We start from the raw sequence: 103,784 nt of genomic DNA, 5'->3' as shown, positions 1-103,784 counted from the left end.
GTAGGCGCGAGCCTCACCACCACGCGCTTCAGCGCTCACCTTCGTCAGCGCCGCCGTCAGCGTCGTCTTGCCGTGGTCAACGTGACCGATCGTGCCCACGTTGACGTGCGGCTTGGTGCGTTCAAACTTTGCCTTGGACATGCCTCAAAACTCCGTTTTGTTTTGCTTTGCAGTTGTCGATGATCATGGTGCCCACGACTGGAATCGAACCAGTGACCTCTCCCTTACCAAGGGAGTGCTCTACCGCCTGAGCTACGTGGGCGCTCAACTCAAAAAAAACCGGCAACGAAACACCTGCGGCATTCGCTGCATGCCGCTTGCGGCGGTTTCCGCAAGCAACCTCGCTTCCTGACCCGCGGGCCGGGCACTGATCCAGCGCGCAAAACCAGCGCGCTACACCAAACACTGGAGCGGGTGATCGGAATCGAACCGACATCATCAGCTTGGAAGGCTGAGGTTCTACCATTGAACTACACCCGCTCGGAAAACCGACTGCTTCCAAACCTCAAAAATCTGGTGGAGGGGGCAGGATTCGAACCTGCGAAGGCTAAGCCAGCAGATTTACAGTCTGCCCTCGTTGACCGCTTGAGTACCCCTCCGGAAATCCGTACATTTGGCCTGGCCGGACCAGCCGACCGCCTGACTTTCCAGACGAAGCCCGCAATTCTGTCCGATCCTGTTCGACAAGTCAACCACTTTACCGAATTCAGGACGGATGGACCGCCCTGAGCTGCCGACCAACGGCAAGCCAGGCGCCCAGAATGCCGAGCGCGCCGCTGCCCAGAACCAGGATGGCCACTACGCCCGACGGCACCGATGCCAGGATGAAGTCGCTGGCATACGCACCACTGAGCCGCCCGACGGGCCCGGACAGCGCGAGCAAGCCCAGCTCGACGACGGCCCAGGCCGCCAGGCCACCGGCCAGACCGTACCAGAAGCCGGAATAAAGAAAAGGGCGGCGCACAAAACCGTCGGTGGCACCGACCAGGGCAAGCACGCGAATCTCCTCGCGGCGGTTATGGATATCCATCCGGATGGTATTGCCGATAACAAACGCTACTGCCAGGGCAAACAGCGCGCCGAGGAGAATCGCCAGGCGCTCGAGCAGCGCAAGAATGGCGTCCAGGCGCTCGAGCCAAAGCAGATCGACGACCACCTGATCAACCCCCTCGACAGCGCGCAGGCGTGCCGACAGGGCCTCGACGTCCTGCCGCGCCGCCGGGGTAATCTCCAGCACCCACGGCAACGGGTTGCCCTCGACATGCGCCGAAACCCCTTCGATCTGCAGGCGCCCGGTGAGCTCGGCCATGCCCGCCTGCGGGCTGATCGGATCGACCGCGACGATGTCCGCCCAGGTGCTCAGCCGGGAGGCCAGCTGCACGGCCTCGCGCTCGCCGCGCTCGCTCTGAAGAAACACCGACAGCGTATCAAGGCGCTCCCAGCCGTCGCTGATCCGCCCGGCATTGTCGAGCGCCACATAAAGGCCGGTCGGCAGGCTGAGCGTGATTGCCAGCACCACCACCGTCATCAGCGTAGCCAGAGGGTGCCGCAGCAATGCGCCGAGTGACGACAACAGACTGTAGGCATGCCTGCGCGCCCAGGCGCGGACACCACCGGTCCAGGGCATCCCCCGGGGGCCAAAGCCGACCTGACCGCTCACGCCCCAGCCTCCGGCCGGGCAGGCAGATCGTCGCCCAGCGCGCCATTCCTGAGCACCAGAACGCGACGCTGCAGCCGCCGAATCAAGTCGAGGTCATGGCTGGCGATCAGCACCGTTGTGCCCAGCTCATTCAAGGACACGAAGAACTGCATCAGCTCTGCCGAAAGCTCGGGGTCGAGATTGCCGGTCGGCTCATCGGCCAGCAGCAACGGCGGCTTGGCGACGATCGCCCGGGCAATGCCCACGCGCTGCTGCTCACCGCCGGAGAGCATCGGCGGATACATGCGCTCTCTGGCCAGCAGCCCCACCTTGTCGAGCGCGGCGCGCACCCGCCGCCGGATCTCCGGATACGCGACGCCGGCAATCACCAGCGGCAGCGCCACGTTATCGAACACGCGCCGATCGCCGAGCAGGGAGTGATCCTGAAACACGATGCCGATATGACGGCGCAGCCAGGGAATCTGGCGGCGGGAAATCCGGCCCACGTTGCGGCCCTCGAACAGCACCCGGCCCCGACTGGGCCGCTCGAGCAGCGCGATCAGCTTGAGCAGCGTCGACTTGCCCGCTCCGGAATGTCCGGTCAGGAACACCATTTCGCCGCGGGCCAGGCCGAAGCTGACGTCAGTCAGCGCCTGGATACCGCCAGGATAGCGCTTGGCTACCTGCTCGAACCGGATGATGTGATCGGATGCGCTCATGGCGACGCTCAGGACAACAACTGACTCATTGACATGATCGGCAACATGATGGCCAGCACGATGTAGAGCACCACCAGACCGACGACAAGGATCAATATCGGCTGCAGAACCGCCAGCAGAAGCTCACTGGCCGTCTGCAGCTCGCGCTCCTGAAGCTGCGCCGCCTGCTCAAGCATCGGCGCGAGCTTTCCGCTTCTCTCGCCGCCGGCCAGCAAGCGCCTGGCCATTGGCGGCAGCCAGTCGAACCGGCCCAGCGCCCGGGTCAGCGAAACGCCCTCGCGCACCTGAGCGGCGGCGACGGCAACGTCGGCGCGAATCTGCCGGTTACCGACCACCTCGCCGGCCACGCGCAGGGCATCGACCAGCGGCACCGCACTGGCTGCCAGAATGGCCAGGGTACGCATCAGCGTGGCCGTCTCGCGCGAGCGCGCCAGACGCCCGAGCACCGGCACGCGCAGCAGCCGGGCATCGAACAGCCGCCGCACAGCCGGCCGCCTCAGCGCCAGCGCACCACCAAAGGCAACAGCTACAGCAAAAAGCACGACAAGCCAGCCCCAGGCAGCGACGAACTCTGACAGCGCGAGCAGGCTGCGCGTCAACAGCGGCAGCTCGCGGGCGGCGTGCTCGAACACACCCACCACGCGCGGCACGACAAAGCCGATCAGGCCGCTGACCACGGCCATCGCAATCACCGCCAGCGCCAGCGGATAAACCAGGGCCAGAGAAAAACTGCGCCGCATTTCCTCGCGCTGCTCGGCAAACGCGGCCAGGCGATCGAGCACGCCGTCAAGGGCGCCAGCGCGCTCTCCAGCGGCAACCGAGGCGCTGTAGAGCGGCGGGAACAGGCGCGGCTGCTCGGCCATCGCCGCCGACAGGCTCTGCCCCTCCATGACCCGAGCCCGAATGGCACCAAGCTGGCCGCGCGAGCGGGCCTGCTCGGCCTGCTCGACCAGCACCGAGAGCACTTCCTCGAGAGGCAGGCCGGCCGCCACCAGCGTACTCATCTGCCGCAGCAGCAGCGCGCGCTCGCGCCCCTGCCCGCCAAACCCGGCACGACGGCGCGGCTGGGCGTCGACGCCGTGCACCTCCAGCGGAATCAGCCCGCGCTCACGCAGCTGCGAACGGGCCGCGCGGGCGCTGTCGGCCTGCACCACACCGCGGGCGGTCGAGCCGGTCTCGGTCAGCGCCTGATACTCGTACGCCTGCATCAGGGTGTGCCGGGCGCGCGCGCGCTGTCAAAAGCACGAAGCCCGGCGCCAGCCGGCAGCAGTGGCGTCGGCACCAGGCCGAAGCTCGACACCCGAAACACCGGATCCGAAACCGGCTTCAGCCAGCCGAGCTGCTTGATCAACGCGATCGATTCACGATTCGTGAACGATGCAAAGGCAGTCGCTTCAGTCATTCGCATTTCGAATCTGTTTCGGATTGGACGCTTCGAATTCCGGATCTGCTCTTCCTCAAGTCGTCCTCGTCACCCGCAACACCTCTTCCAGCGAGGTTGTGCCATCGAGCGCCTTGCGCCAGCCGTCTTCGAAGATCGACGGCGCCAGCTCGCGGGCAAGCTCGTGAAGAGCCTGCTCCGAGGCGCCGTCATGAATCAGCCCACGCATCGCCGCGTTGACTGCAACCAGCTCATAAATGCCGGTGCGGCCACGATAGCCCGACTGCCCGATGCCGAGATCGGCCCGCGGCCGGTACAGGGTCGCCGACGGCACGCCGGCCACGCCGAGCCGCTCGAGCTCGGTGGCGTCGACCACCCAGGCCTCGCGGGTGTCGGGGTCGAGCACGCGCACCAGACGCTGGGCGAGCACGCCAATCAGGCTGGAGGCCAGCAAAAACGGCTCCACACCCATATCGACCAGGCGCGCAATGGCGCCAATGGCAGTATTGGTGTGCAGGGTCGAGAGCACCAGATGGCCGGTCAGGCTGGCCTGCACGGCAATCCGGGCGGTTTCGAGGTCGCGTATCTCGCCGACCATCACCACATCCGGATCCTGGCGCAGGATGGCCCGCAGGCCTCGGGCAAACGTCAGATCGACCTTCGGATTGACCTGGGTCTGACCGATGCCATCGAGATCGTACTCGATCGGGTCTTCGACGGTCATGATATTGCGGCTGCGGTCGTTGAGACGCATCAGGGCGGCGTACAGCGTGGTCGACTTGCCCGAGCCGGTGGGCCCGGTCACCAGCAGGATGCCGTGCGGACGCTGAATCAGCGACTCCATCCGCTGACAGGTGGCTTCGTCCATGCCCAGCTCGGCCAGATCCAGCCGACCGGCCTGCTTGTCGAGCAGGCGCAGCACCACGCGCTCGCCGTGACTAGACGGCAGCGTCGACACGCGCACGTCAACCGGTCGGCCGGCGATACGCAGCCCGATCCGCCCGTCCTGCGGCAGTCTTTTTTCGGCAATATCAAGCTGCGCCATCACCTTGATACGCGACACGATCAGCCCGGCCAGGCCGCGGGCGGGACTCATGACCTCGCGCAGAACCCCATCGACCCGGAAGCGGATCGACAGACGCTCTTCGAAAGGCTCGAGGTGAATATCCGACGCACCCTCGCGGATCGCCTGAGTGAGAACGCCGTTGATCAGGCGGATGATCGGTGCGTCGTCTTCGGACTCGAGCAGATCGGCCGGCTCGGGCAGATCCTCGGCCAGGCGGGAAAGATCGAGATCTTCGCCCAGGTCCTCCGCCGCATGCTGGGCCGAAGCGTCGTCGGCCTCGTAGAGCTCACCGACGCGATGCTCGAAGTCGGCGGCCGCCAGACGCTCAAGCGCGATCGCCCCACCCACGCGCCGGCGAACTTCCTGGAGTGCAGGCACGTCGAGTGGCTCGCGTGCAATCACGCGTGTACGGCCGTCCTCGGCCCTTCCGGCCACGGCCACTCCGCGCTTGCGGGCAAACCCGTAGCCCGGCCGGAATTCAGCGCCCATCGTCGTTTGCGTCGCCGGCCGCGGAGTCGACCGGGGCAGCCTGCATGAAGGCATCGAGCTCGGGCAGGAGCGGCATTGCCTCGCGGCTGCCCAGCCCCTTGACTGACTCGCGCTGCTCGAGCTGAACATCACGAATACGGGTATATTTCGAACGCGTCACGCTTTCCATCAGCGCCTGATCATGCAGAATCCGGGGGCGAATGAAGACCATCAGGTTACGCTTGACCTTACTGGAAGTGCGGTAGCGAAACAGCTCGCCGAGCAGCGGAATCCTTCCCAGGCCGGGCACTTCCTCCCGCCCCTCCTGCACGTCGTCGCTGATCAGCCCGCCGAGCACCAGCATGGAACCGTCGGGAACCATCACGCGGGTGGAAATGGTGCGCTTGTTGGTCACCAGATCCACCGCACCGGTCGAAGGCGCCAGCGTCGAGACCTCCTGCGAGATATCGAGCATGATGGTGTCGCCCTCATTGATATGCGGAGTGACGTTGAGCTTGACCCCGATCTCTTCGCGATTGATGGTCTGGAAGGGGTTGACCTGACCTTCCCCGGTAGAGACGCCCTGCGTCGAGTAACTGCCCGAGAGGAAAGGCACCTCCTGGCCGACATTGATGTTGGCTTCATGGTTGTCGAGCGTGACCAGCGACGGCGTGGACAGCACGTTGGTGTTGGAATCGCTGGCCAGGGCGCGCGCCAGACCGCCGATCTCGAGCAGCTCCATGCCCAGAAGCTCGGTGGTGCCACTCACATAGCCCAGGTTCAACCCGCCGCCGGGCAGCAGCGGCGCGCCGTTTTCGCCGCCGGCACCCAGGCCGGCGGAGAGGTTGAGAATATTGTTGCCGCCGGACTGAAAGTTGGTGCCGCCGAAAAAGCCCGAATCGCCGGACTCGAAGGCCTGCCACTGAATGCCCAGCTCACGGCTGAAATCCATCGAAACCTCGGCGATGATCGCCTCGACCAGCACCTGCGCGCGGCGTACGTCGAGCTGCTTGATCACCGACTCGATGGACCGAAACACCGAAGGCGGCGCGGTCACTACCAGCGCATTGGTTTCATTGTGCGCCTGGATACGCGCTCGCGCGCCTTCTTCGGCATCCAGTTCGAGCATGCCCTCGAGCACCGGCACCAGCGTATCGGCCGTGGCATAGCGCAGATAGATCACCCGGGTGCTGCCCTCGGCGTCCAGCGGGGTATCGAGATGGCTGATCAGCGTTCGCAGGCGCAGGCGACGGGCGGGGTCGCCCGAGAGCACAACGGTATTGGTGCGTTCATCGGCCACCGCCGACTGCGCGCCGCCGTTGGCCGGATAGATCTGATTGATCAGCTGCACCACCTCGGCCGCGTCGGCGTGCGTGAGCGCAATCACCTCCACTTCCTGATCGATGGCGGCGTCGAGCCGCTCGATGATGGCCTCGATGCGGCGAATGTTGCCGGCACGATCGGAGATGATCAGGCTGTTCGAGCTTTCATGATGCACCATGTAGGCCGACTGCGGCAGCAGCTGGCGCAGCAGCTGGGAGACCTTGCCGGCATCGACATGCTCGAGCTGGATGATGCGCGTCAGCGGCTCGTCACCGCCGCCGCGCATGTCGTCGACCGGCACCCGCCCATCCTGGCGCGCATTGACGTCAGGCAGCACGCGCACCGTGTTCTCGTCGCTCACGGCGGTGTAGCCGTGCACGCGCAGAATCGACTGGAACACCTCCCAGACCTCGTCGTCGTCAAGCGGCTGCGATGAAATCACCGTCACCTGGCCACTGACCTGCGGATCCACGATGATCGAGCGCCCGGTCATGTCGGCCACCGCGGTGATCAGCGAGCGAATATCGGCGTCCTTGAAATTGAGGACGTGGCCGTTCTCCTCCGTTGCCTGCTGCGCCAGCGCCGGTACGGCAAGCGCCAGCCACAGAGCGGCCAGTCGAATGGATTGCATCATCTTGATTGCAGACTCCCCATGATTTGTTCCAGATCGGGCTGCAGCGTCATCTCGCGGCCGTCCCGGCGCACCGTGATGGCCACCCGACCGCTGGACATGACCTCTCCGAACAACCGCCGGACGGCCTGCGCCGACTCCAGAGGCTGGCCGTTGACCGCGACCACCACATCGTTGACCTGCAGGCCCAGCTGCTGAAACAGCTGCGCGTTGCGCCCCGGCCGAACCCGAAAGCCACCACCGGCGACCGGCATGACCGAAACCGATTGCGCCAGCTCGTCGACATCAAGGCCCATCGAACGGGCGGCGTCGGGCAACGCGGCCACGCTGGCACCGGAAGCGGCATCGATCCCGCGAATGCCGGGCAGCGGGCGGCTTGCCCCGGCGGCGCTGCGCTCACGCGCAGCACCCGTGTGCCGCGGTCGGCCCGAAGCGGCGGCCCTGGCATCGAGCACCAGCGTCTCGCGCTGACCGTCACGAACGATGATCACCCTTCTCGATTCAATCGACTCGATCTCAGCGCCATCAGGCAGCTTTTCACCCCGGCGGTAGACGCCTTGCCCCGCGCCTTCGGCGGCGATGATGGCGTAACCTCGCCGGCCGGCCATCACGCCCTTGAGCTTGAGCCTGCTGTCGGCCACCGGCAGCGGCTGCAGCGCCACGCCGGCCGGGGTCGAGCGCCCGAACAGCGCCCAGCGAAATTCGCCGCTACTGCCGCTGGCCTGCGATATCTTCGGCACATCCAGCGCCGGCGCTGATTCAACCGCCACCCCGCCAATCACCAGCCACAGCAGGCGCACCAGCAGCCAGACCAGGGCCAGCGCCAGCAATGCACCGCTGACCAGGGCCAGTCGCGAAGACCAGGCAGGCGGCAACAGGGTGGTCACGAGCGGGTCGACTCCGGGGATGATTCTTGCGCGAGATTAGCACAGACTGGCCGCACTCCGAAGGATGCAAGGCGGCAGGACCGGAGCCATCAATGGGGCGCGGGCGCAGCCGCGCTGGACGACAATTCAGATGGAAACACGCGTCGTCATGGGTGAACAGATTCGGGAGGTCACCGGTCGGCGGTGTCACGCCGACCCGTGCAGAATGGCTGACTGGCTGGTCTCAGCCGGTGCGGCGCCGGCCGCGACCCTGATTGCCGCCCCCACGCCTGCGTCCGCCGCCCCCGCGCCGACCGCCCTTTTTCTTGCCGCTTTTCTTGCGCGGCGCCGGGCGTTCCAGTTCGGGAAGCCCGTCGGGATCATGCTGCTCCACCGGCAGCTGCATCTCGATGTAGTCCTCGATTTCGGGCAGGTGGAAGGCGTAGTCCTCGCAGGCAAAGCTTATGGCTTCGCCGGTGGCGCCCAGCCGGGCGGTGCGACCGATACGGTGAACGTAATCGGCGGCGTCCTGCGGCAGATCGAAGTTGATCACGTGGCTGACATCGGGAATATGCAGCCCGCGCGCGGCCACGTCGGTGGCCACCAGCACATCGATCTCACCGTCGTGAAACCGTTTGAGCAGCGTCTGGCGCTTTTTCTGCGGCACATTGCCAGCCAGCATCGCGGCATCGATGCCGTTGGCCTTGAGCGTCCGCGCCACGCGGTCGGTCTGATGGCGGGTATTGACAAACACCATCACATGGCCATCTTCGATTTCGCGCAGCAGCTTGAACAGCAGCGGCAGCTTTTCCGGGTTGGAGGGATAGTAGACGCTCTGGTGCACCCGATCACTGGTCACCTGCTCTTCTTCGAAGCGAATGGTCTCGGCTTCATTCATGTGCTCGTAGGCCAGCTCGGTGACTTTCAGCGGGAAGGTCGCCGAAAACATCAGGGTCTGACGCTTGTCGACCGGCGGCATCTTGCGAAACAGATAGCGGATATCGGTGATGAAACCGAGGTCGAACATGCGGTCGGCCTCGTCGAGCACGGCGACCTCGATGACCTTGAGGTTATAGACACCCTGCTTGAAATAGTCGATCAATCGACCGGGCGTGCCGATGAGGATATCGACGCCCTCGGCAATCTCATCGCGCTGCCGAGCATAATCAACGCCGCCATAGGTGAGCACCGAACGCAGGCCGGTGTACCTGCCCAGCAGCTCGGCGTCGCGGTGAATCTGGATCGCCAGCTCGCGCGTGGGCGCGACGATCAGCGCTCTGGGATTGGCCCCGGGCCCGATGGAATCCGGTGACAGCAGGCGCTGGAATGCCGCCAGCAGGAAGGCTGCGGTCTTGCCGGTGCCGGTGCGCGCCTGGCCGGCCACGTCACGGCCCGACAGGGCCAGCGGCAGCGTTCGTTCCTGGATCGGCGTACAGTATTCGAAACCGGCCTCGTCGAGGCCGCGGCAGATATCGGGGTGGAGTTCGAAAGAATCGAGCCGGGTGTCGGTCAGCACCTGTTCGGTGCCAGTGTTTTCGGTCACGGGGATGGTATTGTCCTTGAAATTCTGTTGGCTTGCCTTGAATTAGCGTGTTAACCCGGATGGTATCAAGCCATCGCAACCCAGTTGATCGGGAGAGCCGACACACGGATAAGCGGGCATAGTATATTGCCAATCCCGCGCGCCTGCCGGAAATGAACACAAATCGCCGCCGCAGCCCCGAATTTCGAACCCCAACGCCAAGGAGAAGAACACCGTGAGCGACAAGATCATCCATGTCAACGACAGCGATTTCGAAGACCAGGTTCTCAAGGCCGACGGCCCCGTGCTGGTCGACTACTGGGCCGAATGGTGTGGGCCGTGCAAGATGATCGAGCCGATCCTGCACGAGCTGGCCGACGAGTACGGTGACCGCCTCACGATTGCCAAGCTCAATATCGATGAAAACCAGCAAACCACCAGCCGCTACAAGATCCGCGGCATTCCGACCCTGATGATTTTCGAAAACGGAGAGCACCAGGGCACCAAGGTCGGCATGCTGACCAAGTCCGCGCTCAAGGCGTTCGTTGACGAAACCGTCTGATGAGGCAAGGCCGAACCGCTCGAACGGCCGGATCAACCCGCCGTGGCTGGACTCAGCTGGCGAATAGTGCTAGTTTACGATCCATCGGGCGGACCAACCGCCCGGCAATTCCGTAATTTCCCGAACCCTTCCCCGGATCTCTGGGGCACTATGCGATAGAACCTGACCATGGTCCTTATCCGGTCGCTGTGACCGGCGAGCCTCCCCGTTCGCCTGCGGTGCGCCCAAAGACTCCCGTAAAAGACACTCAAGCGATGAACCTGACCGAACTCAAGAAGAAATCCGCCAAAGAACTCGTCGACATGGCCGAAGAACTCGGCATCGACAACATGGGACGCTCGCGCAAGCACGATCTCATTTTCGCCATCCTCAAGGCGAGGGCACAGAAAAAGGACGCCATCTACGGCGACGGCGTGCTCGAAATCCTGCAGGATGGCTTCGGCTTCCTGCGCTCGGCCGAGGCCTCATACATGGCCGGGCCCGACGACATCTACGTGTCGCCTTCGCAAATCCGACGCTTTACCCTGCGCACCGGCGACTACATCTCCGGCAAGATCCGCCCGCCGAAGTCCTCGGAGCGCTATTTTGCGCTGCTCAAGGTCGAAGAGCTCAACTACGACAAGCCCGAACAGTCCAAGAACAAGATCCTGTTCGAGAACCTGACGCCGGAATTCCCGCGCGAGCAGCTCACGCTCGAGCGCGGCAACGGCTCTACTGAAGACATCACCGGTCGCATCGTCGACCTGATCGCGCCGATCGGCAAAGGCCAGCGCGGCCTGGTCGTCAGCCCGCCCAAGGCCGGCAAGACCATGATGCTGCAGAACATCGCCACCGCCATCCGGGCCAATAACCCGGAAACGCACATGATCATCCTGCTCATCGACGAGCGCCCCGAGGAAGTTACCGAAATGGAGCGCAGTGTCGATGCCGAGGTCATTTCCTCGACCTTCGACGAACCGGCAACCCGCCACGTGCAGGTCGCTGACATGGTCATAGAGCGGGCCAAGCGGCTGGTGGAGCACAAGCACGACGTGATCATCCTGCTCGACTCCATCACCCGGCTGGCGCGCGCCTACAATACGGTGGTGCCCTCCTCGGGCAAGGTGCTCACCGGCGGCGTTGACGCCAATGCCCTGCAGCGGCCCAAGCGCTTCTTCGGCGCGGCCCGCAACATCGAGGACGGCGCCAGCCTGACCATCATCGCCACCGCGCTGGTCGACACCGGCTCGAAGATGGACGAGGTGATCTACGAAGAGTTCAAGGGCACCGGCAACATGGAAATCCATTTGAGCCGCCGCATTGCCGAAAAGCGCGTCTACCCCGCCATCGACATCAACCGCTCCGGCACCCGGCGCGAAGAGCTGATGATCGGCAACGATGAGCTCCAGAAAACCTGGATCCTGCGCCGCATTCTCCACCCGATGGATGAAAGCCAGGCCATCGAGTTCATGCTCGACAAGCTCAAGGTCACCAAGACCAACGAGGAGTTCTTCAATTACATGAAGCGGTGAGGCCACGCCCCGGCCTGGCGGCGTGCCCGAGCGTGGCGGCAGACCGGCAGGACGGGACGTCAGAGCCCGTTTGCTGGTTTGCTGGTTTGCTGGTTTGCTGGTTTGCTGGTTTGCTGGTTTGCTGGTTTGCTGGTTTGCTGGTTTGCTGGTTTGCAATGATTATGCGCAGCCGGCACAGTGAAAACGAAGGCGAGCCGACCCGAGCGCAACTAGCCAACTAGCCAACTAGCCAACTAGCCAACTAGCCAACTAGCCAACTAGCCAACTAGCCAACCAGACAACAACTTCTTCACCCCCCGTTGACATCCGCGGCCTAAACTCATTCCATTCACAAATGTGAAGGAGCGAGGCCATGTCCGAGGAATCCCTGTCGCAGGCGACCATCCTGCTGGTTGAAGATCATGATGACCTGGCGGCCACCATCGGCACCTGGCTGGAGTCGGTCAACTTTGCCGTCGACTACGCCGCCGATGGCGCGATTGCCCTCAACCTGGTGGCAGAAAATGAATACGACGCCATCGTTCTCGATCTGATGCTGCCGCGCGTCAACGGCATCCGCGTGGCCGAAAAGCTGCGCGACAACGGCATTTCCACGCCGATTCTGATGCTGACCGCCCGCGACCAGCTCGAAGACAAGATCGAGGGCTTCAACGCCGGCGCCGATGACTACGTGGTCAAGCCCTTTGAAACCGAGGAGCTGATTGCGCGGCTGCGCGCGCTGATCCGCCGGGCCCGCGGCGAAACCGGCGAAGGCCAGCTCAAGGTTGGTGACCTGGTGTTCGATCCGCGCCTGATGCGCGTCGAGCGCGGCGGCGAGCGGGTCACACTTTCACCCACGGCCATGCGCATTCTCAAGATCCTGATGCGGGAATCACCCCGCGTGGTCAGCCGCGAGCAGATCGAGAACGAGCTGTGGGGCGACACCCTGCCCGACTCTGACACGCTCAGGAGCCATATCTACAACCTGCGCAAAGGCATCGACCGCGACTTCGAAGGCAAGCTGCTGCACACCGTGCAAGGGATGGGCTTCAAGCTGGCGACACCGGAGGAGGCCTGAGGAATCGGTCGAAGCCCGGGTAATCGATGAAACCCGCGACCGGCAAAGTGCAGGCCGTCCGTCGGGGGCCTGGCCCCGACCTCAGACCTCCGCAGCCACAGCCACAACCCCGCGATGCCCTGGGCCCGGACCGTAGATCACGGTTACATCCGCGACGGACGAGGTTTCGGATCGGCAAGGGCGTGGGCGATATGTATCCAGGCCTGCCAGGGCGCCCGTTGGCGATGCAACCCCAACCGACGACACCTCAAGATGCCGACAACATCTCCACGCGGTTCCAATACGTCGCGCGCAGCTCGCGCCACTCCATCCGGAACCACGGGGTGACATCGGCCTGTTCATCGGCAATCAGCGCATCCACTTCGGCGGGCGTGAGAAAGCGCCAGTCGTCGATCTCGAGCGGGTTGGGCTGCAGATCCGACGGATTGACCCGACCGATATATACCCGACACAGCTCACGCTCGGAGCCCAGATCACCGTAGCGGGCGTGGTAGCTGAACTTGTAGAGATACTCGAGCGCCGTGGCGGCCACGCCAAGTTCTTCTTGCAGGCGGCGCTGCGCGGCCTCGTCGGTCTCTTCGCCCGCGCGCGGGTGGGAGCAGCAGCTGTTGGCCCAGTACAGCGGCCACAGGCGCTTGTCGGCACCACGCTGCTGGATCAGCAGGCGACCGTCGGCATCGAACAGAAACACGGAGAAGGCGCGATGAAGCACGCCCTCGCCGTCGTGACACTCGCCCTTGGATTGCGTGCCCAGCACGCGGTCTTGCTCATCGACCAGAATCAATTCTTCGCTGTCGTGGGAAACGGACCTTGCCGGTCCGGCCTGTTCAAGTGCCACCGATCTGTACCTCCAGTGCGTTGTAACCAGCCGCGCGAATGGCGCGGGCAACCCGTGCGCTGTCATCAGGACAAAGCGCGATGATGGATCCCCCCCCTCCGCCGCCGGTCAGCTTGGCGCCGACGGCACCATTGCTGCGCGCGACCTGCAGCAGCTCTTCAAGCTCCCAGCTCGATACCTGCATGGCATTGAGCAATCCCTGGCAGACGTTCATCAATTCGCCCAGCGTCTCGTAGTCGCCGCTCTTGAGCGCGTCCAGCCCGTTGCCGGCAAGCGTGTCGATCTCATCGAAGATCCGCTCATACAGCGCCGGGTTTTTCGTCCAGGCCTCGCGTACGCGGGCCACGGTGCGGGCTGTCAGACTTTCGACGCCGCTCATGCCGATGACGATCGGCAGCGGCTCGCTCACCTCGATCACCTCACGCTCGGGCTGCTGACCGTTGCGAAACAGCATGAACTCGCCCCAGGTGGCCAGGGTGTTGTCGATGCCCGATGGGGTGCCGTGGGCCACCTTCTCGCACTCGAAAGCCAGTTCGTTGATGCGTTCGTCGCTCAGCCCCAGTGAAAAATGCGCGTCGATCGCGCGAATGACGGCCACCGCCAGCGCCGCCGACCCGCCCAGGCCCATCGCCCGCGGCACGTTGGGAAAAACCTCGATGCGCATGCCGCGCCCGGTCAGACCCAGGGCTTCGAGCACTCGCGCAATCGAACGCGCAAACGATTGCGGATGCCGGGCGGTAAAGTCCAGGCGCTGCTCCACGCCCCAGCGCGGAATGATCAACTCCACGCCCTCGCGCGCCTGCTCGACCTGGGCCTGGATCGCCAAAGGCACCGGCGCGGCAATGGCGCGGCGCCCGTAGACCACGGCGTGCTCGCCGAGCAGAATGATCTTGCCGTGGCCGGCACCCAGGGCTTCGCCCTCGAGCATGTAGTGCTCATCGCGGCGCTCGCTGTCTTCGAGTGAAATCGCGGCCGGCTCGGTCTGGGAGCGTACTTCGGTGATCAACTCCTCGGCCTTCCAGATCTTGATCTCGCCCGAGGCGATCAGGCGCTCGACCACGGTGTCGAACAGCTCCGGCGGCGTCCCGGCGGCGGTCGCCACGGAGCGCGCGTGCAGGGTCATGTGGCCCTGCTGAATGCCTTCGGTGACCAGGGCGCGAATGGCTGAAAAATTCTGTGCCAGGCCGACCGCGCCCATCACCTCGGCGAGCTCACGGGCCGAGTCCACGCCCAGCATGCGCATGTTCAGAGCCACCGTGGGGTTGGTCTGCAGCGGGCCGCCGACCGTACCCACCTTGATCGGAATTTCCAGTTCCCCGACCAGGTCACCATTGTCGTCCTTGTACCACTGTGTCAGCGAGGCGTAGCGACCGCCGCGGGCAGCGTAAGCGTGCGCGCCCGACTCGATCGCGCGCCAGTCGTTGCCGGTGGCCAGGGCCACGGCGTCGATGCCGTTCATGATGCCCTTGTTGTGGGTTGCTGCCCGGTAGGGATCGATGCGGGCAAAGTCATTGGCCACGATGATGCCGTCGCGCACCTGCTGGCCGTCGAAGCCCTTGCCGGTCAGGCTGTCAACGGGAAGACGGACGCGCGCCTTCACCAGCGCCCGATCGGTCAGGTTTGAAAGAATGCGCAGAAAGACGCGGCCATCGGCAATGGTTTCCACCAGCGAGGCGACACCCTCGCACATGGTATTGACCAGGTTGGCACCCATGGCGTCACGGGTATCGACCAGCAGGTGGACTACCACCATATCGCCGCCCGGGCCCTGGGAGGGATGGATGAACACCTCCAGATCACGGGCGCCGCCGCCGCGCGCAATCATTTTCGGGTGCAGGCTGTTGGCCAGGTTGAGAATCTCGGCCTTGCGCTGCAAAAGTGCCGCCTTGGCCCGGGAGGGATTGGCCACGTCAACGATCTGGATCTGGCCGATGAGCTGGGGCTCCATGCTCTCGACGCTGAAACCACCGGATGCGCGCGCCAGCTTGGCCGCCGAAGACAGGGCAGCGACAATCGAGGGCTCCTCGACCACCAGCGGCACGACATACTCCTTGTCGTTGATCAGGAAGTTCAGCCCCAGGCCCACCGGCAGGCCCATGACGCCAACCACGTTCTCGATCATCTTGTCGGCCAGCTGCACCGACAAGGTGTGCTTGCCCGACTGCAGGCTCTTGTAGTCGTCCGGGCCAAGCAGGCCACGATCACGCACGGTTCGCACCCGCTCGGGCACGGACATCTTGTAAAAACGGGGTATCCGGGATCGTTCCATCACCTGATCACTCTTGTGTCACGCGCACGCCTTGCGCGTCCGGCCGGATCGTCAACGTCCGCAGCCCGGCCTGCCGGCACAGACGGTCGAATTGCGATCCGAAAGTCGTATCGAGCGAAGCGGCGATCCCCAGATCACCGCCACCGGCACCGCAGGGTTTGTATACTCCGCCCAACTGCCTGGCCAGGCCACTGGCGATCCGGTGCTCGCGGGTCACAACCTCGCAGCCGACCAAATCATTCATTTTACCCATTATTGCGCCATAATCGGAGAAGCAGGCCAGAAACTCCGCGGGGTTGCCGCCCTCCAGCGCTGTGATGCCGGCCCTGGCCACCGTCTGCATCCGGCCGCGCATGCGGTCATGCTCCTGCAGAGACTTCTCGCGCGAGCGCTGCCAGGCGGCCAGCAGCTCGGCCGTCGAGGCCGGCTCGCCGGTCCAGACGAAGCTGACGCCAATCTCCGGCGGCAGCGCAAGAGGCCGGAGTTCGATCTGCTCGCCACGGATGGAATAAGCCAGCAAGCCGCCACACAGGCCGGCTGCCAGGTCAATGCCGCTGCCGGCATTGCCCTGGGCTTCGCGACCGGGAACAAGCAGGCGTGCCACGGTCTCCGCGGCGGCCTCCTGTGATCTGTCGCCGATAAAGGCGGCATGCACAGCCGCATCGATGGCCACCGCAGTGGCCGCGCTCGAGCCAACGCCCAGCTTGACCGAGCGCCTGCCGCTGTTGTCGAACAGCTCGGCGGTATCCACGCGCATGCGAAACGGCGTGATCCGTGCACCCTGCCGATGGAGATGCGCCACTACGGAATCGATCAGCGCTGCGGTGCGGACAAAGGCCGCAGGCATGGCGCCCTGCCACTGCAGGCGGCCCGCCGCGCCGACGGCAAAACGAACCGCCGGAATATCGAGCTGCGGCGCCTCGACGCGACAGTCGGACGCGGCGCACTCGGTCAACTCCACCCGGCAGCGGCGATCGACGGCCTGCACCAGCGCCGGCGCGCCCTCGAGTACCGCATACTCGCCCAGCAGCACGACCTTGCCCGGCGCGCTGGCAATCCAGCGCTTCACGACGCGGCGACCAGGCCGGCGCCCGCCCCCAGGCCGGAAACCAGCACGCCGCTGACTCCGGGCTGGCCACGCAGCGCGCTGGCGACCCGCTCGCCTTCGCCAGGCAGGCAGATGGCCTTGACCTGCGGCCCGGCATCGATGGTGAAAAATACGCCGGTGCCGGACGAACGCAGCGCGCGCACGGCATGCAGGCAGGCCAGCGTGGCCGGATTCCAGTACACCAGCCCGGGCCGCGCGGCCAGCATCGAGGCATGCATCTTCAGCGCGCTGTGCTCGGCCACCTCGGCCAGGGCCTCGAAATCGCGAGCGGCAATCGCCGTGCGGGCGACATCAAGATCACCCGCCACGGTTTCGACCCAGACGGGGTAGTACGGTGAAGTGCGCATGGTGTGATTCATGCCGTCACGCGAACTCACCGGCTTGCCGCCGGCATCGGTGATGGCCACAACCACTTCCAGCGGCCACGCGCTGGCGGGCAGCAGGGCCTGCGCCACCGCGTCGGCACCATCGTCGCGCTGGCCGGCCTGCATTTCCACGAACCCGCCGAAGATCGAGCGCGCCGCCGAACCCGACCCGCGGCGGGCCAGCTCAGAGAGCCTGCGCTCGGAGAGGTCAAGACCGAAGGCGCCAGCGGCGGCCACCACCAGCGCGGCAAAACCCGAGGCCGAGGAAGCCAGCCCCGCCGAGGTCGGAAAGTCGTTATGGCTCTCCACCCGGCAGGCCGCCGTGGAGTCGGCCAGTTCCCGCATCAGATTGAGCACGGCGCCGACGCGACCCGGCGGCTGCTCAACGCCGTCGAGCAGGACAAGATCAGCGCCCGAGGACGGCGCAAGCGTGACCGTGGTATGCGTCTGCAGGCCCGCCAGCGTGACGGAAATGGAGCCGGCCGCCGGCAGATTCAGCGCCTGATCGCGTTTACCCCAGTATTTGATCAGCGCAAAATTCGCCCCGGCGCGCGCAGTGGCTTTCTGAAAAGACATGTCCGCGTTGTCAAAGTGAACAAAGCCCAATGATACGGACTTCGGCTCGGCATGAGGCTTGCCTTCAGAGCATCAGCCCGTGCCCCCGCCAAAGCGCTTGAACGCGGCTTGGGGAAACTCGACGCGAATTTCCGTACCCGCACCCAGCTCGCTGTCGGCGTGCAGACGCCAGCCAAAGCGATTGCACAGCCGGCGGACAATGGACAGACCGAGACCATACCCCTCGCTGGAGCGGTCGTGGCCGCGGTAGAAGGGCTCGAACATGCGCTCCAGGTCGGTCTCGGCCATGCCGCAGCCCGAGTCCTGGACGGTCACCCCGCTATCGTCGATCAGCACCTGAACGCGACCGGTTTCGGTGTAGCTCAGCGCATTGCGCAACAGGTTGGTGAACACGATCGCCAGCACCCGTTCCGGCGCACTGATCTCGAGCAGACCGTTGGCACGCAGGTTGGTTGTGACCTCGGGACGATCGAAGGTCGCCGCAATCTGGTCAAGCAGATCAGCCAGCAAGTCATTGAGCACCACGGTGGACCAGCTCAAGCGGCTTTCGCTTTCGCGCGCGAGAATCAGCAGCGTCTCAACCAGAGCCTCCATGTCGCGAACCGTCCGGTTCATGCGCGCGACGGTCTTGGCCTGCGCTTTGGGATCGCTTTGTTTGGTCAGCAACCCGAGGTTGGAGCGCAGTACCGCCAGCGGCGTGCGCAGTTCGTGGCTGGCGTTGCGGGTGAAATTGCGCTCGCGCTGGATAAAGGACTCCAGCCGATGAATGAACTGGTTGAAGGCGTTGATCAGGGCCAGCGTTTCCGTATCGGTGGTCTCGCCGAAGGCGTCCTCGCTGAGCTCCTCGAGCTGACCCGAGCGGAAATCGTAGTTGCGCACGGCATCGGCCAGTTGAACCACCGTGGATACGGCCCGCCTCGACATCACGTAGCCGAGCCAGGTCAGCAGGTAGATCAGCAGCAGCACTCCGGTCAGCGGCGCGATCCCGAAATACCAGGCCAGGGAAGAGACCTGCATTTCGTCGAACACCAGGTAGAGGCGATCGCCGCCGCGCTCGGAGACGTGGACCACCGGGTTCGACTCGTCGCCGCGATGCCCGCGACGAAAGCCGGGCTGCTCGCCGCGCAGCCAGGAGGGCACCGTCGAGCGATCTCCGTCTTTGGCCAGGTAGGCGGTCAGGTTGTTGGTATCGGGCAGAGGAAAATTCGCATTGTCCGCGTGCCGATCCCAGAAATACTCGGCCTCGCCGTTGAGCGCCTCTTGAACGAGCACGCGTTCGACCACCCAGGCGGCGGCGTAGACGCCGAGCACGGTCGCGATACTGATCGCCAGAAGCTGGAGCAGGAAAACCCGGACCAGGCGGGTGCGCAAGCCGCCGGTGAGCAGGCGATTAAGCGGCTTCATTCGCGTTTTCGAAAGCGGAAGTGGCCGACCAGCCACTGGCGGCCGCGATCAAAGCCGAACAGCTCCTCGCAGGCCATGAAAAAGATGCGCCAGCGCCGCTGCCAGAGCGCGGCTTCGTCACCGTAGACCGTCTGCATGACCGAACGAACCTCGTGCGAATGCTCATCGAGGTTCTCCAACCAGGCCCGCGCGGTTTTCGCGTAATGCTCGCCCGAGTACAGCCGGCGATGCTCGATGACCACATCATCGGCGAAGTGTAACAGCGTGTCGGCCGCCGGCATCAGGCCGCCGGTGAAAAAGTGCCGGCCCATCCAGTTGTCCTCGCCTTTTGCCTCGAAGGGGTAGGCGAGAAAGCGGTGGCAGAAGATATGCACGAACAGGCGCGCTTCGGGCCGCATCCAGCCGGCGATTCGGGCGAGCAGTTGCCGGTAGTTGCGCACGTGCTCGAACATCTCCACCGACACCACGCGATCGAACCGCCCATCGAGCGACAGCTCGTTGACGTCGCGGGTGATGACTTCGACGTTGCCCAGGCCCAGCGCTCGAGCGCGGGACTCGATGTGCTGACGCTGTGACGAGGAATTGGACACGGCCGTGATGCGGCTGGTCGGATAATGGCAGGCCATCCACAGCGTCAGCGAGCCCCAGCCGCAACCCAGCTCGAGAATCTTCTGCCCGTCGGCGAGTTCCGCGTTGCGGCAGGTCTGCTCGAGCATCGCCGTCTCGGCCTCGTCGAGGTCCTCGACGCCGGGGGCCCACAGCGCGCTCGAGTACTTGAGGCGCCGCCCCAGAACGTGCTGGTAGAAAATGGCGGGAATCTCATAGTGCTGTTCGTTGGCCGCGTCGGCCTCGATGGCGATGGCTGACTGGGCGAGCTCGTCGATCAGCGCCTGATAGCGCTGCGATTGCGCTTCGGGATCGTCGATGCGCTCGTCTTCCAGACGCCGCCTGAGCAGCGCGCGAATACCGCGCCGGATCAGCCAGTCCGGCACCAGGCCCTTCTCGGCCAGATCGATGGGCCTCATGAGCCCGGCTCCCCGGCGGCCGTCAAACCGTTTGCCGAGGCCGGCCGCCACTGCCGGCCCGCCAGCAGCAGGTGCACATCGCTGATGGCGCGCTCGCGAAACCCGCCCTCGCAGTAGGCCAGATACCACAGCCAGCGGCGGCGGAAGGTCTCGTCGAAGCCCATGGCCCGGATCTCGTCCCAGCGCGACTCGAAGCGCTGGCGCCAGGCCGCCAGGGTCCGGGCATAGCTGGCGCCGAAATCGGCCAGCTCGATCAGCCCGAGCCGGCTGGCGCGCGCCATCGCGGCCGTGATCGCGCTGACCGAGGGGATGAAGGCACCGGGGAAGATATAGCGCTTGATGAAATCAACCGACTTCAGCGCACGGGCATAGCGATAGTCTTCGATGGTGATGGCCTGGATCAGCGCCAGGCCAGCGGGGACGAGCAGCGAATCGATTTTTGCCAGATAGGTATCGAGATGCTGATGCCCGACCGCCTCGATCATCTCGACGGAGACGATCTTGTCGAACCGGCCTTCGAGCGCGCGGTAGTCGTGTATGAGCAGCGTCACCCGCTCTTCGAGGCCTGCCCGGCGCACCTTGTCGGCGGCGTGCTCGTGCTGCTCGCGCGAGATCGTCGTGGTCGTCACGCGGCAGCCGTGGCGGCGCGCGGCGTGAATCGCCAGGCCGCCCCAGCCGGTGCCGATTTCGAGCAGGTGGTCCTCGGGCCCGAGATCGAGCTTGCGGCAGATGCGCTCGAGCTTGTTGATCTGCGCCTGCTCGAGCGTGTCGCTTTCGGCCAGATACAGGCCGCTCGAGTACTGCATGCCTTCGTCGAGCCAGGCGGCGAAAAAGTCGTTGCCCAGATCGTAATGCGCAGCGATGTTGCGGCGACTGCCCTCGAGGCTGTTGCGATTGAATGCGTGCCAGAGCGCGAGCAGGCCGTTGGTCAGCCGCGCGGTGCCGGTCTCCATCGCGTCGAGCACGCGGCGATTGCGCGCGAGCACCCGCACCACCGCCACCGGATCGGGGCTGTCCCACAGATCGGCCACCCACGCCTCGGCCGCGCCGACGCTGCCGCCGCTGGCCATCAGGCGCCAGAAACGACGATCCCGGATCACGACCATGGCCCGCAGGGTGTCGGCCCGATCGCCCAGGACGTATTCGCCGTCGGCGTCGCGAATCGTCAGCCGGCCCTGCTCGAGAGCGCCCAGGCGCGCGAGCACGCGGGTGCGCAGCCAGCGATCGAGACCGCCGTCAGGGCGGCTCTTCGGGCCGTCGAGCAATCTTCCGCTTTGGGTCATTGCGTCGTGCTTTCCGGATGGGTATGGAAAGGTGTTTTCTTCAGCCAAAGCCTGAAGGCCTGCCAGTAGATCGCGGTCACGACCCTGGCGGTCATCAGCGGAAACTTCAGCGGCATCGCCCGCATGGCCGCGGGCGTCATCGGCGCCAGCGTCAGGCGCAGGCCGGCCGCGAAGCATTGTCGACCGCCCTATATCAGGCCCATGTGAATGCCGAGCCGGTCTTCGGCGATGCGAAAGCGCCAGTCGTAGCGGATATCCATGGGCATGAACGGCGAGACGTGAAAGGCCTTGTCGAAGGCGAAGCGATACGCCGGGCCGACCTGGCCCCGGCAGTCGAGCACGTAGGCGTGGCGCTCGTCCCAGGGCGTGTTGTTGACATCGGCAACGATGGCGTCCAGACGCCCGTCCCCGTCGAGACAGAAGTAGAAGGCGACCGGGTTGAAGCACATTCCCCACTGGCGCAGATGCGCGAGCACGAAGACGCGACCGGTCGGCCGCCGACCAACCGCCTCGAGCACGCGCTCGTCGACGGCCTGGCGCAAGGGCCGATCCTGCGGTCGCAGAAAGTCGTCGCGACGGAAACTGACCAGGTTGAAGCGCTCGAGCGACCACAGGCGGCTGCGACCGAAGAGCGCTTCGACGCGATCGAGATCGATCAGGGTATAGCTGGTGCGGTAGGCGAAGCGATGCGGCTTCGGCTCATGACGCCGATGCCATACGCGCCCGGTCGCGATCGCGCTATCCATGCCGGGCCTCGATGTCGTCGATCACGCGCCGGGCGCTGGCGACGCCGTCCTCGTGAAAGCCCCAGCCCCACCACGCACCGCAGAACCAGGTTCGGCGCAGGCCGTTGATATCGCCCCAGCGCGACTGCGCCGCCACGGCCCCGGGGGTGAACACGGGATGGGCGTAGTTGCGCCGCACCAGGATGCGCTCGGGATCGATGCGCTCGGTCTGGTTGAGCGAAACGATGAAGTGCCGGCGGCTCTTGAAGTTCTGCAGCCGGTTCATGTAGTAGGAAATCCGGCAGCGTCTGTCTTTCTCGCCATCGATGAGAACGTTCCAGGCAGCGCGCGCCGCCGGCTTTCTTGGCAGCAGCGAGACATCGGTATGCAGCACCGCCTCGTTGGGTTGATAGTCGATCGCCGAAAGCACGCGCCGCTCCACCGGGCTGGCATCGGCCAGTAGCGCGAGCGCCTGGTCCGAATGGCAGGCGAGCACCACCGCATCGAACCGGGCGTCGTCCTTCGAGGTGCGAAGCACGACGCCGTCTTCGACGCGCGCCACCGACCGAACCGGGGTGCCCGTTACCAGATCCGCGGCACAGCGCTGCGCGGCTTCGACATAGCGCCGGCTGCCGCCGCGAACCGTCTCCCAGAGCGGGCGTCGCCCCAGCGTCAGCATGGCGTGATGGTCCATGAATGCCAGCAGATGCTTCATGGGGAATCGCCTGACATCACCCGCCGGCGCCGACCACAACGCCGAGGCCATGGGCAGCATATGGCGGGTGGCGAACAGCTCGCCCAGGCCGCTTTGGGCCAGCCACTGACCGAGGGTCACGTCCTCGTCGAGGTCGCACAGCAGAGCGGGCGCACGACGATAGAATCGGACGATATCGAGCACCATGCCGTGAAAGCGCGGGCGCAATAGATTGCGGCGCTGACAGTAGAGCCGATTGAGGGTGCCGGCGTTGTACTCCAGGCCGGAGAGCGCGTCGCTGACGCCGAAACTCATGTCGCTGGCCTGAGACTCGACGCCCAGCGCCTCGAACCAGGCCGACAGCAGCGGATAGTGCCGGCGATTGAAAACGATGAATCCCGTATCGAGACATCGTGTCGCGCCATCGTCTTCGACCGCGTGGGTGTCGGCATGGCCGCCGGCGCGATCGGCCGCCTCGAAGAGCGTGACCGCGTGGCGAGCGGACAGATGCCAGGCGGCATACAGCCCCGACACCCCGGCGCCGACGATCGCGACCTTCACGGGCGAATCCGCCGCGCCTGGCGGATGCGTTCTGGCACCGGCTTGAGATCGCGGACCAGCCCGAGCCGGCTCATCACGGCAAGCAGGTAATAGCTGATGTCGATCTCCCACCAGTAGAAGCCCTGCCGGGCCGAACCCGGAAAGTGGTGGTGATTGTTGTGCCAGCCCTCGCCCAGCGTCAGCAGGGCCAGCAAGAAATTGTTCCGGCTGCCGTCGCGGGTGGCGTATCGCCGGCTGCCCCAGACGTGGGCCAGGGAGTTGATCGCGAGCGTGACGTGAATCAGAACCACCGTCGAGACGAAATACCCCCAGACGAGAAGCTGCCAGCCGCTGGTCTCCAGGCCCGGCATCAGCCGGTTCAATGCCACGCCCAGCGCGAACAGGATCGCGGCGTAGACCAGCGGCACGAGCAGGTCGAAGCGATCGGGCCAGCGCAGCTCGGGGTAGACGATCAGGTCGGGAATCTGCTCGGCACGGGTGGCGAAGTTCTCGCGACACAGAAACCACCCCATATGGCTCCACCACAAGCCGTGCCGCGGGGCGTGACAGTCCGCGTCGGTATCGGCGTGACGGTGGTGATGGCGATGATGTGCTGCCCACCACAGCGGACCGCGCTGGGTGGCCGACGCGCCGATCAGCGCGAAGACGAACTGAACGGGCCGGCCGGCGCGAAAGGTCCGGTGGGAGAAATAGCGATGATAGAACGCGGTGATCGCGAACATGCGCAGAAGGTAGCTGGCCAGAAAGACCGCAAGCGCGGTCGCCGACACGCCCACGAACAGCACGCCCAGGCAGGCCAGATGCAGCCCGATGAAAGGAATGATACGAAGCCAGTCGACGCGCTGCGCGTCGCCGGCGGTGCGCAGGCGCTGTCGTGCGTCGAACCAGGCAAGAAAATGCTGCATTGCGGGCGTAGTTCCAGACCGATGAGCGCCCGATTAGACGTTTTGGGGCATCAACCCGACGTGAAGCTCTTACCCCCACCGCCCGCCTTCACTCCCGATCAACGGCCCCGCGCGCATGATCGCCCCATGCCACTTCATCCAACGATCATCAGGCTCGCGGCCGTCGCCCTGCTCCCTGGGGTGATCGCGGCGTGTGCCGGGAGCAATTCCATGACGGACAAACGAACGGTCGAGGCCTATCATCGGGCGCTCGACGAGCTGCCGGGCGAGAGTGCCGCCGTCGAGCGCGGCCTGGCGCGGTTTCGCGAGACCTTCGCCGACCTCACGCAGGAGGATCTGGCCGAGCGCCTCGAAGCGCTCTATGCCGAAGAGATCCATTTCAACGACACCCTCCACATTGCCCGCAGGCGAGCGGCGCTGGTCGACTACATGACGCGCACCGCGCAGCAGCTCGAGTACAACAGCATCGACGTCCACGAAGTGATCCGCGACGGCGCCGATGTGTATCTTCGCTGGGAAATGACTTTCATCACCCGGGCGGCGGGCAAACGCGTCGAATCGCACTCGATCGGCATGACCCATCTACGCTTCAACGAGCGGGGCCGGATCGTCCTGCACCAGGATTTCTGGGACAGCGCCAGCGCACTCTACGCCCACCTGCCGGTGGTCGGTTTCTTCATGCGCCGCGCACAAGGTGAAATGCAATGACGCGCGCGCTCTTGATCACACTTATACTCGCCGCAGCTTCGGTCTCGGCCGAGCCGCCGGACCTGCAACGCTGCTCGGAGGTGGAACTGAAAGTCATTGGCCTGTTCAGCGTCGGCACCGCCAGCCTGCATCTGGCCGACTGCAGCGACGCCGGACGCATACTGGAACGCATCCCCAAGATGTTTTCCCTGAAGCTCGACCGCGACATCCCCGGCGAGGATCTGATCGAAAGCGCCAACGAACTGCTCGTCGAAAACCTCCAGGCCCGATCCGCCGACGCCCTGCCCGAAGAGCTGACCTGCCTGGCCAACGCCTACGTCGACGCCAGCGACGGCGAACGCTTCGACGTGGTCTACAAGCCCGACGAAGATCTTGCGCTCTACCGCAACGGCGAACTTCTCAAAACCTGCCCCGACCAGGGCCACGGCCACCAGTACTTCCAGATCTGGTTCGGCAAAGAACCCTTCGATGAACGAATGAAAACACGCCTTCTCAGGCGCGCAACAAGAGACTGACGACCCCAAGCACTGCCTCTTCAAACGTTTCGAACATTCGAATTTCGGTCATTCGAATTTGTTTGGCACTTGGTGTTTGCAATTTGCAAATTTCGGGGCTGAATGTTTGAGTCCCGTAGGACGTATGGAGGCCCGAAGGGCCATAACGCGTCAATCCAACGCCGGATGATGCGTTGCGCTTGCGCTCCACGCATCCTGCGGTTGTTCGGTCGGCACACCAACGGTCAATCATCACCACGGGTTTCGTGGCGTAGCCGCCCCGCAAATCCATAGACAACCGAACACGCTAACCAGCCCCCGGAAAACCCTACCCGCACTTGCTGCGCGTTGACGAATTGGCGGATGCTGTGCATGTCAGCTCTTGGGTTCACTGTCTGCGATAGGCGGCAAGCTTGGCGCTGACCTGATCGAACAAAGACCAGAACAATCGATGCTCGACCGGCGTCTGCGTCTGATAAAGGGCATCGATCAGATCTCCTGGATTTACACAGCCAACTCTCTTTTCAGCGGCCTTCATACACGTTCTCAAGACCATCGGATGATGCGATCCATAGCATCCTCCTACCTCTTGACAAACCAGTGCTGACGCGGTCGGGTGCACGACAGGAAGATAGAGGGACCCATATCCCAGACCCCGATCGGCTAGCTCTGGAGGCAACCTAACCAGTTCTGATTCTTGCGGGCGTAGCAATTCGAAAAGCGCAGCACGAACGCCAACCTCATCCATACTGCTAAGTGATCGGTCCAATTGACTCAAAGCGAGATCTTCTATCAGATCAAGATCACCAGCCGCGTGCACGTCGGCATTTTTCATCCACGAATATTCAGCCGAATCTCCGGGACCTGAGGACACATCACGCAGCTCTCGCACCAGGCTGTCATTTAGATCGCCGCTCTCTAAATCTATCAGTCCATTGCAGTACTGAGAAAACTCTACCCCATTCGCCACTGACGGCTCGAGCTTGTTTTGGATGTCGGATGGCAACTCACCGTGGGCAGCATAGCGCGTAGCTTCTGCGCAGAATTCAGCCCAGACATCGAGGTTGGCCTCAAGAACTACTTCACTCCAGGCATTGGAATGGACGACTTCCATCAGGTAATCCCGAGCGCTGGAAGTCGTTTCAAATGGTTGTTTTTCTTGACGGAGAGGACGACGCTGGTTTCGTTCATTACTTTCAACGGCATGGAGATTCGTATCATCACCGACTGAATACCGTTCCTCCAAACTGGCTACTGACTCTTTTGACTTTCTCGCTACCTCATTGGTCTCAATCTTCAGCTTCTCTTGCTCGTCTGAAGACGAAGCAAAATACAGCCCACTGATAGCCAGGATGGCAACCGCCGCGAAAGTAACCACAACTGATTTTTTAGGCACTCTAATGCTCAACATGCAAAAAGCTCGGTCGAATACCCAAAATCTGACAGCCGGCAGGAACCGGCTGTCAGCGTAGAAGCCGGAAGCAGTTCACATGCTACTTCAGGCAGAATCAACGTCACCTACGGTTGATTTAAAGAATCTATTAGGTTCTGGAGCACTTGTTCAGCTGACAGGTTCGGGTTATCGGCCCCGTACTCGTTCCAGTCCACTTTGGCAGTATGCCACGGAATAACCGAACCCGGTGGGCTAGTAACATGCAGGCCGGTGGCCCTGAAACGCTCTATATCGTTAAGCCCCCACTGGATTGTGAGGTTGTGCACCTGAGCCGCTAACTTAGCTAACTGTTGTGCGTTGATCATCATATTGCCAAGACGTACATAATTTCCAAGAAAGCCGCCAGCACCTCTCCCGACGAGCCTGACTGGCTGCGGCCCCGGGCTTGTATCAACGTGCGACTGACGAAAATACACATGTCGTGCCGGCCGCCTACCAACCACGACAATAGTATCCATATCGTCATCTTCAGTTAAAACAGCATTCCCACACAGCTCATTGGATTCGCCAGGACGGCCAGAAGAGCACCCACCAGGTAAACCTCCACCAACGAGGAAATCTCCCGACCTGATCGGCTCATCATATATGACTGGATCATACCCTTCCCAAATGAGCCCATAAACGCTTTCGTCACCGTCGTCATACAACTTTTCATAGAGACCGAAATTGGATGACGCATTCGCTTGAATGGCGAACGCAGAAAGCACTACCCCCAGGAGACCAATCATTACAGTTTTCACTATCTTTCTCCCATAGTCACAAAGTTTGCAATGACACAGGGCCGCACACTATTCCGCAACCCCGCGCCTACAAGATCGGGGCAGGCTGGAGAATTGCTGCTGAATCTCTTGCATTTTGACATGCAACACACCAACACTTGATCAAGCCCCTATACGAATCGTACTCAATGCCCCCCCCTGTGTGTCAAGCCCCGGGCGAGGCGCGCGAATCAGTTCAGCACCGGGTCGGCTTCGGCATCCACGCTATCGCTCATCCGGCCGCCCGCCCCGCTACAATGATAGAGTGTTGGCTGATCGGAGTACGCTGATTCCTGAGATCGTCGCAAGAACCGTCGCGCTGGTCGCCGCCGCTACGTGCACATGGCTGTGGCTGACGGGCCCGACAAGTCCCGATGTTGCTTTCACGCCGCGCGCCCTGGTGATCGGGCTCGCCATCGGGGCATTCGTGGCTTGCGCCTGGATGCCGGAACGAATGGACGAAAATATCCGCCGCTCGGGCGCCAGCGGTTTGATCCGCGGATTCGGATTCGTCGGGCTGGTGATGCTCGCCGGCGTACTTTACGCGATATCCAGTCGATAGCACCGTAGGATGTGTGGAGGCCCGAAGGGCCGTAACGCATCGAGCCACCGCCGAATGATGCGTTGCGCTAGTGCTCCACGCATCCTACGGTTGCTAGTTGGCTGGTGGGTTGGTTGGCTAGTTGGGTTGGTCGATTCTCTATGGATTTGCGGGGCGGCTACACCGCGAAACCGATGGTGGTGATTGACCGTCGGTGTGCCACCCGAGTTCTCGCGGCGCAACCGCCCACCAAATCTCCCGGCTGCCGAACTAGCTAACCAGCTAACCAGCCAACTAGCCCCTAGACGGGCCCACCCACACCTGCTGCGCATTGACGAATTCTCGGATGCCGTGCGGGCCCAGCTCGCGGCCGATGCCGGAGCGCTTGATACCGCCCGAGGGCAGCCTGGGGTCGGTCTTGACGATGCCGTTGATCGCCACCTGGCCGGTTTCCAGCCGGCGCGCCATGGCCACGGCACGCTCGGTGCCGGCCCACACCGCCGCGGCCAGGCCGTAGCGGGTGTCGTTGGCCAGCGCCAGCGCCTCTTCTTCGTCGGCGACCTTCATCACCACCGCCACCGGGCCGAAGGTCTCTTCCCTTGCCGCGGTCATCTCCGCGGTGACCTGGGTGAGCAGGGTGACCGGATAGAAGAAACCCTCACCCGCGGGGATTTCGCCCCCCAGCGGGCATTGGGCACCGGCTTCCACGGTCTCGCGCACCTGGCGATGCAGGTTCTCGCGCAGGTCGTTTCTGGCGATCGGGCCGATATCGGTGGCTTCCTCGGCAGGGTCACCGACCTTCAACCGCGCCAGACGCTCGTGCAGACGCTCCACGAAGGCGTCGTGCACCGACTCCTCGACGATGATGCGCTTGGCCGCGATACAGCTCTGGCCGGCGTTGATGATGCGCGACAGGCAGATGGTGTCGGCGGCGGTGTCGAGATCGGCGTCGGCGAGCACGATGGCCGGGTCGGAGCCGCCCAGCTCGAGGATGGAGTGCTTGATTTCGGCCGCCGCGGTGGCGGCGACGATGCCGCCGGCCTTGTCCGAGCCGGTGAACGAGACCGCCTGCACACGCTGATCGCGGATCACGCCCTCGACCCGCTCGGTTTCCAGCGGCAGGTTGGCAAAGATGTTCGCCGGGGCACCGGCGCGTTCGAACAGCTTGCCGATGGCTTCGCCACAGGCCGGCACGTTGGGGTCGTGCTTGAGCAGGCAGGTGTTGCCGGCCATCAGCGTGGGCGCGGCAAAACGGAAGGCCAGCCAGAACGGTGCATTCCACGGCAGGATGCCCAGGATCACCCCCAGCGGCAGGTACTGCACGTAGCTTTCGCTGGCATCGGATGCCAGATGCTCGGTGGCCAGGTAGGCTTCGGCATGTTCAGCGTAGTGCTCGGCGCACCAGGCCGCCTTTTCGACCTCGCCGCGCGCCTCGCCAATGGGCTTGCCCATCTCTTCGGTCATCAGCCGCGCCAGCGACTCGGTGTCTTCGCGCATCAGGGCGGCGACGTCTCGCAGCACCCGCGCACGCTCATCGAAACCGGCCGCTGCCCAGCCGTCAAAGGCCGAGTGCGCGGCGGCCAGCCGGCGCTCCAGGGTTTCGTCGTCGAGCGCGGCGAGTTCGTACTGGACCCGGCCGGTAGCCGGATTGATCGATTGGAGCATGCTCACCTCTTTCCTGCTTCGTTGATGTGCTTGACCGCTTCGCCATCCGGAACGCGCGGCGGGTGCGTGGTTTTCGGCTCGGGCAATTCCCGTGGCGACTGGTCGGGCTTGACGACGAAATCCTCATCGAGGGTGAAAAAGGACTTGCTACCGTTGGCGGTGATGTAGATGGTGTCGGAAATGCCGACCGTCTTGTCGCCGTCCACGCCCCACATCCAGGGAATGATGTGGAAGGTCATGCCTTCCTTGAGCACCCTGGAGTCGCCCTGCTTGAGGCTGATGATGTAGCCCTCGTCCCAGCTCGGCGGAAAGGCAATGCCGATGGAATAGCCCGAACGCGTGATCAGCCGCGCGTCGACCTCGTTGGCGGTGATGATGTTGCGGATCAGGTTGTCGGCATCGGAGACGGTCATGCCCGGGCGCAGCACTTCCTTGAACTCGTGCAGCGCCTGCTTCATGCGGTCCTGGGCGTGCCTCATCGACGGCGACAGCTCACCGAGAACGATGGTGCGCATCATCGCGGTGTGATAGCGGCGGTAGCAGCCGCCAACCTCGAGGAATACGTGCTCACCGGGCTGCACCGTGCGCCCTTCCCAGGTGGCGTGGCCGATCATGGTGCGCGGACCGGAGGTCACGTAGGGCATCACCGCCGGCGGCTCGCCACCGGCACGGAACATGGCCGCGCTGATGGCCGCGCCGATCTCGTTTTCGGTCACCCCGGCGCGAGCGGCCTCGAAGCCGGCCTGCATGCCCGCCTCGGTGGCCGCGGCGGCCCGCCGCATGACCTTGATTTCATGCTCGGACTTGCAGATCCGTCCTTCTTCGACGATCCCGAAGCAGTCGAACAGCCGGCCATCGAGGAAGGTCGTGTGGATGCTGTCCTGATGGTAGGCGGCAAAGTAGTAGCTGTTGCGCTCGTAGCCGATGCACTTGCTGCCCAGACCGAACTCGCGCAGCGACTCGACCAGCATCTGGATGGCATCCCCCGTATCCGGGTAGGGCCGGGTCTTTTCCACCCAGGTGCGCGCATGCACGTTCGACTCTTCCATCTGGCGGGTGATCATGAACGGCTCGCCTTCAAGCGGCACCACCAGGACCTGGAAGAATGAATATCCGGTGGTCTGATAGTCGGTCAGGTACATCAGGTTTTCCGGGTCGGTGATCACCACCGCGTCGAGCAGGCGCTCGGCCATGCGCTCGCGCAGGGCCTCGAGGCGGCGCTCGTATTCCTCGAAGGGAAAGGTCATGTCATCGCGCTGTCTCACGCCGCCGCCCTCCGCGCCGAGGCCACCGCCTGTTCGAGAATATCCAGCCCTTCGTTCAGGTCGGCCTCCGGGGTGGTCAGCGGCGGAATCAGCTTGAGCACGCGGCCGCCGGTGCCGCAGGCGCCGATCAGCAGGCCGTTCTCGAAGCTGGTGGTCGCGATCTGCTTGGCCAACTCACCATCGCCGACGTCGAGCGCCTGCAGCATGCCGCGACCGCGCACGGAAAACTCCCCGCGACCGGATTCGGCCGCGATCGATTGCAGGCGCTTGCGCATGGTTTCGCTGTTTGCCTTGACCGCGTTCATCAGCTCGTCGTTCTGGAAATACTCCATCGCCACGGTGCCGGCCACGAAGCTCAGGCCCTGGCCGCGGAAAGTGCCGGTATGCTCGCTCGGCGACCAGTGCTTGTCGTGCTCGGGCTTGGCCAGCGTCATTGCCAGCGGCGTGCCGTAGCCGCCGACGCCCTTGGCCAGCGCGATGATGTCGGGGTCGAGCCCCATGTCGTCGAAGCTGAAGTAGCTGCCGGTGCGCCCGCATCCGGCCTGAATATCGTCGTAGATCACCAGTGCGCCGAGGTCGCGGGCCAGATCCTGAACCGCCTTGAGCCATTCGGGTCGGGCCAGGTGCACCCCGCCCTCGGCCTGGATCGGCTCGAGCACGAAGGCCGCCGGCGCCTCCAGACCGCTGGAGGAATCTTCGTACATGGCCCTGAGCTGATCGACCCAGGCCAGGCACTGCTCGAGCGGCACCTCTTCGCTGCCGTAGGGCTGGCGATAAACGTGTTCCAGCGGCACCCCGGCGGCGTTGCGGAAGTAGGAATTGGCGGTACACGCCAGCGAACCCAGGGTCATCCCGTGAAAGCCGTGCTCGTAGGCCACGACGCCGGGGCGACCGGTGACCTTGCGGGCCAGCTTGAGCGCGGCCTCGACGGCGTTGGTGCCGGTCGGCCCCATGAACTGCAGCTTGTGGTTCCAGCCTCGGGGTTTGACGATGGTTTCGACGAAGCTTTCGATGAAGTCACGCTTGACGTCGGTGTACATGTCCAGGCTGTGGGCCACGCCATCGCGCTCCAGAAAGTCGATCATGGCGCGCTTCATGCGGGCATTGTTGTGGCCAAAGTTCAGCACGCCGGCGCCGGCGAAAAAGTCGATGTAGGACTTGCCGTTCTCGTCTGTCTGTCGCGCGTTGGATGCCGAGGTGAATACGGTCGGATACAGTCGGCAATAGCCGCGAATTTCCGATTCCCACTGTTCGAATACCTGCATGATGCACCTCCTGGCAGCTCGCTCCCGGCAATCTTCCGCCGGGGGCGGGCGTGATTACTCCTTCACGGGAACTCCCGCGATGCGGACGTATAGGCGGCCGACCACGTCGATCAGCCGGTCGTTGAAATCGTATTCGGGGCTGTGGCAGGGATGGTGATTCCCCAGGCCGTCGTCGGCCCCGATCAGGGCAAAGGCGCCGGGAATTTCCTTGAGGTAATAGCTGAAGTCTTCCGACGCCATGATGGGTGTCTTCAGCCCGGCATCGAGCGCGCCGTCGCCCAGCTCGGTGAGCAGCGCCTGGCGGTACGCTTCGGCTTCGCGCTCGTGGTTGACCGTTGCGTCATAACGCGGATGGATGCTCACATCTGCGTTGACACCGTGGGCGCGGGCCGTGTTCCGGGCAACTTCAGTGATCAGCTCGGCCATCTGCGCGCGCGTGTCGGGGTCGCCGAGCCTGAAACTCCCCGCCAGACGGGCGGTGGCCGGCGTGACGGTTGCCGAGCCGCCGTCGGCGTGCAGGCTGGTGACGCTGAGCACCGTTGGCGCCTGCGGCGAGATGCGGCGGCTGACAATCTGCTGCAGGGCCGTAACAATCGCGGCGGCGGCCGGCAGCGGGTCGCGGCACAGCTCGGGCTGGCTGGCGTGCCCACCCTGGCCGTGGATGCTGATCTCGAAAGTGCCGTTACCGGCCATCACCGGGCCGTCGGGACAGGCGGCCTTGCCAAAAGCAATCGCTGGCCAGTTATGCCAGCCGAAGATCGCCTCGACGCGGTCGAGCGCTCCGTCATCGATCATCGCCTTTGCGCCGTGTCCGCCCTCCTCGGCCGGCTGGAACAGCAGCGTCACCGGGCCGGGCAGCCGATCTTCGTGCGCTTTCAGCCAGCGGGCAGTGGCCATCAGCGTGGCGGTGTGGCCGTCATGACCGCAGGCGTGCATTCGCCCTTCGGTCGTCGACGACCACTGAACACCGCTGGCCTCGACGATCGGCAGCGCGTCGATATCTCCGCGCAGCGCGATGTGCCGGCCGGGTGCCCCGGGGGCCAGCGTGGCCACGGTGCCGGTTTCAGCGCAGGCGCGCCAGGGAATACCCAGGTTGTCCAGGCGCTCGCGGATGGCGGCGGCCGTCTTGACCTCCTGCCAGGTCAACTCCGGCGCGCGATGCAGGGCGCGACGAAACACCACCGCCTCGTCGACCACGGCCTGCCAGTTGTCTGCGACCCGATTCAACACGCAGCACACTCCCGGTCAATGAAAATCGCCCCGGACTGAAACCCGGATGCATCGGAAGATTCCGAAAACGCGCCCGCCCGAAGGCTAAGGTCGTGTCTTCCACACTAGCCGGGAGACCATGCCGTGTGCAAGCGCTTTCGTTTAGGGCCAAAACTGTTGTGTGGCAAGCATTTACGATATCCGGGCGCCGCGGGAGCTGCAGCCAGCCAGCGGCTGGCCATCACGCTCTCGCTGCACCTGAGCAGGCCTCAGCCCTCGAAGTGATCGGAGAAAATCAGCCCGGTATCGGTGCTGTGAAAGCGTCTGCTCAATCGGGTGATGTTGCCCTGCCGATCGGCCACCTCGACATACAAGTGAGCATCACGGAGCCCCGAAGGCATGCCTTCGGGCAGATCGATCACCCAACGCCCACCCCCAAGCTTGCGAGCCAGGTCAGCCAGCTCGGAATCGGCTGGCCGGCCCAGCAGCTCAAAGTCAGCGCGGATCGACAGGCTGCCTGCGGCAAGACCGCTGTTGGCGTCACTGGCACCGATACGGATGGCGTCAATCGTCTGCGGCGCGGGCTCCGGCCGGGGGCTGGAAATGGTCAACGTGGGGCGCTGGGCGTCCATGAACCAGCCGTAGTCCGCGGGCATGTCGAGCTGGCTGCTCAGGTCAATGGGCGCGCCCAGATCGATCCAGCGGGCAATCGTCATTTTCTGCTCGATGGTCAACGGCGCCACGCCGGAGTCGGGCGGCGGCATGATCTCGCCAGTGAAGTCGATATCCGCATCGTTGGGATCAGCACCTGCTGGCAGGGTGCCGGCTTCACCCGGCGTTGTCGCACTGGGATGGTCGTCGTTATCCCAGCCGTCCAGCCGGCGGCCGAAGACTTTCCAGACCAGCAGGCTGCGCCGGCTCTGGAATTTGCGCAGGTAGCGGCTGGCGTTGGTTTGGCGCCATGTCCCGTCCGCGAGCAGCGAGGGGTAACCATAATCAGCGCACTCGTCTGCGGCCAGGCGGCGATAGTCTCCCGGCAGGTCAGGCACATTCCACTTGCAACCATCGACCAGCTCGGTTTCCGCCAGATTCAGATTACCGGCGTTTTCGCTGGCGTTGTGGCACTGCACGCAATGGCTCTGGAGAATCGGGCGAATGTCACGCAGGAATTCGATGTCGACCACTGTCTCGGGACGCTGTTCGAGGACCAGATTGCCTTCGGGATCCTGGCTGATCATTGGCGTGCCGGCGAGCAGGTCGGGCACGTCGAAGCCCGGCTGTGCTGCCACCGTTGACGCGAAGGCCAGCGGCTGCTGGCTGTGCGCATGACAGCCGCCGCAGTCGGCTCGCACTTCGCCGGGCCGGACCTGGTGCCAGGTCTGCGACATGTTGAGCACCATGCCGTTGCCGTCTATGGTCTGAAAGGTGAACGGCGTATCGGCCGGCAGTCGTGCGAGGAAGCTGGTGTCCGGATTACCGTCATCGTCCATGATCGGCTGCCCGTCATCGTCGGACTTACGCACCGGAATTTCGCCGAGAATACGCAAGCGCTCGTTGGCATGGTTGATGAAGCCGTTGGTACTGCTGCCGTTGGCGCCGTAACGGCGATCAGGAATCCCCTCCATGGCCAGCACGCGAACGGCCTCGATCTCGCTGTTGTCGTACTTGCCGGCATCCGCACCCTGGTAGATCCAGTTGCTCCAGCGGCGATTGCGATGGTTGCGGTTCTGCGAGGTGTTGAACGGGTCCAGGCCATCAAAGGAACTGGAACCGGCATGGGGAAAGCTCTCGCGCCGATACAGGCTGGAGCTGCCGACCAGACCATGGGGCGTGCCTTCAGGCAGCAGCGGATGCTGTTGACCGTCGTTGGGAAGCCACTCCAGCTCGGCCGGCTCGGGCACGCCGTGTATCGCCATGTAAGGCACCACCGCCCGCGGCCAGGCGGCATTGAATGCGTCATTTTCGACCAGTTTCACCAGGCTGTCGGGAGACCGGACAGGCTGGGAGTCCGGCACCAGATAGATGCCGCTGTCGTAGTAAGGCCTGGGCGTAGGCCGCTTGAGATCGTTGGCTGGTCCAGGCGACCACACCACCAGCAAGTCATTGCCTGGTGCAGCAGACGGGTGCGTGAACTTGCCCACCCGCCGGCCATTTTCGCCCTCAGGCGCCGCGTTATCGAAGTGGTGGGTCATCGGCGTCATGCTGTAATAGCCGCGCGGCGTATAAGCCATGGTGAAAGTGGCGCGGTTGCCGGAAGTTGACGTGTAGTCGATGGGCGGGTTGTGCTGCGGATCCCAGCTGTAAAAAGCCGGTTCACCGGGGGGCGGCGAAGGTGGAAAAGCGTAGAGCGCGCCAAAGCCATTATTGTTGATGTTGTAGTAGGCCTCGACCACGATATCGCCGTTACCAATCTGGGTCATGAAGTGGAAGGCATCCGGGGAAGACATGGCACTGACCAGAGGCTCCCAGCCCCTGCCGTCGGGCCGAATGGCCCACAGGCCCCACAGCCGCCGATCACGCAAGCCCTGCGATTCATAGCTGGAAAACATCAAACGACCGTCCTTGAGGATGGTCGGGTGCAAAGCACTGCCGAGGGTCATGGGCGCAATTGCTTCGACGTTTTCACCGTCATCATCCATCACGAACAACTGCATCGTCGGCGTGCTGAAAGGACGAGTAGGCAGAAAGCCGTTCCGGCTGCTGGTAAAAGCCAGTCGACCGCCGGGCAGGGGCATGGGGCCCAGATTGAACACGCCGTAGCCCAGGCGATCATGGCCCGGCGCGGGATCAACCGGGTTGGATTCATCCCAGTTTCCCGAGCCCGTATTGGGCGTGAATTCACCAAAAGTCAGCTGCTCGACTTGCCGACTGGCCAGGTGAATACGATAAATGTCCGCGCCGGCCACTGACAGATTGCTGCGCTGTGAATTGAGCGCTTCGTCGCTGACGTCGTGAAACAGGCTGTAGTAAACCCATTCGGCATCAAAACTTACCACCGGGTCAGTTACCGCGCAGTCGCTGCAGGCAACCAGAATTTCTTCGCTGCCGTCGGGGTGACGCAAAACGAGGTCGGCACCGGGATCGATGCGCGCCGGGTGGCCAACCTCCGGCCAGATGGTGTTTTCCGTGTCGCCAAAGCGCGCCTGGCGAACATAGACAATATCGTAGTCGACAGCCACAGCCATCAGATCAAGGCTGGCACTCGCGCACAGCACTAGCAACACCATTCGAAACATGAAGCGAGACTCCCTCAGCAACCACAGATCGTTCGCCCCCTTCAATGGCGGATCGTAGCGGTACCGGCCCGGAATGTCAGCGAACGGGCGAGCGAATGGTCTGAACGGCATGATTCAGGCGCCGAACGGAAGAATGACGTCCGAGCCGGCTTGGCGCCGCTGCTGCCGCAGGCTAAAATGGCGGGCTTGCATTTTCTGCCCACTCTTTTTCTGGACAAAACCATGCGTATCGGCACCACCCTGACCCACTACATCATCCAGAACCAGCGCGAGATCGAAGGCGCCAGCGGCACCTTCACCGGCCTGCTCAACGACATCAGCGTGGCCTGCAAGAAGATCGCGGCCCTGGTCGACAAGGGCGCTCTGGTCAACGTGCTCGGTGCGGCTGACAGTGAGAATGTGCAGGGTGAGCAGCAGAAAAAACTCGACATCATTTCCAACGAAATCATGATCGAGGCTCTGGAACACAACGGGCACATCGCCGCCCTGGCCTCGGAGGAAATGGAGGGCATTCACCCAATGACGGCCGAGCGCCGCGGCCGCTACCTGCTGCTGTGCGATCCGCTGGACGGCTCCTCGAACATCGATGTCAACGTCTCGGTGGGCACCATCTTCTCGATCCTGCGCGCACCCGCTGATGCCAGGGAACCCGTCGAAGCCGACTTTCTCCGCCCCGGCACCGAACAGGTCGCCGCCGGCTACTGTCTGTACGGACCCTCGGCCATGATGGTACTGACCACCGGGGAAGGCGTGAGCATGTTTACCCTCGATCGCGATATTGGCGAGTTCCTGCTCACCCGGGAAAACGTCAGCATTGACGCGGACACCAGGGAATTCGCCATCAACGCCTCCTACCAACGCCACTGGGACAAGCCGGTGCGTCGCTACATCGACGAATGCCTGGCAGGAGAAGACGGCCCGCGCGGCAAGAACTTCAACATGCGCTGGGTCGCCTCCATGGTTGCCGAAGTCCACCGCATCCTTACCCGCGGCGGCATCTTCATGTATCCCAGCGACCACCGTATCCGCGCCGAGGGCAAGGGCGGAAAGCTCAGGCTAATGTACGAAGCCAACCCGATGGCCATGATCATCGAACAGGCCGGCGGCGCGGCCAGCACCGGAGAGCAACGCATCCTCGAAGTCGAGCCGGAAGAGCTGCACCAGCGCGTGCCGGTAATTCTGGGCTCACGCAATGAAGTCGAGCGAGTCGCCGGTTATCACGGCTGATCCGCCTCGATGAAATCCACGCGAAGACGAAAAAGGCCGCCCGAAGGCGGCCTTTTTCGTGTTGCATCGGAACGGTGGATCGTCAGCCCAGCGACCACAGCGCGGTGAACTCCGGTACCGTCATCGCCTTGAGCGGATCGAAGTCCTCGGTGGCGGCCAGGATGGCGCTTGTCTTGCGCTCCGACAGATGCTCGGCCACGGCGGCGGCGAACTTGTCCTCGAGCAGCGGGATGCCCTCTTCGCGGCGGCGGCGGTGGCCGACGGGATAGTCGATCGAGACCTTGTCGGTGCTCGAGCCGTCGGTGAAGAACACCTGCACCGAGTTGCCGATGGCGCGCTTGTCGGCGTCGAAGTATTCTTCGGTAAAGCGCGGATTTTCCTTGACCGTCATCTTTTCGCGCAGGGCGTCGATGCGCTCGTCGGCGGCGACTTCGTCGCTGTAGTGCTCGGCGGTCAGCTCGCCGAAGATCAGCGGCACGGCCACCATGTACTGCAGGCAGTGGTCGCGGTCGGCGTAGTTGTCGAGCGGGCCGGTCTTGTCGATGATGCGCACGGCCGCTTCCTGCGTTTCGAGCTCGATACGCTCGACCTCGTCGAGGCGATCGGCAACTTCGTCGTACAGCTTGTAGGCGCACTCCACCGCAGTCTGGGCGTGGAATTCGGCCGGGTAGGAAATCTTGAACAGCACCTGCTCCATGACGTAGCTGCCCAATTCTCTCTCGAGGACAATATCATTGCCGCCAAACAACACGTCCTGGAAACCCCAGCCCTTGGCCGTGAGCGCCGACGGGTAACCGATCTCGCCGTCGAGCGTGATCAGCGCAAGCTGCACGGCGCGGCGACAGGCATCACCGGCAGCCCAGCTCTTGCGCGGCCCGGTATTGGGTGCGTGGCGGTAAGTTCGAAGCGCACCGCCGTCGATCCAGGCCTGGCTCAAGGCATTGATGACATCGTCGCGATCGCCGCCAAGCATCTTCGTGACCACTGCGGTGGAGGCGACGCGCACCAGCAGCACGTGGTCCAGGCCGACGCGGTTGAAACTGTTCTTGAGCGCCAGAATGCCCTGTATTTCGTGGGCCTTGATCATCGCTTCAAGCACGTCTTCGACCTTGAGCGGCTCGCCGCCCTGGGCCACGTCGCGGCGCGAGACATAGTCGGCCACGGCAAGTATTGCGCCGAGGTTATCGGACGGATGGCCCCACTCGGCCGCCAGCCAGGTGTCGTTGAAGTCGAGGTAACGCACCAGCACGCCGATATCGAAGGCCGCCTTGACCGGATCGAGCTTGTAGGCCGTGCCGGGCACGCGCGCGCCGATTTCAAGCTCCACGCCGGGCACGACCGGACCGAGCAGTTTGGCGCATTCAGGAAACTTCAGCGCCAGCATCGAGCAGGCGAGCGAATCCTTGAGGCAGTAGTGGGCTGTCTCCCAGGCCTCCTTCGAGGTGATTTCGTAATCGCAGACGTAATCGGCGATGTCCTGAAACAGCTGGTCGGGGTCGGGGCGGCTTGCCGAGCGAATATCGATCTCGCCACTCATATCGGTGGGACTCCTGATGGGGATGGGTGAATCCCCCTATTCTAAGCTACTGGCGGGAGAAGAAGCTGTCGGGAATGAAAACCTGTAATCCGAGGCGCCAGATCCGAAACAGAATCCGGGAGCGGCTGGAGGCAGACGCGGAATCAAGAACAAGCAGCGACCCTGCCGACTGGCCGTTTCGATTGTCAGATTTCTGAGCCTACTTCGAATCGGGTGCTTCGACTTTCCAACTTGCTGTTACTCCGCCGCCCAGGCAGCCAGATCCTGGCGGCGAATCTTGGCGTTGTGGCGGATGTCGACGGGAAAGCTGTCCTTGAACAGAACGCGTCGGATCTCGCGGGTCAGCTGGTTTCGCGACAGCACTTCGCGCACGGCTGACTCGACCGCCGGTTGATCCGCGCTGTCCTCCGGCTCGATGACGAGCACCGGCTCCTGCCGGCCCTTTTCGCCCACGCCCACCAGAGCGGAGCGGAACACGCCTTCGACGGCGTTGACGGGGCCTTCGACGCATTCGGTAAACAGCGTGCCCTCGGGCGTAACCACGCGCTCGGACTTGCGCCCGCAAAACCACAGCCGGCCCTCGTCGTCGAGCCAGCCCAGATCGCCCATGCGGTGCCAGACCCGGCCCTGGTTGTCGGTCATCTTGGCTTCGCGAGTCTGGCGCTCGCGCTGCCAGTAGGTGTCGGTCACGGTCGGGCCGGCCACGCAGATCTCGCCGATCTCGCCGTCGGGCATCTCGCCAGCGTACTCGGTCAGGTCGATCGGCTCGTCGCTGACCGGGATGATGCGGATTTCATTCGCCGCCAGCGCGAGACCGACGCAGATGCCCTTGCCTGAGCGATTGCCCTCGGACAGCTCGCCAACCAGCTCGCGCCCGGCGACCGTGGCCACCGGCAAGGCCTCGGTAGCGCCGTAGGGGGTGTGAATGTCCGACCAGGGATCAAGCGCGCCGTGAATGCGCTCGATCACCGCCGGCGAGACCGGCGCGCCGGCCGAGAGCATGCGACGCAGGCCCGGCAGTCGAATCCGGTGCTTTTCCAGATGCCGACCCAGGGTGTTCATCAGCGCCGGCGAGCCGAACAGGCTGGTCACGCCGTAGGTCTCGATCAGGCTGACCAGCATGTCCGGGTCGGCCTCGGCCGGGCGGGTGAAGTCCATGATCGGCACGACCGTGGTCATGCCCAGCGCCGGGTCGAACAGGGCAAACGGCGGAAAGGTCGGCAAATCCACCTCGCCGGGCTGCATGCCGAAGGTCGCGCGCATCAGCTCGACCTGGGCGGCAAAGTGGCGGTGACGATAGAGCACGCCTTTCGGGATACCCGTCGATCCGGAAGTAAACACAATAGCCGCCGGATCATCGCCGGCGACCTCGGGCGCCTCGAAGGACTCGCCCTTTCCGGCCAGCAGATCGGAAAACTTCAGCCCGCGCCAGAAAGGCCGCGGCCCGACGGTGATGAGCTGGCGAATGCTCGCGCGCGCCCAGCCCAGCGCCATGCGCGCGACCTGCGCGCGGGTGACGCCGACAAACACCTCCGGTGCGGCTTCGCCCAGGCAGGTCTTGAGCGGCTTGATGCCGATACCCGGGTCGATGAGCACCGGCACCGCGCCAGCCTTGAACAGCGCGAAGAACAGCGCGAAGAATTCCAGCGAAGGCGGCACCATGAACCCCACCCGGGTGCCTTTCCCGATACCTTTCGCCTGCAGGCCCGCCGCCAGCCGGTCGGTCAGCTCGTTGAGCTCGCGATAAGTCCAGCGTCGATCGACCCAGCCGCCCTTTTTGCGCTTGAGCGGCAGAACAAGCGCCGTGGCATCGGGCTGCGCCTCGGCCTGCCGGGTCAGCGCATGCGCAATGTTGATTTCATTCGGCATCTTCAGATCAGTCTTCCACCACGAAAGGCACGAACAAGCTTCTTGCAGCTTTTCCTGCGTGACCTTCGTGCGCTTTGCGGCTCATTTCAGTCCTTGAGGTGCTGCTTTATGCCGGCTGTCACTCGCTCGGGGGCGTCCTCGAGCACGTAGTGGCCGGCCTCTTCCAGGTAGTCGATTTCGGCCTGCGGCCAGATTCTGCGCCATTGATCGAGCACCCGGTCGTCGAAGACAAAATCCCGGCCGCCCCAGATGAATTTGACCGGCTTTTCGGCCAGGCGGTCAAGGTGCCGCTCGGTCTCGGCCAGCACCGGCCAGGCCGGGTCGGATTGGTCAAGCGGGATATCCTGCACGAAGCGCAGCGTGGCCAGGCGGCTTTTCGGACCCCGGCGATAGGGCGCGGTCAGGCCGCGGGCCACCTCGCGATCGAGCTTTCCGGCCGTCCCCAGTCGGGCAGCCAGGCCGGAAAAGGCGTTGAAGCGATTGATGGCGAAGCCTCCGGGCCCCGTGCGGGCGAATTTCAGCGCAAAGGGCAGCGGCAGTTCGGGCCCGATGGTAAATGCCCAGGTGTTGAGCACCACGACCCGCCGCACCCGCTCAGGATGGCGCACCGCCCAGGCCAGGCCGATCGCCCCGCCCCAGTCGTGCACCAGCAGGTCGACCTCGCGATCGGGCTCGACCTCGTCGAGCCAGTGGCCCAGATCGGCCACCCGGCTGGCCATGGTGTAGTCATAGCGCGGCTCGTCGGGCCGGTCGGACAGACCCATGCCGATATGATCGGGCACCAGGCAGCGGCGCTCGTGCTTGAGCGCATTGATGACGTTGCGGTAGTAGAACGACCAGGTCGGATTGCCGTGCACCATCACCACCGGTCGCCCCTCGACCGGCCCTTCATCCACGTAGTGCATGCGGTGGCCGGTGGACTGGACGTGGTAGCGGGACTCGAACGGGAACAGTTTCTTTGGAACCACGGGCTTTCGCTCGGAACGGTTAGCTGGTTAGCTGGTTAGCTGGTTAGCTGGTTAGCTGGTTAGCTGGTTAGCAATGATTATGACGCTCGGATCACATAAAGCAACAGCAAAAGGGCTTATCCCGGCGCAACTAGCCAACTAGCCAACTAGCCAACTAGCCAACTAGCCAACCTCCTTACCAGACAATCTCGGTCATGCAGCAGTTCAGACCCGAGCCAATGCCCATCAGCGCAATCTTGTCGCCACGGTTGACGCGACCCTTGTCGACGATCTTGCTCAAGACCGTGGGGATCGACGCCGGACCGACGTTGCCCAGCTTGGGAAAGATCCGGTAGACCCTTTCGGGCTCGACGCCAAAGGCGCGGATGAAAGCCTCGGTATGCACGCGCGAGACCTGGTGTATGACCACGTGGTCGAGCTCGTTGGCGACCCAACCCAACACTTGGCGGGCCGTGCCGTAGGTGGCGCCGGCAAGCTTCATGCCTTCGCGCAGCAGGCTCTTGGCGTCGGTCCACATCAGATGGTTCCAGCCGCGACACAGGTTGTTGAACTCGGTGGCCGCGCGCGCGACACCGCCCTTGTATTGGTGCCCATCGGGCTCGAGGTCACCGCGTGACATGACCATGGCCGCAGCGCCGCAGCCCAGCGTCAGGCTGGCGAACTCGCTCTTGAACTGCTTGCGCGTGACATCCGGCTCGAGCAGGCGATCAATGGTGATCTCGCAGACCTCGCGGATATTTTCGGCGTTGACAATCAGCGCGTAGTCGATCTCGCCGCGGTCGAGCATGCGCGCGGCGATGTTCATGCCGTTGATGAACGCCAGGCAGGCATTGCCCACGTCGAAGCTCTCGCAGGTGTTGGCCAGCTTGAGGTTCCTGTGCACCATGCAGGCCGTCGACGGCTCGAGAAAATCACGCGTGACCGAAGTATTGATCAGGATACCGACACGATCACGATCGATATCGGCGCGCGCCAGGGCCTCTTCGGCCGCCAGGGTGGCGGCATCCGAAGGCTGGACGCCGTGATCCCAGAAGCGGCGCTCTTCGATGCCGGCGACGTCAATCAACGGGTTGCCGCGCATGCGCAGTTTTCGGAAGGTCGGCTCGAGCCGCTCCCCGATCTCTTCACTGGTTACGGTGTGCGGGGCGTCGATGGAGGCCACCGACTTGATGACAACGTTGTCAAACAGCATGAGGTTCTTTCCTGGCCACGGACGCCCGGGCGATGGTTGATGGATCGATCATACAGGCACAATAAACCATTGTACCGCGAATCGGAAGCCGGGCCCCAACGCGAAAACACTACGCTCCGGAGCGCCGTCGGCGCGGCAGCATGCGGGCCATCAGCGACCGCAGCGCCAGCGGACGAATGGGCTTGTGCAGAAACTCGCAGCCCGCCCGCCGCGCGGCCGCACGCACCTCGGCGGCGTGATCGGCGCTGATCAGTACGGTGGGGCGCTGGCAGCCGGCCTCCTGCAGCGACTCCAGCAAGTGCAGGCCGGTTTTGCCATCGTCAAGATGATAATCGACTACCAGCAGCTCGGGTTCGAAAGCCGCGGCCGCTGTCAGCGCCTGTTCGGCGTTGCTGGCCACGCGCACCTCGTAGCCCCAGCCCGAAATCAGGGTCTCCAGCGAGCCGAGCATGGCCGCCTCGTTGTCGACAACCAGCACCCGGCCCGAGCCCGGCTCGGAGCGCTCGGCCCGGCGGCCGGGCAAACAGGGTTGTGGTTCGGCGCGGGGCACGCGAACGCCAAAGGCGGTGCCATGGCCGGGCCGGCTGACCAGCTCGATTTCATGGCCGAGCAGACGCGCCATGCGCTCGGCGATGGCCAGGCCCAGACCCAGTCCGGGCGCGTGCTGGCCGTCACCCAGACGACGAAACTCCTCGAAGATGACGGCCTGATCCGCGCTGCTGATACCTGGCCCGGTATCCCACACACCTACCAGCAGTTCCGCGCCACGCCGGCGGCAGCCAATCAGCACCCGACCGTGGCGGGTATAACGCACGGCGTTGGAGAGGAAATTCTGCAGAATCCGTCGCAGAAGCTGTGGGTCGGTCTCCACCCACTGAAGCGTATTGACGCAGTCGAGCTCGAGGTCGCGCTCGCGAGCGAGCAGTGAAAACTCGCCCTGCAGCTGCGAGAACAGCTCCCCGAGTGGAAAGCGACTGTGTCTTGGCTCCATGCCGCCGGCATCCAGCCGCGAGATGTCGAGCAGCCCCTCGATCAGGTTCTCGGTGGCGCCCAGAGCACCCGAAATCTGAGCGAGCGAGTGCTGCGCGTGGGGGTCGGCAACCCGCCCGCTCAGCGCGTGCGTCAAAAGCTGTGCGGCATTGAGTGGCTGTACCAGATCGTGACTGACCGCCGCGAGAAACCGGGTCTTGGCTTCGCTGGCGCGCTCGGCTTCCACCTTTGCCTGCTCCAGCTCACGGGTGCGTTCGATCACCCGCTGCTCCAGGGTCTCGTTGATGCGCCGCAGCTCATCTTCGGCATGACGAAAGGCCGTTACATCGGTGAACGTGGCCACGAAACCGCCGCTTGCCATGGGGTTGCCGCGAATCTCGATAATGCGCCCGTCGCGCCATGGGCGCTCGATATGGTGGCGCGTTCCGGCACGCTTGTGGGTAATTCGGCGCTGAATCTTGCGCTCGATATCACCGCGCCCCATCAAACCGGCCTCGGCGTTGTGGCGCAGCAGGTCCGCCACCGGCCGACCGACGCGGATCAGCTCCTCCGGATAGGAGAAAAATGCCAGATAGGCGCTGTTCCAGGCCACCAGGCGCATATCGCGATCCACCACGCATACGCCCTGGCTCATGTTTTCCAGCGCGCCCGAGAGCACCTCGCGGCTGAAGCGCGCCTGCGCGGCGGCCTGGCCCACGAGGTCGGCCACCGTATCCAGCGGTGCTGGCGTGCGCCGGCGCGCGGCATCCAGCAGCAGGCGCGCGGACGCCGAGCCGACGACCGCCGCCAGCTCGAGCTCGAGGCCCGCTGCCAGACGGCGAGCGTTACGGTTGCCGGCAAACAGCGGGCCGAGGCGCTCCTCCGGCAGAAAGCGTTCGGCCAGGCGGTAAAGCATGTCCGGGCGCAGCGGGTCGTCGTCGGGCTCATGCCCCGGCACCGCATCGAGGCGAACGCCCACCAGCGTGACCACCAGGTTGACCGCCAGGCTGGTGACCACCGCGCGCGTGAGCGGCGCGACCCCCTGCAGCCCCAGCAGGTTATCCGGCGTCAGCCAGCTCAGCCCCAGCGGTCCGGTGCTCGTCCAGCCGGCTTGAATACCGAGGCCATCGAGCAACAGCGGCAAGAAGAGCACGTAGGCCCAGACGGCCACCCCGATGAGAATACCCGACAGGATGGCACGCGCCGAACGGCCGGGACGATAGACGGCGAGCACCACCGCCGGCCCCAGCTGGGCCAGGCCGGAAAACGACATCGCGCCGATATCGGCCAGGGCACCGGCCGTGCCAATCGATCGGCTGTAGACATAAGCCAGCAACAGCACCACCACGATGCCCATGCGGCGCTGCTGACGCACCGGGATGCCCATTTCGCTGACCCGTCCCCAGTGGCGATTGAGCAGCGCGGGAGTGAGCCAGTGGTTGCCGATCATGATGGAAAGAGTGAGGCTGGCCAGGATCACCATCGAGGTGGCCGCGCTCAAGCCCCCAAGAAAGGCCAGCAGCGCCAGCCCCTGATGCCCCTCACCCAGCGGCAGCATCAGCACGTAGAGATCGGGCGCGACCACGCCTTCGAGCAGCGCGTTGCCGGCGCGCGCCAGCGGCAGCACCGGCAGGCTGATAAGCACCAGAAACACCGGAAACAGCCAGCGGGCCGTGCGCAGGTGGCGCTCCTGGCGACACTCGACCACGCCGATATGGAACTGATGCGGCAGGGTAAACATCGCCAGCGCACCCAACAACATCAGCGTCAGGAACGAATCCAGGCTGGAAAAGGGCGGCGATGGCGCCCGCTGGGCAAACTCGACCGGGCCGGAAAACAGCGCAAAAACCACGAAACCACCCAGGGCAAGCATGGCCGTTAGCTTGAGTAGAGACTCAAACCCCATGGCCAGCACAAGGCCGCGATTATGCTCGGTAGCGGCAGCGCGCCGGGTGCCGAACAGCATGGCGAAAATCGCCATGAACAGTGCTGCATAAAGCGCCAGATCCTGCCAGGCGGCATCGGCAGCAACCGCGCTGCCGTGAATCGCCTCGAAGCTCATGGCCACCGCCTGCAGCTGCAGCGAGATGTAGGGCACGATGCCGATCACGGCCACGCCGGTGACTGCGGCCGAGAGCATGGATGACTTGCCGAAACGGCTGGCGATGAAATCCGCGATGCTGGTGGCGTTGCCGGCCTTGCTCAGCGCGACCAAACGGCGCAGAAAGGGAAAAAAGAAAACGAACAAGACGATCGTGCCGACAAAGGTCGGTGGCACCGGCCAGCCCGAGCGTGCTGCCTGGGTGGTGGTGCCGTAAAAGGTCCAGGCGGTGCAGTAAACCGCCAGCGACAACGAATAGACCACCGGCCAGAGCCGGCGCCAGCGCGCCTGGGAGCGCTCGCCAAGCAGCGCAACCGCGAACAGCAGTCCCAGCCAGGCCAGCCCGGCCCCGATGAGAATCAGCGTTGACATGATCCAGATCCGATTGGGATGACAGCCAGCATGTTGAACAGTCCGCTTCGAGTTTCTGCTACCGCGTGGTTTTCAGCTTAGCGCAGATGCTCCGCCATCGAACACGCTCGGTTGGCCTCTGGATGATCGGCTGGGGCTTCCGGGTGGCGCGGCTTAAAAAAAAGGGCCGGAAACCGCACTGCGGCTCCGGCCCAAGGGAGGAGACCCGGTAGCAATCAGAAGTTGACGGTGCCGGTCAGCGTGACCGTGCGCGGCGGACCATAGAACGCGTTCATCACGCCTTCCAGACCCAGGGTTGGCTCGGTGCCATCGGGCGTGGCGAACACGTAGCCCGAGGTCTTGTATTGCTCGTCGCCGAGGTTACGACCGTGCAGGCCGATTTCATAGCGACCGTCGCTGCGCTTCCACACCAGGCTCAGATCGTAGAGCGAATAAGCCTCCTGGTCGAGAAACTGCGAGGGTGCCTCGAACTGATGAGTCTTGCCGCGGTAGGACCAGGCACCGATGACCGAAAACAGGCCATCGTTGCCCAGCAGGGCCATGGGCACGTCGTAGCGAACGTTGAGATGGCCGGTCCAGTCGGGCGTGTTCTGGAACACGCGCTCGTCGGCCACGTCTTCCAGCGCGGTCGACCCCGTGGCCGGATCGGTAACGGCGGTGACGAACTCGTCGTACTCGGCGTCGATATAGCCCAGCGTGAGCATGGTGGAGAACTCATCGCCGGAAGCAAAGACATCCTGCCCGAGCAGCGCGTTGGCTTCGAGCTCCACGCCCTGAACCGTCGCCGAACCAGCGTTGGTCGTGACCCCGGCAAAGGTGTCGGAGATGCCGTCACCGGTGGTATCAACACCGATCGAGCCGGGCACTTGAATATCGGTGTAATCGCTGTAGAAGAACGCCAGGTTGGTGTTGATGCGACCCTGAGCGAAGGAAGATTTGGCGCCGATTTCATAGGTGTCCACGGTTTCGGGTTCGAAACGCATGAAATCGAACACCTCTGCCTCGCTGACCACGCCGTCACCGTCGAGGTCGGGCGCGGCGGTGGTCAGGCCACGCGGGTCAAAACTGCCACCCTTGAAACCCTGACTCCAGGAAACATAGAGGTTGTGCTCTCGCACCGGCTTCCAGGCCAGGCTGGCGCGCGGGGTGAACTCCGAGAAGCGATCCGACCCTTCGAAGTCCGAGGTAGTTACCGTGATGATCGGATCACCGCCAAACCAGGACGACTTGCCCAGCATGTTCTGGCGCAGCACTCGCGAGGAGCGCTTGTCGTCCGTATAGCGGCCGCCGAGCGACAGCTCCAGCCCGGTGCCGAGATCGAACATGTTGCCCAGATCGAAGCTGACGTCGGCAAAGACCGACCAGGTTTCGGTATCGACATCACCCAGAGTAAAGGCATTGAGCTTGGGCGCACCGATCAGCTCGCCGGTCTGGTAGAGGCGGACGTCGAAGGGGCCGAAGGCGTTGGCATCAAGATAATAGAAGCCGGCAATGCCGCTGACGTTCGCGCTGCTGTAGTTGAGCTGGAATTCCTGACTGTATTGCTCATTGTCGTAAATGGTGGCGACGTCCACGTCGGCTGGCGGCAGCGCCTCGAAATCAATCTGATTGACGGTGTCATCGGCCCGCCAGGCGCTGATGCTCTTGAACATCCAGTTCGGGTTGATGTCGTACTCGACCAGCAAGCTGACGCCCTGTTGCTCGGTGTCGTTCTGCCCCTGAATGCCGCCGCGGGTGTCGTAGACATCGTCGAGCACCGGTGCGCCGGAGAACAGCCCCGGAATCAACCGATGACCGCCCACCGGGCTGGAGTCGTCCTTGAAGTAGTCGCCGGCCAGGCGAATGAAGAAACGGTCGCCGGGCGTCCACTCCAGGCTGGCGCGGGCGGCCACGACATCCTTGTCGTAGTTTTCCGTGCCCAGGGTCAGGTTCTTGCCGAAACCATCACGGTTGAACGTGGCCGCGGCGGCACCGATTGCCAGGCTGTCGCTGAGCGGGGTTTCGGCCTTGACCATCAGATCGGCCTGCGAATAGCTGCCAACGCTGGCGCGCACGCTTGCCGACGGCTCATTGCCCAGGCGCTTGGTGACGTATTTGACGGCACCGCCGATGGTGTTGCGCCCGTAAAGCGTGCCCTGCGGGCCGCGCAAGACTTCCACGCGCTCGACGTCATAGATATCGAGCACCGCACCCTGCGGGCGGTTCAGATAGACATCGTCGATATAGATGCCCACGCCGGCTTCGAAACCGGCTACCGGATCCTGCTGACCGACGCCGCGAATGAAGGCGGTCAGCGTGTTGCTGGTGCCGCGCGAGACTTCCATCGTGGTGTTGGGCACGACCTGGTTGAGATAGGTAATATCCGGAGCTCCCACCTCATCGAGCTTTTCGCCACTCAGCGCGGTGATCGAGATCGGCACGTCGGCAGCGCTTTCGCTACGGCGTCTTGCTGTCACCTCGATGACGTCGAGCGAAGCGTACTGCTCGAGGCGCTCGTCGCCCGAAGACTCCGACTCGTTTTCGTTGTCCTGAGCCGATACGGCCGTGGTCATTGCCAGGCCCAGCGCGACAGCCAGGCTCAGCCTGGAGAGCTTCAGCAGCTTGTTTGACGAATTGCGCGATTTCATTGGAACTCCCTTGTACAAACGTCGTCGATGAACGTTGACTTTTTCGTGACTTTGGCCCGCCGGCGAGTATCCGGCGATCGCATGGCTGAAGATTAGACAAGCGCCGACCGCGTGTAACTTGTACCTTGGTACAGTTCCGCCCCGCGCGGGCGCTTGCCAACATGGCCGCCAATTCAAGCGGATGCATCCACCATGCTCAGCCTGATCGGCCTGTTGGGCGGCCTCGCCCTGTTGATCGTACTCGTCATGCGCGGCATGAGCCTGTTCGTGGCCACCCCCCTGTGCGCCCTGCTGATCGCGCTGACCAGCGGCATCGCGCTGCTGCCGCCGCTGGCCGCCGAAGGCCAGGCCGACCTGGTTACCCAGTACATGAACGGGTTTACCGGCTTCATCGCCTCGTGGTTCTTCGTCTTTCTGCTCGGCTCGCTGTTCGGCAAGCTGATGGAATCATCCGGCGGCGCCGAGTCGGTGGCCCACTGGATCGTGCGCCGGTTGGGCACCCACCATGCCGCGCTGGCGGTGGTGATCGCCTGCGCGGTGCTCACCTACGGCGGTGTCAGCCTGTTCGTGGTCGCGTTTTCGGTCTATCCGATGGCGCTGGCGCTGTTTCGCGACGCCGACCTGCCGCGGCGCTTCATTCCCGCCACCCTGGCCTTCGGTTCGGTAACTTTCACCATGACCTCGGCCGGCTCGCCGGAGATCCAGAACTGGATCCCCATCGAGCATCTCGGCACCGGCCCGCTGGCGGCCTGGCAGGCCAGCCTGATCGTCGCCATCGTGATGGCCACCAGCGGCTATTTCTGGCTGAAGTGGATGCTCGCGCGCGCGGTCGCGCGCGGCGAGAACTTCGACGGGCGCGAAGCCGACCCGGCCAGCGGTCGGGCCAACCTGCCCCACCCGGTTCTGGCCCTGGTGCCGCTGATGCTGGTGCTGGGCTTTTCCTTCACCCTGCATGATCGCCTGGGCGTATCCGCCCTGATCGTGGCGCTGCTGGCCGGCTGCATCGGCGCGGCGCTGATCAACATCCGCCACCTCAACCAGCCCGGTGCCGCACTGACCGAAGGCGGCGTGGGCGCCCTGGTTGCCATCGGGAATACCGCCGCCGTGGTCGGTTTCGGCACCGTTGCCCGGGTCTCGCCGGCCTTCGACGCGGCCGTGGTCTGGGTCACCGGCCTGCCCGGCAACGGCCTGGTCAGCGCCGCCATTGCCGTGTCCTCGATCGCGGCCATGACCGGTTCGGCCTCGGGCGGTCAGGCCATCGCCCTGCCGATTCTCGGCCCGCACTACGTCGACGCCGGCGTCGACCCCGACCAGCTTCACCGGGTGGTCTCGATTTCCTCGGGCGCGCTCGACTCGCTGCCGCACAACGGCTATGTCGTGACCACTATCCGCGCCATCTGCAACGAAACCCATGCCGCCGCCTACCCGGCGATGGGCGCGCTGACGGTCATCATCCCGCTTGCCGGGTTGATCCTGTGCCTGGGCCTGTTCGCGCTGGGGCTGTGATTCCCGGCCGGGATGCTATGATTTTCCCATGGCATCCAGGCGCTCAAGCTCCAGCAGAACGCGTCGAGCCGCCGCCTGGCTCGGTGGTTTGCTGGTCGTCGTCGGCATCCTGTTCGGCGCACGGCTGTATCTGCCCACGGCGGTCAAGAACCACGTCAACGGAGTGCTCGACAACCTGCCCGGCTACCGGGGCTCGGTCGCCGATATCGACATCGCCCTGATCCGCGGCGCCTACGTGATCGACGGCCTGGTTCTGGCCCGGCGCGATGCCGAAACCGAGGTGCCCTTTCTGAAGATTCCACGCGCCGACATCTCGCTTCAGTGGCGCGCGCTTTTTCGCGGCCGCATCGTCAGCGAGATTCATTTGTCCCGCCCCCGCCTGACCTGGGTCTTCGAGGATCAGGTCCGGCCCGATCAGGCCGATCCCGAAAGCCGGGACTGGACCCGGGCGCTGGACGGCCTGGTGCCCATCGAGATCAACCACCTGACCGTCACCGACGGCCGCGTCGGGCTGCTGAAGATGACCGCCGACCCGCCGCTGGACGTTCATCTCGACAAGCTGGAGGTGCGGGCCGACAACCTGCAGCTCGTGCGCTCCGACGAGCAGGAGCTGCCCTCGCCGATCGAGGCCACGGCGGTGGCCATCGGCCAGGGGCGCGCGCGGCTCGAAGGCCGGGCCAACCTGATCAGGAAAATCCCCGACATGGACGTCGAGCTCGGCATCGAGGGCATCGACGTGACCGCCCTCAACGACCTGACCATGCACTACGCCAACGTCGATTTCGCCGCCGGCCGGCTCGATCTCTACAGCGAAGTGGCCATTGCCGACGGCTACCTCAAGGGCTATCTCAAGCCCCTGCTGGTCGATGCCGAGCTGATCGACCAGGGCGACGGCTTCTTCAAGCGCCTGTGGGAGGGCACGGTCGGGCTGTTCAAGTTCATCTTCAGCAACCAGGGCACGAAAAAGCTGGCCACGAAAGTCCCCTTCGAGGGCAACCTCGACAACGTCGAGGCCGGCGCCTGGCAGACTTTCGTCAATATCGTCAGAAACGCTTGGATCGAGGCCTTCGAAGAGCGCATCGACAAGGACATCGACATCGACGACGCCCGGCAGGGTGCCGACGACGAACGCGGCTGAATGCAATCCATACGGCTGCCGGGTTAATATGCCCGGTCGCTGTCGCGGCGGCGTTTTCAAGACCAAACTCAGGACTCTTCAATCCCGTGAGCAACAACGACAGCCCGACGATCACCGCCCGTCGCAACTGGTTTACTCGTTTTCTCGACGTCGTCGAGTGGCTCGGCAATCTGCTGCCGCATCCGGTCACGCTGTTTGCGCTGCTGGCATTGGCCATGGTGCTGCTCTCGGGCCTGTTCGGCTGGCTGGGGGTGAGCGTCACCGACCCGCGCCCCAGCGCCGAGGCGGGCGCCACCATCGAGGCGATCAGCCTGGTCAACGCCGAGGGCCTGCGCCGGATTCTCGGTGGCCTGGTGGACAATTTCGTCAACTTCGCGCCGCTGGGCGTGGTGCTGGTGGCCATGCTCGGCGTGGGCGTGGCCGAAAAGTCCGGGCTGCTCTCGGCGCTGGTGCGCGGCATCGTGCTGTCGGCACCCAAACACGTCGTGACCGTGGCCGTGGTCTTTGCCGGCGTGCTCTCCAACACCGCCTCGGAGATGGGTTATGTCGTGCTGGTGCCGCTGGGTGGCGCCATCTTTCTGGCCCTGGGTCGGCATCCGCTGGCCGGCATGGCGGCCGCTTTCGCCGGGGTTTCGGGCGGCTACAGCGCCAACCTCCTGCTGGGCACCATCGACCCGCTGCTCGCCGGATTGACCCAGGAGGCGGCACGCCTGGTCGATCCCGACTACACCGTCTACGCCACGGCCAGCTGGTATTTCATGATCGTGTCGACGTTCATGATCACCGCCATCGGCTCGCTGGTGACGATCTTCATCGTCGAGCCCAAGCTCGGCAGCTACGACGACTCCAACGCCGACCCCTCGGTGCTCGACGACAGCCAGATGACGCCGCTGAGCGGCTTGGAAAAGAAGGGCCTTTTGACAGCCCTGTTGGCCGTGATCGCCCTGCTGGGCCTGGTCGCCTGGCTCGTCGTGCCCGAAAGTGGCGTCCTGCGCGACCCGGCGGCCGGCAGCGGGTTTATCGAAACTTCCCGACCTTTCTTCAATTCGATCGTGGCCTGGATCTTCATCTTCTTTCTGGTCGTGGGCTTCGCCTACGGCCGGGTCGTGGGCACGATGAAGAACGACCGCGACATCATCGACGGGATGGCCTCGGCGATTTCCACGCTCGGCCTCTACGTGGTGCTGGTGTTCTTCGCCGCCCAGTTCGTCGCTTTCTTCGGCTGGTCGAATCTCGGGCTGATCACGGCGGTGACCGGCGCCGATTTCCTCCAGAGCATCGAGTTGACCGGCCCGCTGGTGTTCGTGCTGTTCATCATCATGTGCGGCATCGTCAACCTGTCGCTGGGCTCGGCCTCGGCACAATGGGCCGTGACCGCGCCGATTTTCGTGCCCATGCTGATGTTCATCGGTTACTCGCCCGAAGTCATCCAGACGGCCTATCGGATCGGCGACTCGACCACCAACATCATCACGCCGATGATGAGCTACTTCGGTCTGATCCTGGCCTGGGCGACCCGCTACGATCGAAAACTCGGCATCGGCACACTGATTGCCACCATGCTGCCCTATTCGATCTGCTACTTTATCGGCTGGAGTCTGCTATTCATGCTGTGGGTCTTCGGCCTTGACCTGCCGGTTGGCCCCGGCTCGCCCACCTATTACCAGGCACCATGAGCGAACGCCAACCCAACGAACTGACCTACGAGCGCAGCCGCCGCGTGCTGATCGTCGCCTTCGACGACGGTGCTCACTTCGAGCTGCCGGCCGAGTACCTGCGCACCCACTCGCCGTCGGCCGAGGTGCGCGGCCACGGCTATTCAGAGCCGAAACTGATGACCGGCAAGGAGAGCGTCGGCATCGCGGCCATCGAGCCGATCGGCAGCTATGCCGTACAGCTGCGTTTCGACGACGGCCACCAGACCGGCATCTACACCTGGGCTTTCCTTTATGATCTGGGCCAGAACATGGAACGGAATCTGGCGCGCTACGCCGAGCGCTTGCGTGAGCGTGACGGTGATTAGCAGCATCCGCCCGGTGATCAAGGGCGCACGAAGGTGCACGCAGGCAAACTCCCTGTCGCTGAACAGCGTCGTCTTCTTCGCGACCTTCGTGCTCCATTCTTTTCGATGAACCGGCACATGGTTGCCGGACAATACGGAAACCCAGCATGACCGATTTTGGCTACCGCGACGTATCGCCCGAGGAGAAAACGCAGCTCGTCGGCCGCGTGTTTTCATCAGTGGCGCGGCGATACGACCTGATGAACGATCTGATGAGCCTGGGCATCCACCGCGCCTGGAAACGGCACTTCGTGGCCACCTGCGGCATCAGGTCCGGCCAGAAGCTGCTCGATCTGGCCGGCGGCACCGGTGATATTGCCCGGCTGGCGCGCGAGCGCGGGGCCGGGGTGGTCGTCGCCGACATCAATCATGACATGCTCGCCACCGGCCGCGCGCGCATGGACGACCGCGGCCTGGTCAAGGGCCTGGACTGGCTGCAGGTCAATGCCGAGGCCCTGCCCTTTGCCGACAGGCATTTTGATCACGTGACGATCGCGTTCGGCCTGCGCAACGTCACCTGGCGCGATCGTGCCCTTGCGGAAATGCATCGCGTACTCAAGCCCGGCGGACGCGTGCATATTCTCGAGTTCTCGAAGGTCGGGCTGCCGGCCCTGGCCAGGCTCTATGACACCTGGTCCTTTCAGGTGCTGCCGCGCCTGGGTGCGCGCATCGCCGGCGATGCCGAAAGCTACCGCTACCTGGCCGAATCCATCCGCCGCTTTCCCGACCAGCCGAGCCTGGCCGGGCAGATGCGCGAAGCCGGTTTCGAGCGGGTGCGCTGGTCCAACCTTTCGGCCGGCATCTGCGCCATTCATCGGGGTGCCAGGGTCTGATCCATGCACCTCCGACGATGATTCTTCGACGATGAATTGCCGAACATGAGCTTGCGACCATGAGTTCCCGCCCCACCAGCGCCCGCTACCTGACCCCCCTGCCCGGCCGGCTTGCTGCCGTCGTCGACCAAGCCATTACGCGCGCCATTGCGCTCGACGACAGCGCCACGACACGGCTCGCACCACTGGCCGACAAGCGCGTGTGCCTGGAGCTCAAGGGCCTGGGTATCGACCTGCATTTCCACGGGCGCGAAGACGGCCTCGGCGTCAGCGCTGAATGCGACGACGCCCCTGACACCACCATCAGCGGTACGCCGCTGGCGCTTTTGGCCATGGCGGTGCCGGAGTGGCGCGCGCCCGGTAGCGGCGTGCGCATCGAGGGCGATGCCGGCACCGGTCAGGCCTTCGAAAAGCTGCTCAAGCAGCTCGACCCCGACTGGGAGGCGATGTTTGTCGAGCGCTTCGGGCCGGTCGTCGGCCACCAGCTGTGGCGCACGTTGATCGACGCCCGTGCCGGCGCGCGGCAGCTTACGCGCACGGCCGCCGACCAGACCGCCCGTTTTCTGCGTGAAGAGTCCGGCCTGCTGGTCACCCGCGAGGAGGTCAACGCCTTCGTGCACGAGGTCGATGAACTGCGCGAGGCCGCCGACCGGCTGGAGGCGCAGTTGCGCCGTCGGAGCCGGGCGTGATTGCGCGCGGTGTGCGCCTGGCGAGCATCGCGCTGACTCTGGCGCGTTACCGACTCGACGAATTGCTTACCGCGCTGCCACCGCTGAAATTTGCGCGTATCGTGCGTGTGCTGCCCTGGGGGCGCCGCCACGTGCGCCAGCTCTCGCGCGGCGCTCGGCTCAGGCTGGCCCTGCAGGAGCTCGGGCCGATCTACGTCAAATTCGGCCAGATCCTGTCGACCCGCCGCGACTTGCTGCCTGAAGACATCGCCGATGACCTGGCCGGCCTGCAGGACGACGTGCCGCCCTTCCCGACCGAACAGGCGCGCGCCATCATAGAACGCCAGCTTGGCGCCCCGATTGCCGAGCTGTTCAACGAGTTCGATGACTGCCCGCTGGCCTCGGCCTCGATCGCGCAAGTCCACGCTGCCGGCCTGAAGTCCGGCGAGAAGGTCGTGGTCAAGGTGGTGCGACCGGGAATCGAACGCCAGATCCGGCGCGACCTGGAACTGTTGCGTGCACTCGCGCGTCTGCTGCGCCGCTACCATCCGGAAGGGGACCGGATTCGCCCCGACGATATCGTCTCGGAGTTCGAGCGGGTCATCTACCGCGAGCTCGACATGAAGGCCGAGGCGGCCAGTGCTTCGCTGCTCAAACGCAACTTTCAGGGCTCGCGCGACCTCTACATTCCGACCATCTATTGGCAGCTCACCGCCGAGCGGGTGCTGGTAATGGAGCACGTCGACGGCGTGTCGGTCAAGGATATCCCGGAGCTCAAGCGCCGCGGCGTCGACCTCGAGCGCCTGGCCCGCCGCGGCATCCGCGTGTTCTACGGCCAGGTCTTTCGCGACAATCTGTTTCATGCCGACATGCACCCCGGCAATCTGCTCGTCGATACCACCAACCCGCTCGATCCGACCTGGATCGCGCTCGATTTCGGCATCGTCGAGAGCCTCACCCCGCAGGATCTCTACTACATAGGCGAGAACTTCCTGGCCATCTTCAACCGCGACTATCGCCGCGTCGCCGAGCTGCATGTCCAGGCTGGCTGGGTGCCGGCCGATACCCGCATCGATCAACTGGCCGCGGCTGCGCGTACCGTCGGCGAACCCAACTTCACCCGGCCGCTTGAAGAAGTGTCCTTTGCCGAGATGGTGATCGAACTGTTCGCGGTCGCACGCCAGTTCAAGCTGACCCTGCAGCCGCAGCTGATCATGCTGCAAAAGACCCTGCTCAACATCGAAGGCATGGGTCGGCAGCTCGACCCGCGCCTCAACATCTGGGAGGTTGCCAAGCCCGAGCTCGAGGCGATCTTCGCCGAGCGCTACGGCCTGCCAAGGACCCTGCGGCGAATGACGCGCGAAATGCCGACCTGGCTCGCCCGCGCGCCCGAGCTGCCCGGGCTGGTGCACGGCTTCCTCAAGACCACCGGCGAAGGCCGCCTGCGCACCCGCATCGATTCCGAAGACCTCGAAAAGCTCGCCGCCGAACTGGGCCACCACAACCGCCGCCTGCCCGGCGCCATCCTCGCCGCCGGCCTCATCGTCGCCGGCGCCGTACTCGCCGGCTACCAGGTCACGCCGCTGTGGCAGGGCCATTCCCTTCCAGCGGGCGTGTCACTGCTGGCGGGCGTCATCCTCGGCTGGCGGGCCTGGCGCGCCCGCTGACGTGCCCGAATCAGACATCAGTTTCCTGGAAACCCGGAACAGGCTCGTACTGAAAACTTCTGGCCTTTGTCTCAGCGCCAAGCGTCCGGACATGCTGCACGAGCGCCTCATAACGCTCACGGTGGCCCCATAAACTGCCATTGAACTCGAGTTGAACAACGAACCCCTCTCCGGTGCAGGACGAATGCACAGCCTCCACTATTTCCACATCCGTATCAGGGAACGCCTCGCTCAGATAATTCGCAATTTCCGGCGCTACTTGGTCCGGATTGGTGGAACAGACTGTCTCTTGATGCGTATAGTCCAGGTGAAAGATACGGTCGGCCCAGCTAGATGCTGGGCCGTGGTTCCGTTCCAGCTATACGTTGCAATCAGAAACAGGCGTCAGCGTAATGAAGGCACAAGCCTGAAAGAGAGCTGGACGCCCAAGGCCACAAACCAGCACAAGCAGGACCCTGACAGGGTGGATTGCTCGGTGGTATAGGTGGTAGGCGTAATTCGCAAACGAGAATGGGTTACACACATATCTGCCCTACGCCAAACTAGCCAAGCCAACAAACCCCCAATAACAGATTAGAAAAATGTCACACTGGCTGTCAACAGCTTTGTCCAATGACACTTGAGGTTGAACAAGGCGCGTATTTCCAACAAGAAGTGAGCCTGAAGGCAGCTCGATGCCCGGGATCATCGGACGATAATCGTGACCGGATCACACGAGGGCCTAGGACTGCAAACAAGATCCCGGTCCTTGGCGCTCGCGATCTGCCGACGGACTTTCGGCCGCCGATCGCGGCGCAAGCTTTGACCGGCTTATGAGGTAGCTGTGGTGGTTCGGCTACGCCCCTGTGAGCAGGTTGGCAGTCAGGAATTCATGAACTCCCGATAGTCCTCCAGCGCGTCGGCCAGGCCGGCTTCGTAGAAGCGCTTGCCGTGTTCGGGGGTGGCGCGGTGGGGCTCGGAGCCGATGCGGCCGTCGGGGAAGTGTTTGCGGTAGTCGGCGGCGTCGCGGATGGGGCCGTTCGGGGCGCGAACCGGATCGAGCTTGTCAGCGCGCATCAGATCAGGGTAGCCATACCAGGTCAGGGCCAGCTCCGAGGCCGTGGCGTGGCTGCCGTCGGCCTCGCCGTACAGTTCGCGCGCCAGCGCCTGTACGCGCTGCCCGGCGAACCAGTTGCCCACTTTCAGACGCAACGCCGAAGGTTTTTGGGCCAGGCTGGCATCGGCCCAGATTTCGGCAAAGACGGCTTGAAAGGTGGCGATATTGCCGCCGTGGCCGTTGAAAAAATAGATGTGGGTGAAGCCGTGGACGGCCAGCGAGGCGACCACATCGCGCACCAGCGCCATGAGCGTGGAGGGTCGCAGGGTGATCGATCCGGGAAAGCCCAGATGATGCTGCGCCATGCCGATGCTCAGCGTCGGGCCGATCAGAATGCCGGCTTCGGCCAGCCCCCCGGCAATGATTTCCGGGCAGAGGGCGTCGGTACCGATCAGACCGGTCGGGCCGTGCTGTTCGGTTGAACCGACCGGTATGACGATGCCGCTGGAGTCTTTCAGATAGGCCTCGATTTCAGGCCAGGTGGATTGCTGCAGATACATTGTTCGGCTCCTCTATTTGAATGTTGCACGCAATGACATGCGTGCGCCGCCAGGTTCGACTCAGGCGCCAATACGGCGCACGCGCGGGCGCAACGCGCCCTGCGCCGCTGCCAGGTGCCCAATCAGGCCATCGGGCATGGCCAGACTGGCCAGCGTCATGCGTTCGGCACCATCCCAGTCAGCCGGCAGCTGCCGGACTCTGGGCGGCTGCCAGTCCAGCGCCATTTCGCCCAGGCAACCGGCCAGGCCGCAGCCGCGCGCCTTGACCAGAGCCTCACGCGCAGTCCATTGCTCGAGAAACTGCCGCGATCGAAACGGCTCGTCCAGGCCGCTGATCCAGTCGGCCTCTTCCGGCGACAGAAAACGGCGGCTCAGCAGCGCCGCTCTTGGCAGGCGGCGCGCGGCTTCCAGATCGACACCAACAGCCACCGCGTCGGCAACCGCCAGCACCAGCCAGTCACCGGAATGGGAAACATTGAACTGCAGGCGACTGCCGGCCAGATCACCGCCCAGCATGGGTTTGCCGCGGTCGCTTCGAACCAGCTTGATCGATTTGCCCGGCCGGCCGAGATACGCCGCCAGCAGCAAGCGCAGGAAAAAACGCTGCTGGATCCGCTGGCGCATGACCTGATCGCGCCGACTGCTCCCGCGCGGCCCCATGTCGAGCGGCATTTCGCTCAGCCGGGTCAGCCAGACATCGGCCTCCCCGGCGGCGGGCATGGGCTGCGAGCGGATCGGCAGCGAAACGGTTTCGATACTCATTTTGCGCCCTTGAATTCAAAGCAGCCGGCGACGCCGAAACCACCGTGCTCGCGTGCGCGACCCAAATCGTCCGGACCGACACCACCGTGAGCATAAACCGGCAGCGGAGAGAAACTGACCAGCCGCGCAAAGCCACCCCAGCCCAGGGCGCCGGTACCACCGGATGGGTCTGCGGTATTTACCGGCGCAAGCGTCACGAAATCGGCGGCAATGCGCCCGGCATGCGCAAGCTGTGCCACGTTGCCACAGGATGCGGCCACCAGCAGGTGCTCCGGCAACGGGCGGGTCTTGAGCTGCAGCAATCGCTCGGGGCCGAGATGAACACCGTCGGCTCTCAGCATGTGGGCCTGCTCGACCGAGGTGTCGACCAACCAGCGTGCGCCAACGCGGTGGACCATTGCGCCAAAGTCGCGGGCCAGCAGCTCGAACTCCGCTTCGGCAAGCGACCACGTGCGCAGCAGAAACAGGCGCCCGCCGGCGGCCAGCGCCCTGCGGGTCCAGTCGAGTATGGCTTCAGGCCCGCCAACGTCGGCAGGATCCGGCGCGGTGGCATAGCAGGGATCAAGAGTGAGTGCCCGAACGATCGGTCGATCGGCGGCCGGCATCTGCAGCTGGCGCATGGCCTCAGGCGCCACCCATTGCAGTGCCTGACCCTCGCGACCGCGTGGCTCACCGCGCCAGTCTTCGACGCTGAAAAGCCACAGGCGAACGCTCAGCTCGGGATAGGCGTGGGTCAGTGACAGCCAGGGTCGGAGGGTGTCGACCGTGATCCCCAGCTCTTCATCCAGTTCCCGGCGCAGAGCCTGCTCGCGGGATTCGTCAGCCTCCCACTTGCCGCCGGGAAACTCCCAGCTGCCGGCCAGGTGCTTGCCGGGAAGCCGCTGGCCCAGCAAGACGGCTCCGCGGTGATCACGCAGCACGCCGGCAACGACATGAATCAGCGGCGAGGAAGCGTCCGCCTCGGGATTCATGCCTGCACCAGGTGCTTCAGCTCAGCTTGCCGTGGCAATGCTTGTATTTTTTGCCTGAACCACAGGGACAGGGCTCGTTGCGCCCTACCTTGCGGCCCTCACGCACGAAGGTGTCGGGTTTGCTTGGGCCCTGACCCTGCTGGCCAGCAGCGGCGGCGGCATCACCGGAGGTCGCCGACTGCGCTTCGGCATGCTGGAACTGCATCGGCGCTTCGCGTCGGCGCTGCTGATCCACCGCCTCGACGTCTTCTTCGCTGCGCACCCGCACTCGCGCCAGGCCTTTCATCACCTCGTGCTTCATGTTGTCGAGCATCTCGGTGAACATCTCGAAGCCTTCGCGCTTGTACTCCTGCTGAGGCTTCTTCTGCGCAAAGCTGCGCAGGCCCACGCTGCGGCGCAGATAGTCCATGCTGGCGAGATGTTCCTTCCACTGCTGGTCGAGAATCGACAGCATCAGCGCCTGTTCGAACTGGCGCATGACCTCGGAGCCGACCAGATCTTCCTTGGCCTGGTAATGCGCATCGACCGCGGCCACGATCTTCTCTCGCAGGCCCTCCTCGGCCAGCTCGTCGTCTTCATCCAGCCATTGCCGGATGGGCACTTCGATTCCGAACTCGCCTTCCAGGGCACGCTGCAGCCCGTCGATGTCCCACATCTCGTCGATCGAGCCCGGCGGCACGAACTGGCTGATGAGTCGATCAAACACCTCCTCACGGATGGCGTCGATGGTGTCCTTGATGTCCTCGGCTTCCATCAGCTCGTTGCGCTGGGTGTAGATCACGCGCCGCTGGTCGTTGGCAACGTCGTCATATTCGAGCAGGTGCTTGCGCATGTCGAAGTTGTGCGCTTCGACCTTGCGCTGGGCATTCTCGATCGCACGATTGACCCACGGGTGCTCGATGGCCTCGCCGTCGCGCATGCCCAGCTTCTGCATCATGGTGCTCATGCGCTCGGAGGCGAAGATGCGCATCAGCGGATCTTCGAGGGCCAGATAGAAGCGGCTCGAGCCGGGGTCGCCCTGGCGGCCGGCACGGCCGCGCAATTGATTGTCGACGCGCCGCGATTCGTGGCGCTCGGTGCCGATGATGTGCAGCCCGCCGGCCTCGAGCACCTGATCGTGGCGCTGCTGCCAGTTTTCCCGGGCCTTGCGGCGCTGCTCTTCGCTGGCGTCCTCGCCGAGATCGCGCAGTTCAGCCTCGAGATTGCCGCCCAGCACGATGTCGGTACCGCGGCCGGCCATATTGGTGGCGATGGTCACATTGCCGATATCGCCGGCCCGCTCGATGATGTTGGCCTCGCGCTCGTGCTGTTTGGCGTTGAGCACCTCGTGCTTGATGCCGGCGCGCTTGAGCTCCCGGGAGATCAGCTCGGAGTTCTCGATCGAGGTGGTGCCCACCAGCACCGGCTGGCCATTGGTGGCGCGCTCCTTGATGTCGTCGACAATCGCGTCGAACTTCTCCTGCCGGGTCAGAAACACCAGGTCTGCGTGGTCCTTGCGGACCATCGGCTTGTTGGTGGGTATCACCACCACTTCCAGACCGTAGATCGACTGCAGCTCGTAGGCTTCGGTGTCGGCCGTGCCGGTCATCCCCGAAAGCTTGTCATAGAGCCGGAAGAAGTTCTGGAAGGTGATCGAGGCCAACGTCTGGTTTTCACGCTGGATGGGCACCCCTTCCTTGGCCTCCACGGCCTGGTGCAACCCCTCTGACCAGCGCCGCCCGTGCAGGGTGCGCCCGGTGAATTCATCGACGATGACGACCTCGCCGTCGCTGACGATATAGTCGGTGTCCTTGTAATACAGATGATGCGCGCGCAACGAAGCATTGAGCGTGTGCATCAACCCCAGATTGACCGAATCGTAAAGACTGGCCCCGGATTCGATCATTCCGGCCTCGGAGAGCAAGTCCTCGACCTTGGCCATGCCCTCTTCGGTGAGATAGACCTGCTTGGTCTTCTCGTCGATGGAGAAGTCGCCGGGCCCGTCCTCTTCTTCCTGCGGCTGCAGGCTGGGCACGATGCTGTTCATGCGCACGTAGATCTCCGGGCCCTCATCGGTCGGGCCGGAAATGATCAGCGGTGTGCGCGCCTCGTCGATCAGGATGGAGTCGACCTCGTCGACGATGGCGAAGTGGCGACCACGCTGGACCCGTTGTTCCAGTGAAAAGGCCATGTTGTCGCGCAGATAATCGAAGCCGAACTCATTGTTGGTGCCGTAGGTCACATCGGCGTTGTAGGCTTCCCGCTTGCTGTCCGGGCTCATCCCGGGTATCGATACCCCCACGCTGAGATCCAGTGCCTGATAGAGCGGTTCCATCCACTCCGCGTCGCGGCCGGCAAGATAGTCGTTGACCGTCACCACGTGCACGCCCTGGTCGGGAATCGCGTTGAGATAGACCGCCAGAGTGGCCACCAGAGTCTTGCCCTCACCGGTCTTCATCTCGGCAATCTTGCCCTGATGCAGCACCATGCCGCCGATGAGCTGCACGTCGTAATGGCGCATGCCCAGCGTTCTTACCGCGGCTTCGCGCACCGCGGCAAAGGCCTCGGGCAGCAGTTTGTCCAGACTTTCACCCTCGCCGTGGCGCTGGCGGAACTCGGCCGTTTTGGCCTTGAGTTCGGCGTCGCTGAGCTGCTGGAACTCGGGCTCGAAGGCGTTGATCGCTTCGACGTCCTTGTAGAGGGCCTTGATCAGCCGTTCGTTACGGCTGCCCACGACTCTGGTGATCAGGGATTTGAGCATGAAACGTCCGTTGCTTGAGATTGGGCTCTTGCGAGATGACTAAATTGGGGTCGGCACCGCGGGGGTGCAAGCACAAGCTCGACATTGTAGCGCCACCGGGCGTTAAACTGCACCAGCCTGGCAACAGTGGAGTCTTGAAACATGACCGGACGCGGCCGCAAGGAGCGCGCTGTCGAAGAGGTCACCGATTCGCACGGGGGGCTGCAGCGCCTGCTGCAGACGGCTCGCGCGCTGGACCGGCTCGATGCCGATCTGCGCCAGGTGCTGCCCGGCAGCATGCGCGAGCACATCGGCCTGGCCTGTATCGAAGGCGAAACCCTGATTCTGGCCGCTACCAGCCCGGCCTGGGCAAGCCGTGCCCGGCTGATGGCCGATGACCTGCTCAGGGAAGCCAACCGCCGGCTTGATCAGCGACTGACGGGCACAAGGGTCATCGTGGTGCCGCAGCTTCGCTGAACCCCAATCAGCAGTTTCCAGTTGCCGGGCAGGTACCCGACTGGGCCCTGGGCGCCCGCTCTACATCCAGACGGCCGGCCGGCCCGCCCCGTCTCAGACCGCCTGCGCCGGCTGCACGTAAGAAATCGGCGCATGCCCATCGTCCTCGAAGGTCACCTCTTCCCAGGCCGTTTCGTCGGCCAGCACCTGGCGGACAAGCTGGTTATTGAGCTCGTGGCCGGACTTGTGGCCGAAAAAGGCGCCGATGGGGTTACGGTTGAGAAGGTAGAGATCACCGATGGCGTCGAGCACCTTGTGCTTGACGAACTCGTCTTCGTAGCGCAGCCCGTTCTCGTTGAGCACGCGATAGTCGTCAAGCACAACCGCGTTGTCGAGGCTGCCGCCAAGCACCAGGTTACGCTGGCGCAGGTATTCGATATCGCGCATGAAGCCAAAGGTACGCGCGCGTGCCACCTCCTTGAGGTAGGACGTCGTGGAGAACTCCACGTCGGCCTTGCACGAGTGCGAGCGAATCACCGGGTGGTCGAACTCGATGGCAAAATTGACGCGGAAGCCTTCGTGCGGCTCGAAGCGCGCCCAGCGGTCCTCGTCACGTACCTCGACGGCCTTCTTGATGCGGATGAAGCGCTTGGGCGCGCTCTGCTCGGCAATGCCGGCAGACTGGATCAGAAAGGCAAATGGCCCGGCGCTGCCGTCCATGATCGGCACTTCCGGCGCGCTGAGGTCGACATAGAGGTTGTCGATACCCAGACCCGCCAAGGCCGACATCAGGTGCTCGATTGTCGCGACCCGCACCCCTTCGTCGTTGATCAGCGTGGTCGACAGGGCGGTGTCGCGCACCAGATGGGGCTCGGCCTTGATTTCCGTGACCGGGTCAAGATCGACACGACGAAAGACGATGCCACGGTTGGCCGGTGCCGGCCGCAAGGTCATGAGCACCTTCTCGCCGGTGTGCAGGCCCACGCCGGTGGCGCGGATGACGTTCTTTAGCGTTCTCTGGCAGATCACTGCATTACCGATTGCTGGTAGACGCCGCGGAGCATAGCACAGGAGGTTGTCGTAAAAAAGCAATTTTTCGTGAAAATCACCACACCTGTTGCCAAAAAGCCACAAACACAGCTTTTGCCAGGCAATATCAGCCGGTACGGGCTTCGTGGCGAGTCGAAGCCCGTTGCCGGCTGATTCGTGGCCGCTTCGTCAGCGAAACCACCGCAGCACGTGGCCGACCTCAATCGGCCTGGTTGCGCAGAAATGCGGGAATATCGAGATAGTCCATCTCCTTCTGCTCACCGAACAGGCGGCGGCTTTCTCCGGAAGCCGCGGCGTCTTCCGGACGTGGATTGCCGGGCTGTACGCGATCGGGCTCTTCGGTCGCCGTGAACGCCGGGTGGTTATCGGTACCGGTGCGGACGACTTGCATCGGCCGCTCCTCGCGCTTTGGGCGCTGGGAGCCCAGGCCGGTCGCCACAACGGTCACGCGCAATTCCTCGTTCATGTCCGGGTCGATGACCGTGCCGATCACCACCGTGGCGTCTTCGCTGGCCAGGTCGGCAACCGTGGTACCCACCTCCTCGAATTCCTTCATGCTCAGGTTCATGCCGGCGGTGACGTTGACCAGAATGCCGCAGGCGCCGTTGAGGTCGATGTCTTCGAGCAGGGGCGAACCGATGGCCGACTGTGCCGCCATCAGGGCGCGGTCTTCGCCCTTGGCCGTGCCGGCACCCATCATTGCCATGCCCATCTCGCTCATCACCGTGCGCACATCGGCGAAGTCAACGTTGATCAGGCCCGGGCGGGTGATCAGCTCGGCAATACCCTGCACCGCCCCGGAGAGCACCTGATTGGCCGACTTGAAGGCGTCGAGCAAGGTGACCTCCGCGCCGAGCACGCTCAACAGCTTGCCGTTGGGAATGGTGATCAGCGAGTCGACGTGGTGCGACAGCTCATCGATACCCTGCTGGGCGACGGCGCTGCGGCGCTGACCTTCGAAGGGGAAGGGCTTGGTCACCACCGCGACGGTGAGTATTCCCATTTCCTTGGCGGTCTGAGCCACCACCGGCGCCGCTCCGGTGCCGGTGCCGCCGCCCATGCCGGCGGTGATGAACACCATGTCGCAGCCTTCAAGCATTTCGCTGATGCGATCGCGGTCCTCGAGCGCGGCCTGCCGCCCGACTTCCGGGTTGGCGCCGGCACCCAGACCCTTGGTGACGCCGGTGCCGATCTGCAGCGTGGTCTTGCCGGAAAAGTTCTGCAGCGCCTGAGAGTCGGTATTGACGCAGATGAACTCCACGCCCTCAATGGCCGACTCCACCATCTGATTGACGGCGTTGCCGCCGCCTCCGCCGATTCCGACGACCTTGATGGTCGCTCCAGGTGTATAGTTTTCGATCAATTCAAAAGGCATATCGGTTTCTCCTTTCGCTCGCCATTCGATCAACAAATCCGGTTGTTCCGGATAACGCATTCAAAAGGGATGGCGACACGCGTCTTCTTGCAGGACGCTTTGTGCCGCTCCCGTTCCTTGCCCGAGGCACATCGCTTGCGGGCATCAAAACTCCCCTTGAAACCAGTTCTTGATGCGGTTCCAGAGGCTTTCTCCGCCGCGCGCCAGTCCAGTGCGACGCGGCGACTCCACATGGCTGCCGTAGATCAACAGACCCACGCCGGTGGCGTGAATCTGGTTGTTGACCACTTCCGACAGCCCCGAAACATGCTGCGGCGCGCCGAGACGCACCGGCATGTGCAGAATTTCTTCGGCCAGCTCGACGACACCCTCCATCTTCGATCCGCCGCCGGTCAGCACCAGGCCTGCCGGGATCATCGATTCGAAGCCGGACTGGCGCAGCTGCTTTTGCACGTGGTGAAACAGCTCGCGGTAGCGCGCTTCGACCACCTGAGCCAGGGTCTGACGTTCAAGGCGGCGCGGCGCGCGGTCGCCGACGCTGGGTACCTGGATGGTTTCATCGGAGCCCGCCATCTGCTCCAGGGCACAGGCATATTTGATCTTGATTTCCTCGGCGTGCACGGTCGGAGTGCGCAAGGCCACGGCAATGTCGTTGGTCACCAGGTCGCCGGCAATCGGAATGCAGGCGGTATGGCGGATGGCGCCCTCGGTAAACACGGCGATGTCGGTCGTACCGGCGCCGATATCGACCAGACCGATCCCCAGGTCCTTTTCATCTTCGCTGAGCACCGCATGGCTGGAAGCCAGCTGCTGCAGAATGAGATCATCGACCTGCAGGCCGCAGCGGGCCACGCATTTGGTGACGTTCTGGACCGCGCTGACAGCAGCGGTGACCAGATGCACCCGCGCCTCCAGACGCACACCCGACATGCCGACCGGCTGGCGGATGCCGTCGGTGGAGTCGATCACGTATTCCTGCGGCAGCACGTGCAGGATGTTCTGATCGGCCGGAATGGCCACCGCGCGGGCCGACTCCAGCACGCGTTCGACGTCGCCGTCGGTGACCTCCTTGTCGCGGATGGCCACGGCGCCGTGCGAGTTGAGCGAGCTGATGTGGCTGCCGGCGATGCCGGCAAATACCGAATGAATCTGACAGTCGGCCATCAGCTCGGCCTCCTCGATGGCACGCTGAATGGACTGCTCGGTCGACTCGATATCCACCACCACGCCGCGCTTGAGCCCGCGTGAGGGATGCGAGCCGAGGCTGACCACCTCGACCTGCCCGTCCGACTGCACCTCGCCGACAATCGCGACAATCTTGCTCGTGCCGATATCCAGCCCGACCACCAGTGATTTGTCCGGCCGCTTAGCCATGACTCGTTTGCTCTCCCGCGGAATCTTCGTCGTTGTCTTCGATCACATCGACCCAGCGCACGGCCAGGCCGTTGGTGTAGCGCATGTCGACCATCCGGATCGGTCGCTCGAGGTCGAAAAGCGCCGGCTGCGCGCTGATGTAGCGCTGCAGACGCAGGTCGACATGCTCCCGGCCGAGCACCAGTACCAGGCCGTTGTCGAGCCGCAGCCGCCAGGCGCCACGTTCGTCGACCGTCAGCTCGGCGACATCGCGCCCGATCTGCCCCAGCTGGCTGCGAAAGGCCTGCCAGCGCTCGAGCACCTCGTCGGCGCGCGCCTCCGGCCCGCGCAGGCGCGCCAGCCCCTGCATGCTTTCGCTGCCGCTGACGGCGAAGACTTCGCCGCGCTGGCTCAGCAGGCGGTCGTCATTCCAGCGCGCGATCGGGCGGTGCTCGACAATGTCGATCAACAAAGCGTCGGGCCACTGGCGGCTGACTTCCGAGCGCGCGACCCAGGGCAGCGACTCGACCCGTTCGCGTATGTCATCCAGGTCCGCAGCGAAAAAGCCCTGGCCGGCCTCGTCGGCCACGGCCGCGCGAATCTGGCTGGCGCTGGTGCGCGTCAGCTCACCGGCCACGTCCAGCCAGCGAATCGGCCACTGCTCGCCGCCAATCAGCCCCGAGCGCAGCCACAGCGCCGCAAGCAGGGTCACACCGACCAGCACGGCGCTTGCCAGCCACACCGGTCTCATCGTGCGCTCAGGCTGGTTTCCAGAATCCGCCATACCAGCTCCTCAAAATCGATTCCGTCCGCTTTTGCGGCCATGGGCATGAGCGAATGATCCGTCATGCCCGGCGTGGTGTTGACCTCCAGCAGCCACGGCTGCCCTGATTCATCCATCATCACGTCGACCCGCCCCCAGCCCGAGGTGCCCAGCACCTGGAACGCCTGCAGACAAACGCCGGCAAGGCTGGATTCGGTGTCTGCATCCAGGCCGCAGGGGCACAGATACCGGGTGTCGCCGGTCTCGTACTTGGCCTGATAGTCGTAGAACTCGCGCGGCGTTGTCAGCCGGATCAGCGGTAGCACGCGATCATTCAGGATCGCGGCGGTGTATTCAGAACCGTCGATCATTCGTTCGACCAGCACCGTGGTGTCGTAAGACAGGGCTTTTTCCAGCGCCGGAGCCAGCTCGTCGGGCTCGAGCACGCGGCTCATGCCCAGGCTCGAGCCCTCGCGCGCCGGCTTGACAAACAGCGGCGGCGGCAACGTTTCTAGAATTGCCGCGGCGTCTTCGACAGCATGCGCCACGCGCCATTCGGGTGTGGGCAGTCCGCAGGCGGCGAAAACCCGCTTGCTCTGCAGCTTGTCCATGCTCAGTGCTGAGGCCAGCACGCCCGAACCGGTAACCGGCACGCCGTAGATGCGCAGCGCGCCCTGGAGCATGCCGTCCTCGCCGCCGCGACCATGCAGCAGGTTGAACACGCGGTCGTAATGGCCGGCCGCCACGTGCTCCAGCAGCCGCCGCGCGCCGTCGACCACGCTGAACTGGATGCCGAGTTTCTCCAGGGCGGCGGCTACGGCCCGACCACCGCGCAGCGAGACTTCGCGCTCGCCGCTGTCGCCGCCCACCACCAGGGCCACCTGTCCGAACTTGCGCGGGTCGCCCAGGTTCATGCCGCCTCCTGCGCATAACGCCGGCGCAACAGCTCGCCCAGACGGCCGACATCGCCGGCACCGGTCACCAGCAGCAGATCGCCGTCTTCAAGCAACTGCGGCAGCACATCGACCGCCTCGTCAACCGCGCCCACGCGCAGCTGCGGTATCTCGCGGCGCCGCTTGACCGCCCGCGCCAGCGCGTCCGAATCGATGCCGGCCAGCGCTTCCTCGCCGGCCGAATACAGATCCGCCAGCACCAGCGAATCGGCGCTGGCAAGCACTCTGACAAAGTCGTCGAACTGATCCCGGGTGCGGGTATAGCGATGGGGCTGGAAGAACAGCACCAGGCGACGATCCGGCCAGCCTTCGCGCGCGGCCTCGATCACGGCTTCCAGCTCGGTCGGGTGATGCCCGTAATCCTCGAAGGCGAGCACGCGGCGACCGTGGACTTCAAGCGCGCCGATTTCGGCAAACCTTCGGCCGATGCCACCAAAGCCTTGCAGGCCACGCACGATGACCTCCGGTGCGATGCCGATTTCGCTGGCCACGGCAGCCGCGCCAAGGGCGTTGAGTACGTTGTGGCGCCCGGGCTGTGCAAGGCTGACGGCGCGAGCGCTTTCCTGGCCAGGCAGCCACAGATCGAAGTGCATGGTTCGCCCCTGCTGGCGCAACCGACTGGCACGCGCGTCCGCGCGCTCGTCGAACCCGTAGGTCACGACGGCGCGTCCGACTTCGGGAATCAGCTCGGCAACGTGCGCGTCGTCGATGCAGAGCACGGCGACGCCGAAAAACGGCAGATGGTGCAGAAAATCGAGAAACGCGCGCTGCAGCTGGTCGAAACTGCCCTGATAGGCATCCAGATGATCACGGTCGATATTGGTCACCACCGAGATCACCGGCTGCAATTTCAGAAACGATCCGTCGGACTCGTCGGCCTCGGCGACCAGATAACGACCCTCGCCCAACCGGGCGCCCGTTCCGAAAGCGTTGACCAGCCCGCCGACGATGAAAGTCGGGTCCAGGCCGGCCTCGGCCAGCAAGGTGGCCAGCAATGAGGTCGTGGTTGTCTTGCCGTGGGTTCCAGCCACGGCAATGCCCTGGCGAAAGCGCATCAGTTCGCCCAGCATCTCGGCGCGGGCAATGACCGGAACCCGCCGCTCGCGGGCAGCCATCACCTCGGGGTTGTCCTCGGGGACAGCGCCGGACACCACCACCACATCGGCATCACCCAGATGATCAGCGGCGTGGCCGATGTGGACCTCGGCACCATGCGCGCGCAATCGCGACAGGTTGGCCGACGTCTGCAGGTCGGATCCGCTTACCAGAAAGCCCAGGTTGATCAGCACCTCGGCGATGCCGCTCATGCCGGCACCACCGATGCCCACCAGGTGTATCCGGCGCGTGCGATGCATCAGATGCTCAGCCTGCGTTCGCGCGGTCATGCCGCCACCTCCAGGCAGGCGCTGGCCACCGCCTCGGCCGCGGCGCCTCGCGCCAGGCTCCGTGCATTGCGCGAGCGCGCCAGCAGCTGTGCGCGGCTGGCCTCGCCCAGGAACTCGACCAGCCAGTCGGCGTCAAGCTCGTGGTCGCGCCGCAACCAGGCCGCATCGGCGTCCACCAGATAGCGGGCATTGCGGTATTGATGATCATCCACGGCGTGAGGAAACGGCACCAGCAAGGCCGCCAGCCCGGCGGCGGCCAGCTCGGCCACGGTCAGCGCCCCGGCGCGGCAGATGGCCAGATCGGCCTCGCCCCAGGCGCCGGCCATATCGTCAATGAATTCGACCACCTCGGCCTGCACTCCCGCCTGGCGGTACGCTCGGCGAGCATGCTCGAGCTGGCGACCGGCCTGATGCAGTACCCGCGGTCGCCGCGACTCAGGCAAGCGCGCCAGCGCCTGCGGCAACACTTCGGCAAATACGCGCGCGCCCAGGCTGCCGCCGACGACCACCAAGCGCAACGGGCCTTGCCGCTGCGCGAAGCGGCGCTCGGGATCGGGCAGCTCGGAGATCTCGCGACGGACCGGATTGCCCACGTGCTGCGCGCGCGCAAGCGTATCGGGAAAGCCGGTCATCACGCGCTGTGCCAGCGGCCGCAGCCAGCGATTGGTCAGGCCGGCAATCGCGTTTTGTTCATGGATCACCAGCGGCACGCCCTGCAGGCGCGCAGCCAGGCCACCGGGCCCGGCCACATAGCCACCCATGCTCAGCACGCAGTCAGGCCGCTGCTTGCGAATCAGGCGTCGGGCCTGACTCATGGCCTTGAGTACGCGCCAGGGCGCAGCCAGCCAGCCGGCAAGACCGCGACCGCGCAGGCCGCTGATCGTGATTCGCTCGAGGGCAAGCCCAGCGGCCGGCACCAGCCGGTTTTCCAGCCCCGAAGACGTACCCAGCCAGCTCACCCGGGCACCCCGCTCACGCAGCACCGCGGCGACCGCCAGGCCGGGAAAGATGTGGCCGCCGGTGCCCGCCGCCATGATCATCACGCGCGGCTGACTCATGCCTGCCACTCCCGGCGCCGACGCGGTTGCCGGCGCGCCTCCAGGCTCAGCTCGCTGTGGACCTTGAGCACCACGCCGATGGCCACCAGGGTCATGATCAGACTGCTGCCGCCGGCGGAAATCAGCGGCAGCGTCAGGCCCTTGGTTGGCAACATGCCGAGGTTCACGCCCATGCTCACCAGCGCTTGCATGCCGATCCACAGGCCGATACCCCACACCAGAAAGGCCGAAAAGGGTCGCTCCTGGCGCTGCGCCTGCGCGCCGATCAGAAAGATGCGCCCCACCAGCAGGGCAAACAAGCCAAGCACGAAAACGATACCGACGAGGCCGAGCTCTTCGGCCAGCACCGCGAAGATGAAATCGGTATGCGCCTCGGGCAGGTAGTAAAGCTTTTGCACGCTTTCGCCCAGACCAACGCCGTTGATCTGGCCCCGCCCCACGGCAATCAGCGCCTGGGTCAGCTGAAACCCGGTGTTGAATGGATCGGCCCAGGGATCAACGAAAGTCATCACGCGTTTGAGGCGATAAGGCTCGAGGGCAGCAAATGTCAGCAGCGGCACGCTGCCCAACCCGAGCACGAACAGATGCTTCCAGGCAGCGCCCGCCAGCCAGATCATGCCGCCGACGATGGCTCCCAGAACCACGGCCGAGCCCATGTCGGGCTGCTTGAGCAGCATGGCTGCCAGCAGCCCCACCAGCAGCAAAGGCTTGAGCGTTTCCAGAAACTTGCCCCGCCCCAGCTCCGGGCGCTTGGCGAGGTAGCCGGCCACGAACATGATCATCAGCAGCTTGACCGCTTCGACCACCTGAAAATTCGACACGCCCAGGTTGATCCAGCGCGTGGAGCCGTTGACCTCATGGCCCAGCCCCGGAACAAACGGCAGCAGAAGCAACACCACCGACAAAGGAAAGGCCAACGGCGCGAGCTGCTGCATCCGGCGCGTGCCGATGGTGGCCACAACGGCAGCAAATGTCAGGCCCAGAATGATGAAGATCATGTGCTTGGCAAGAAAATGCCAGACCGATACCGAATAGCTGTCGGCCACGGCAATCGAGGTGGATGCCACCATGATCACGCCCACCACCAGCAGTCCGATCGTCGACAGAACGACCACCTTGTCGACATCGGTCGGAGGCGTGACATCGGTTGCGCGATATGCTTGTCTGACATGTGCCATCGCAATCACCTGATCTTCATCGTGGCCAGGCCCGCCAGAACGAGCATGACGGAGATGATCCAGAAACGCACGATCACTTTCGGCTCGGGCCAGCCCTTGAGCTCGAAGTGATGATGAATCGGGGCCATGCGGAAGAGCCGGCGCCCGGTCAGCTTGAAGGAAGCGACCTGCAGAATGACCGACAAGGTCTCGATGACGAAAATGCCGGCCATGACGAAAAACACGATCTCCTGGCGCACGGCCACGGCAACGACACCCAGCGCAGCACCCACGGCCAGGGCACCGACATCGCCCATGAATACCTGAGCCGGATACGTGTTGAACCACAGAAACCCGAGCCCGCCACCGGCCAGCGCCGCGCAGAAGATCGCCAGCTCGCCGACGCCGGGAATATAGGGCAGGGCCAGATAATCGGCAAAAACGGTGTGCCCGGTGGCGTAGGCAAATATCCCCAGCCCCACCGCCACGAACACCGCCGGCATGATGGCCAGGCCGTCGAGACCGTCGGTGAGGTTGACGGCATTCGACGAGCCGACGATCACGAAATAGCTCAGGGCGATAAAGCCCAACCCCAACGGCACGGCAACATCCTTGAAGAAGGGCACGAACAGCTGCGTATTGGCCGGCACATCGGCGCTGAGATAGAGAAACATCGCCACCAGCAGGGCCGTCAGCGACTGCAGACTGTACTTCCAGCGCGCCGACAGACCGTCACTGCTCTTGTACTTGAGCTTGCGCCAGTCATCGACGAAGCCGATGGCGCCGAAGGCCGCGGTCACCAGCAGCACCATCCAGACATAGCGGTTGGCCAGGTCGGCCCACAGCAGCGTCGAAAGCAGCAACGCCACCAGCACCAGCGTGCCGCCCATCGTCGGTGTACCCGCCTTGGTCAGATGCGACTCGGGCCCGAGCTCGCGAATGGGCTGACCAATCTGGCGCTCGGTCATGTGGCGAATGAACAAGGGGCCCACGACCAACGACACAACCATCGCCGTGAGCGCGGCCATGATGGTTCTGAAAGTGATGTAGCCAAACAGCGCAACGTCGGCCATCAAAACGTAATCGAGCAGCCAGGTCAGCATGCAATCTCCCCCTCCAGCAACAGCTCAACAATGCACTCCATGCTCATCGAGCGCGACCCCTTGATCAGGCAGACCACGCCGGGCCGAAGCTGCGCGGCCAGCGATTCGAACAATGCCTCGTGACCCTCGAAGTGCTGCGCCCGACCCTCGAATTCGGAAGAGCTGATCGCAGCCAGCTCACCGATGGTGAACAGGCGGCTGATGCCCATTTCATGCGCCGTACGGGCGATATCGGCATGCAGGCGCTCACCATCGGGGCCCAGCTCGCCCATGTCACCCAGCACCAGCCAGCGTTCCTCTGCCTCCATTTCAGCCAGCACCTGCAGGCCGGCAAGGAGTGAGCCCGGGTTGGCGTTGTAGCTGTCATCAAGAAGCTGCCAGCCCTGCCGGTGGCGGAGAAGCTGCAAGCGCCCGGGTACCGGCTCGATGGTCGACAGCGACTCGGCGATGGCGGCGAGCGCCACGCCCCGCGCGACGGCCACCGCGGTCGCGGCGAGCGCGTTGCAGAAGTTGTGCCGGCCCGGCAGCCTCGGCTCGAAACGAAAGTCGCCGGCCGGTGTATTGACCAGGCCGGTACCGTGCGCGAGCACGCCGGAGACATTGGCTGCGCCGCTCATGCCGAAACTGATGATGCGCCGATCGCCGGCCAGCTCGCGCCACAGCGGAGCGAATGCATCGTCGGCATTGATCACTGCGATGCCGTCGGCAGGCAGGGCAGAAAACAGTTCACCCTTGGTCCGGGCCACCCCTTCGATACTGCCCAGCCCCTCGAGATGCGCCGGCCCGGCATTGGTGACCACGGCGACGTCGGGCCGGGCCATTTCAGCCAGGATGGCAATGTCGCCCGGCTGATTGGCGCCCATTTCGATCACCGCGTGATGGTGCGATGCGTCGAGGCGCGCCAGCGTCAGCGGCACGCCCAGTTCGTTGTTGTAGTTGCCGCGCGTGGCCAGTACCGGGCCCTGGCGACCAAGCATGGCAGCCAGCATTTCCTTGACCGTGGTCTTGCCGTTGCTGCCGGTAATGCCGATCACGCCGACATCCAGCCTTTCACGCCAGGCCCGGGCAAGCCGCGCCATGGCCCGAGGCACGTGTTCGACCAGCAGCTGCGGCAGGCTGGCGCCGATGTCGCGACTGACCAGCGCAGCCGCCGCACCCGCCTGTCGAGCCTGATCCAGAAAGGCATGCCCGTCATGACGTTCGCCTTGCAGCGCACAGAACATCTGGCCGGCCTCGAGCTGCCGGGTGTCGTGGATCATGCCCTGGACTTCGACGTTGTCGCCAAGGACCCGGCCGTGGGCAATGGCCGCCATCTCCTCGAGAGTGAAGCGCATCATGCCGCCACCCCCAGCGCCTGGCGGACGCTGTCGTGGTCATCGCAGGGCAGGCGTTCATCGCCGATGACCTGCTCGGTTTCGTGGCCCTTGCCCGCCACCAGCACGACGTCGCCGGCCTGCCCCTGGCCAAGCGCGTGGGCAATGGCACCGGCGCGATCGCGAATCACGGTCGAGTGCTGCGGTCGCGCCATGCCGGCCTGAATATCGCGAATGATGGCCAGACCATCCTCGTTGCGCGGATTGTCGTCGGTCAGCACGATGTGATCGGCCAGGCGCTCTGCAAGACGCCCCATCTTCGGTCGCTTGGCGCGATCTCGATCGCCACCGCAGCCAAAAACGCACCACAAGCTGCCCTTGGCCAGCTCGCGCGCGCTCACAAGCGCGTTGTCCAGAGCATCGGGCGTGTGCGCATAGTCAATCAGCGCCAGCGGGTGGCCCGATCGTCCGATCGGCTCCATGCGCCCGGGCACCGGCTTGAGCGCCGCCAGCTTTTCGCTGATCGCTGCAGCACCGTGTCCGCGCGCGGCCAGCTCGGCGGCCACGATCAGGAGATTCCACAGATTGAGGCGACCGACAAGCCGTGAGCGGGCGACAAGGCGGGTACTCTCCAGCTGGAAATCGGCTTCCAGGCCGCTGGCATCGGCGCGCAGCAACTTCGCCCGCGCGCAGCCGGCGGCGCCATTCGACAGCGAATAGCCGATCACCCGACCATCTGCGGCCAGCCGATCAGCCAGTGAGCGCCCGAAATCGTCGTCCAGGTTGATCAACTGGCGTTCGCTGCGATAGGCAGTAAACAATCGCGTCTTGGCCGCCGCATAAGCCGCCAGGTCGGCGTGGTAGTCCAGGTGGTCATGGCCCAGGCAGGTAAGAATCGTGGTGGTGAACTTCAGGCCTTCGAGCCGGCCCTGATCGAGCGCATGAGAGGACGCCTCCAGCACCACGCTTCGGATGCCCCGCGCCGCCAGCGCGGCCAGCTGGCGGTAAACGCTGAAAATATCCGGCGTGGTCAGGCTGGCGGCTCGCAGCTGCCCGGGCCGGCCCCAGCCCAGCGTGCCGATCATGGCGCCGTCCAGCGCCTGGGCCAGCAGCCAGGCGACCGAGCTCTTGCCGTTGGTGCCGGTCACCGCGACCAGATCGAGCGCCTCGATACGCTCACCCCAGCAGCGGCGCGCCAGCTCGGGCAGATGCGCGGGCAGCTCGGGCAGCTGCGCAACCGGCAACTCCACGCCTGGCGGTACCGCCATGCGGCCATCATGCACGACGGCGACGGCCCCGCGCTCGCGGGCCTGCTGCAAAAACCGCAGGCCGTGGCCGGACGCGCCCCCGAGGGCAACGAACACGTCGCCGGGTTCGAGTACCCGGGAATCCAGGCACAGACCGTTGACCGCAGGATTCCCGCGCGGCAGTGACTCGGCCAGGCCGTCCAGGAGCCGGTGGAGCGAGAGCTCAATCATGCGCTTCCTCCACCCGGGCCATCAGCAGACCGGGATCATCGGGCGGCACGTTGAACAGGCGCAGACCCGCAGCCATCACATCGGCAAACAGTGGCGCGGCAACTTGACCACCATAATAATGATCGCCGGAAGGATCGTTGATGACGACAACTGCCGCCAGTTTCGGATCGGATACTGGCGCAAACCCGGCAAAGCTGGCTACGTAGCGATCACCATAGCCACCGGCTGCCGCCTTGCGCGATGTGCCGGTCTTTCCGGCCACCCGATAACCTTCAACACGGCCGGCCCGGCCGGTGCCCTCGGGACCGGTCACGGTTTCGAGCATGTGCGCCAGCTCGCGAGCCAGGTTGGGGTCGAGCACCGAGTGCGGCGGATTGTTGGCGTCGGCGATGAAAGTCGGCTGGCGAAGTCGCCCCTCGTCGGCAATCGCGGCCATGGCCCGGGCCAGCTGCAGGGGCGTGACCGAAAGGCCGTAGCCGTAGGCCAGCGTGGCCTGTTCGAGCTTGCGCCAGCGCTCATAGTCACGCAGCACTCCGGCCGACTCGCCGGGAAAACCGGTACCGGCCACGGCGCCGAACCCGAAGCGTGAGTACATGCTCCAAAGGTGACGGGCGTCCATCGACAGCACCAGCTGCACCACGCCGACGTTGGAGGACTTGGTCAGGATCCGCTCGACCGTCAGATCACCGTAGTCGCGCACGTCGCGAATGTCGTGGCCTGACACGGTGATCACGCCCGGCGAGGTATCGACGACCATCCCGGGGCTGGCGACCCCGGCTTCAAGTGCTGCAGCCACGGCGAAGGGTTTCATCACCGAGCCCGGCTCGAGCACGTCGGTCAGCGCGCGATTGCGCAGGCCTTCGGACGGATGGCGAGCGCTTGCATTAGGGTTGTAGGAGGGGTAGTTGACCATGGCGAGAATCTCGCCGCTGTCGACATCCAGCACCACGACCGAGCCGGAACGCGCCTCGAACTCCATGACCTGGGACTTGAGATCCCGGAAGGCGAGATACTGCAGACGCCGGTCGATGGTCAGCTTCAGATCCCGCCCGGGACTGGCCTCGCGAATCAGATCGACGTTCTGCACGGTGCGGCCGAAGCGGTCCTTGATCACGCGCTTGGCCCCGGGCTGCCCCTGAAGCCAGTCGTTGTAGCCCAGCTCCAGCCCCTCCTGGCCGATATCATCGATGTTGGTAAAGCCCAGCACCTGGGCGCTGACTTCACCGGTGGGATAGAAGCGCCGATACTCGCGCTGCAGGAACACGCCGGGAATGGCCAGCTCACGGATCTTTTCAGCCAGATCCGGATTGATCTGACGGCGCAGCCAGACGAACTCGCGGCCGGCGCGCTGGGTCAGGCGTCGCTCCATGTTCTCGGCGTTGGCGTCGAGCAGGCTGGCCAGACGTGGAATCTGATCGGCTGCCTGGAGCAGCTCGCCCGGGTGTGCCCAGACCGACTCGACCGGCGTCGATACGGCCAGCGGCTCGCCGTTGCGATCCAGAATACTGCCGCGAACCGTTGGAATGGATACCTCGCGCAGATAGCGGGCTTCCCCCTGGCTCTGCAGAAACTCGGTTTCCATCACCTGCAGATTGACTGCGCGTGCCACCACCGTCACCGCCGCAAGCAGCATCAGCCCGGCCGTGATCCACACTCTTGTCGTGCTGGAGCTGGCTGACTTGTGGCTCATGGCGAGGTCACCAGAATGCGGACGTTTTCAGGGGTGGCCATGTCGAGCTGCTCACGTGCCTGACTTTCGACTCTTCCGGCATCACCCAGCCAGGCCTGCTCGAGCTGCAGCCGGCTCCATTCAACACGGGCCGCATCGCGTGCGGTTTCGGCGTTCTGCAGGGCAACAAACAGCTGACGCGACTCGTGGCGCAGCACGACCACGCCGATCGCACTGCCCAGTACGGCTGCAGTCAACACCAGCACCAGCAGCCAGCGAATCATGTTGCCTCCCCGGCGGTCTTTTCGGCCACACGCATACGCGAACTGCGAGCGCGTGGGTTGCGTTCGGTTTCGCTCTCGTCGGCCTGAACCATCGAGCCGACCAGCCTCAGCTGGGGGACAAACGCCGGCGCCACCGGCAGACGGCGACTGGCCGGCGGCGGCTTGGCGGCCCTGGCAAAGCGGCGCTTGACCAGCCGATCCTCCAGCGAGTGGAAGCTGATGACCACCAGGCGCCCGCCGGGCGCGAGCGCCGCAATGGCGTCGTCGAGCGCCTGTTCGAGCGCGCCGAGCTCGTCGTTGATGAAGATCCGCAGCGCCTGAAAGGTGCGCGTGGCAGGGTGCCGGGGAGAAGGCGGCCCGGGCACGGCCTCGCTGACGATTGCCGCCAGCTGTGCGGTCCGCTCGATGGCCTCGTGCTCGCGCCGTCTGACAATCGCGCGGGCAATACGGCGGGCAAAGCGCTCTTCGCCGTACTCCTTGATGACCCGGGCGATTTCCGTCTCGCCGGCCCGCGCCAGCCACGCGGCCACCGGCTCACCGCTGTCGGGGTCCATGCGCATGTCCAGCGGGCCATCGTGTTGAAAGCTGAAGCCTCGTTCGGGATCATCGAGCTGCGGGGAGGAAACACCGACATCGAGCAGCAGGCCATCGACCCGCCCGCCCAGGTCAAGCGCGTCGATGACAGCTCCGATCTCGGCGAAGTTTGCGCGGCGGATCGTCACTCGAGTATCGTCGGCGTATTTCTCGCGCGCGTCGGCTATCGCCTGTGGGTCGCGGTCAGTCAGCACCAGTCGCCCTTCCTCGCCTAGCAGCTCCAACAGCGCCGCGCTGTGGCCGCCGCGGCCGTATGTGGCGTCGACATAGATGCCATCGGAACGCACCTGCAATGCATCGAGAGCCGGCCCTTGCAGCACCGGTATATGTTGATGTCTGATTGCCATCGGCTTCAGAGAACCAGCTGCGCCATTTCCGGCGACGCCTGATCCTGAATCTCGCGTTCTTCGACGGCCCGGCGCTCATTGAGAATGTCTTCGTTCCAGATCTCGAAGCGCTGCCCCATGCCCATGAACACCGCCCGCTTTTCAAGGCCGGCCACCTGCCGGAGCGTGAGCGGCAACAGAATTCGGGAATTGGAGTCCAGCTCGAACTGGGTGGCCGAGCCCACCAGCCGACGCTGCAGACTGCGGTGGCTGGCGTTGAAAGTGGAAAGACCCATCACCTCGTCGCGGATCCGCTCCCACTCCGGGTAGGGATAAAGCCAGAGGCAACCGGCGTCGAAAGCCGAATAAGTGAGCACCAGGCGATTCCCGCACTCTTCCTCGAGCTCCTCGCGGTACCGTGTTGGCACCGCCAGGCGGCCTTTGGCGTCCAGATTGATGGCGGTTTCACCAAAAAACACGGCTCGGCTCTCGCTTCCACTAAAAAACCACTAAATCCCACAATTTCCCACTTGCCGTCACCTTATCCGGCGCAATACCGGCTGTCAAGCAGTTTCAACGGCGTGGCAGCGAGGTCCGAACGGCCCTGTGGACGGCCAAACCGGCATCGAAAACGGGGATATGGTCAGATGCGCAATGCCGGATCATCGGCAGTGGCGTGGATGCGGGAAGAACCGGGCGCCCTGCTGCGCCGATGGCCAGTCGAGCCTCGGACCACCACGGCACTTTCGGATACTGACGGAAGCGGCATTGGAAACCGGGGCGGGGTGATCCCCCGACCGCGATCCAGTCACTCCGCCCCCGGCCCCCAGAGCATGCGATCGAGCGCGCGTTCCGGGCTGAAACGCTCGAGGTCGATGGCGTCATCTTCGAACTCGACGCCCTCCTCCTCGAGGCGCCGGCGCTGTTCGGCAGCCTTGTCGCTGCCTTCGGGGAAGCTGATTTTTCCCTGGGCGTTGACAACGCGATGCCAGGGCAGCGCCATCCTTTTCGGCGCACGACCGAGCGCCTGACCAACCAGGCGCGCGCGGCCCGGCAGGCCGGCGCGGCGGGCCACCTCGCCATAGTTGAGCACGCAGCCCGGCGGGATGCCGGCAACCGCGTCGCGGATGCGCTGATAGCGGTCCTCGTCGCCGGCCGGCTCAGGGGTCCTGTTTGTCCGTTCGTTCACGCGCAAGACTCAAGATTTGGGAGAGAATACCGTTGAGGATGTTGAGTTCGTTGTCGTCGGGTCGTGCACGCAGGTAGAGTCGGCGCAAGCGCTGCATCAGGCGCTTGGGCTGGTCGGGGTTGAGGAAGCGTATCGCCAGCAGCGACTCTTCCAGCCGCTGGAAGAAGAACTCCAGACGCCCGGGCTCGACCGGGGACCAGTCCGGTGGTGGCGTTTCCCCCGGCCCGCCGCCGATCATCGCCAGATGGACTTCATAGACCAGAATCTGGACCGCCTGAGCGAGGTTGATGGAGGAATAGCTCTCGCTGGTCGGAATATTGACCAACCAGTGGCAGCGCCTGATCTCTTCGTTGTCGAGCCCGCTCTTCTCGCGCCCGAAGACCAGCGCCACCTCGTGGCGACCGGCCTCCTGAACCGCTTTTTCGGCGGCAGTGCGCGGGTCGAACAGCGGCTGCGACAGCGAACGCTTGCGGGCGGTGGTGCCCAGCACCAGCGGGCAACCGGCAATGGCTTCCATGAAACTGTCGACCACGACTGCACGAGCCAGGATATCGTCCGCGCTGGAAGCCATGGCAATGGCTTCCGCCGACGGGAACCGTGACGGCGACACCAGGCAGAGCTGATCGAGCCCCATCACCTTCATCGCACGTGCCGCAGCACCGATATTGCCCGGGTGCGTGGTGCCCACCAGCACAACCCGGATATTGCTCGCTGGGTTTGTCATGCGCGACATTCTACCTTTGCGCCTGTATTCGAGTCTTGCCGCTGATCACCAGGCCCGCACAAGCGGCAGCAATCCTTTATGCTTGTGGTCTCGGCACTTCAACCTGTTTGCAATGTCCAATCCGCATCTCAACATCGCTACGGAAGCGGCGCGTCAGGCCGCTGATATCGCACTTCGCTATCGCTCGCGCCTGGAAGGCATTCCGATCGAGCGCAAGGCCCGGCACGACTACGTCAGCGAGGTCGACCGGGCTTGCGAGCAGGTCATACGCGAGCATATCGGCCGGCACCACCGTGATCACGTCATCCTGGGCGAGGAAGGTGGTCGGACGGGCAAAGGCGATCACGTATGGATCGTCGACCCCATCGACGGCACAAGCAACTACCTGCGCGGCATCCCGCACTTCGCCATTTCCATTGCCTTGCAGATCAGGGGCCGTCTCGAAGCCGGCGTCATCTACGATCCCCTGCGTGAGGAAATGTTCACCGCCAGCCGTGGTCAGGGCGCCTTTCTCAACAGTCAGCGCATGCGCGTGTCGGGCCGCAAGGAGTTGTCCACGGCGGTCGTGGCGACCGCCTTTCCGTTTCGCCAGCGACGCCTGATGACGGCCTATCAGGCGATGTTCGATTCGGTCTTCGACCGCGTCGAAGACATTCGCCGTGCCGGCACCGCTTCGCTGGACCTGGCCTATGTCGCCTGTGGTCGCCTCGATGGCTACTGGGAACTGAACCTCAAGCCTTGGGATATTGCCGCCGGCGCCCTGCTGGTACAGGAAGCCGGAGGCGTGGTCATGGATGTCACCGGCGGCGATCGCTGGCTGCAGTCCGGCCATATCCTGGCGGCCCCGTTCAAGCTGATCACCTCCATGCGCGCCGCGATCGAACCGCACGTGACCGAGAGCATCAAGGCGCGCGTGTCGGGGGCGACTGCGCTGGCCGAGGGCGACGGCGAATCCGGTAGCTGAGGCCGGGCGACCCGCTCAAACCGCCAGGCCGGCAGCATGCCCCGATGCCCAGGCCCACTGAAAGTTGTGGCCGCCGAGATGCCCGGTGACATCGACGACCTCGCCGATGAAATACACTCCGGGATGGTCACGGCAACCCAGGGTCTTTGACGACAATACGCTGGTATCGACACCGCCGATAGTGACCTCGGCGGTGGCGTAACCCTCGGTTCCTGCGGGCCATACCCGCCACGGCTTGAGCCGCATGACGGCATCGTCGATATCCACGTCGGACACCTCGGCCATGGGCTTGTCGGCCAGCCACAGCTGGCACCAGCGCTCGGCGACGCGGCGCGGCAGCAGCTCGGCCAGCGCATTCTTGAGCGTCAGCCTGGGGCGACTGCGCCGCAGTTCGCGTAAACGCCCTGCCAGATCAACATCAGGCAGCAAGTCGATCAAGACGGGCTCGCCGGGGCGCCAGTACGAAGAGGTCTGCAGCATGGCCGGCCCGCTGAGCCCCTGATGCGTGAACAGGATGTTTTCCCGAAACTCCTCGTTACCGGCCCTGCTGCGGCTGTCCATGGACACGCCGGCGAGGTCGCGAATCTGCCCGAGCTTGCGACCTTCGAGTACAAAGGGCACCAGCGCCGCGCGCGTCGGCTGGATTGGCAGCCCCAGCTGGCGGGCAAAGTCGAATCCGAAGCCACTCGCTCCCATGCGCGGAATGGAATAACCGCCGGTGGCGATCACCAGCGATTCGCAGTACAGCGCACCAGCCGGACCGCGGAGCCGATGTGGCGGCCCCAGCTGCTCGATGTGGACCGGTGAATGGGTGCGCACTTCAACGCCGGCGGCCTCACATTCGGCCAGCAGCAGCCGGACGATATCCTTCGAAGAGCGATCGCAGAACAGCTGCCCCAGCTTCTTCTCGTGATACGGAATTTCGTGGCGGTCGACCAGAGCAATGAAGTCAAACGGTGTGTAACGGCTGAGCGCAGACTTGCAGAAGTGCGGATTGGCGGAGAGGAAGTTCTCGGGCCCGGAATGCATGTTGGTGAAATTGCAGCGGCCGCCGCCAGACATCAGTATCTTCTTGCCGACCTTGTTGGCGTGGTCTACCACCCGCACCGAGCGCCCGCGGCGCCCGGCCACCAGCGCACACATCAGGCCGGCTGCACCGGCGCCGATGATGCACACGTCAACGTGATTCGTCTCGCTCCCGGGGCCGCTCATCGCGGCATTCTACTCGAGACGCAGCGGTTTCAATCCGGTTTCTGAAGGATCAGGCGGGCAGCCAGGCCGCCCGGAGCCGGCCGGTTGGCCAGCTCCAGACGCGAGTCGAAACGCTCGCAGACGGCGGCCACGATCGACAGACCCAGGCCGCTGCCCGAACCCGGCTCACCGGCGCGGTGAAAGCGCTGCGTCACCACCGCCAGATTCTCCGGGGCAATACCCGGCCCGCGATCGCGGACATCAATGACAACCGTGTCGTCGCCGGTGCGAATGTCGCAACGCACCTGCGCGCCCCTCGGGCTGTGCTGAATCGCGTTCTCGATGAGATTGCGCACAGCGACATGCAAGAGCCCGACCGGCATGTTGACCGCTATCGAGTCCGCCGCAGCGGATGTTGTCAAGCGCACGTCTCGGGCCTGCATCAGAAATGAGAGTTCGCGCGCGACAGCCGCGATCACTTTCACCGCGTCGGCCCGATGGTCGCCCTCGGCAGGCACCGTGTCTGCATCAACCCGTGCAAGCATCAGCAGTTGCTCGACCAACCTGCTCATGCGGTCGACACCCACCTCGGCCTGTGACAGCGCACGGCTGCGCGCCTCACCTTCGGCCGCCTGTGCCACCTGAAGCTGAGTCTTGACCCCGGCCAGCGGGGTCCTGAGTTCATGCGCGGCGTCGGCGTTGAAGCGGCGCTCGCGCTCGATCGATGATCGCAGTCGCTCGAACAGGCGATTGAGGGCTGCCACCAGCGGCTCGACCTCGGGCGGCGCTCCCCTTTCCGGCAGGGCCTCAAGCGCGTCGGCATGGCGCTGCCGGATCGATTCGCGCAAACGCTCCAGCGGAGCCAGCCCACGGCCTACGCCAGCCCAGACCAGAACCACCATGCCCGGCAGCACCAGCAGGAAAGGCAGTGAAACGGCCAGGGCCGCATCGCGCACCAGCTCGGAGCGCAACGCCTGACGCTCGGCGGTTGCCAGGCGCACGCCGCTGATGCGATCGGTGAGGGTAAAAACCCGCCACCGCTCGCCGTCGACCCGGCGGGTACTGAACCCATCTTCGCGTGGCTGCTCGATCAGCGGCGGGGCATCTCCGGACGTGCTCAATACCTCGCCTTCCAGGCTCCACAGCTGACAGGTCAACTGCGAGGGAAGCGCCCCGGTGCCGGTTTCGGTGTTGATGACCGGACAGGACATGCCGCGTTCGCGCAGCTCGAACTGGCCACGGGCAAGCAGGCCCTGCACCATCCGCGCCGAAGATGCCAGGCGGATATCGAGGACCTGCTGCAGCTCCGCGCGCACGTGCACCAGAAACCAGGCCATTGCGGCGACCCAAAGTACCGTCAGCAGCGCGGCGATGCCGATGACCAGGCGCTTGCGCAGCGACATCAGGAGGCGGCCCCGGGAATGCGGTAGCCCAGACCGCGGACGTTTTCAATCAAATCGCGTCCCAGCTTGCGCCTGAGGTTGTGGATGTGTACCGTCACGGCGTTGCTCTCCACACCCTCGCTCCAGCCATACAACCAGTCCTTGATGCGTTCGAAGCTGACCACCTTGCCGCGGTTTTCCAACAGCAGGTGAAGCAGCGCCGCTTCGCGACGTGACAGGTCGATGCGGCTGCCCTCGAGCATGGCCTGCTGTTCGATCGGATCGAAAGCGAGCCTGCCGTGGCGAATTTCGCTGACGGCCTGGCCGCCGCTGCGGCGCTGGACGGCCCGCAGGCGAGCCGCCAGTTCGTCCAGATCGAACGGTTTGGTCACATAATCATCAGCGCCACAGTCAAGACCGGTGATCCGCTCGCGGACATCATCGAAGGCCGTCAGAATGACGACCGGGCGGTCACCACCCCGTGCCCGGAACCAGCGCAGCAGCTCCAGCCCGGAACATCCGGGCAGCGCCAGATCCAGAATCACGGCATCAAAGCCGGGCTGCTCCAGCCCGTGGCGGCCCTGGTGACCATCGCGCAGCCAGGTCACGGCGAACCCCTTCAGCCCGAGGCCGGCAACGATTCCTTCGCCGACCAGCGGGTCATCTTCAATCAGCAGGACGTGCACGCAGAGACCTTCCTCATCAACATCGCGCCACCGGGCGTTAACTCTGTCTTAATCCTGACCGCGTACGCTGTCAACCAGAGCAATGGTTTGCGCTCCCGGCCAACCACAGCGCTGCGCCTGAAGCGACTGCGGTCCGGCGATGAAGTTCCCGACTGCACCTGCTGCGCTGCCGCACGGCTGAGGCAAATCCTGGACATGAACATGAACAAGGAGTGGATGATGAAATTCCGGACCCGACTATCGCTGCTGGCCATCGGGTCGGCTCTGCTGATGATCAACGTCAGCGCCGCCGCCGAAGATGACTGGCCACAGGCGCTGCAGGCGCTTGAGTCCCGGGGCCTGCAGATCGATGACGAGTTCCCGGCACCGGACGGCCTGCGCGGCTTCGTGGGGCAGGCCAATGGCCAGCAGGTCGCCATTTACGCCACCGGCGACAGCGACCGCGTGATCATCGGGCAGATGATCGACGGGCAGGGCAACAACCTGACCCAGCGCCACCTCCGGGATCACGCGCCAAAACCCGACCTTGAAGCGGCCTGGAAACGACTGGAAAGCGCCGACTGGATTCGGGAAGGCTCGGCCGAGGCTGAACGCGTGGTCTACGTGTTCACCGACCCCAACTGCCCCTACTGCAGCGCGTTCTGGCAAGCCTCTCGCCCATACGTCGGCAAGCAGGCGCAGCTGCGCCACATCATGGTAGGCGTCATCCGCCCCGACAGCACCAACAAGTCGGCAGCCATCCTGGCGTCGGACGACCCCGCGGCCGCACTGACCCGCCACGAAAGGAGCACCAAGCGCGGTGGTGGCGGTGTCGAGCCACTGAACCCCGTTCCCTCCTCGCTGCAGCAGCGCCTGCAGGCACATCACCAGCTCATGAACGAGTTTGGCGCCCAGGCTACGCCGGCCATTTTCTTCAAGGATGAAAACGGTGAAGTTCGTCGTCTGATGGGCATGCAGTCCATCCAGGTGATCGCCGAACAGATCTTTCAGCAGCCCAAGCAGCCCGTCAACGACCCAAGCCTGAAACGCTACGATCGTTGATCCGGGACAGCTGGTGCGCGCCGGGCCGGTGACCTGAAACTCGCCCGGGGCAGGCTCAGCCGCCGGTAAACAGCCGCACCGGCTTGAGCCGGCCCTGTCCGTCCATCTCGCCGATACCAACAAAGGCGCTCGGCCCATAGATTCGGACCTGCCCTGCGTGTGCCGGGCGCAGCTGGGCCAGACGCTGGCCCTGGGCAATGCGGCGCGCCTGCTGGTCATCGAGCTCGACCGCGGGCAAGTGCGCCAGCGCCTGATCTGGGGGCAGCATCAGCGCATGCGCCTCGGCGCGGGCCAGTGACTCGAGCGCTTCGAGCGCGACGGCATCATCGACGCTGAACGGCGCGCTAGCTGTCCGGCGCAGGCCCGAAAGGTGAGCGCCGCAACCCAGTGCCTGGCCGATATCTCGCGCCAGCGATCGGATGTAAGTGCCTTTCGTGCAGTGCACCCTCAGGCGCAGGGTGTCTTCGTCTCGACCGAGCAGCTCGAGCGCATGGATGACGACAGCGCGCGGCGGTCGTTCCACGCTCTCGCCCCGGCGGGCCAGCTCGTAGAGCCGCCGCCCCTTGTGCTTGAGCGCCGAGTGCATCGGTGGAATCTGTTCGATGGGGCCGCGGAATTGCTGCAGCACGGCGTCGAGGCGCACATCGTCCAGCACCGGTACCGGCCGCCGTTCGAGCACTTCGCCCGTGGCATCCTCGCTGTCGGTCGTCAGGCCCAGGCGCACATCGGCTTCATAAGTCTTGTCGGCTTCGAGCAGAAAGGCGGCCACCTTGGTGGCCTGACCGAAACACAGCGTCAGCAACCCCGAGGCCATCGGATCGAGCGTGCCGGTGTGGCCAGCCTTCTTGATGCCGATGATCCGCTTGGCCCGCCCCAGCGCGGCGTTGGAGGTCATGCCGGTCGGCTTGTCGAGGAGCAGAATCCCGTTTGCGCTCATCGTTTGTTGCTGAATCACCATTGAACTCACTCAACGCGAAGGGCGCGAAGAAGGCATGAGAACCACGAAGACAGACGTATTCAGGACGTGCGCCGGGCGGCTCCCGTCAGTCGATTAAACTTCAGGATCTTTTCCTCGCCGACGCCAGAAGCTGCTCGATGCGGTCACCGGTTTCCGACGAGGTGTCGTGCATGAACTTCAGCGTGGGCGTGTGGCGCAGGTGAACGCGCTTGCCCAGCTGGTGGCGAACCTGGCCGACGTGCTCGTTGAGAAACTCCACGATCTCCGGAGCCTGCTCGACCTCGAGGACGGCAACGAAGATCTTCGCGTGCGAGATATCGCGCGAGACCTCGACGTCGGTGACGCTGATCAGCCCGCTCGGGATATCGTACTCGAACTCGCTGTGCAGCAAGTCGGCGAGCTCGCGCCGCAGCAGTCCGGCGACGCGTTCCGAGCGGGGTGCCGTATTCATCGCCGCGCCCGCCTCAGTCCAGGGTGCGCTGTACTTCAATACGCTCGAAGCACTCGATCTGGTCGCCCGGCTTGACGTCGTTGTACTGCTTGACGCCAATACCGCACTCGGTGCCGGCCTGAACTTCAGCAACGTCGTCCTTGAAACGGCGCAGCGACTCGAGCTCGCCTTCGAAAATGACCACGTTGTCGCGCAGCACACGGATCGGGTTGGCTCGCTTGACCACGCCTTCGACGACCAGACAGCCTGCAATTGCGCCCAGCTTGGACGAGCGGAACACGTCCTTGACCTCGGCCAGGCCGATGATCTGCTCCTTGGTATCGGTACCCAGCAGGCCGGAAATGGCCTTCTTGATATCGTCGATCGCGTCATAGATGACGCTGTAATAGTTCAGGTCCAGGTCGGCTTCCTGGATGATCTTGCGTGCGGCCGCATCTGCGCGCACGTTGAAACCGATGATGATCGCGCTCGAAGCCTGGGCCAGGCTGGCATCGGATTCGGTAATGCCGCCAACGCCGGAGGCGATCACGTTGACCCGGACTTCCTGGTTGGACAGGCGCGTCAGCGCGTCACGTAGCGCCTCCACCGAGCCCTGCACATCGGCCTTGATCACAAGATTGACATCCTGCTGCTCTTCAGGACTTTCACCCATCTGATCGAACAGGCTCTGCAGCTTGGCGGCCTGTTTCTCGGCCAGCCGCCCTTCGCGGGCGGACTGCTTGCGCTGGTCAGCGGCCTCGCGCGCCTTCTTCTCGTCGGCCACGGTGAGCACATCATCGCCAGCGTCGGGGACGCCCGAAAGACCCAGCACCTCGGCTGGAATCGAGGGCCCGGCCTCGTCGATGGGCTGTCCGGCCTCGTTGAACATGGCCCGCACGCGGCCGAATTCCTCTCCGGCCAGAATGGTGTCACCACGCCTGAGCGTACCGTCCTGTACCAGGATGGTGGCCACCGGCCCGCGGCCGCGATCCAGTGAAGACTCCACCACCACGCCCCGGCAGCGCCGCTCGGGATTGGCCTTGAGCTCCAGCACCTCGGCCTGCAACAGAACTGCATCGAGCAGGTTGTCGATACCGTCGCCGGTGATGGCCGACAGCGGCACGAAGATCTCTTCGCCACCCCAGTCTTCCGGAACGACTTCTTCGGCGGCCAGCTCGGACTTGACGCGATCGGGATCGGCCTCGGGCTTGTCCATCTTGTTGACGGCGACGATCAGCGGCACGCCGGCAGCGCGGGCGTGTTGAATGGCTTCCTTGGTCTGTGGCATGACGCCGTCGTCGGCGGCCACCACCAGAATGACGATGTCGGTTGCCTGCGCACCACGCGCCCGCATGGCCGTGAACGCGGCGTGACCCGGCGTATCCAGAAAGGTGACGACGCCGTCATCGGTTTCAACGTGATAGGCGCCGATATGCTGAGTAATGCCGCCCTCTTCTCCGGAGGCCACCTTGGCACGACGAATGTAGTCAAGCAGTGAGGTCTTGCCGTGGTCCACATGGCCCATCACGGTGACCACCGGGGGCCGCGAAACCCGATCAGCGTCATCGACGACTTCGTCTTCCTCGGCCACCAGCTGCTGTTCGATATCCTGTTCCTCGGCTGCCTTGGCCGTATGCCCCATTTCCTCGACCACCAGAATCGCGGTGTCCTGATCAAGCGGCTGGTTGATCGTGACCATCGTGCCCATGTTCATCAGCACCTTGATCAGCTCGCCAGCCTTGACCGCCATCAACTTGGCGAGCTCGCCGACGGTGATCGTCTCGGGCACTTCGATCTCGCGCTTGACCGGAGCGGTCGGCTTCTGGAAACCGTGTTCACCACTGACCGTGCTGGCAACACGTGCGGCGCGAGCGCCGCCCTTGCGCTTGGGCTTGCGGCGCTTGGACTTGGGCGCAATGCGCAGCTCTTCACGGCCGTAGCGCGTGGGCGCATCGCCCTTGCCCTTGGCTGCCTGGCGCTCGGCCTCCTTCTGTCTGGCCTGGCGCGCCACTTTTTCCTCGACTTTCTTGAGCGCTTCGGCTTCGGCGCGCTGACGCGCCTCCTCCTTGAGCCGCTCTTCTTCCTCGGCCTCGCGCTTCTTGCGCTCCTCCTCGTCGAGCCGCGCCTGTTCCGCGGCCTCGCGCTGGCGACGCTCGGCTTCTTCGCGTTCAGCCTGCTCGGCTTCTTCCCGCTGGCGCCGGGCTTCTTCCAGCGCCTTGGCCGCGGCCTCGCGCTCGGGGTCGCCCTGCTCCTGCTCGGAGATGTCGCCACGCTTGACGTACGTGCGGCGCTTGCGCACTTCCACGTTGACCGTCCTTGACGGTGCCGCACCGCGCGACCGGGTTCGACCCGCGCCGCCGGTAGGCACCTTGAGCTCACTCACGCTCTTGCGCGTCAGCGTGACCCGGGTCGGCTGGGTGGCATCATCACCTTCGCTCTTGCCGTGGCTCGAGCGCAGGTGGGTCAGCAACTTGATCTTGTCTTCATTGGTCACCTCGGCCTCGGCGTCCTTGACCTCGATGCCGGCTTCATTGAGCTGAGTGATCAGGCGTTTGACATCAACGCCCAATACATCAGCAAGCTGCGAAACAGTGACCTGAGACATGTGTATTCCTCGAACCTCTTTTATTCCTCGGCAAACCAGTGCGCGCGTGCCTTCATGATCAGATCGGCGGCGAGCTCGGGCTCCAGACTCTCGATCCCGTCGAGCTCGTCGACCGAGCACTCGGCCAGATCGTCACGCGTCCGGATGCCCTTTTCCGCCAGCCGGTAGGCAATGGTGTCGGTCATGCCTTCCAGATCAAGCAGATCCTGCTCCGGCTTGTGCTCTTCGAGCTGTTCCTCGGAGGCGATCATCTGCGTCAACAGGGCATCGCGCGCGCGCTGGCGCAGTTCAGAGACGACGTTCTCGTCGAACTCCTCGATTGCAAGCAGCTCGCTTTCCGGCACATAGGCCACTTCATCGATATTGGTGAAGCCTTCCTGCACCAGAATGCTTGCCACCTCCTCGTCGACATCCAGTTTGGTCTTGAACATCTCGAGAATGGTGCGTGCTTCCGTCTCGCTCTTGTGCTCGGCTTCCTCGACCGTCATCACGTTCAGGTCCCAGCCGGTCAGCTCGGAAGCAAGCCGGACGTTCTGTCCGCCGCGGCCGATCGCCTGTGACAGGCTGTCTTCCTCGACGGCAATATCCATGCTGTGGGTGTCTTCGTGAACCACGATCGAATGCACTTCCGCCGGCGCCATCGCATTGATCACGAACTGGGCGGGGTTTTCATCCCACAGGATGATGTCGATACGCTCGCCGGCGAGTTCATTGGATACCGCCTGAACGCGCGAGCCACGCATGCCCACACAGGCACCGATGGGGTCGGTGCGGTCATCGAGGGCATGCACGGCGATCTTGGCGCGGCGGCCGGCGTCGCGGGCGGCGCCCTTGAGCTCGAGCAACTCCTGGCCAATCTCGGGCACTTCGAGCTTGAACAGCTCGATCAGGAACTCGTTCATCGTGCGGCTGACAAAAAGCTGCGGCCCGCGCACTTCCGAACGCACCTCGTACAAATAGCCACGCACGCGATCATTGATGCGGGCCGTCTCTCCGGGAATGGTGTGGCGCGACGGAATGAAAGCTTCGGCATTCTCTCCCAGATCGAGCATGATGCCGCCCTTTTCCATGCGCTTGATCTGACCGCTGATGAGTTCGCCCACGCGCTCTTCGAAGGCCTCGACCACCTGGGCGCGCTCGGCCTGGCGCACGCGCTGGACGATCACCTGCTTGGCGGCCTGCGCGGCAATGCGCCCGAATTCCGGCGGCTCCATCGGCTCTTCAATCGCGTCGCCCACATCCAGATCGGCATCGTATTCGCGCGCCTCGGTCAGACGGATCTGACGATCCTCGGACTCCAGCTCTGCCTCTTCCTCGTCATCGGAAATCACTTCCCAGCGGCGAAATGCCTCGTAGCCGCCGGTGCGGCGATCGATGGCGACGCGCACTTCGATATCTTCGGGGTGACGACGGCGCGCGGCTGACGCCAGCGCGGCCTCGATGGCCTCGAAGATCGTCTCGTGTGACAGACCCTTCTCGTTGGAGACGGCCTCGACCACCTGCAGGATTTCCTTGCCCTTATCCATCATTGCCAAGTTCCGCAAAATTCACTACGAATTCGTTCCTATTGCCGCTTCGCGGCCAGCAGTGCGTCGACATCAGGCGCCAGGCTGGCGCGCTGAATGTCGGCAACGGTGAGCGTATGCCGTTCGCCGTCGACTTCCAGCGTCACCTGGTCGTCGTCGGCGCTGACGATCACGCCCTTGAATCTGCGCCGCCCCTCAACGGGTGCAGCCAACCTCACTTTTGCCATCTGGCCGGTAAAGCGGGCGAACTGGGCGCCGGTAAACAGCGGTCGTTCGATACCGGGCGAAGACACTTCCAGCGTGTACTGGCCGCTGAGCGGGTCTTCAACGTCAAGCAGGGCCGAAACCTCTCGGCTGACGTGCTCGCAGTCGTCGATGCCGACACCGATTTCCGGTCGATCGATATACAGCCGGATCAACCGATTCTTGGGGTTGGACTGGTACTCGATGCCGACGAACTCGTAGCCGAGGTCGGCGACCAGCGGCGCCAGCATAGCTTCCAGCTTGTCGCTCACTGCCACGTCGGCTTCTCCAACAAAAAAAGCCCCTTGGACCAGGGGCTTTTTTCTTCATCTGAAAACCTGGTAGCGGGGGCAGGATTCGAACCTGCGACCTTCGGGTTATGAGCCCGACGAGCTGCCAGACTGCTCCACCCCGCAATCGAAGTTGATCATTATAGAATCGAGTGCATTCGAATGCAAGCCCGATCCCCGAAAAAAGCCTTGAAAAATGTCAGCCTCCTCGATCTTCCGTCTGACGATCGTCCGCCTGACGACCTCGAGGGCGCGCAAGCGTATCACGAAGTGCGGCCACGATGTAGAGCGAAAAGGCGACGGCCGTGACCTGCCCGACCATGTGCAGGCGCCGCAGCAGCCCGCGCCACCAGCCGAACTTGTGTTCCTTGGTGCGGTGCCGAAGCCCGCTGATCAGTTCGAAACTCATGCCCCGCCCGAAGCGCTTGGCGGTGTAGTTCAGCGCCACCTCGATGCGAAAACCGCGCTTGTGCCGCGCCGGCACCAGCTGCCAGATCCGCCGCTGGACGGCACGCTCACCGCCGATGATCGGAAAGACGTGCAACAGCCGGTTGAGCCACAGCGTTCGCCGAGCACGCAGACCGACGTGCATGTCCACCTTTCCGGCGGCCACCGGCGCAATGAGCCGCGAAATGTCGGCGTGAGTCAGGCCGGTCACGTCGGCGTCGAGAAACAGCAGAATCTCGCTGCGCGCGCGCGCCACTCCCGCCTCGAGCGCAGCCGCCTTGCCGCCGTTGGCCGGCAGCTCGATCACGCTGGCACCCGCGGCCCGGGCGCGCCGGGCGGTCGCATCGCTGGAGCCGTCGTCAACGACAATCACCTCGCAGAGCTGCGGATGACTGACCACAGCCGCAACCACGCAACCCACGGTCGCCGCCTCGTTGTAGGCTGCCATCACGACCGAAACCATTGCTTCCTCACCAGCACACCCACAATCAGATACGCCGCCGCGGCCAGCAGCACGAAAACGAGAAAGGCCAGTTCGACATGGACGATCAGATCTTCGAGGCGCTGGGCCGAATCGACCACGCCGAAAGCCAGCCCGGCCAGCAGCAGGGTGATGCTGGCCACCGCGGCGAGGTTGATCACCAGCCAGCGTGCCGGCGGCATCCGGAAAACTCCGGAGAGCACCTGTGCCGCGATCCGCGTGCCGTAGACGAACTTGGAAAGATAGAGCAACCAACCGCCGTTCTGAACGAACAGCGCTTCGAGACGCAGGAACAAACGGCGAGACTGGCGTCGCCGGACTCGCTCGCGGGCAAACTCGGGGTACCAGCGGCCGAGCATGTACCAGACAAAATCCGACAGCATCGTGGCGGCCACGGCCACTGCCAGCACCGTCAGCCACTCCAGTCTTTCAGTGCCGGCCAGGTACAGCGCCGGCAGAAGAACTGCCTCGCCAACCAGCAGCAGGCCGACAAACAGCATGAGATAAGGGTAGGCCGCAAAAAAGCCCAGCACCGGCTGAAAAACCCCCGCCGCCTCTTCCATCCACGCTCTCCGTTCGTTGATGCGTCTTACATCTTCAGTGCGGATTGTACCTGCAAGCCAAACGGCCGCAGCGCGGCGCATCAATTCTTGCGTGTAGAATCCGAAAGCTGGATCCAACAGACCCTGTGAATAGAATGAAACGACTGATTCCGGCAGCTCTGCTGCTTTTGGCCGGTTCCGCACTGGCCCAGACGCCCGCACTGAAGCAGATCATGGCCGACCCGCAGTGGATTGGCCCGGCGGTCGAACAAGCCTGGTGGCAGCTCGACGGCCAGGCGATTCACTATCGCGTTGCGCGCGCCGACAGCGAACTGCACGACATCCACAGGATTGACCTTGCCAGCGGCGAGGACCGCATCCTCGACCACGCCGCACAGGCGCGAATGGACGGCGCCAACCCGGTTTTCCATCGCGCGACCGGCCGCGTGGTTTTCGTACGCAACGGCAACCTGTTTGCGCGCCTGCCCAGAACAGCCGAACTGCTGCAGCTGACCCGCAGCACCGAGGCCGATGCCCAGCCTGCCTTCGACGCCGACGGCCAGCGCATCGTTTTCCGGCGCGGCAACCAATGGTGGACTTACGACCTGAACCGGCGTCTGGGCTGGCCGGCAGCCGACCTGCGCTTTGAAGACGAGCCCGACACCGAGCCCGAGGATGAGCTCGCGCAGATGCAGCTTCGCCTGTTTCAGAGCCTGCGTGACCAGCTGGACACCAGGCAGGAAGCGCGCGACGAAACCGAGCAGGCGGCCAGCGAGGACCCCAGCCGATCGGTCGCGCCCTGGTACCTGGGTGAGAGCATGCAACCGGGTGCCTCAGCGCTTTCGCCCAACGGACGCTGGCTGCTGCTGGCCGTTCAGCCGGCTGCCCACAACAACGGCCAGACCGGCCAGATGCCGCACTACGTCACCCAGTCGGGCTATATCGATGTCGAAGATGTGCGCACCCGGGTGGGTCGCAATGCACCGGCACCGAGCAAGCTCTGGCTGCTCGACCTCAAGACACGGAAGAAGCACGAGCTCAGCTTCGAGAGCCTGCCGGGGATCGATCAGGACCCGCTGGCCGAACTGAAGAAAGCGCAAGACATCGAGCCTCTGGGCGAAGACGAGCTGCGAGACGTGAGCATCAGCGGCATCGAATGGCACGCCGAAGGCCGGCTGGCTGCCGTCCAGCTGCGCGCTATCGACAACAAGGACCGCTGGCTGGCGGTGATTGACGCCGCCGCCGACGAGCCATCGCTGCACCACCGCCACCGCCTCAGCGACGAGGCCTGGATCAACTGGACTTTCAATGAGTTCGGCTGGATGCCCGATTCCGAAGAGCTCTGGCTGCTGTCGGAAGAGTCCGGTTTCAGCCACTTCTACACCATCGGTGCTCGCAGCGGCTCGGCAAGACAGCGCACCCGCGGCAAGTTCGAAGTCCTGAGTCCGGTCATCATCGCCGGCGGCGAGAACGTGTTGCTGCTCTCGAACCGATCACACCCCACCGAATACGACCTCTACCGCCTCAACCTTGCCGACGACGAACTGGAACGCGTCACCGAGCAGCGCGGTATCGAGTCCTTCACCGTGCGGCCGGGAGACAACAAGCGTGTACTGGTGCGCTATTCCGCATCCTATCTGCCGCCGCAGGCAGCTGTCGTCGACCTCGACTCCGGCAAGCTCGAATCACTGACCGATACGCGCAGTGACGACTACAAAGCCGTCGAATGGCAGCAGCCCGAACTCGTTGCCGTGCCCTCGAGCCATGTCGACCGGCCCGTCTGGTCCAAGTTCTACCCGGCGCGCAACGACCCGCCCCACGGCGGCGACAAGCATCCGGTGGTGATGTTCGTTCACGGCGCCGGCTATCTGCAGAACACCTGGCAGCGTTATCCCAACTACTTCCGCGAGCAGATGTTCCACAACCTGCTCACCGAGCGCGGCTACCACGTGCTCGACATGGACTACCGCGCCAGCGCCGGCTACGGCCGCGACTGGCGAACCGCCATCTATCGCCAGATGGGCACACCCGAACTCGAAGACCTGATCGACGGCGTTGACTGGCTGATCGACAACCACAATGCCGACCCCGAGCGCGTCGGCGTCTACGGTGGCTCCTACGGCGGATTCATGGCATTCATGGCCATGTTCAATGCACCCGAAAGATTCCAGGCCGGCGCAGCGCTGCGACCGGTGACCGACTGGGCACACTACAACCACTTCTACACTTCCAACATTCTCAACACCCCGGAGATCGATCCGGAAGCCTATGCGCGCAGCTCACCGATCGAGTTCGCCGAGGGCCTGCAAGGCCACCTGCTGATCGCCCATGGCATGCTCGACTCCAACGTTTTCTACCAGGATGCCGTGCGCCTGGCGCAGCGCCTGATCGAGCTGGAAAAAAACCACTGGGAAATGGCCTCCTATCCGATGGAAGGCCACGGATTCACCCGGGCCGACAGCTGGCGCGATGAATACTGGCGTATCCTGAACCTGTTCGAAACCACTATCGGGAGGAAATAAAAGACAATGAATGTGTTCATTACGGGCAACAGCGGCGGCCTCGGCCTGGGTCTGAGCGAGGCGCTGCTCGAGCGCGACGCCATTGTCTGGGGCATGAGCCGGCAGGGCTGCCCGCTGGCCGAGCACCAGGACGACGGCATCCGCGACCGCAAGCAGGACATCAGCAACCTCAATAACCTCGAAGAAGGCCTCGAGCGCCTGCTCTCCGACTGCCTCAGGCTGGACCTGGTGATTCTCAACGCCGGCATGCTGGGTCGTATTCAGGAAATCGCGCTTACCGACGTGCACGACCTCGAGCACATCATGCGCGTCAACGTGTGGGCCAACAAGGTGATTCTCGACTGGCTCATCGAGCGCCAGATACCCATCGATCAGATCGTCGCGGTTTCCTCCGGTGCCGCCGTCAACATGAACTACGGCTGGGGTGGCTACTCGATTTCCAAGGCCGCGCTCAACAACCTGATCAAGCTCTACGCCGCCGAGATGCCCGACACGCATCTGATCAGTCTGGCACCCGGACTGGTCGACACCGGCATGCAGGACTACCTCTGTGGCGAGGTCGACAGCGAGGAATTCCCCTCGGTACAGAAACTCAGAGAGGCGCGCGGCACCGACAACATGCCCAAGCCCAGAGAAGCGGCCGATCACATCCTCGACCTGCTGGACCAGCTGAAGGAAAACCACGAGTCAGGTGATTTCGTCGACCTGCGCCATCTGTAAGCCTGCCCTCTGCGGCCCCGGCCACCGCAACGTGGCGAGCCGGGGCCGCACAACCCATCCCGCCAGCAGATCCATTCGACCGCCTGGCACAATTTCCGTCGTTTTCCCGTACTATCAGGCAGAAACCAACCCGGCTGAAAGAGGGATTCTGCAATGATGGATTTCAAGATCGGCGAAGTGCTGGGCCTGATGGCCAGGACACTGCCGTTTCTGGTGTTTCGCTTCCTGATTTACTTCGGGATCACGCTGGCCTACGTACTGGTCACCGGCGTGGGCGCGGGGGTCGGATATTTTATTGGCCATATCGGCGACAATCCCGGCGCGTTCAGCGTCTGGGGCGGTCTCGTCGGTTTCGGCATCACCGCAACGATCATCTACTTCCTGCGCGAGTATCTGCTCTACCTGGTCAAGGCCGGCCACATCGCCGTGCTGGTCGAGCTGCTCGAAGGCAAGGAGCTGCCCGGCGGCAAGGGTCAGATCGACTACGCCCAGAGCATCGTGCGCGAGCGCTTCGCGGAATCATCAGTACTGTTCGGCATCGATCAGCTCATCAAGGCCGTGCTCAAGGCCTTCAATCGGGCGTTTTTCACCATCACTTCGTTTTTGCCGATCCCCGGCGTGCAGGGCGTGGTGAAGTTCGTCAACACCATCATCAACCTGTCGCTGACCTACCTCGACGAAGTGATTCTTGCCCACAACATGCGCACCCGCGCCGACAACCCGTGGCGCTCGAGCCAGACGGCGCTGATTCTCTACGCGCAGAACTACAAGACCTTCCTGAAAAACGCTTTCTGGCTGGCCTTGTTCATCTGGGCCATGACCTTCATCGTCTTCCTGGTCGTGCTGCTGCCGGTCGCTGCCTTGGTTTCCCTGTTCCCGGGTGCTGCTGGCATCCTAACCCTGATCATCGCCCTGGTCTTTGCCTGGGGCATCAAACAGGCCGTCATAGAACCCATCGGCATGACCGCCCTGATGCAGGTCTACTTCAACGTCACCGAAGGCCAGCAGCCCACCCCCGAATGGGACGCGCGCCTGAGCAAGGTCACCAAGAAGTTCGGCAAAATCAAGGACAAGGCGCTCGACTGGGACCGCGAAAAAGGCACCCGGCCCGAGGCGGGCGACGAACCGCCCCAAGGCGGCACGCCACAGCCCGAGCAAACCTGAGCAAGAAGAACAAGTGATGTACCCGCGGGGCCACACCCTGCGCACAACAACAAAGCGAACTGCCCCGCAACGACTGGTTGCGGGGCTTTTTTATCTTGAGAAGCCGGCTCTCGCCCCGGAAGCCAATCTTGCGCCGGCCGCGGAAAAAGCGGCTGACTTCACTGGGCGAATCGAATGTACTCCAGCGTGGCACGCGGGGTCGACAGCACGAGCCGCTGCGATTCGGCGAGTTCGGGCTGTCGCAGCGCACTCGGGTCGAGCGACTCGAAGGCCTGCCGTTCTCTTCCCGCGCGAGTCGCGTCATGATTCGCTTCTGAGCACTTCCAGCAAGTCCTGCTTTCCGAACGACTCCAGATACTGCCCCGGGCCATTCGCAATTCAAATCCCGCACCGGCAGTTGACTCAGTCGCCGGCCAATAGCGCCTGGATGGTTTCTTCGTCAATCGGCGGCTGGTCTTGTTCACGGCCTTTGCCGTAGACGCTCTGTGCCAATTGTTGCTTGTGCTCTTGCAACGTCAGGATCTTTTCTTCAACGGTGCCTTCGGCGACCAGCTTGTAGACGAACACGGGTTTGTCCTGGCCGATCCGGTGGGCGCGGTCGGTGGCCTGGTGCTCGACGGCGGGATTCCACCACGGATCGTAGTGAATGATGGTGTCAGCCTCGACCAGATTCAGGCCCACGCCGCCGGCCTTGAGGCTGACCAGAAACAGATTGACCTCCCCATCGCGAAAGCGTTGAATGGCGGCATCCCGCTTGCGCGTCTGGCCGGTCAGCTTGGTGTAGGTCAGGCCACGCTTGCCGAGCTCGCGTTCGATCAGACCGAGCATCGTCGTGAACTGCGAAAACAGCAGCACCCGGCGCCCTTCTTCGAGCAGCTCGGGAAGCAACTCGAACAGCAGATTGAATTTGGCCGACGGCACGCCCCGAACGCCGCGAGTGCCTTTGGGAAGCAGGCGCGGGTCGCAGCAAACCTGGCGCAGTTTCAGCAGCGCATCGAGCACAACGATGTGGCTTTTGGCCAGACCCCTGGAGGCGATTGCTTGATGCACCTTCTTCTCCATCGTCAGCCGAATACTCTCGTACAGCGTGGCCTGCTTGCTGTCGAGCCTGGCGTGGCGCAGCAGCTCGGTCTTGGGCGGCAGTTCAGCGGCCACGAGGTCTTTGGTCCGGCGCAACAGAAACGGGGCGATGCGCCGATTGAGGCGCTCGAGGCGCTGGCGGTCATTGTGTTTTTCGATGGGCGTGCGGTAGGTTCGATTGAAGCTTGGGCGGTCGCCCAGAAAACCCGGCATCAGGAAATCGAACTGCGCCCACAGCTCGCCCAGATGGTTTTCCATCGGCGTGCCGGTCAGGCACAGCCGATGCCGGCAATTGAGCTTGCGCGCCACTTGCGCGGCCTGGGCGGCCGGGTTCTTGATCTGCTGGGCTTCGTCCAGAATCAGGTAGTGCCATGGCTGTTCGAGCAAGACCGCGCGGTCGCGCGGCAGCAGTGGATAGGTGGTCAGCACCAGGTTGAATTCGCCCAGACGGTCGAAATAGGCGGTTCGCCCGGGCCCGTGCAAAACCGCCACCTCGAGCCCCGGCGTGAACAGTGCCGCTTCGCGCTGCCAGTTTCCCATCAGGCTGGTCGGCGCAACGATCAGGCTGGGATGGCGCATGCGCCCGGCGCGCTTTTCCACCGCCAGATGGGCCAGCGTCTGGATTGTCTTGCCCAGCCCCATGTCGTCGGCGAGAATGCCGGACATTTCGTGCTCGCGCAGGAACTGCAACCAGTCGAGGCCGTGCTGTTGGTATTCGCGCAGCTTGCCTTTGAAGGTGGTCGGCAGATTGACCTTCTTCAGGCCGGAAAAGTCGGTCAACTTGCGCGCCAGCTTCTTCAGGCTGGTAGCCCCGCGCACCGGAATGCCCTCGAGATCCAAAAGCCGCGTCGCATCGGGCCGGGCCAGTTTCAGCGCATCGTCGTCGAGCCGGTCGTAGAGGTCGAGAATGGTCTCGAGCACCGGCTCGATCTGCTCTGCCGGCACGCTCACATAGTGCCCGTCACCCGTATCCAGGTAGAGTGATTCCGGCAGATCGCCGGGGCGGTAGTTGTGCAGCAACTGATTGACCAGCGGCAACAGCGGCATGATCCAGCCGTCGAACTCCAGGTCGAAACGCAGGCTGAACCAGTCGTTGCCTTGCGCTTCGACCGCGGCGTCGATGCTGTCGGATTCGCTTAAGCTGAACCCGTCGACGTCGGCCATTTCGATGCGCCAGCCGGCGTTGCGCAGCTCGGGCGCACGATGTTGCAGCCAGTCAAACCAAGCATCCCGCAGCGCCGTTCCCTCGAGCTCGCCGGCCATGCAGAAACGCTCGGTATCCACGAGCGCCAGCCCGCTTTCGATCAGCGTCTCCTGCAACCGGCTTTCAGCCGCCGTGTCCCGATGGGCGCGGATCAGGCGGTCGTTCGATTCCGACACGATGACCGTCTCCGGCTGATCCATTGGCACAACCAGATCGCCATAGGCTACGCTCAACACAGCCTCTCCCCGCTTGGGGTCAGCCGGGTCGAACGCGACCTGAAGGCAGCCCGATGGCGGCTGGTCGATGTCTTCGTAGTGCACCTCGACCGGTGTCGGCAACGCCGGCATGGCCAGCGCCAGTCGGCGGCTGAGGCGCTGCGCTTCGGTGGCCGGAATGGCCGGCGCATCCCCGAGCCAGTCCAGGGTCTGGGTGTCGAGACCCTGCGGCAGCTCCACCCTTCCGATCACGAGCGCCTCGGGATCGACGTAACACGGCGGCTCAACCGGGGCCAGCAAGCCGCCGTGCTCGACGGTCATCTCGAGTCTGTAGCCCTTGTCCTTGCCCTTGTCCTCGCGCCGCCAGTCCACGTCGAGCCTGCGCGCCTCGCCGGTCCGGAACGGCCCGCGCCGATGCCGGCCCCAGAACGCACGGCCGGACTCCGCAATTTTCATCAGTGCCAGATGACCGGCCGCCCCCGACGCTGCAAATTCGCGCGCCCAGGCTTGCGGTGCGCTGGCGCGGATCAGCGACAGAATCTCCTCGTCGGCTGGGCGCAAATAGACGGGCCGCGTCCAGGAATTGCTGATCGTCGAGGGGTTGACGCTCCGGCCCTTGCCCCAGGTTCCATCCTTCTTTAGCCGCGAAATATGGAAATCGATCGCAATCTCGCCGCCGCGGCCCGGCTGGCCGTCGAGCACGTACAGCAAGGCCTCGCGCGATTGCTCCGCGGGATCGACACTATCTGGCCTATCTGCGAGCCATCCGGCAATTTCATCACGGCTGACCGGCTCGCGGGACGATCGTGCCTGCCAGGTCAGGACCACAGCAACCACGTGCTTGCAGTTGAACGCCACCGGGCAGGAACACTCACCATCCAGCAGCACGTCACCACCATGGCGCTCGATCTCGATCAATTGCCGGTACGGCTCGAATGCCGTGCCCTGGCAACTGCCGATCAGGCGTATGCCACCGTCGGGAAGCCGCTCATGCTGCAACACGACGGCGCGACCCTCGGCAAAGTAGCGATTACCACGGCGCCAGGAACCCGGATCTGTCTCGCTCGACAGCCAGGCGGACGAAAGCTGGTGGGGGTGAATCATAGAAGGCCGTATCGGCTGGGAAAATGCTGCGATAGTTTAGCGTGCGTTGGCAGTCATTGTCAGAGCTTGGCGCCTGTTGACCCCAGCCTGGCCGCAGCCCTTTCTCCGACTCGGGTACGGTTATCAAGGCGCATAATGCCCACCACCGGCGGCAAAGCCGGGGCAAAGCAGAGGTCTTGGCATCCGGTGCATGGCCTGGTCATGCAGCATGTAGCGGCTTGATCCGATCTACCTCTTTCCTGACTGACCGGACTGCCGACCAAAGATCAACAGATCGCTGCGCATTCAACCAGAATTCCGGAGAGTTGCCAAACAAACGAGCAAACCGAAGCGCCATTTCGGGACTGACAGCACGGCGCTCGCGGAGTAATTCATTCACTGACTGGCGAGAGACGCCCAGAGACTCAGCCAATCCCGTAACAGTCAGGCCATAGTCCGGCAAGAAATCTTCTCTCAACATTTCACCAGGATGAGTCGACTTACGCTGCATACCGACGATATTAGGAATACCCCTAATCATCACCTCACTTAGCCCGGACTATTCATGACCCGACCGTCGCGAGACGGCGCCAGGTTCCGTAGCCCAAGGCGTTTCGCGACCGAGCACACCGCAATCGTACTCAGGAGACAGAATCAGGACACCCATGATCTATAGGAAATCTCCTACAGCTCACCGGGACAGTCTCCGGATTGGAGACAGAATCAGGACACCCATGATCTATAGGAAATCTCCTACAGGAGACAGAATCAGGACACCCATGATCTATAGGAAATCTCCTACAGCTCACCGGGACAGTCTCCGGATTGGCGGGCGTCTCTCCCGGCGCCAGAATAGAGACATGACCTATCCACGCAGTCAGTTAGTCAGCGACGAGGAGCCCGG

General features: G+C 64.1%; 85 protein-coding genes, 4 tRNA genes and 1 pseudogene. 21 read left to right on the top strand and 69 right to left on the bottom strand.

What is annotated here, in order from left to right; all coding sequences use genetic code 11:
* The 12 genes from ACEWQ0_RS05555 to ACEWQ0_RS05500 all read right to left on the bottom strand — a co-directional run.
* On the bottom strand, positions 1 to 141 hold a 141-nt coding region (locus tag ACEWQ0_RS05555; RefSeq protein ID WP_476481236.1), incomplete at its 3' end, for a GTP-binding protein.
* A 45-nt stretch (positions 142 to 186) separates the two neighbouring features.
* Positions 187 to 262 (bottom strand) — tRNA-Thr (locus tag ACEWQ0_RS05550).
* Between the two features lie 144 nt (positions 263 to 406).
* Positions 407 to 480 (bottom strand) — tRNA-Gly (locus ACEWQ0_RS05545).
* A 34-nt stretch (positions 481 to 514) separates the two neighbouring features.
* Positions 515 to 599, bottom strand: a tRNA-Tyr gene (locus ACEWQ0_RS05540).
* A 107-nt stretch (positions 600 to 706) separates the two neighbouring features.
* Positions 707 to 1,660, bottom strand: coding sequence for a permease-like cell division protein FtsX (gene ftsX / locus ACEWQ0_RS05535; protein WP_476484770.1), 954 nt, complete (start codon positions 1,658 to 1,660; stop codon positions 707 to 709).
* Positions 1,657 to 2,340, bottom strand: coding sequence for a cell division ATP-binding protein FtsE (gene ftsE / locus ACEWQ0_RS05530; protein ID WP_476481340.1), 684 nt, complete (start codon positions 2,338 to 2,340; stop codon positions 1,657 to 1,659). Before ftsE ends, ftsX begins: the two co-directional genes overlap by 4 nt.
* Before the next feature lie 26 nt (positions 2,341 to 2,366).
* A complete protein-coding gene (gene gspF / locus ACEWQ0_RS05525; protein WP_476484769.1) occupies positions 2,367 to 3,566 on the bottom strand; it encodes a type II secretion system inner membrane protein GspF in 1,200 nt (399 codons plus the stop codon).
* Entirely contained in the window at positions 3,566 to 3,760 is a 195-nt protein-coding gene (locus ACEWQ0_RS05520) for a hypothetical protein (RefSeq protein WP_476481239.1), read from the bottom strand. The genes gspF and ACEWQ0_RS05520 overlap by 1 nt, the downstream gene beginning before the upstream one ends.
* 55 nt (positions 3,761 to 3,815) lie before the next feature.
* Positions 3,816 to 5,348, bottom strand: coding sequence for a type II secretion system ATPase GspE (gene gspE / locus ACEWQ0_RS05515; protein ID WP_476484768.1), 1,533 nt, complete (start codon positions 5,346 to 5,348; stop codon positions 3,816 to 3,818).
* Positions 5,284 to 7,230 carry a secretin N-terminal domain-containing protein gene (locus tag ACEWQ0_RS05510; RefSeq protein WP_476484767.1) on the bottom strand — a complete coding sequence of 649 codons (1,947 nt, stop codon included), beginning with the start codon at positions 7,228 to 7,230 and terminating at the stop codon, positions 5,284 to 5,286. The genes gspE and ACEWQ0_RS05510 overlap by 65 nt, the downstream gene beginning before the upstream one ends.
* A complete protein-coding gene (locus ACEWQ0_RS05505; protein ID WP_476484766.1) occupies positions 7,227 to 8,114 on the bottom strand; it encodes a type II secretion system protein N in 888 nt (295 codons plus the stop codon). Before ACEWQ0_RS05505 ends, ACEWQ0_RS05510 begins: the two co-directional genes overlap by 4 nt.
* A gap of 223 nt (positions 8,115 to 8,337) precedes the next feature.
* Positions 8,338 to 9,636 (bottom strand): DEAD/DEAH box helicase, encoded by a 1,299-nt coding sequence (locus ACEWQ0_RS05500; RefSeq protein ID WP_476484765.1) that lies wholly within the window; start codon positions 9,634 to 9,636, stop codon positions 8,338 to 8,340.
* A gap of 214 nt (positions 9,637 to 9,850) precedes the next feature.
* Between ACEWQ0_RS05500 and trxA the strand changes: the two genes are divergently transcribed.
* The 3 genes from trxA to ACEWQ0_RS05485 all read left to right on the top strand — a co-directional run bounded on the left by trxA (position 9,851) and on the right by ACEWQ0_RS05485 (position 12,745).
* Positions 9,851 to 10,177 (top strand): thioredoxin TrxA, encoded by a 327-nt coding sequence (gene trxA / locus ACEWQ0_RS05495; RefSeq protein ID WP_476481244.1) that lies wholly within the window; start codon positions 9,851 to 9,853, stop codon positions 10,175 to 10,177.
* Positions 10,178 to 10,431: 254 nt separating this feature from the next.
* Entirely contained in the window at positions 10,432 to 11,688 is a 1,257-nt protein-coding gene (rho, locus tag ACEWQ0_RS05490) for a transcription termination factor Rho (protein ID WP_476481245.1), read from the top strand.
* A gap of 352 nt (positions 11,689 to 12,040) precedes the next feature.
* On the top strand, positions 12,041 to 12,745 hold the full coding sequence (locus ACEWQ0_RS05485) for a response regulator transcription factor (RefSeq protein WP_476484764.1): 705 nt from the start codon (positions 12,041 to 12,043) through the stop codon (positions 12,743 to 12,745).
* A gap of 247 nt (positions 12,746 to 12,992) precedes the next feature.
* Here the strand turns inward: ACEWQ0_RS05485 and idi are convergent, their stop codons facing one another.
* The 10 genes and pseudogenes from idi to ACEWQ0_RS05435 all read right to left on the bottom strand — a co-directional run bounded on the left by idi (position 12,993) and on the right by ACEWQ0_RS05435 (position 24,498).
* Positions 12,993 to 13,583 (bottom strand): isopentenyl-diphosphate Delta-isomerase, encoded by a 591-nt coding sequence (gene idi / locus ACEWQ0_RS05480; RefSeq protein ID WP_476481247.1) that lies wholly within the window; start codon positions 13,581 to 13,583, stop codon positions 12,993 to 12,995.
* A complete protein-coding gene (locus ACEWQ0_RS05475) occupies positions 13,573 to 15,852 on the bottom strand; it encodes a hydroxymethylglutaryl-CoA reductase, degradative (RefSeq protein WP_476481248.1) in 2,280 nt (759 codons plus the stop codon). Before ACEWQ0_RS05475 ends, idi begins: the two co-directional genes overlap by 11 nt.
* Positions 15,853 to 15,859: 7 nt before the next feature.
* On the bottom strand, positions 15,860 to 16,921 hold the full coding sequence (locus ACEWQ0_RS05470; RefSeq protein WP_476481249.1) for a mevalonate kinase family protein: 1,062 nt from the start codon (positions 16,919 to 16,921) through the stop codon (positions 15,860 to 15,862).
* Positions 16,918 to 17,901 carry a diphosphomevalonate decarboxylase gene (gene mvaD, locus ACEWQ0_RS05465; protein WP_476484763.1) on the bottom strand — a complete coding sequence of 328 codons (984 nt, stop codon included), beginning with the start codon at positions 17,899 to 17,901 and terminating at the stop codon, positions 16,918 to 16,920. Before mvaD ends, ACEWQ0_RS05470 begins: the two co-directional genes overlap by 4 nt.
* A gap of 72 nt (positions 17,902 to 17,973) precedes the next feature.
* Entirely contained in the window at positions 17,974 to 19,305 is a 1,332-nt protein-coding gene (locus ACEWQ0_RS05460) for a sensor histidine kinase (RefSeq protein ID WP_476484762.1), read from the bottom strand.
* Positions 19,302 to 20,330 carry an SAM-dependent methyltransferase gene (locus ACEWQ0_RS05455; RefSeq protein ID WP_476484761.1) on the bottom strand — a complete coding sequence of 343 codons (1,029 nt, stop codon included), beginning with the start codon at positions 20,328 to 20,330 and terminating at the stop codon, positions 19,302 to 19,304. Before ACEWQ0_RS05455 ends, ACEWQ0_RS05460 begins: the two co-directional genes overlap by 4 nt.
* Positions 20,327 to 21,613 carry a class I SAM-dependent methyltransferase gene (locus tag ACEWQ0_RS05450; protein ID WP_476484760.1) on the bottom strand — a complete coding sequence of 429 codons (1,287 nt, stop codon included), beginning with the start codon at positions 21,611 to 21,613 and terminating at the stop codon, positions 20,327 to 20,329. The genes ACEWQ0_RS05455 and ACEWQ0_RS05450 overlap by 4 nt, the downstream gene beginning before the upstream one ends.
* Positions 21,610 to 22,359 (bottom strand): annotated as a pseudogene (locus tag ACEWQ0_RS05445) (DUF1365 domain-containing protein). The gene ACEWQ0_RS05450 and the pseudogene ACEWQ0_RS05445 overlap by 4 nt, the downstream one beginning before the upstream one ends.
* Positions 22,352 to 23,593, bottom strand: coding sequence for an NAD(P)/FAD-dependent oxidoreductase (locus ACEWQ0_RS05440; protein ID WP_476484759.1), 1,242 nt, complete (start codon positions 23,591 to 23,593; stop codon positions 22,352 to 22,354). The pseudogene ACEWQ0_RS05445 and the gene ACEWQ0_RS05440 overlap by 8 nt, the downstream one beginning before the upstream one ends.
* Positions 23,590 to 24,498 (bottom strand): acyl-CoA desaturase, encoded by a 909-nt coding sequence (locus ACEWQ0_RS05435; protein ID WP_476484758.1) that lies wholly within the window; start codon positions 24,496 to 24,498, stop codon positions 23,590 to 23,592. Before ACEWQ0_RS05435 ends, ACEWQ0_RS05440 begins: the two co-directional genes overlap by 4 nt.
* Positions 24,499 to 24,708: 210 nt before the next feature.
* Between ACEWQ0_RS05435 and ACEWQ0_RS05430 the strand changes: the two genes are divergently transcribed.
* Positions 24,709 to 25,206 carry a nuclear transport factor 2 family protein gene (locus ACEWQ0_RS05430; protein WP_476484757.1) on the top strand — a complete coding sequence of 166 codons (498 nt, stop codon included), beginning with the start codon at positions 24,709 to 24,711 and terminating at the stop codon, positions 25,204 to 25,206.
* Positions 25,203 to 25,721 carry a chalcone isomerase family protein gene (locus ACEWQ0_RS05425; RefSeq protein ID WP_476484756.1) on the top strand — a complete coding sequence of 173 codons (519 nt, stop codon included), beginning with the start codon at positions 25,203 to 25,205 and terminating at the stop codon, positions 25,719 to 25,721. Before ACEWQ0_RS05430 ends, ACEWQ0_RS05425 begins: the two co-directional genes overlap by 4 nt.
* A 367-nt stretch (positions 25,722 to 26,088) precedes the next feature.
* On the opposite strand, the gene ACEWQ0_RS05420 is transcribed toward ACEWQ0_RS05425, so the two are convergent.
* Positions 26,089 to 27,111 (bottom strand): hypothetical protein, encoded by a 1,023-nt coding sequence (locus tag ACEWQ0_RS05420; RefSeq protein WP_476484755.1) that lies wholly within the window; start codon positions 27,109 to 27,111, stop codon positions 26,089 to 26,091.
* 107 nt (positions 27,112 to 27,218) lie between these two features.
* A complete protein-coding gene (locus ACEWQ0_RS05415; protein WP_476484754.1) occupies positions 27,219 to 27,893 on the bottom strand; it encodes a hypothetical protein in 675 nt (224 codons plus the stop codon).
* 286 nt (positions 27,894 to 28,179) lie between these two features.
* On the opposite strand from ACEWQ0_RS05415, the gene ACEWQ0_RS05410 reads away from it, so the two are divergent.
* Positions 28,180 to 28,473, top strand: a complete 294-nt coding sequence (locus ACEWQ0_RS05410; protein WP_476484753.1) for a hypothetical protein — start codon at positions 28,180 to 28,182, stop codon at positions 28,471 to 28,473.
* A gap of 273 nt (positions 28,474 to 28,746) precedes the next feature.
* Here ACEWQ0_RS05410 and ACEWQ0_RS05405 read toward each other — a convergent pair whose 3' ends face one another.
* From ACEWQ0_RS05405 to ACEWQ0_RS05385, 5 genes are all read right to left on the bottom strand, one after another.
* A complete protein-coding gene (locus ACEWQ0_RS05405) occupies positions 28,747 to 30,123 on the bottom strand; it encodes an NAD-dependent succinate-semialdehyde dehydrogenase (RefSeq protein WP_476484752.1) in 1,377 nt (458 codons plus the stop codon).
* The gene (doeA, locus tag ACEWQ0_RS05400; protein ID WP_476484751.1) at positions 30,120 to 31,382 is read right to left on the bottom strand and encodes an ectoine hydrolase; all 1,263 of its coding nucleotides are present in this window, start codon (positions 31,380 to 31,382) and stop codon (positions 30,120 to 30,122) included. The genes ACEWQ0_RS05405 and doeA overlap by 4 nt, the downstream gene beginning before the upstream one ends.
* Positions 31,379 to 32,647, bottom strand: coding sequence for a diaminobutyrate--2-oxoglutarate transaminase (locus ACEWQ0_RS05395; protein WP_476484750.1), 1,269 nt, complete (start codon positions 32,645 to 32,647; stop codon positions 31,379 to 31,381). The genes doeA and ACEWQ0_RS05395 overlap by 4 nt, the downstream gene beginning before the upstream one ends.
* 54 nt (positions 32,648 to 32,701) lie before the next feature.
* Positions 32,702 to 33,874, bottom strand: a complete 1,173-nt coding sequence (doeB2, locus tag ACEWQ0_RS05390; protein ID WP_476481255.1) for a N(2)-acetyl-L-2,4-diaminobutanoate deacetylase DoeB2 — start codon at positions 33,872 to 33,874, stop codon at positions 32,702 to 32,704.
* A 251-nt stretch (positions 33,875 to 34,125) separates the two neighbouring features.
* Positions 34,126 to 37,092, bottom strand: a complete 2,967-nt coding sequence (locus ACEWQ0_RS05385; protein WP_476484749.1) for an HzsA-related protein — start codon at positions 37,090 to 37,092, stop codon at positions 34,126 to 34,128.
* 222 nt (positions 37,093 to 37,314) lie between these two features.
* Between ACEWQ0_RS05385 and ACEWQ0_RS05380 the strand changes: the two genes are divergently transcribed.
* Positions 37,315 to 38,319 (top strand): class 1 fructose-bisphosphatase, encoded by a 1,005-nt coding sequence (locus ACEWQ0_RS05380; RefSeq protein ID WP_476484748.1) that lies wholly within the window; start codon positions 37,315 to 37,317, stop codon positions 38,317 to 38,319.
* 82 nt (positions 38,320 to 38,401) lie between these two features.
* On the opposite strand, the gene ACEWQ0_RS05375 is transcribed toward ACEWQ0_RS05380, so the two are convergent.
* The 6 genes from ACEWQ0_RS05375 to ACEWQ0_RS05350 all read right to left on the bottom strand — a co-directional run bounded on the left by ACEWQ0_RS05375 (position 38,402) and on the right by ACEWQ0_RS05350 (position 49,954).
* Entirely contained in the window at positions 38,402 to 39,856 is a 1,455-nt protein-coding gene (locus ACEWQ0_RS05375) for a bifunctional 2-methylcitrate dehydratase/aconitate hydratase (RefSeq protein WP_476484747.1), read from the bottom strand.
* Positions 39,857 to 40,093: 237 nt separating this feature from the next.
* Complete coding sequence (locus tag ACEWQ0_RS05370; protein WP_476484746.1) at positions 40,094 to 41,725, bottom strand: fatty acid CoA ligase family protein; 1,632 nt, start codon at positions 41,723 to 41,725, stop codon at positions 40,094 to 40,096.
* Positions 41,726 to 41,811: 86 nt separating this feature from the next.
* The gene (locus ACEWQ0_RS05365) at positions 41,812 to 42,693 is read right to left on the bottom strand and encodes an alpha/beta fold hydrolase (RefSeq protein WP_476484745.1); all 882 of its coding nucleotides are present in this window, start codon (positions 42,691 to 42,693) and stop codon (positions 41,812 to 41,814) included.
* Positions 42,694 to 42,868: 175 nt separating this feature from the next.
* Entirely contained in the window at positions 42,869 to 43,885 is a 1,017-nt protein-coding gene (locus ACEWQ0_RS05360; RefSeq protein ID WP_476481261.1) for a 3-oxoacyl-ACP synthase III, read from the bottom strand.
* Between the two features lie 109 nt (positions 43,886 to 43,994).
* Positions 43,995 to 47,327, bottom strand: coding sequence for a hybrid sensor histidine kinase/response regulator (locus ACEWQ0_RS05355; RefSeq protein ID WP_476481262.1), 3,333 nt, complete (start codon positions 47,325 to 47,327; stop codon positions 43,995 to 43,997).
* A gap of 215 nt (positions 47,328 to 47,542) precedes the next feature.
* Entirely contained in the window at positions 47,543 to 49,954 is a 2,412-nt protein-coding gene (locus tag ACEWQ0_RS05350) for a TonB-dependent receptor (RefSeq protein WP_476484744.1), read from the bottom strand.
* 192 nt (positions 49,955 to 50,146) lie between these two features.
* On the opposite strand from ACEWQ0_RS05350, the gene ACEWQ0_RS05345 reads away from it, so the two are divergent.
* The 7 genes from ACEWQ0_RS05345 (at position 50,147) to ubiB (ending at position 57,828) form a co-directional block, all read left to right on the top strand.
* On the top strand, positions 50,147 to 51,460 hold the full coding sequence (locus ACEWQ0_RS05345; RefSeq protein ID WP_476484743.1) for a GntP family permease: 1,314 nt from the start codon (positions 50,147 to 50,149) through the stop codon (positions 51,458 to 51,460).
* 28 nt (positions 51,461 to 51,488) lie between these two features.
* Entirely contained in the window at positions 51,489 to 52,598 is a 1,110-nt protein-coding gene (locus ACEWQ0_RS05340; RefSeq protein ID WP_476484742.1) for a DUF748 domain-containing protein, read from the top strand.
* 86 nt (positions 52,599 to 52,684) lie between these two features.
* Positions 52,685 to 54,274 (top strand): AbgT family transporter, encoded by a 1,590-nt coding sequence (locus ACEWQ0_RS05335; RefSeq protein ID WP_476481265.1) that lies wholly within the window; start codon positions 52,685 to 52,687, stop codon positions 54,272 to 54,274.
* The gene (locus tag ACEWQ0_RS05330) at positions 54,271 to 54,621 is read left to right on the top strand and encodes a gamma-butyrobetaine hydroxylase family protein (protein ID WP_476484741.1); all 351 of its coding nucleotides are present in this window, start codon (positions 54,271 to 54,273) and stop codon (positions 54,619 to 54,621) included. The genes ACEWQ0_RS05335 and ACEWQ0_RS05330 overlap by 4 nt, the downstream gene beginning before the upstream one ends.
* Before the next feature lie 146 nt (positions 54,622 to 54,767).
* Complete coding sequence (locus ACEWQ0_RS05325; protein ID WP_476481267.1) at positions 54,768 to 55,493, top strand: class I SAM-dependent methyltransferase; 726 nt, start codon at positions 54,768 to 54,770, stop codon at positions 55,491 to 55,493.
* 59 nt (positions 55,494 to 55,552) lie between these two features.
* Positions 55,553 to 56,182: a ubiquinone biosynthesis accessory factor UbiJ gene (locus ACEWQ0_RS05320; RefSeq protein ID WP_476481268.1), complete on the top strand. Its 630-nt coding sequence runs from the start codon at positions 55,553 to 55,555 to the stop codon at positions 56,180 to 56,182.
* Positions 56,179 to 57,828 (top strand): 2-polyprenylphenol 6-hydroxylase, encoded by a 1,650-nt coding sequence (gene ubiB, locus ACEWQ0_RS05315; protein ID WP_476484740.1) that lies wholly within the window; start codon positions 56,179 to 56,181, stop codon positions 57,826 to 57,828. The genes ACEWQ0_RS05320 and ubiB overlap by 4 nt, the downstream gene beginning before the upstream one ends.
* Positions 57,829 to 58,689: 861 nt before the next feature.
* Here ubiB and ACEWQ0_RS05310 read toward each other — a convergent pair.
* The 4 genes from ACEWQ0_RS05310 to secA are packed head-to-tail and all read right to left on the bottom strand — an operon-like array spanning position 58,690 to position 63,897.
* Complete coding sequence (locus ACEWQ0_RS05310; protein ID WP_476481270.1) at positions 58,690 to 59,424, bottom strand: creatininase family protein; 735 nt, start codon at positions 59,422 to 59,424, stop codon at positions 58,690 to 58,692.
* A gap of 60 nt (positions 59,425 to 59,484) precedes the next feature.
* Positions 59,485 to 60,186, bottom strand: coding sequence for a 4'-phosphopantetheinyl transferase family protein (locus ACEWQ0_RS05305; protein WP_476484739.1), 702 nt, complete (start codon positions 60,184 to 60,186; stop codon positions 59,485 to 59,487).
* Positions 60,183 to 61,157 (bottom strand): Nudix family hydrolase, encoded by a 975-nt coding sequence (locus ACEWQ0_RS05300; RefSeq protein ID WP_476484738.1) that lies wholly within the window; start codon positions 61,155 to 61,157, stop codon positions 60,183 to 60,185. The genes ACEWQ0_RS05305 and ACEWQ0_RS05300 overlap by 4 nt, the downstream gene beginning before the upstream one ends.
* Positions 61,158 to 61,173: 16 nt before the next feature.
* Complete coding sequence (secA, locus tag ACEWQ0_RS05295) at positions 61,174 to 63,897, bottom strand: preprotein translocase subunit SecA (RefSeq protein WP_476481273.1); 2,724 nt, start codon at positions 63,895 to 63,897, stop codon at positions 61,174 to 61,176.
* Between the two features lie 141 nt (positions 63,898 to 64,038).
* Here secA and ACEWQ0_RS05290 point away from each other — a divergent pair, with 141 nt between their 5' ends.
* Positions 64,039 to 64,353: a DciA family protein gene (locus ACEWQ0_RS05290; protein ID WP_476481274.1), complete on the top strand. Its 315-nt coding sequence runs from the start codon at positions 64,039 to 64,041 to the stop codon at positions 64,351 to 64,353.
* A gap of 93 nt (positions 64,354 to 64,446) precedes the next feature.
* Here ACEWQ0_RS05290 and lpxC read toward each other — a convergent pair whose 3' ends face one another.
* From lpxC to ACEWQ0_RS05205, 17 genes are all read right to left on the bottom strand, one after another.
* Positions 64,447 to 65,361, bottom strand: coding sequence for a UDP-3-O-acyl-N-acetylglucosamine deacetylase (gene lpxC, locus ACEWQ0_RS05285; protein ID WP_476481275.1), 915 nt, complete (start codon positions 65,359 to 65,361; stop codon positions 64,447 to 64,449).
* 220 nt (positions 65,362 to 65,581) lie between these two features.
* Entirely contained in the window at positions 65,582 to 66,757 is a 1,176-nt protein-coding gene (gene ftsZ, locus ACEWQ0_RS05280; RefSeq protein WP_476481276.1) for a cell division protein FtsZ, read from the bottom strand.
* A 144-nt stretch (positions 66,758 to 66,901) separates the two neighbouring features.
* On the bottom strand, positions 66,902 to 68,131 hold the full coding sequence (gene ftsA / locus ACEWQ0_RS05275) for a cell division protein FtsA (protein WP_476481277.1): 1,230 nt from the start codon (positions 68,129 to 68,131) through the stop codon (positions 66,902 to 66,904).
* Entirely contained in the window at positions 68,124 to 68,861 is a 738-nt protein-coding gene (locus ACEWQ0_RS05270; protein WP_476484737.1) for a cell division protein FtsQ/DivIB, read from the bottom strand. The genes ftsA and ACEWQ0_RS05270 overlap by 8 nt, the downstream gene beginning before the upstream one ends.
* Positions 68,858 to 69,787 carry a D-alanine--D-alanine ligase gene (locus tag ACEWQ0_RS05265; protein ID WP_476484736.1) on the bottom strand — a complete coding sequence of 310 codons (930 nt, stop codon included), beginning with the start codon at positions 69,785 to 69,787 and terminating at the stop codon, positions 68,858 to 68,860. Before ACEWQ0_RS05265 ends, ACEWQ0_RS05270 begins: the two co-directional genes overlap by 4 nt.
* Positions 69,784 to 71,211, bottom strand: coding sequence for a UDP-N-acetylmuramate--L-alanine ligase (murC, locus tag ACEWQ0_RS05260; RefSeq protein ID WP_476484735.1), 1,428 nt, complete (start codon positions 71,209 to 71,211; stop codon positions 69,784 to 69,786). Before murC ends, ACEWQ0_RS05265 begins: the two co-directional genes overlap by 4 nt.
* Positions 71,208 to 72,269 carry an undecaprenyldiphospho-muramoylpentapeptide beta-N-acetylglucosaminyltransferase gene (murG, locus tag ACEWQ0_RS05255; RefSeq protein WP_476484734.1) on the bottom strand — a complete coding sequence of 354 codons (1,062 nt, stop codon included), beginning with the start codon at positions 72,267 to 72,269 and terminating at the stop codon, positions 71,208 to 71,210. The genes murC and murG overlap by 4 nt, the downstream gene beginning before the upstream one ends.
* The gene (ftsW, locus tag ACEWQ0_RS05250) at positions 72,266 to 73,447 is read right to left on the bottom strand and encodes a putative lipid II flippase FtsW (protein ID WP_476481282.1); all 1,182 of its coding nucleotides are present in this window, start codon (positions 73,445 to 73,447) and stop codon (positions 72,266 to 72,268) included. Before ftsW ends, murG begins: the two co-directional genes overlap by 4 nt.
* Before the next feature lie 5 nt (positions 73,448 to 73,452).
* Positions 73,453 to 74,529 (bottom strand): phospho-N-acetylmuramoyl-pentapeptide-transferase, encoded by a 1,077-nt coding sequence (gene mraY / locus ACEWQ0_RS05245; protein WP_476481283.1) that lies wholly within the window; start codon positions 74,527 to 74,529, stop codon positions 73,453 to 73,455.
* Positions 74,523 to 75,866 carry a UDP-N-acetylmuramoyl-tripeptide--D-alanyl-D-alanine ligase gene (locus ACEWQ0_RS05240; protein WP_476484733.1) on the bottom strand — a complete coding sequence of 448 codons (1,344 nt, stop codon included), beginning with the start codon at positions 75,864 to 75,866 and terminating at the stop codon, positions 74,523 to 74,525. The genes mraY and ACEWQ0_RS05240 overlap by 7 nt, the downstream gene beginning before the upstream one ends.
* Complete coding sequence (locus ACEWQ0_RS05235) at positions 75,863 to 77,320, bottom strand: UDP-N-acetylmuramoyl-L-alanyl-D-glutamate--2,6-diaminopimelate ligase (protein WP_476484732.1); 1,458 nt, start codon at positions 77,318 to 77,320, stop codon at positions 75,863 to 75,865. Before ACEWQ0_RS05235 ends, ACEWQ0_RS05240 begins: the two co-directional genes overlap by 4 nt.
* Complete coding sequence (locus ACEWQ0_RS05230; protein ID WP_476484731.1) at positions 77,313 to 79,010, bottom strand: peptidoglycan D,D-transpeptidase FtsI family protein; 1,698 nt, start codon at positions 79,008 to 79,010, stop codon at positions 77,313 to 77,315. The genes ACEWQ0_RS05235 and ACEWQ0_RS05230 overlap by 8 nt, the downstream gene beginning before the upstream one ends.
* A complete protein-coding gene (ftsL, locus tag ACEWQ0_RS05225) occupies positions 79,007 to 79,273 on the bottom strand; it encodes a cell division protein FtsL (protein ID WP_476481287.1) in 267 nt (88 codons plus the stop codon). Before ftsL ends, ACEWQ0_RS05230 begins: the two co-directional genes overlap by 4 nt.
* On the bottom strand, positions 79,270 to 80,214 hold the full coding sequence (rsmH, locus tag ACEWQ0_RS05220; protein ID WP_476484730.1) for a 16S rRNA (cytosine(1402)-N(4))-methyltransferase RsmH: 945 nt from the start codon (positions 80,212 to 80,214) through the stop codon (positions 79,270 to 79,272). The genes ftsL and rsmH overlap by 4 nt, the downstream gene beginning before the upstream one ends.
* 5 nt (positions 80,215 to 80,219) lie before the next feature.
* Positions 80,220 to 80,672, bottom strand: coding sequence for a division/cell wall cluster transcriptional repressor MraZ (gene mraZ, locus ACEWQ0_RS05215; protein ID WP_476484729.1), 453 nt, complete (start codon positions 80,670 to 80,672; stop codon positions 80,220 to 80,222).
* Positions 80,673 to 81,001: 329 nt separating this feature from the next.
* Positions 81,002 to 81,382: an MGMT family protein gene (locus ACEWQ0_RS05210; RefSeq protein WP_476481290.1), complete on the bottom strand. Its 381-nt coding sequence runs from the start codon at positions 81,380 to 81,382 to the stop codon at positions 81,002 to 81,004.
* Complete coding sequence (locus tag ACEWQ0_RS05205; RefSeq protein WP_476481291.1) at positions 81,354 to 82,106, bottom strand: RNA methyltransferase; 753 nt, start codon at positions 82,104 to 82,106, stop codon at positions 81,354 to 81,356. Before ACEWQ0_RS05205 ends, ACEWQ0_RS05210 begins: the two co-directional genes overlap by 29 nt.
* 112 nt (positions 82,107 to 82,218) lie before the next feature.
* Between ACEWQ0_RS05205 and ACEWQ0_RS05200 the strand changes: the two genes are divergently transcribed.
* On the top strand, positions 82,219 to 83,070 hold the full coding sequence (locus ACEWQ0_RS05200; protein WP_476481292.1) for an inositol monophosphatase family protein: 852 nt from the start codon (positions 82,219 to 82,221) through the stop codon (positions 83,068 to 83,070).
* A 15-nt stretch (positions 83,071 to 83,085) separates the two neighbouring features.
* On the opposite strand, the gene ACEWQ0_RS05195 is transcribed toward ACEWQ0_RS05200, so the two are convergent.
* The 3 genes from ACEWQ0_RS05195 to ACEWQ0_RS05185 are packed head-to-tail and all read right to left on the bottom strand — an operon-like array spanning position 83,086 to position 86,329.
* On the bottom strand, positions 83,086 to 84,282 hold the full coding sequence (locus ACEWQ0_RS05195) for a BaiN/RdsA family NAD(P)/FAD-dependent oxidoreductase (RefSeq protein ID WP_476481293.1): 1,197 nt from the start codon (positions 84,280 to 84,282) through the stop codon (positions 83,086 to 83,088).
* Positions 84,283 to 84,311: 29 nt separating this feature from the next.
* Positions 84,312 to 85,664 carry an ATP-binding protein gene (locus tag ACEWQ0_RS05190; protein ID WP_476484728.1) on the bottom strand — a complete coding sequence of 451 codons (1,353 nt, stop codon included), beginning with the start codon at positions 85,662 to 85,664 and terminating at the stop codon, positions 84,312 to 84,314.
* Positions 85,664 to 86,329 carry a response regulator gene (locus ACEWQ0_RS05185; protein ID WP_476484727.1) on the bottom strand — a complete coding sequence of 222 codons (666 nt, stop codon included), beginning with the start codon at positions 86,327 to 86,329 and terminating at the stop codon, positions 85,664 to 85,666. The genes ACEWQ0_RS05190 and ACEWQ0_RS05185 overlap by 1 nt, the downstream gene beginning before the upstream one ends.
* Positions 86,330 to 86,524: 195 nt before the next feature.
* Between ACEWQ0_RS05185 and dsbG the strand changes: the two genes are divergently transcribed.
* A complete protein-coding gene (dsbG, locus tag ACEWQ0_RS05180) occupies positions 86,525 to 87,370 on the top strand; it encodes a thiol:disulfide interchange protein DsbG (protein ID WP_476484726.1) in 846 nt (281 codons plus the stop codon).
* Positions 87,371 to 87,425: 55 nt separating this feature from the next.
* Here dsbG and truB read toward each other — a convergent pair whose 3' ends face one another.
* The 8 genes from truB to ACEWQ0_RS05140 all read right to left on the bottom strand — a co-directional run bounded on the left by truB (position 87,426) and on the right by ACEWQ0_RS05140 (position 94,913).
* Positions 87,426 to 88,307, bottom strand: coding sequence for a tRNA pseudouridine(55) synthase TruB (truB, locus tag ACEWQ0_RS05175; protein ID WP_476481297.1), 882 nt, complete (start codon positions 88,305 to 88,307; stop codon positions 87,426 to 87,428).
* 121 nt (positions 88,308 to 88,428) lie between these two features.
* Positions 88,429 to 88,779 carry a 30S ribosome-binding factor RbfA gene (rbfA, locus tag ACEWQ0_RS05170; RefSeq protein WP_476481298.1) on the bottom strand — a complete coding sequence of 117 codons (351 nt, stop codon included), beginning with the start codon at positions 88,777 to 88,779 and terminating at the stop codon, positions 88,429 to 88,431.
* A 13-nt stretch (positions 88,780 to 88,792) separates the two neighbouring features.
* Complete coding sequence (gene infB, locus ACEWQ0_RS05165; RefSeq protein ID WP_476481299.1) at positions 88,793 to 91,363, bottom strand: translation initiation factor IF-2; 2,571 nt, start codon at positions 91,361 to 91,363, stop codon at positions 88,793 to 88,795.
* Positions 91,364 to 91,383: 20 nt separating this feature from the next.
* Positions 91,384 to 92,892 (bottom strand): transcription termination factor NusA, encoded by a 1,509-nt coding sequence (gene nusA / locus ACEWQ0_RS05160; RefSeq protein WP_476481300.1) that lies wholly within the window; start codon positions 92,890 to 92,892, stop codon positions 91,384 to 91,386.
* Between the two features lie 35 nt (positions 92,893 to 92,927).
* Positions 92,928 to 93,410 (bottom strand): ribosome maturation factor RimP, encoded by a 483-nt coding sequence (rimP, locus tag ACEWQ0_RS05155; RefSeq protein ID WP_476481301.1) that lies wholly within the window; start codon positions 93,408 to 93,410, stop codon positions 92,928 to 92,930.
* A 61-nt stretch (positions 93,411 to 93,471) separates the two neighbouring features.
* Positions 93,472 to 93,548, bottom strand: a tRNA-Met gene (locus ACEWQ0_RS05150).
* Between the two features lie 73 nt (positions 93,549 to 93,621).
* Positions 93,622 to 94,317: a glycosyltransferase family 2 protein gene (locus ACEWQ0_RS05145; RefSeq protein WP_476481302.1), complete on the bottom strand. Its 696-nt coding sequence runs from the start codon at positions 94,315 to 94,317 to the stop codon at positions 93,622 to 93,624.
* Positions 94,317 to 94,913 (bottom strand): DedA family protein, encoded by a 597-nt coding sequence (locus tag ACEWQ0_RS05140; RefSeq protein ID WP_476481303.1) that lies wholly within the window; start codon positions 94,911 to 94,913, stop codon positions 94,317 to 94,319. The genes ACEWQ0_RS05145 and ACEWQ0_RS05140 overlap by 1 nt, the downstream gene beginning before the upstream one ends.
* A 134-nt stretch (positions 94,914 to 95,047) precedes the next feature.
* Between ACEWQ0_RS05140 and ACEWQ0_RS05135 the strand changes: the two genes are divergently transcribed.
* From ACEWQ0_RS05135 to ACEWQ0_RS05120, 4 genes are all read left to right on the top strand, one after another.
* The gene (locus ACEWQ0_RS05135) at positions 95,048 to 97,414 is read left to right on the top strand and encodes a S9 family peptidase (protein ID WP_476484725.1); all 2,367 of its coding nucleotides are present in this window, start codon (positions 95,048 to 95,050) and stop codon (positions 97,412 to 97,414) included.
* A 6-nt stretch (positions 97,415 to 97,420) separates the two neighbouring features.
* Positions 97,421 to 98,134, top strand: coding sequence for an SDR family NAD(P)-dependent oxidoreductase (locus tag ACEWQ0_RS05130; RefSeq protein ID WP_476484724.1), 714 nt, complete (start codon positions 97,421 to 97,423; stop codon positions 98,132 to 98,134).
* Between the two features lie 153 nt (positions 98,135 to 98,287).
* On the top strand, positions 98,288 to 99,298 hold the full coding sequence (locus ACEWQ0_RS05125) for a hypothetical protein (protein WP_476484723.1): 1,011 nt from the start codon (positions 98,288 to 98,290) through the stop codon (positions 99,296 to 99,298).
* Between the two features lie 128 nt (positions 99,299 to 99,426).
* Positions 99,427 to 99,615, top strand: a complete 189-nt coding sequence (locus ACEWQ0_RS05120) for a hypothetical protein (protein ID WP_476481307.1) — start codon at positions 99,427 to 99,429, stop codon at positions 99,613 to 99,615.
* 85 nt (positions 99,616 to 99,700) lie between these two features.
* Here the strand turns inward: ACEWQ0_RS05120 and ACEWQ0_RS05115 are convergent, their stop codons facing one another.
* Both ACEWQ0_RS05115 and ACEWQ0_RS05110 read right to left on the bottom strand, forming a co-directional pair.
* A complete protein-coding gene (locus tag ACEWQ0_RS05115) occupies positions 99,701 to 102,901 on the bottom strand; it encodes a DEAD/DEAH box helicase (RefSeq protein WP_476484722.1) in 3,201 nt (1,066 codons plus the stop codon).
* 199 nt (positions 102,902 to 103,100) lie between these two features.
* On the bottom strand, positions 103,101 to 103,421 hold the full coding sequence (locus ACEWQ0_RS05110; RefSeq protein ID WP_476481309.1) for a HigA family addiction module antitoxin: 321 nt from the start codon (positions 103,419 to 103,421) through the stop codon (positions 103,101 to 103,103).
* Positions 103,422 to 103,784 lie beyond the last annotated feature (363 nt).

This window comes from Wenzhouxiangella sp. YN9, from assembly GCF_056324165.1.
This window is presented reverse-complemented; position numbering and strand designations above follow the sequence as displayed.

Bases quoted from the DNA above. Each gene is read 5' to 3' on its own strand.
- gspF (WP_476484769.1), bottom strand. From the start codon at position 3,566: ATGCAGGCGTACGAGTATCAGGCGCTGACCGAGACCGGCTCGACCGCC.
- ACEWQ0_RS05520 (WP_476481239.1), bottom strand. From the start codon at position 3,760: ATGACTGAAGCGACTGCCTTTGCATCGTTCACGAATCGTGAATCGATC.
- gspE (WP_476484768.1), bottom strand. From the start codon at position 5,348: ATGCCTTCATGCAGGCTGCCCCGGTCGACTCCGCGGCCGGCGACGCAA.
- ACEWQ0_RS05510 (WP_476484767.1), bottom strand. From the start codon at position 7,230: ATGATGCAATCCATTCGACTGGCCGCTCTGTGGCTGGCGCTTGCCGTA.
- rho (WP_476481245.1), top strand. From the start codon at position 10,432: ATGAACCTGACCGAACTCAAGAAGAAATCCGCCAAAGAACTCGTCGAC.
- ACEWQ0_RS05485 (WP_476484764.1), top strand. From the start codon at position 12,041: ATGTCCGAGGAATCCCTGTCGCAGGCGACCATCCTGCTGGTTGAAGAT.
- ACEWQ0_RS05475 (WP_476481248.1), bottom strand. From the start codon at position 15,852: ATGGAACGATCCCGGATACCCCGTTTTTACAAGATGTCCGTGCCCGAG.
- mvaD (WP_476484763.1), bottom strand. From the start codon at position 17,901: ATGTCTTTTCAGAAAGCCACTGCGCGCGCCGGGGCGAATTTTGCGCTG.
- ACEWQ0_RS05460 (WP_476484762.1), bottom strand. From the start codon at position 19,305: ATGAAGCCGCTTAATCGCCTGCTCACCGGCGGCTTGCGCACCCGCCTG.
- ACEWQ0_RS05455 (WP_476484761.1), bottom strand. From the start codon at position 20,330: ATGAGGCCCATCGATCTGGCCGAGAAGGGCCTGGTGCCGGACTGGCTG.
- ACEWQ0_RS05450 (WP_476484760.1), bottom strand. From the start codon at position 21,613: ATGACCCAAAGCGGAAGATTGCTCGACGGCCCGAAGAGCCGCCCTGAC.
- ACEWQ0_RS05435 (WP_476484758.1), bottom strand. From the start codon at position 24,498: ATGCAGCATTTTCTTGCCTGGTTCGACGCACGACAGCGCCTGCGCACC.
- ACEWQ0_RS05430 (WP_476484757.1), top strand. From the start codon at position 24,709: ATGACGGACAAACGAACGGTCGAGGCCTATCATCGGGCGCTCGACGAG.
- ACEWQ0_RS05425 (WP_476484756.1), top strand. From the start codon at position 25,203: ATGACGCGCGCGCTCTTGATCACACTTATACTCGCCGCAGCTTCGGTC.
- ACEWQ0_RS05420 (WP_476484755.1), bottom strand. From the start codon at position 27,111: ATGTTGAGCATTAGAGTGCCTAAAAAATCAGTTGTGGTTACTTTCGCG.
- ACEWQ0_RS05395 (WP_476484750.1), bottom strand. From the start codon at position 32,647: ATGCAGGTATTCGAACAGTGGGAATCGGAAATTCGCGGCTATTGCCGA.
- ACEWQ0_RS05385 (WP_476484749.1), bottom strand. From the start codon at position 37,092: ATGTTTCGAATGGTGTTGCTAGTGCTGTGCGCGAGTGCCAGCCTTGAT.
- ACEWQ0_RS05380 (WP_476484748.1), top strand. From the start codon at position 37,315: ATGCGTATCGGCACCACCCTGACCCACTACATCATCCAGAACCAGCGC.
- ACEWQ0_RS05375 (WP_476484747.1), bottom strand. From the start codon at position 39,856: ATGAGTGGCGAGATCGATATTCGCTCGGCAAGCCGCCCCGACCCCGAC.
- ACEWQ0_RS05370 (WP_476484746.1), bottom strand. From the start codon at position 41,725: ATGCCGAATGAAATCAACATTGCGCATGCGCTGACCCGGCAGGCCGAG.
- ACEWQ0_RS05360 (WP_476481261.1), bottom strand. From the start codon at position 43,885: ATGCTGTTTGACAACGTTGTCATCAAGTCGGTGGCCTCCATCGACGCC.
- ACEWQ0_RS05355 (WP_476481262.1), bottom strand. From the start codon at position 47,327: ATGTCAACGCTGATTCTCATCGGGGCCGGGCTGGCCTGGCTGGGACTG.
- ACEWQ0_RS05350 (WP_476484744.1), bottom strand. From the start codon at position 49,954: ATGAAATCGCGCAATTCGTCAAACAAGCTGCTGAAGCTCTCCAGGCTG.
- ACEWQ0_RS05345 (WP_476484743.1), top strand. From the start codon at position 50,147: ATGCTCAGCCTGATCGGCCTGTTGGGCGGCCTCGCCCTGTTGATCGTA.
- ACEWQ0_RS05340 (WP_476484742.1), top strand. From the start codon at position 51,489: ATGGCATCCAGGCGCTCAAGCTCCAGCAGAACGCGTCGAGCCGCCGCC.
- ACEWQ0_RS05330 (WP_476484741.1), top strand. From the start codon at position 54,271: ATGAGCGAACGCCAACCCAACGAACTGACCTACGAGCGCAGCCGCCGC.
- ACEWQ0_RS05325 (WP_476481267.1), top strand. From the start codon at position 54,768: ATGACCGATTTTGGCTACCGCGACGTATCGCCCGAGGAGAAAACGCAG.
- ACEWQ0_RS05320 (WP_476481268.1), top strand. From the start codon at position 55,553: ATGAGTTCCCGCCCCACCAGCGCCCGCTACCTGACCCCCCTGCCCGGC.
- ACEWQ0_RS05310 (WP_476481270.1), bottom strand. From the start codon at position 59,424: ATGTATCTGCAGCAATCCACCTGGCCTGAAATCGAGGCCTATCTGAAA.
- ACEWQ0_RS05305 (WP_476484739.1), bottom strand. From the start codon at position 60,186: ATGAGTATCGAAACCGTTTCGCTGCCGATCCGCTCGCAGCCCATGCCC.
- ACEWQ0_RS05300 (WP_476484738.1), bottom strand. From the start codon at position 61,157: ATGAATCCCGAGGCGGACGCTTCCTCGCCGCTGATTCATGTCGTTGCC.
- secA (WP_476481273.1), bottom strand. From the start codon at position 63,897: ATGCTCAAATCCCTGATCACCAGAGTCGTGGGCAGCCGTAACGAACGG.
- ACEWQ0_RS05290 (WP_476481274.1), top strand. From the start codon at position 64,039: ATGACCGGACGCGGCCGCAAGGAGCGCGCTGTCGAAGAGGTCACCGAT.
- ftsZ (WP_476481276.1), bottom strand. From the start codon at position 66,757: ATGCCTTTTGAATTGATCGAAAACTATACACCTGGAGCGACCATCAAG.
- ftsA (WP_476481277.1), bottom strand. From the start codon at position 68,131: ATGGCTAAGCGGCCGGACAAATCACTGGTGGTCGGGCTGGATATCGGC.
- ACEWQ0_RS05270 (WP_476484737.1), bottom strand. From the start codon at position 68,861: ATGAGACCGGTGTGGCTGGCAAGCGCCGTGCTGGTCGGTGTGACCCTG.
- ACEWQ0_RS05265 (WP_476484736.1), bottom strand. From the start codon at position 69,787: ATGAACCTGGGCGACCCGCGCAAGTTCGGACAGGTGGCCCTGGTGGTG.
- murC (WP_476484735.1), bottom strand. From the start codon at position 71,211: ATGACCGCGCGAACGCAGGCTGAGCATCTGATGCATCGCACGCGCCGG.
- murG (WP_476484734.1), bottom strand. From the start codon at position 72,269: ATGAGTCAGCCGCGCGTGATGATCATGGCGGCGGGCACCGGCGGCCAC.
- ftsW (WP_476481282.1), bottom strand. From the start codon at position 73,447: ATGGCACATGTCAGACAAGCATATCGCGCAACCGATGTCACGCCTCCG.
- mraY (WP_476481283.1), bottom strand. From the start codon at position 74,529: ATGCTGACCTGGCTGCTCGATTACGTTTTGATGGCCGACGTTGCGCTG.
- ACEWQ0_RS05240 (WP_476484733.1), bottom strand. From the start codon at position 75,866: ATGATGCGCTTCACTCTCGAGGAGATGGCGGCCATTGCCCACGGCCGG.
- ACEWQ0_RS05235 (WP_476484732.1), bottom strand. From the start codon at position 77,320: ATGATTGAGCTCTCGCTCCACCGGCTCCTGGACGGCCTGGCCGAGTCA.
- ACEWQ0_RS05230 (WP_476484731.1), bottom strand. From the start codon at position 79,010: ATGAGCCACAAGTCAGCCAGCTCCAGCACGACAAGAGTGTGGATCACG.
- ftsL (WP_476481287.1), bottom strand. From the start codon at position 79,273: ATGATTCGCTGGCTGCTGGTGCTGGTGTTGACTGCAGCCGTACTGGGC.
- rsmH (WP_476484730.1), bottom strand. From the start codon at position 80,214: ATGGCAATCAGACATCAACATATACCGGTGCTGCAAGGGCCGGCTCTC.
- ACEWQ0_RS05205 (WP_476481291.1), bottom strand. From the start codon at position 82,106: ATGACAAACCCAGCGAGCAATATCCGGGTTGTGCTGGTGGGCACCACG.
- ACEWQ0_RS05200 (WP_476481292.1), top strand. From the start codon at position 82,219: ATGTCCAATCCGCATCTCAACATCGCTACGGAAGCGGCGCGTCAGGCC.
- ACEWQ0_RS05195 (WP_476481293.1), bottom strand. From the start codon at position 84,282: ATGAGCGGCCCCGGGAGCGAGACGAATCACGTTGACGTGTGCATCATC.
- ACEWQ0_RS05190 (WP_476484728.1), bottom strand. From the start codon at position 85,664: ATGTCGCTGCGCAAGCGCCTGGTCATCGGCATCGCCGCGCTGCTGACG.
- dsbG (WP_476484726.1), top strand. From the start codon at position 86,525: ATGAACATGAACAAGGAGTGGATGATGAAATTCCGGACCCGACTATCG.
- truB (WP_476481297.1), bottom strand. From the start codon at position 88,307: ATGAGCGCAAACGGGATTCTGCTCCTCGACAAGCCGACCGGCATGACC.
- rbfA (WP_476481298.1), bottom strand. From the start codon at position 88,779: ATGAATACGGCACCCCGCTCGGAACGCGTCGCCGGACTGCTGCGGCGC.
- infB (WP_476481299.1), bottom strand. From the start codon at position 91,363: ATGTCTCAGGTCACTGTTTCGCAGCTTGCTGATGTATTGGGCGTTGAT.
- nusA (WP_476481300.1), bottom strand. From the start codon at position 92,892: ATGATGGATAAGGGCAAGGAAATCCTGCAGGTGGTCGAGGCCGTCTCC.
- ACEWQ0_RS05145 (WP_476481302.1), bottom strand. From the start codon at position 94,317: ATGGCAGCCTACAACGAGGCGGCGACCGTGGGTTGCGTGGTTGCGGCT.
- ACEWQ0_RS05140 (WP_476481303.1), bottom strand. From the start codon at position 94,913: ATGGAAGAGGCGGCGGGGGTTTTTCAGCCGGTGCTGGGCTTTTTTGCG.
- ACEWQ0_RS05135 (WP_476484725.1), top strand. From the start codon at position 95,048: ATGAAACGACTGATTCCGGCAGCTCTGCTGCTTTTGGCCGGTTCCGCA.
- ACEWQ0_RS05130 (WP_476484724.1), top strand. From the start codon at position 97,421: ATGAATGTGTTCATTACGGGCAACAGCGGCGGCCTCGGCCTGGGTCTG.
- ACEWQ0_RS05125 (WP_476484723.1), top strand. From the start codon at position 98,288: ATGATGGATTTCAAGATCGGCGAAGTGCTGGGCCTGATGGCCAGGACA.
- ACEWQ0_RS05115 (WP_476484722.1), bottom strand. From the start codon at position 102,901: ATGATTCACCCCCACCAGCTTTCGTCCGCCTGGCTGTCGAGCGAGACA.
- ACEWQ0_RS05110 (WP_476481309.1), bottom strand. From the start codon at position 103,421: ATGATTAGGGGTATTCCTAATATCGTCGGTATGCAGCGTAAGTCGACT.